Raw genomic sequence first — 114,459 nt, 5'->3', positions numbered from 1 at the left:
TGGGCACCACCAGCCTGCGGCTGCTGGAAACGGCGTCGCGGGCGACCGGAAGTCTGCAACCATTCGTCGGGGACACCGACATCTTCATCACCCCCGGTTTCCGCTTTGCCACGGTGGATGCGCTGATGACCAATTTCCATCTGCCGAAGTCGACCTTGTTCATGCTGGTCAGCGCCTTTGCCGGCATGAAGGTGATGAAGGCCGCCTATGCCCACGCGATACGCGAAGGTTACCGGTTCTATTCGTATGGGGATTCTAGCCTGCTGCTGCGGGCGGGGCAGGATGAGCCGGAGGATGAGGGGTTGTGACGAGGATCGAACTCCGCCACGCCCACGGTGTCACCCCCGGCCTTGAGCCGGGGCCGATCCTGAGATGCTGGGCGAGCACTGTGGACCGGACAATCCACCTTGCGGCAGCGGTATGATCTCGGGATGGATCCCGGCTCAAGGCCGGGATGACATCGTGGGTGGGGCCTCTTCCTTCCTCTGGCCCAACCCGCTATTACCCGCGCCATGAACGCTCCGACCAAACAAGTCACCTTCACCCTCTCCGCCACATCAGGCATGGCGCGGCGGGGCCGCATCGACACGCCGCGCGGGGATATCCAGACGCCGGCTTTCATGCCGGTGGGCACGGCCGGGACCGTCAAGGCGATGTATCCCGACCAGGTGCGGGAAACCGGCGCCGATATCCTGCTGGGCAATACCTACCACCTGATGTTGCGGCCGGGTGCCGAGCGCGTGGCCAGCCAGGGCGGGTTGCACAATTTCATGGATTGGCAGCGGCCGATCCTCACCGATAGCGGCGGTTTCCAGGTCATGTCGCTGGCCCAGCTCCGCAAGCTGACCGAGAAGGGCGTGACCTTCCGGTCTCATATCGACGGATCGAGCCATGAGCTGACGCCGGAACGCTCCATCGAAATCCAGACTTTGCTGGATAGCGACATCATCATGCAGCTCGACGAGTGCCTGAAGCTGCCGGCCGAGCGCAAGGAGATGGAGCGCGCCATGGAGCTGTCGCTGCGCTGGGCCGACCGCTCCAAGACCGCCTTCAACAACCAGCTCAACCGGGCGCTGTTCGGTATCGTGCAGGGCGGCGACGACCCCCAATTGCGGGCGAAATCGGCCGCCGGGCTGCGCTCCATCGGTTTTGACGGCTATGCCGTGGGCGGGCTGGCCGTGGGTGAGCCGCAGGAGGTGATGTTCCGGGTGATCGAAGAGATCACGCCCGAACTGCCGACCGACCGGCCGCGCTACCTGATGGGCGTGGGCAAGCCCGACGATATTCTCGGCGCCATCGGGCGCGGCATCGACATGTTCGATTGCGTGCATCCGACACGGGCGGGCCGGCATGGCCATGTCTATACGCGCTTCGGCGTCATCAACCTGAAGAATGCCCGGCATAGGGATGACCATCGGCCGATCGACGAAGCCTCGCCCAACCCTAATTGCCGGCGCTGGAGCCGGGCCTATCTGCACCATCTCGTTAAGACAGAAGAGATTTTGGGTGCGATGATCCTTTCCCAGATCAACCTGGCCTATTATCAAGAGCTGGTGCAGGGCTGCCGGGGTGCGATCGAGAGCGGCCGGTTCAGTGATTTTGCGGCAGAGACGCGCGCGGCATGGGCCGCCGGCGACCTGCCGCCGCTTTGAGGAAATGACCATGGCTAAAGGTTCGCGCGGCGCTGCTCTCAACCCGCTGATGAAACACCGCAAGCGCCTTGCCGAGGTGACGATGCGCGAGCAGTTCGCCATCGATCCCAACCGCTTCCGGCGCTACTCGGCGACCGGCGCCGGCATCCTGCTCGATTATTCCAAGAACCGCATCGACGAGGACGTCATGGCGGCCCTGTTCGAGCTGGCGCGCGCCGCCGGGGTCGAGGAACGCCGCGACCAGATGTGCGAGGGCGAGCATATCAACATCACCGAAGACCGGGCAGTGATGCACATGGCCCTGCGCTACCAGGGCGACAAGCCGGTGCCGGTCGACGGCAGGGACGTGATGCCCGATGTGCGCGGCGTGCTGGCCGCCATCGAGGCCTATACCAATGGCGTCCGGTCAGGCGACATCCGCGGCCATGGCGGCGCGCAGTTTACCGATGTGGTCAATATCGGCATCGGCGGCTCCGATCTCGGGCCGGCCATGGTGACGCTGGCACTGGAGCCCTATACCCGCGCCGACCTGCGCGCCCACTATGTTTCCAACGTCGACGGCGCCCATATCCACGATACGCTGAAGCGCCTCGATCCGAAAAAGACGCTGTTCATCGTCGCCTCCAAGACCTTCACCACCGACGAGACCATGACCAATGCCGCTTCGGCCCGCAAATGGATCGCCGATGCGCTGGGCGAGGAAGCGGTGCCGAACCATTTTGTGGCGGTGTCGACCAATATCGAGGCCTGCGCCAAATTCGGCATCCGCGAAGATCGTATCTTCGGCTTCTGGGACTGGGTCGGCGGGCGCTATTCGGTGTGGTCGGCCATCGGCCTGCCGATTGCGCTGGCCGTGGGCTATGACAATTTCCTCGGCTTCCTCAAGGGCGCCGATGCCATGGACCGGCATTTCCTGTCGGCGCCGCTGGAAGACAACCTGCCGGTCATCATGGGCCTGCTCGGCGTGTGGTATCGCAACGCCTGGGGTTTCTCGACGCAGGCCGTCATTCCCTATGACCAGCGTCTCAGCCGCTTCCCAGCCTATCTGCAGCAGCAGGACATGGAGAGCAACGGCAAGTCGGTGACGCTCGACGGCAAGCCTGTGGAATGGCCGACCGGCCCTATCGTCTGGGGCGAGCCGGGCACCAATGGCCAGCACGCCTTCTTCCAGCTTATCCACCAGGGCACCGACGTCATTCCGGTCGATTTCCTGATCGCCGCGCGGCCGCAGGAAAACCTGCCGCCCCATCATGACAAGCTGGTCGCCAATGTGCTGGCGCAGTCCGAAGCGCTGATGCTGGGCAAAACCAAGGTGGAAGTTGTGGCCGAGCTCAAGGCGCTGGGCCTCGACAAGGCGCATATCAAGGAACTGGCGCCGCACAAGATGTTCCCCGGCAATCGCCCGTCCAACACGCTGTTCTACGAGCAGCTGACGCCCGAGACGCTGGGCTCGCTGGTGGCGCTCTACGAGCACAAGGTGTTCACCCAGGGCGTCATCTGGAACGTCAACTCCTACGACCAATGGGGCGTCGAACTGGGCAAGCAGCTCGCCAAGGCGCTGCTGCCCAAGGTCGAGGGCAAGCAGAGCGGCGAGGGCCATGACAGCTCGACCCAGGGCCTGCTCGCATATTATCTGGAACACAAGTGACCATCACCACCGAAGAACAGCTCGAAAAGCTCAAGGCCATCGGTCGTATCTGCGCCATCACCCGCGATGCCATGGCCTCGGCCATGCGCGTGGGCATGACGACCGGGGAACTGGACGCAATCGGGGCGAAGCTGCTGGCTGAGCATGGGGCACGATCGGCGCCCATCGTGACCTATAATTTCCCGGGCGCCACCTGCATTTCGGTCAACGAGGAAATTGCCCATGGCATTCCCGGTGCCCGCGTGTTGCTCGAAGGGGACCTGGTCAACATCGACGTATCGGCGGAAAAGGACGGCGTCTTTGCCGATTGCGGTGCCTCCTTCGTGCTGGGCCAGGGCGACAAGCGCCTTGAAACCCTGTGCCGCGACGGCAAGCGGGCCATGTGGGCCGGCATCAATGTGGTCAAGGCGGGCGCGCCGCTGGCCGATATCGGCGACGCCATCGGCAAGTTTGCCAAGAAGGGCGGCTATACGCTGATCCGGAACCTGGCCAGCCATGGCGTGGGGGATAGCCTGCACGACGAGCCGGGCGAAATCGCCACCTGGCCGGACCGGTCCGAACGCCGCCGCATCACCAATGGGCTGGTCTTCACCATCGAGCCGTTTTTGTCGCTGGGCGGCAAGATGGCCGACCAGAAGGCGGACGATGACGAATGGACCCTGGTGGCTCGACCGAGCGCGCCGTGTGTGCAGTATGAACACACGGTGGTTGCGACGCCGCGGGGCGCTGTTGTGGTGACGCTGGCGGCTTGAGGGTTCTCACCTCTCCCCCAAAGGGAGAGGTGAAGGGTCTACAGCCATACCAACAGCATCGGCCCCATCACCACCATTCCCGCACCCACGGCGAAGCGCAGGTTACCGAGCCGACGCAGGTTCTGCACGCTGAGGATACTGGACAACACAAGGAATGCCGCCAGCGCCACGAAGACCGGGGTCAGCGGCGTCAGGCTGAAGGCGGTGGCTTCCGTCAGTTGCAGATAGACCATGTGCCCGCCGACAAAGCCGAGCAGGGCGGCGATGACCACGGCAACGGCCTTGGAGGTGATCAGCAGCGCCATGTCGATTGTATTGCTGGCGATCAGCAAAGCCAGCCCGGCCGCGGTGACATGGGCCGCCGCCAGCGTGGTGAACAGACGATTGTCGGCCAGCATGGGCACCAATTCGGGCGGCGCGCTGAGCGGCAGGGAGCCCACCATTGGCAGGTTGGCGCCATATTGGGCCAGCAGGTAGATCACATAGAGCATGACCAGCGTGCCGACCGCGAATGTGAGCGCGGTCGCGGCAAGCACCTTGAGCAGATCGGTAAAATCCTGGGACAAAGCAGCAGCCTGTTCAGAAGTTGGGAATGGTATGCCGGGAGGGGGTCGAACCCTCGACCATTCGATTAAAAGTCGAATGCTCTACCACTGAGCTACCGGCACGCACCAAGTCTGACGCTGCTGGCGTCGCGGCGGAACATAGCGGCGCATCTTCCACTGTCAACCGGAAACGCTGCATGGCTAATAGGCCAGCGGCGTTCCGGTGAACGGCATGGGCAGGCACGATACCGAGAGGCGCTCGAGCCGGGCACAAAGCGCGGTCGCCTCCGAGAGCTGGGTTATGGGACCGACCACGATGCGCTGGTCGTCGCCGTTGGCCTGCTCGACCAATAGCGGCGCCAGCCCGAACAGCAGCGGGCCGAGCTTCATGGACAGGTCGCGCCACGCTTCGGGCGCCTGCTCGAACGAGATGGACGGGCCCAGCGCAATGCCGAATTGCTGCTCGTTGGGCACGGGAATGGCGGCAAGCTGCGGCACCGGCGCGGGCAGGGGCTGCTCGCCGGCGGCGGGCTTGGCCTCGGCCATGGGCTGGTGGCGCACCACCACCGAGCCACCATCGGCCTGGTAGACCAGAGCCGGCTCCTGGCCGATTGCCGCGGTCAGGCTGTTGCGGTCGATATTGCCGCCATCGGGCAGGGTTTCGAGCAGTCGCGGCAGGCTGACTTCCAGCGCGCCGACGCGCCGCAAGACGTCGTTGCCCTGTTGCTCGCCCAGCGAGAAGCGGGCGGTGAGTATGCCGGTTTCGCGCTTGAGCCGTACCTGCTCCTCGCGCAGCTCGGCCACCTGCAGCCGCAACTGGTCGAGCGACGCGCCTTCGAGGCGGGTCTTGTGCAGGCCCGCCAGCAGGTCCCGCGGCATCAGCGCGGAAACATTGGCCCCCATCACGGCAATGCCTGACAGCACCAGGGCGACGATGCCCCAGGTGTTGACGTCCGATTGCCGGAATTGTTCCGATGCCTTGGCCAATGCAGATATCCTGGCGGCGCAGTCGAATCAGGCGCTGCACCGGTCTCGACCATGGCGCTCACATTGTGTATTCGCCAACGGTTGCTTGCCATAATCTTGTGAAAATGCGCATTGAAAACATCGCCCGCCGGAGAATCTTCCATGACTGAGCTGCTGTCGATCATTCTTGCTGCGGGCGAGGGCACGCGCATGCGGTCGGCGACGCCGAAAGTCCTGCATCCGGTGGGTGGCATGCCGATCATCGGCCATGTGGCGCGCGCCGCCCGCGAGGCCGGCTCGACGCAGATCGCGCTGGTGACCGGCCCCAGGCATGATGCCATCCGCAAGGCGGTGACGGCCTTGCACCCCGATGTGGTGCATTTCGAGCAGACCGAGGCCAAGGGCACCGCGCATGCCGCATCCATGGCACGTGACCTGTTCAGCACGGCCAAGGGTTATGTCGCGGTGGTCTACGGCGACCACCCGCTGCTGCGCGGTATCAATTTCCGCGCGGTGCTGGATCGGCTCGACGCCGGGCTAGACGTGGCGATCCTGGGCTTCGAACCCAAGGATCCCAGCGGCTATGGGCGCTTCATCACCGATGGCGATACGCTGCTGGCGATCCGCGAGCACAAGGACGCCACCGAGGACGAACGGCGCATTCGCCTCTGCAATGCCTGCATCCTGGCCTTCCGGGCCGAGGTGTTCCGCGATCTGATCGACAAGGTCGAAACCAATAACGCCCAGAGCGAATACTATCTCACCGACCTGGTGGGGCTGGCCAATGCCGCCGGCAAGAAGGTCGGCTATGGCCTGGCGCCGGAAAACGACGTGATGGGCGTCAACGACCGCAGCCAGCTCGCCCGCGCCGAAGGCCTGTTCCAGGATATCAGGCGCGAGGACTTCATGAAGGCAGGGGTGACGCTCAAGGATCCCCAGAGCGTCTGGTTCTCCTATGATACCGAAATTGCCCGGGACGTGACCGTGGAACCCAATGTCGTGTTCGGACCCGGCGTCAGGATCGAGGAAGGCGCGGTGATCCATGCCTTCAGCCATATCGAGGGCGCCCATGTGGGCAAGAACGCTTCGGTGGGCCCCTTCGCCCGGCTGCGGCCGGAAGCCAATCTCGGCGAAGGCGCCAAGGTGGGCAATTTCGTCGAGATCAAGAAGGCCGAGATCGGCAAGGGCGCCAAGGTGAGCCATCTGACCTATATTGGGGATGCGTCCATCGGCGCCGGGGTGAATATCGGGGCCGGCGTCATCACCGTGAACTATGATGGTTACAACAAATACCGGACCGTGGTCGGCGACGGCGCCTTCATCGGCTCCAATGCTTCACTGGTGGCGCCGGTGACGGTGGGCGCCGGAGCACTGGTGGCCAGTGGCAGCGTCATCACCGAGGACGTGGAGGCCGATGCCCTGGCGCTGGGCCGCGCGCGGCAGGTGGGTAAACCCGGCCGGGCCAAGGAAATTTTCGCGGCTGCAGCGGCCAAAAAACAGGCAAAGAAGGACAAATAGCATGTGCGGAATTGTCGGCATCGTGGGCACCGAGCCGGTCGCCACGCGTCTCGTGGACGCGCTCAAGCGTCTCGAATATCGCGGCTATGACAGCGCCGGCGTGGCCACGCTGGAAGGCGGAGGCATTTCCCGTCGCCGGGCCGAGGGCAAGCTGGGCAACCTGGCGCAGAAGCTGAGCTTCGAGCCGCTGTCGGGCCGCATCGGCATCGGCCATACGCGCTGGGCCACCCATGGGGCGCCGACCGAGCAGAATGCTCATCCCCATGCCACCGACCGGGTTGCCGTGGTTCATAACGGCATCATCGAGAATTATCGCGACATGCTGGCAGACCTGGCCGGCGACGGCTACCTGCCCAAGACGCAGACCGATACCGAGGCCGTCGCCCTGTGGGTGACGCGCGAGCTGGCCAATGGCGCCGACCCCGAACTGGCGGTGGCGCGGACGCTGAAGCATCTCAAGGGCGCCTTCGCGCTGGCCTTCCTGTTCAAGGGCGAGGATGGCTTGTTGATTGCCGCCCGCCACGGCGCGCCGCTGGCCATCGGCTATGGCACGACCGAGATGTATCTGGGCTCCGACGCCATGGCTCTGGCCCCCTTCACCTCGCGCCTGACCTATCTCGAGGACGGCGACTGGGCCGTCATCACCCACAAGGGAGTCACCATCCGCGACGGCAAGGACGCCATTGTCGAGCGCGAGCTGATGGTTTCGCAAGCCTCGTCCCTGCTGGTGGACAAGGGCAACCACCGCCATTTCATGGCCAAGGAAATTTACGAACAGCCCGAAACCATCTCGCATACGTTGAGCCACTATGTGGATATGGGCACCGAAAAGGTGGCCATCCGCGAGGCTTTGCCCTTCGATTTCGCCGATCTGAGCCGGCTGACCATCAGCGCCTGCGGCACCGCTTACCTGGCGGGTGCCGTGGCCAAATACTGGTTCGAGCGCTATGCACGCCTGCCGGTCGATATCGACGTCGCTTCCGAGTTCCGCTACCGCGAGCCGCCGCTGGAAAAGGGCGGGCTGTCGCTGTTCATCTCGCAGTCGGGCGAGACGGCCGACACGCTGGCGGCCCTGCGCTATTGCGCCGGGCAGGGGCAGCATGTCGCGTCACTGGTCAATACACTCGAATCCACCATCGCGCGGGAATCGGGCGTAGTGTTTCCCATTCTCTGCGGACCAGAAATCGGCGTCGCCTCGACCAAGGCGTTGACGGCGCAGTTGACCGCGCTGGCCAGCCTCGCCATCGCTGCCGGGCGGGCACGCGGCGTGCTGGATGCAGGAAAAGAGCAGGAATTCGTGCAGGCATTGACCGGATTGCCGGCGGCAGTCTCGCAGGCCTTGGCCACCGAAGACCAGATCATGGACATCGCCAAGCGCCTCAGCAAGGCCAAGGACGTGCTCTATCTGGGCCGTGGCCCGATGTTCCCCATCGCCATGGAAGGTGCGCTGAAACTCAAGGAAATCAGCTACATCCACGCCGAAGGTTACGCAGCAGGTGAACTCAAGCACGGCCCCATCGCCCTGGTGGACGAGGACATGCCGGTCATCGTCGTCGCGCCCTCGGACGAACTGGTCGACAAGACCCTTTCCAACATGCAGGAAGTCGCCGCCCGCGGCGGCAAGATCATCCTCATCACCGACGCCGAGGGTGCCGAAACGGTGGGCCACGGCGTGGCCGATGTCATTGTCATTCCACACGTTTCCAGCTTCGTGGCCCCAATCCTGGCGACCATTCCGGTGCAGTTGCTGGCCTATCATACCGCCGTGTTCATGGGCACGGACGTCGACCAGCCGCGGAATCTGGCGAAGTCGGTGACGGTGGAGTAGGGGTGCCACGCCCTCGTGGTTCGAGGCGCTGAAGAAGCGCACCTCACCATGAGGGCTGTTGATACACCGAGTTCCCAGTAGCCCCTCATGGTGAGGTGCGAGCCCTTGCGAGCCTCGAACCACGAAGGCGTGGCACTATCCTGCCCTGATCAGCGGGATCGCCAGGTCTTTTCTGAACAAATACAGTAGCGTACGCGCCGCTTCGCCCTCAGCGCCCGCCAACCCTGGATTGCGGGCGAGGAGCGCTTTGGCGTCATCGTGGGCGCAGTCGAGCAGGTGTCGATGCACGTCGGGGACGGCGAGACGGTAGCCGGGCATGCCGGATTGCCTTGTGCCGAGCACGTCGCCCTGGCCACGCAGTTCGAGGTCTTTTTCGGCGATCTCGAAACCGTCTTCGGTGGATTTTATCGTTTCGAGACGGGCCTTCGCGGTTTCGCTGAGTGGGTCCTTGTAGAGCAGCAGGCAGGCCGAACGGGCCGAGCCGCGGCCGACACGGCCGCGGAGCTGGTGGAGCTGGGCGAGGCCGAAGCGCTCGGCATGTTCCACGATCATGATCGAGGCATTGGGCACGTCGACGCCGACTTCGATGACGGTCGTGGCTACCAACAGTTTGATTTCATTGGCGGAAAACCGTTGCATCACCTCCTGCTTGGCGGCGGCGCTCATGCGGCCGTGGACCAGGGCGACCTGGTCGCCGAAGACTTTTTGTAGTTCGGCAAAGCGATCCTCGGCGGCGACGACATCGAGATGCTCGCTCTCTTCGACCAGGGGGCAGACCCAGAAGGCCTGGGCGCCTTCATCGAGCCGGGCGCGGAGGCGGGCGATGACGCGGTCATAGTCGCCGATGGAAAGCACTGCCGTATCAATGGGTTGGCGGCCACGCGGCTTTTCACGCAGCACGCTGACTTCCATGTCTCCGAAATGGGTGAGGACCAGGGTGCGCGGGATGGGCGTGGCGGTCATGACGAGCAGGTCGGTGTGCCTGCCCTTGTCGGACAGGGCGAGACGCTGGTGGACGCCGAAGCGGTGCTGCTCATCGACCACGGTCAGGCCGAGATTGTGGAATTCCACGCCGGACTGGAACAGGGCATGGGTGCCGACGACGATGGTCGTCTCGCCGCTGGCTATGGCCGCCAGTTTGGCCCGACGCTCGACGGCGGGCATCTTGCCGGTGAGCAATTCGCAGCCGAGGCCGGCGGAATCGCATAGCGGTTTCAAGGTCTTGAAGTGTTGGGAGGCGAGCAGTTCGGTCGGCGCCATCATGGCGGACTGGGCCCCGCTTTCGGCCATGGCGGCCATGGCCATGAGGGCGACGACGGTTTTTCCGGAGCCGACATCGCCCTGCAACAGGCGGGACATGCGGTCGGGCGAGGCGAGGTCGGCGCGGATTTCACCAATGGCCTGCAACTGCCCCTCTGTGAGGCTAAAGGGTAACGTACTGCTAACCTTTGCCGTCACCGATCCGGTGAAAGTGCGACTGATTCCGCGCGCAGCGACCATGGTCGAGCGGATCAGCTGCAGCGTGAGCTGGCCGGCAAGATATTCATCATAAGCAAGGCGTTGGCGGGCAGGGGCCCAGAGTTCGGCTTCGCCCGGACTGGCGGGCAAATGCACCATGCGCATGGCATCGGCGAAACGCGGCCAGTTGCGCTCGGCCATTGTAACAGGGGCGATCCATTCGGGGATAAGGGGCAGGTCGTCCACCACCTGCCGCACCAGCTTGGCCAAAGCCTTGGAACTGAGGCCCTGGGTCAGCGGATAGACCGGCTCGACCAGCGGCAGGGTGGCGAACTTGTCGGGTTCGACGATGTAGTCGGGGTGGGTGATCTGCTTGTCGCCGTTGAAGAAGCCGATCTGGCCCGAGACGAAGCGCTCCTCGCCGATGGGGAGAGCCTTCTCGACCCAGCCGCCTTGGGCGCGGAAGAAGACCAGTTGTACATCGCCGGTCTCGTCATGGGCGAAGACCCGGTGCGGAATGTGCTCGCGGCCGCGCGGCGGCGGCTGATGGCGGTCGATGTGGAGCTTGAGGGTGACAATCTGGTTGAGATAGGCCTCGGCAATGCCCACCTGCCGGCGGCGATCCACTACGCCGGATGGCATGTGCATGAGAATATCGAGGGCAATGGCTTCCTGCCCCTCGGGCGCCCCGAAATAGCGAGTCAGCAGCGCAGCCAGCTTGTCGCCGACACCCTTGATGGAATGCAGCGAGCGGAACAGCGGCGAAAGGGCATCGGGGCGAGACAAGGCGATTCTCCTTGGCGCAGACTATAGCGGCTGCGCCGCCCCTGCCGATATGGCCGATGGCGCAGCCGAGTCGAGGCAAAGGGTGCTGAATGCCCTGGCCGCCGTGGAAAGGGCGCGTTCGCGGTGGGTCAGCAGGCCGAAATCGCGGCGCGGCAGGGCGAAGGGCAGGATCTGGAGGCGGCCTGCTTCGACAAAGGGCGCAACCACCATTTCCGAAAGCGCCGCCACGCAGTCGCTGCCCAGAACGGCGTTGAGAATGGCCTCGTTGGTGGGCAGGGTCAGCACCACTTTCAGCTTCGTCGGATCGAATCCGAGCCTGCCGATGCCGGCTTCGAACTCCGTCCTTGTGCCGGAGCCGGGCTCGCGCATGATCCATTCGAGATCGGTTGGATGGCGCTTCTCCAGGGAGAAGGCGGCGGATGAGACGACGACAAGGCGGTCATGCCCGATGGGCCGGACGGCCAGTGCCGGCACATCGACTTGGCCTTCCACCACGCCCAGTTCCGCTGCGCCCGACAAGACGGCGGCAGCCACGTCGTGGGTATTGGCCGGGGTGAAATTGATGGTGATGCCGGGATAGCTGGCGGCAAACCGGAACAGGCGCAGCGGCAGCCAGTAATTGGCGACGGTCTGGCTGGCCATGATATCGAGGTCGCCGCGCTGCAACCCGCCCAGATCGTCCAGCACGCGCTCGGCCTGCCGCAAGCGGGCCAGCGTCTGGCGGGCCTCTTCGAGAAAGGTGCGTCCCTCGCGGGTCAGTTCGATGCCGCGCCCGACCCGATCGAACAGGCGCACGGCGTGAAACGTCTCCAACGCCTTGATCGCGGCGCTGGCCGCCGAAGGGGTGAGGCCGATGGCCGAGGCACCCTGGGTCAGATGCTGGCGCTCCGCCACGGCGATGAAGATTGCCAACTGCTCGATGGTCATTGATCGTGCAATCTTGCTGTATGGAATGTCCATAATTATGCGATGGAGGCTAATGAACGCAAGGTTCATTCTCCCATTCACCTGAATTGGAGAATTTGATGCCCTTCGTGGCGCAATTTCGGCGAACTTTTCCTGGTTTGCTGCTTTCGGCTGGCGTCGCCGCACTGTCCGTGGCCGCCGAGCATGTCCAGCACCAGGTGTTGGGCTGGGTGATGCTCGACGGGCTGGTGATCGCCATCGTCGCCGGCATCCTCCTCCATACTGGCTTCGGGCTTGCCGAGCGCTATCGCGCCGGGGTGCATTTCGCGTCCAAGACCATTCTCGAAATCGCCATCGTGCTGCTGGGCGGCACGATCAGCGCCGGGGCGGTGTTGCAGATCGGGCCGGTCATGGTGGGCGCCATAGTGCTTGTCGTGGCCACGGCTTTGGTGCTGAGCTATGCCATCGGACGGCTGCTCGGTCTCGACACGCGCCTGGCGACGCTGGTCGCCTGCGGCAATTCCATTTGCGGCAATTCGGCCATCATGGCGACCGCGCCCGTTATCCGGGCACCGGCCGAGGACGTTGCCGCCTCCATCGCCTTCACGGCGGCGCTTGGCGTGGTCATTGTGCTGCTGCTGCCGCTCTGTTTCCATTTGCTCGGTATCAGCGAGTGGCAATATGGCGTCATTGCCGGCCTGAGCGTCTATGCAGTGCCGCAGGTATTGGCCGCCACGGTGCCCGTGGGAATCATGAGCACCCAGATCGGTACGCTGGTGAAGCTGATCCGCGTGCTCATGCTCGGCCCCGTCGTACTGGCTGTCGGGCTGGTTCAGGGGCGCAAGGGCGGCGATGCGCTGCCATTGTCGATGCTGGTGCCGTGGTTCGTAGTGGGGTTCCTGGCCATGATCGGCGTCCGGTCGGCTGGGCTCTTGCCCGAGGCCGCGTTGCCGGCGTTGCAGACGGTTTCGGCCGATCTTACTGTGGTGTCCATGGCGGCGCTCGGCCTTTCGGTCGATCTGCGCTCGGTTGTCGCCTCGGGCGGCCGGGTGCTGGCGGCGGGGTTTTTCTCGGTGGTCACGCTCATCCTGCTGGCTGTGGCGACGGCTTTTGCACTGGGCGGTCCGTGATTGCCGGCCGCTTCTTAAGGGCTGACAAGCCGGTGCAATCCGCGTAAGAGACATGTCCAAATCGGGAACAAACTCAGGATCATGGCGCGTCAAATGACAGCCGGTGAAGACATTGCCATGCGCCGCAAGAAGCTGCGCTACCGCGCCTGGCACCGCGGCACCAAGGAAATGGACCTCATTCTGGGGCCCTATGCCGACGCGCATACCGAGGGCATGGACGCGGCCCGGCTCGACCGGTTGGAAGCCCTGATGAGCGAGGAAGACCCGCCGCTGCTGACCTGGGTGATGGGCCAGGCGGAGCCGCCTGCCCATGTCGACAGGGCATTCCTGGACGAGGTGATCGCCGATCATTCCGCCCGGCTGGCCAAATGAACGAAATCGTCTCCCAGCGCCCCACGCGCACCATTGCCAATGTGCCCGACGGCATGCAGCCCCTGGTGCTGGCGCGGCTGGTGCAGCAGCGTATCGAGGCGGCACCGGAGGATGCGGCGAGCCTGGTATTCGTGGCGCGCGACGGGCGGCGCATGCAGCGCATGGCCGACGTTCTCGGCGCCATGCTGCCGGGGCACACCATATTGACGCTGCCGGCCTGGGACAGCCTGCCCTATGACCGGGTGTCGCCCAACAATGTGACCATTGCCGCGCGGATGAACACACTGGCGGCGCTGACCTCGGGCGCCAAGGGCGCCGTGGTGCTGACTGCAGTCAATGCGCTGATCCAGAAGCTGCCGCCGCGCGACGTGGTGGAAACCATGAGCTTTTCGGCCGCGACGGGCCGGATTGTCGACAGCGACAAGCTGATCGCCTGGGCGGCGAATAATGGCTATCTGCGCGTGCCGACGGTGCGGGAGAGTGGCGAATATGCGGTGCGTGGCGGGCTGGTGGACCTGTTTCCGGCCAGCGCCGAGGCGCCCCTGCGCTTTGACTTTTTCGGCAGCCAGCTCGAATCGATCCGCACCTTCGATCCGGACAGCCAGCGGACCACCGGCCAGCTCAAGCGCGTCGACCTGACGCCGATGAGCGAGGTGGTACTCACGGAGACGACGATCCGGCGCTTCCGGCAGAATTATACCGCAACGTTCGGCGGCAATACCGTCGACGACACGCTCTATGCCTCGGTCAGCGGCGGCTCGCGCTATTCGGGCACCGAGCACTGGCTGCCGTTTTTCTACGAACATCTCGATACGCTGGCCGACTATGTCGGGGATGCGCCCTTCGTCTTCGATGAACAGGCCGTGGAGGCCTATGCCGACCGGGTGACGCAGGTGCGTGACTATTACGAGGCGCGCGAGGCGGCGCGGCTGCTGCCGGTGGTGGCCGGTTCGGGAGCGCCCTACAAGCCGATCAAGCCGGACCTGCTCTATGACGTGGATGCGCATCCCTATGCGCTGGCGGGGGCGTCAGTGGTGCAACTCAGCCAGTTCATGGCGCCGGGCACCAAGGCGAGCGACGATGCGGGCGGGCATATCGCGCCCAGCTTTGCCGCCGAGCGGCAGGCGGCCGACACCAACCTGTTTCAAGCCGTGGTGGACCGGCTGCTGGCCGAACGCCGCGAGGGTAGGCGGGCCGTGATCGCCTGCTGGAGCACCGGCACGCGAGACCGCATGGTGCAGGTGCTCAAGGACCACGGCCTGACCAACCCCAGGCTGGCGGAAAACTGGCGCGATGCCGAGACGACGAGCGCCGCGACCACCTCGCTGGTGGTTTTGCCGCTGGAGACCGGGTTCGAGACCAAGGACCTGCTGGTGCTCAGCGAGCAGGATATTCTCGGCGAACGGATTCTCAGGCCGCAGCGCAAGAAGAAGGCGTCCGATGCGCTGACCGAGGCGGCGAGCCTTTCGGCCGGCGATCTCGTCGTGCATGTCGATCACGGTATCGGCCGCTTCATCGGGCTCAAGGTGATCGAGGCTGGCGGGGCGCCGCATGAATGCGTCGAGCTGGAATATGGCGGCGACACCAAGCTCTACCTGCCGGTGGAAAATATCGAGCTGCTGACCCGCTATGGCAGCGATGACGGCAATGTGACCCTGGATAAGCTGGGCGGCGTCGCCTGGCAGGCCAAGAAGGGCAAGCTCAAGAAGCGCATCCGCGAAATGGCGGAGCAGCTCATCAAGATCGCGGCGGCGCGGCTGCTCACGCGGGCGGACGTGGTCGAGATCAATCCGGGCGCCTATGACGAATTCGCGGCGCGCTTCCCCTATGAGGAAACCGAGGACCAGATGGCCGCCATCGAGGCGGTGTTCGACGATGTGACTTCGGGCCGCGTCATGGACCGGCTGGTCTGCGGCGATGTGGGCTTCGGCAAGACCGAAGTAGCTTTGCGCGCGGCTTTCGCCGTGGCGCTGTCGGGCAAGCAGGTGGCTGTCGTCGTGCCGACGACCTTGCTGTCGCGGCAGCATTTCAAGACCTTTGCCGAGCGCTTTGCCGGACTGCCGGTGCGGGTGCGGCAGGCTTCGCGCATGGTGCCGGCGGCCGAGCTCAAGGCGACCAAGGACGGGCTCGCCGACGGGCAGGTCGATATCGTGGTCGGCACGCATGCGCTGCTGAGCAAGACGATCAAATTCAAGGATCTGGGCCTGCTGATCATCGACGAAGAGCAGCATTTCGGCGTGGGGCACAAGGAGCGGCTCAAGGAGCTCAAGGCCAATGTGCATGTGCTGACGCTGACGGCGACGCCGATTCCGCGCACGCTGCAACTGGCGCTGACCGGGGTGCGCGACCTGAGCCTGCTGGCAACGCCGCCGGTGGACCGGCTGGCCATCCGCACCTTCATTTCGCCCTTCGACGCGCTGTCGGTGCGCGAGGCACTGCTGCGCGAAAAATATCGCGGCGGGCAGAGCTTTTATGTGGTGCCGCGCATCAAGGATCAGCACGAGATTGCCGACTTCCTCAAGGCGCAGGTGCCTGAAGTCAGCTTCGTGGTGGCCAATGGCCAGATGGCGCCGGGCGAACTCGACGACATCATGAACGCCTTCTACGACAACAAGTTCGACGTGCTGGTGGCGACGACGATCGTGGAATCGGGGCTCGATATTCCCAATGCCAATACGCTGATCGTGCATCGGGCCGATCATTTCGGGCTGGCGCAGCTTTATCAGATCCGCGGGCGTATCGGCCGGGCCAAGGCGCGCGCCTATGCGCTGTTCACCGTGCCGCCTGACAGAAAATTGACCGACACGGCGGAGAGGCGGCTGGGCGTGCTGCAATCGCTGGAAAGCCTGGGGGCAGGGTTCCAGCTCGCCAGCCATGACCTCGATATTCGCGGGGCAGGGAACCTGCTGGGCGACGAGCAGTCGGGCCATATCCGCGAAGTGGGCTACGAGCTTTACCAGGCGATGCTGGAAGAGGCAGTGGCCAACCTCAAGAGTGGCGAGGAGGAATACGAGGATCGCAACGAGTGGAGCCCGCAAATCTCGCTGGGCATGCCGGTGATGATCCCCGAGCATTATGTGCCCGACCTGCAACTGCGCATGCAGCTCTATCGCCGGCTGGGCGACCTGACCGATATCAGGGATATCGACGCTGCTGGCGCAGAATTGATCGACCGCTTCGGGCCGCTGCCGGAAGAAGTGGAAGCCTTGCTCAAGGTGATCCTGGTCAAGGCCCTGTGCCGGCAGGCCAATGTCGAAAAGGTCGATGCCGGGCCCAAGGGCGCGGTCATCTCGTTGCGCAACAACGAATTCCCCAATCCGGGCGCGCTGGTGCGGCTGGTGAGCGACCCGGCCAACCAGGTTCGCATCAAGCCCGATCAGAAACTCGTGTTCGCGCGCAACTGGCCGACGCCCAATGACCGCCTCAAGGGGGCGGCCGCAATCCTGTCGCGCCTGGCAAAACTGGCAGAAAATGCGTCCTGAGCGGCGTGCATCAACCCTGTCCTGCCATAATGCTTTGGCAAGCAGTATCGGTCATGTTATTGCCCGAATTCAGCACTTGAAGGGCAGTTCAATTCTCAAGGTGGCACAAGGTCACCGGGACCGCCAAAGAAGCCAAGGAAATTCTATGAACATCAGGAAACCCCTCGTCGCCGGTTTCGCGGTGGCCGCGCTCATGCTGTCCCCCCTGTCAGCCTATGCCCAGGACGCCACGCCCGCCGAAGCCCCGGCCGCTGAGGCGCCCGCGCCGGATGCTGCTGCCCCCGCTCCCGCCGACGCCGCCGCTGGGGCGGCCAGCCAGAACTGGCTCAAGGTCTGCGATCCGCTGCCCGATGGCCAGCAGGCCTGCATCATGCGCCAGGTGGTTCTGGCCAATGGCCAGTTCCTCGGCTCCTTCCTGCTGCGCGACGATCCGGGCCAGGAAAGCCGCCTGCTCGCCGTTGCCGCCGTGCCGCTCGGCGTGCTGCTGCCGTTCGGCCTGACCTGGCAGATCGACGGCGCCAAGCCGATCCGCGTGCCCTACATGCTGTGCGACCCGACGTCCTGCGCCACCCAGTTGGTGATCAACGAGCAGTATGTGAACTCGCTCAAGAAGGGCGGCACGCTCAAGCTCACCGCCAAGAACCGCCAGAACCAGGACTTGACCATCGAAATCACCCTGGCCGGCTTCACCGCCGCCTATGACGGCGACGCCGCGCTGACCTTCGACGAATTCCGCCAGGAAACCTCGGGCGAGAACGCGCTGGAGCAGGTGCTGCAGGACCGCGCCGAAGAACTGCGCCGCCAGTTGGACGGCAGCGCCGCACCGGCCACTGGCACCGATGCTCCGGCTGAAACGCCGGCCCAGTAGGGGTTCGGTATCGGGATTTGGGAAAGGGCGCCGGAGACGGCGCCCTTTTTGTTTGGGGGCAGCATCGTGCCACGCCCTCGTGGTTCGAGGCTCGCGAAAGGCTCGCACCTCACCATGAGGGCTACTTCTGGCGCGGTGTTCCAGTAGCCCTCATGGTGAGGCGGGAGCGCAACGACCCTCGAACCACGAGGGCGTGGCACGGCTCACCGATTTCCCATGCCCACGGCAAAAGCCTGCCGGCGCAAACCCGGTGCCAGTTTCAGGGCCCATAGGCCGCCGGCTCGCAGGGCCTGGGCGGGGATCATGTCGGCCAGCAGCGAGCGGAACAGCGTATCGACCATGCCGCCGGTGCGGGCGAGGTCGGCGGCGCGGCGGGCGGCATAGTCGGCGCTGACGCGATTGGCCCAGCCGGGGGTGGAGCGGTCGATGGCCGCCAGCGCGGCGGCGAGGTCGGCGACATCGCGCAGACCCAGATTGAGACCCTGCGCGCCGATGGGCGGGAAGGCGTGGGCGGCTTCGCCCACCAGCACCACGCCATCGGCGCCGGCACTGTCGACGCTGAGCGTGCTGAGCGGGAAGACGAAGGCGGGACTCGCCAGCGTGATGGCGCCGAACAGACGCTGCGATTTTTCGAGGAAGGTGGCGATCAGCGCCTCGGGGCCGGCGGCCCTGGCGGCGTCGAGCACGGCGCGGTCGTCGATCCATACCAGGTTGGCGCGATTGGCGCCGGCGGGGACCAGGGTGAACGGGCCCTGCGGATAGTGGAACTCGATGGACGCCCCGCCGATGGGGCGGGCGAGATCGAGATCGCAGACCAGTGCCGCTTGGGTGAAGGCAGTTTCTCGCGCCTGGATGCCGGCGGCGGCGCGGACCAGCGATTTCTTGCCGTCGGCGCCCACGATCAGCGGTGCGCTGAGGTGGGCGCCATCGGCGAGGGTGATGCTGGCGCCCGACAGTTCGGTAGCCCCGGCGTTACGGGTTTCGAGATTGGGCAGCTCGGCCGCGGCGGCATGGAAGCGCTCCATCAGCCGCAGATTGGCAAAATTCCAGCCAAAGGCCGCCATGCCGGCCTCGGCGGCGTCGAACAGGGTTTCGGGCGCGCGGATAAGGCGGTTGGTGGCATCGATGATGCGGATCTGCGTGAGCGCATGGCCCAAAGCGGCCGGATCGTCGATGAGGCCGGCTTTGCGCAGATAATCGACGCTGGGCACCATCAGCGCCGAGGTGCGGCGATCGGGCGGACCGGCGGGGGCCAGATGGATGGTCTGGAGTCCGGCCTTGGCCACGGCAATGGCGGCGGCGACCCCGGCAAGCCCCCCACCCACCACGATGGCATCGGCGTCGAAACCGCTCATTTTGCGTCCGCCAGCCGGCGGGCATGGCCGCTCGGTATGATGACGCTGCCGGCCAGCGAGCCGGCGAACATGGCGATGAGGAAAATCCAGAGATTGTCGGGCAGGAAGCCGATCAGCGAAATGGCCGGGCCGGGGCAGATGCCCGCCATGCCCCAGCCGATGCCGAACAGCACGGCGCCACCGATCAGGCGGCGATCGACCTTGCGATATTCGGGCTCGTGAAAGCTGGTGTCGAACAGCGGCGCGTTGCGGCCCTTGCCGATGCGGACGGCGATGAACATGACGATGAGCGCCGCGCCCATGACGAAGGCGAGGCTCGGATCCCAGCCGCCAGTGGGAACGGCGCCGAAATCGAGGAAATGCAGCACCTTGAAGGGATTGACCATCTGCGAAACGTAGAGGCCGGCGCCGAACAGCAAGCCGCTGAGCGCGGCGGTGGCGAGATAGGGCAGCTTGAGATTGGCCATCAGACGATCCCCGTCACGGCGACGGTGACAATGGCGACGCCGAAAAACACCAGCACCGCCACCAGCGAGCGCAACGACAGCCGCGCCAGCCCGCAGACTCCGTGCCCGGAGGTGCAGCCATTGCCGATCTTGGTGCCGATGCCGGTGAGCAGACCCGCTATGGCCAGCCAGACCGGCGTGGGCACGCCCCAGGCGGCCGGCGCCTCGACCAGCCGGGCGGGAGCCTCGCCGCCGACGCCAAGCCCCGGAAAGAGCTTTGCCGTCGCAAAGGCCGCGGCCACCAGCGCCACGAGGAACACCACCCGCCAGACCACGGTCTGCGCCGGCGGCAGGAGCTGCCCGAAAATGCCGGATATGCCGGCGATACGGCCATTGCCCAGCCACAGCACTGCGGCGGCAAGGCCGATAAGGGCGCCGCCAAGCGAGGCGGTCAGCGGCGTGAACGATTCCATTGGGTCACTCGCGAAAACAGACTGGCGCCAAGGCTAGCACCCGCCGCCACATCGGGGCCAGCGCCGGAACAGCGACTTTGTGCCGCCAGAGGTGCGCGGCGCGGAAAACTCTGCCAATCGGCCTTTCCTGCGCGCCAAGCTCGGCTAAGATAGGGCTACATATGTGACTCGAAATGGAGCCGACAATGCTTGAGCTATTGGCCGATCCGAATGCCTGGATCGCCTTCGGTACCCTCACGGTGATGGAAATCGTGCTGGGCATCGACAACATCGTCTTCATTTCGGTGCTGGTATCGCGGCTGCCCAAGGAGCAGGCGGACCGCGCCCGCCAGCTTGGCCTGGCGCTGGCGCTGATCTTCCGCATCCTGCTGCTGCTGGTCATCTCCTGGATCATCAGCCTCACCCAGCCGGCCATTTCCGCCTTCGGGCTGGACCTGTCGTGGAAGGACCTGATCCTGATCGCGGGCGGCGTGTTCCTCGTCTACAAGGCGACCCATGAAATGCACGCCGCCATCGAGGAGCCGCATGAGGCCGATCTCAAGGCCGGCGCCTCGGCGGTCTTTTCCGCCATTATCGCGCAGATCATCGTCATCGACATGGTGTTTTCCATCGACTCCATCGTCACCGCCGTCGGCATGGCCGAGCATGTCGAAGTGATGATCGCCGCCGTCATCGTCGCGGTCGGCGTGATGTTCGTGGCGTCCGGCCCGGTCGCCAAATTCGTCGCCGATCACCCGACCACCAAGATGCTGGCTCTGGCCTTCCTGCTGCTGATCGGCGTGTCGCTGGTGGCCGATGGCCTCGGTTTCCACATCCCCAAGGGCTATATCTACGCCGCCATGGGCTTCTCGGTGCTTGTGGAAGCGATCAACATCATCGCCAAGCAGCGCAAGGCGGGCAGCAAGGCGGGCGCGGCTCGGCCCAAAATGACGCCCTTTACCGGCGACACCGGCTCGGTATCGGCCGCTGCCGGGGTTGCCGCGGTGGCCGGCAGGAAGCCGAGCGCCAAGAGCAGCCCGACGGCCCGCGCCCAGTCGCGGCCGAAATCGGCGCCGCGCAAGCCGAGGAGCCCGAAATGAGCCGCGCCGTTATCGTCCACCAGACCGGTGGCCCGGAAGTCCTGACGCTGGAGGACCGGACGCTCGGCGCGCCGGGACCGGGGCAGGTCGCCCTGCGCCAGACGGCGATCGGGCTCAACTTCATCGACACCTATCAGCGCTCGGGACTCTATCCGGTACAGACGCCCTTCGTGGCGGGCAATGAAGGCGCCGGGGTGATTACCGCTCTCGGCGAAGGCGTCGACGGGCTCAAGGTGGGCGATCGCGTGGCCTATCAGGGTGCCGTCGGCGCCTATGCCGCCGAGCGCCTGATTTCGGCCGACCGTGTGGTGCCGGTGCCCGATGGCATCGACGATCGCACCGCCGCCGCCATCATGCTCAAGGGGCTGACGGCGTTCTACCTATTGTTCAAGACCTGGCCCGTCGCCAAGGGCGAAACCATTCTTTGGCAGGCCGCGGCCGGCGGCACCGGACTCATCGCCACGCAATGGGCCAAGGCGCTCGGCGCCACGGTCATCGGCACGGCAGGCAGCGACGAAAAGGTGGCGCTGGCCAAGGCACATGGCTGCGATCACGTCATCAACTACACCAAAGAGGACTTCGCCGCCCGCGTGCGTGAGCTGACGGAAGGGCGGGGTGTCGACGTGGTCTATGACGGCGTCGGCAAGGCGACGTTCGACAAGTCGCTCGATTGCTTGCGCCCGCGCGGGCTGATGGTGAGTTTCGGCAACGCCTCGGGCGTGGTCACCATCCCCGATATCACCGTGCTGTCGCGCAAGGGCTCGCTCTATGTGACGCGACCGACCACGGCCCATTATCTCGGCAATCGCGACGACCTGCTGGAGGGCGCACGGCTGCTGTTCGCCGCAGTGGCGGACGGCGCCATCAAGGTGGAGATCGGCCGGACCTTTGCGCTGGACGATGCGGCCGATGCCCATCGCGCGCTGGAAGGGCGCGAAACGACGGGCTCGGTGGTGCTGCTGCCTTAGCCTTTGAGGGCTGCTCGTGGCGAGGTGTTCCAGCGGCCCTCATGGTGAGGCGGGGAGCGCAGCGACCCTCGAACCACGACGGCGTGACAGCCGACTCTGGACAGCCCGGTCCGGTGCGGTTAAAGGCTGACCCGACGGGTAGGTGGCAGAGCGGTTGATTGCTCCGGTCTTGAAAACCGGCGAAGGTGAAAGCCTTCCGGGGGTTCGAATCCCTCCCTACCCGCCACTGCCGCCGATGCTGCGCTCGGTGCATTGGCTCTTTGCTTTTACGCATGTCTCCCGAAACCGGGGCCACTTTCGGCAGACTTGCTTTAGATGACTTCCGCGCCGACGGCGCTCACCTTCAGGACCTTGTTGACCGTATCGATGCCATGGGCTGCCAGGCGGCGGTCGACCGGGCCCAGGCCCGCCTCGATGTATTTTCCTTTTTCGAGGCCTTCGAACGACGTCTGGGGAACTGTCCTGATCTCGCCATAGTGGATGCCGACCTGGCTGACCGGGTCGGCTTCCAGGCGAATATTGAGGCCGCTGACCGGCCGGAATGCTGCCTTCATGTCGCGGATGGCCTGGCCGGGATAGACAGCGGCGCTGGCGATCATGCCGGTCACCCTGATCTGTGTGCCTGCGTTGCTCGCCGCCGCGATGTTGCGCGAGGCCAGCACGGCAACGCCCGGCGCATTGAATGTCACGATAGGCAGGTTCATGCGGTTGCCGACAACCTGCGCAATGGCGCCGCCCAGTGAGTGCCCGCAGACCGCAACGACTTTGCGTCGCTCCTGCACAAGGGCAACGAAGCGTTCCCCGGCCGAAAAATAGTCCGAATTGGCGCCGGCACCGAGCGCCAGATCGGCAAGCAGGTCGCCCTTTCCGCCGGCACTTTTGGGCTGCGTCCCCCTGAAGGCGACCACGACGCCGCTTCCCAGAATGTAAGCGACGGCCTGAAACCCGTTCCAGCCGCCCTGCGGAAGTATCTTGTCAAAGATGGGATAGCCAAGATTGCCGGGATTATAAGCATCCTCTGCAAGCAGCCCGAAGACTTTGACAGCTATTGGCATGTTCATGCCCCCTATATTCAGGCGTGATGCTATCGAATTGGCGGCATCTTGGAAAGGCGCTCTGCTGCATGCAATGGGTGCCAGATCATATGTGCTTGTGGCGCAGCCGCATCGGCGCTAGACCGCTCTCGATTGTCGGGAGGTTGCCGTGAGCCGCAAGGAATTTGATGCATCGCGCATGCGCAGGCTCAAGCGTTTTGCTGCGCGCTATGGGCTGACCATTCTCACCGACGAGAAGATGAAGGTGCTCGGACATGCCGGCGGCCATGCCATTCGTGACGAGAGCTTCAATATCCTTTTCGGAAATGTGCCCAAGCCGTTTTCGGCAAGCCTCGACGACATAGAATCCTGGTTAGAGGCAAATACGGCGCCGGAAGAGTAAGGGCGGCTGCCCTTTCTGGCAATTGCCCTCCGGCCGGGCAGCCCGCAATTTCCATTATTTATTCCGTAACGGGAATCGCCGCACACTGCCTCCATTGGCTAACTTGGAGGCGCGTTATTGTGTTCACTCTGATCAACGCCGACGCCGAAGACGACGACGCCGAAATCACCGATCCCCAGGAAATCGCAGAGCTGTTCGCTGCCATTGCCGCTGTCGCCATCGAGGCGATCGGCGTCGGGCAGGCCAGGGAGCTTTTCGATGCCGTGATCGAACAGGACGGCAAAGACCCCAACTGACGGGTTTCCAGTGGTCGCGCTTTCGAACCGAAAAGTGGTGTCCACTTTTTCTGAAAGCGCTCCGGATGCCCGGCAGGTCAAATCCGGCCGCTGCCCGAGGGCAACGGCGCTATCGAACGGTCTTCCGAGCGCGGCAGAGTTCCGCCGCTTATGGACCGGGTTGACTGATCCGGGCGGGTCCAGCAGGACTTGCCGCATGTTCCGGCCGAGGAGGCTGCGTCGTGGCTGGCTCGTCCGCCCCCCAGACATTTCCCACGCCGACGATCGTTCCGCTCGGCGATAGCGCTCTCCTGGTGCGTTTTGGCACGGCGCTGACCGACGCGGCCAACCGCGCCGCCATTGCGCTGGCGTTGGCGCTGGATCGCAAGCCGATCGCGGGCGTGGTCGAGATCGTGCCCAACCTGGTCTCGGTGCTGTTGCGCTACGACCCGCTGGCCTCGGCGTTCGCGACGATTGCCGGGGAGCTGCGGCTGCGGCTGTTCGGGCTGGGCGACGCGGCTCCGGCGACGGCGCGTTGGACCATCGCCACGCGATTTGACGGGCCGGACCTCGATGCGGTCGCGGCGCTGCTGGGTCTGTCCGCCGCCGATTTCATTGCCGCGCACAATGCCGCGCCGCTGCGGGTGCTGGCGACGGGCTTTGCGCCCGGTTTCGTCTATTGCGGGCTGCATCCCGAATCGCTGAGCCTGCCGCGACTGACGACGGTTCGCCCGACGGTGCCGGCCGGAAGCGTGCTGTTCGCGGCCGGGCAGACAGCGATCGCGGCGACGGAGATGCCGACGGGCTGGCATGTGATCGGGCATACGGATTTCCGCAATTTCGATCCGGCCGCCGAGCCGCCGACGCGGCTGGGCGCCGGCGATATCGTGACCTTTGAGGCGGTGTCGTGAGTGCCGCGCTGACCATTCTGCGGGCCGGGCCGCTAACCAGCATCCAGGATGAGGGACGCTTCGGCATGCTGCGGCATGGCATCAGCGCCTCGGGGCCGATGGATGAGGGCGCCTATGCCCGTGCCGGGGCGGGCGGCGCAGGCGGCATCGAATTCACCATGGCCGGGCTGGACATCAGGTTGGCGCACGGGCAATGCCGGGTCGGCTTTGCCGGCGGCGATTTTGTCATAAGGCACAACGGCGCGGTGCTGGACTGGCCGGGAGCGGTGACACTGGCGGCGGGCGATGTGCTGGCGGTGACGCCGGGCCGGTGGGGTAATTACGGCTATCTGCGCTTTGACGCCGATATCGGCATCGCGCCGGTCATGGGCAGCATCGCCACCAGCAGCCGGGCGCGGCTGGGCGGGCTCGATGGGCGGGTGCTGCGGGCAGGGGATGTGATCGCGCTGAGCGGGGGCGCTCGCGCGGCCGCTTCGGCGATGAAGCCGGCCGATGCCGGCGCCGGGCCGGTCCGTGTGACCTGGGGATTGCATGCGGACCTGTTCTCGTCCGAGCAGCGCCAGCGTTTTGTCGCTGCCGAGTTCGTCGTCTCGCCGCGGCTCGATCGCATGGGGGTGCGGTTGGAGGATGCGGGGGGCGTCATGGCCGATGCGGCGATCCTGTCGCTGGCCTCGGACGCCATCGTGCCGGGGGATATCCAGATCCTGGGCGATGGCACGCCCATCGTGCTGATGCGCGACCACCAGCCGACCGGCGGCTATCCCCGCATCGCCACGGTCATCTCGGCCGATCTCGACCGCTTCGCGCAATTGCGACCAGGAACGCCCGTTGCCTTCCGGCCGGTGAGTGTGGAACATGCCCATGCGCTGTTGCGGAGCCGCGGACCATGACGTCGATCGATCTCAATGCCGATCTGGGCGAGGGCATGGGGACCGACGAGGACCTGCTCGATATCGTTTCGAGCGCCTCCATCGCCTGTGGCGGTCATGCCGGCGACGCCCCGACGATCCGACATATCCTGAAGACATGCAAGGCGCGCGGGGTGCGGGCCGGGGCGCATCCGGGCTATGCCGACCCCAAGCGGTTCGGCCGTTTTCGCGTGGTGATGCCGCTCGATCAGTTGCTCGGGCAAATCCGCAGCCAGCTTTTCCTCATCCGCTTCATCGCCGACGAGGTCGGCGTGCCGCTCAGCTATGTGAAGCTGCATGGTGCCCTGGCCAACCAGACGGCGGAGGAACTGGCCTTTGCCGTGGGTATTTTCGCCACCATCCAGGCCATGGACCCGAAAATGGCGGTGCTGGCGCTCGACAATAGCGAGCAGGTGCGGGCGGCCAAGGCCGTGGGCATGCCGCTGATCCGCGAGGCCTATGCCGACCGGGCCTATACGGGCGACGGCCTGCTGGTGCCGCGCACCCAGGAAGGCGCGGTGATCCATGATGCCGAAGCGGTGATTGCGCGCTGCCTGCGCTTGGCCAAGACGGGCGAGATCGTCGCCATCGACGGCACGGTGCTCAAATCCACGGCACGATCGATCTGCCTGCATGGCGATACGCCGGGCGCGGTCGATCTGGCGCGGGATTTGCGCGACGCGCTGGAGGCCGAGGGGATCGACATCAGGGCCGACGTGCCGGAAATAGCGGAGTAGGGCGCCGGCTCTCCCATCCCTCGGCGCTTCCCGCGGACTTGATCCGCGGGTCGCTCTCCACGCGGCACAAGCGGATGAAGACCCCCCGGATCAAGTCCGGGGGAAGCGATTGTGAGTGGGTGAGGGGCGTGCCCCCCAACCACTAAGCAAAGGCCCGTGGCCATTGTACTCAAAACTTACCCTGGGCCTCTCAGGGAGAGGTGAGATTGGCGGAATGCCTTGGTCGAAAGGCCCAGGGTAGCTCTAGATCGCCAGATATTCGTGGCGAAGTTCGGTATTGTCGAGAACCTCCTTGGCGGTCCCGGCGAAGGCGACTTCGCCGGTATCGAGGATGACGGCGCGGTCGGCCAGCTTGAGGGCGGCCACGGCGTTCTGTTCGACGATAATGGTGGTGATGCCCAGCGGCTTGATCGAATGCAGGATGCGCTCGATCTCGTGAACGATGACCGGCGCCAGCCCTTCATAAGGCTCGTCGAGCAGCAGCAGCTTGAGGTTGCGGGCCAAAGCGCGGGCAATGGCCAGCATCTGCTGCTCGCCGCCCGACAGGGTCACACCCTCCTGCTTGCGGCGTTCGGCCAGCCGTGGGAAGCTTTCGTAGATCTGCTCAAGGCTCCAGCCATTGCCGGGCGCCACCTTGGCCAGGGCGATGTTCTCTTCTACGGTGAGACCCGAAATGATGCGGCGATCCTCGGGCACCAGCTGGATGCCGGCGCGGGCCGCTTCATAGGACTTCATCTGGTGGACGGCCTGGCCATCGAGCCAGATCTCGCCCTGCCGCATCTGCGGATTGTCGGTGCGGGCGATGGTGCGCAGCGTCGACGTCTTGCCGGCGCCGTTGCGGCCGAGCAAAGCCAGGATTTCACCCTGGCGGATGTCGAGCGATACACCCTGCACGATGTAGCTCTCGCCGTAATAGGCGTGCATGTCGCGGATCGAGAAGAAGGGCCGCGTGGTTTCGACGCTGGCGGCCTGGCTGTCCGACATGATCTGGGTCTCCATGGCGATGGCGCTCATCAATGGGCCCCCCCGAGATAGGCTTCCTGCACTTTGGGGTTGCCGCGCACCTGGTCGGGCGTACCGTCGGCGATGATCCGGCCCTGGGCAAGCACCGATATCTTGTCGGCCAGAGAGAACACGACATGCATGTCGTGCTCGATGATGACCTTGGTCATGCCGCGGCTCTTGATCTTTTTGAGCAGCTCGATCGTGGTGTTGGTGTCGTGGCGGCTCATGCCGGCGGTCGGCTCATCCAGCAGCAGCAGGCGCGGATGCTGGATCAGGCACATGGCCAGTTCCATGCGGCGCTTGTCGCCACGGCTGAGGCTGCCGGCCGCCATGTCGCGGCTGCTGTGCATGCCCACATCCTCGAGCATCGCCTCGGCTTCCTGGCGGATCGCGGTTTCCCGCTCCAGCGCCCGCAATATGTTGAATTTATACGCGCCGTCGCGGCGGGCGAGGGCGGGTATCATCACATTGTGCAGCACGCTGAGGTCGGTGAAAATCTCGGGTGTCTGGAACACCCTTGCGATGCCCATCTGGTTGATCTCATAGGGCTTGCGGCCGGTGAGAACATTGCCGTCGAACACGACGGCGCCGCTGCTGGGCGCCAGCTTGCCGATGATCACGTTGAGCAGGGTCGACTTGCCGGCCCCGTTCGGCCCGATGATGGCGTGGGTCTGGCCTTCCTCGACCTGCAGATCGATATCGGCGAGGGCATGCAGCCCCCCGAAGCGCTTGTGGACGTCGGCCACATGCAGAACGACATTACTTTTGGTTTCCGACATGACGCTCTCCTATTCCGCGGGGCTGGTCTTGAGGGCCCCGGTCGGGCCAGGCTCGCGCCGGTTTCGGAAGAGCGAGGAAAAGCGCCTTATGCCTTCCATGACACCACCGGGCAGGAAGACCACGACGAGGACGAAGATGAGGCCGAGCGAAAGCTGCCAGCCCTCGCCGACGAACTTGCTCGTTATGGCGACAACCACATCCTGTGCGCCCTGCGGCAGCCAGGAGAAGGTGTGATGCAGCATGGCATCGTTGAAGCCGGAGAAGATGTTTTCGAAATACTTGATCAGCCAGGCCCCGATGACCGGCCCGATCAAGGTGCCCACGCCGCCGAGAATGGTCATCAGCACCACTTCGCCCGATGCCGTCCACTGCATGCGCTCGGCCCCGGCCAGCGGGTCGGTTGCCGCCAGCAGCGAGCCGGCGAGGCCCGCATACATGCCGGAGATGACAAAGGCCGTCAGCGCATAGGGCCGGGTGTTGAAGCCGGTATAGTGCATGCGCGTCTGGTTGGACTTGATGGCGCGCAGCATCATGCCGAAGGGCGATACGAAAATCTTCTGGGCGATGTAGAAGGCAATGAGCAGGACCACGGCCACCACATAGAAGGCCTCGATGCCCGACATGCCCTGTCCCAGCAGCGACGGCGAGGGCAGGCCCGCGCCACGCTCGGAAAACATCAGGTCAAGAACGCGCGGGTCGTTCATGGTGAGCTGCAGGGCCGTCTCGCCATTGGTGATCGGCGTCAGCACCGAATAGGCGAGATTGTAGCACATCTGGGCAAAGGCCAGCGTCAGGATGGAAAAGTAGATGCCCGAGCGCCGCAGGCTGACAAAGCCGATGGCCAGCGCGAACAGGCCCGAAACGATGACTGCGAAGATCATCGCCGGGATGACGTTCATGGTCATCAGCTTGAAGGTCCAGACCGCGGTATAGGAACCGACGCCCAGAAAGGCGGCGTGACCGAAGCTGAGATAGCCCGTCAGGCCGAAGAGGACGTTATAGCCCACCGCGAAGATGGCGAAGATGGCGAACTTCTGCATCAGGCCGGGATAGGCGGCGCCGAACGGCACCAGCCAGACCGGCATGGTCAGCACGACAAGGGCGAAAACGGCCAGGGTGATGGCATCGCGCCGGGGCAGGTAGAAGATGTTCATGGCTCAGGTCTCCATGACGCCGCGGCGGCCCAGCAACCCACGCGGGCGCACAAGCAGGATGACGACGGCAACGAGGTAGATGATGATCTGGTCAATGCCCGGAATGATCGCCTTGATCTCGGTCATGGATGCGAAGGATTGCAGGATGCCCAGCAGGAACCCGGCGGCAACCGCGCCCGGCAGCGAACCCATGCCGCCGACCACGACGACCACGAAGCTGAGAACCAGGAAGTCCATGCCCAGGTGATAGTTGGGGGGCACGAGCGGCGTGTACATCACGCCCGCCAGCCCCGCGACGACGGCGGCCAGCCCGAACATGATGGTAAAGCGCCGGTCGATATTGATCCCCAGGATGCCGACCGTTTCACGATCCGCCATGCCGGCGCGCACCACCATGCCGAAGGTGGTCAGGCGCAGGAAGGCGAAGACCGCCCCGATAATGCTGGCCGAGAACAGGAAGTAGATGAGCCGCCATATCGGATAGGTGACCATGCCTGGCGTCAGGCCCAGCATGGCGCCGATATCGGCGCTGCCGCGCAGTTCCACCGGCATCGGCTGGGAAATCGGGTTGGCCCCGAAAATGGCCTTCACCACTTCCTGCAGCACGATGGCGAGGCCGAAGGTGACCAGGATTTGGTCCATATGGGCGCGCTTGTAGAAGTGCTTGATGAGACCGCGCTCCATGACGATGCCGATGACCAGCATGACCGGAATGGCCAGCAGGATCGAGATCGGCACCGACCAGTTGATCAGCACGGCGCCGAAGTCACCGAACCAGATCTGCGCCATGGGCGTCTTGATTTCGAGCGGAGCGCCCCAGGGCGACAGCTTCGTGGGATCCAGCGTCACCGTTTCGTAGGTGATGAACTGGCGGAAGGCCACGGCACAGAAGGCCCCCAGCATGAAGAGGGCGCCGTGGGCGAAATTGACGACGCCGAGCGTGCCAAAAACCAGGGTGAGGCCGAGCGCGATCAGCGCATAGGCGCCGCCCTTGTCGAGGCCGTTCAAAAGTTGCGCGAGGATGGTTTCCATCCGCCCGGCTCCTTAAATCGAGGGAACCCGGCTGCCTTGGCAGCCGGGCCGGATACGGTGCGAGTGGTCGATCAGGCGCACAAAGCCGCGTCGTAGGGGCCCAGTTCGCCCTCGAAGATCGAGGCGTCATAGTCGGCCACATCACGGCCCACCTTCTGCACGGTCTGCAGCACATCAAAGGTGGTCGAGGGGTTTTCGCGGCCCTGAACCACAAGCACTTCCTTGAGGCACTGATGGTCTTCGGCGCGATACAGGGTCTGGCCGTTGCCCATGCCGTCGAACTCGAAGCCTTCCAGCGCCTTGATCACTTCCGGCGGATAGAAGGTGCCGGCGCGTTCGACCGCGTCTGCATAGAGCAGGGCCTGCACATAGGACGTCTGCGCGATCTGGCTCGGCGGCTGACCATACTTGGCGCCGAACGAGCGGGTGAAGGCGCCGCTGGCGGCATCGTCAAGCTGCCAATCCCAGTTGGCGGTGCCGTAGATGCCCTTGATGGCCTCGCCGGCGCCCTGCGCCATGAGGTCGGACACGAGCGGCAGCACGATCTGGAAGTCCTTGCCGTTGGCCTGGCGGTCGCGCAGGCCGAACTGCACGGCCTGGGTCAGCGAGTTGACGCCGTCGAAGCCGTAGTGGTTGAGGATCAGCACGTCGGCGCCCGAATTCAGGACCGGCGTGATGTACTGGCTGAAGTCGCCGGCGCCAACCGGCGTACGCACGGCCGCGACGGTTTCCCAGCCCATGGCCTCGGTGGCGTTCTTGATCGATTCTTCCTGCGTCCAGCCCCAAGTATAGTCCGAGGTCAGGTGGTAGGCGCGGCGATCCTTGCCATAGGCTTCGCCCAGAACCGGCGCGATGGCCGTACCCGACTGGTAGGCGTTGAAGAAGTGACGGAAGCCGTAGCGCTTCTTGTCCTTGCCGGTGGTGTCGTTGGAGTGGGTCAGGCCCGCCATGTAGATGACGCCCATTTCCTGGCACAGCGCCTGCTCGGCAATGGCCACGCCCGAGGACGAGGCACCGCTGATCATGATGGCGCCATCGCGCTCGATCATGCGGCGGGCAGCGTCACGGCCGGCATCGGACTTGGTCTGGTCGTCGCCGGTGACGTAGGCCACCTTCTTGCCCAGGATGCCGTTGCCCTTGAGAGCCTTGGACGAGAAGGTCGGCAGCAGACCGCCATCGCCTTCGCCGTTGAGATGCTCGACAGCGAGCAGGAAGGCGCGCTGCTGGTCGGCACCCTCATCGGCATAGGCGCCGGTGAGCGGCATGACGAAGCCGAGCGTCACGGTGTCGCCGGTGGGATTGTTGCAGAATTCCTGCGCCCAGGCGCCCTTGGTGAACATCAGGGGCGCAACGCCCGAGCCGATAATGCCGGCCATACCGGTCTGCAGAACCCTGCGACGAGTCAGACCACGCTTCAAAAGTGTCATTGGTTTCCTCCTTTTGGCACGGGGCGACTGATACATGGCCAGCAGCTCACCGCGCGCAAATTATGGCCATTGGAAGAAAATGACGGCAATAGCCCATTGTAATTGCAGCGATATTCTGTAAATTGTTGTTCTTGTTGTGGGTTAGATTTGTTAATTCGTTGACTCGGGGCTTCCGTCATGCGCGCACCAATCGGCTTTCGCATCAGCAACAGACGGAAATCGCTCAAGATTTCCCAGGCGGCATTGGCGCGCCTGGTCGGCATTTCGCCGAGCTATCTGAACCTGATCGAGAACAACAAACGCGATATCGGCGGCGCCTTGCTGAACCGCGTGGCCGCGCAACTGGATATCGACATCGATGAACTGGCCGGCCGGGCCGAGCAGAAGCTGCTGCAGGACCTCGAAGAGGCCTTCGCCGACCCCATGGTCGAGTCGCTGCCATTCCGCCCCGACGAGCGGCGCGAACTGGTGGCGCAATACCCGGCCAGCGCCGCCGCCCTGGCGCGCCTGCATCGGGCCTATTCGGGCGCCATCGCCAATGCCGACGCCTATGCCGACCGGCTGCGCTCGGACCCGCTGCTGAGCCAGTTGCTGCACCAGATCCTGTCGGGCATTACCGCGGTGCGCTCCAGCGCGGAAATTCTCGAGGATGTCAGCGATCTCGACGATGCCGAGCGCCGCCGGTTCCGTGGGGCGATCGCCCGCGAGGCCCGCACCCTGTCGGATGTGGCCCGCAACCTGATCGGCCAGTTCGAGACCTCGAGCCGCAGCCGGCGCAGCGTCTCTCCGGCGCGCGAAATCGATGATCTCATCATCGAGCACAACAATCACTTTCCCGAGCTGGAACGGGTTGCCGGCGCGCTGCGGCAGGAGATCGAGCGGGCAGGGCCTTTCGGCATCGGCACGCTGACCGACTTGCTGGCAAGTGCGTTCGACATCTCGGTGGTGGTGGGCGGCGCGCCGCCGGACCCCGAATTTCCCGGCCAGTACCGGTTCGACGCGCTGCGGCGCGTGATGTGGTTCCAGGGCGCCTCGACCCTGGCGACGCGGCAATTCCAGCTCGCCCGGCTCTATGGCGAACTGGCCGCGGCCGATGCCATCACCCGCACGCTGGAAAGCGCGACCCTGTCGACGCCGACGGCCCGGCGGCTGGCCTCGCGCGCCATCGGCTCATACCTGGCCGGCGCCATGGTCTTCCCCTATTCGCGGGTGCTGGAGGATGCCGAGGCGGCTTCCTACGATATCGATCACCTGCGGCAGGTCTACCACGCCAGCTTCGAGCAGGTGGCCCATCGCCTGATGACGCTGCGCCGACCGGGCGAGGAGGGCATACCCTTCGGCTTCCTGCGCTCCGACCCGGCCGGAAGGCTGACCAAGCATTTTCCGCTGCCGGGCCTGCTGCTTCCCAATAGCGGCCATGCCTGTCCGCTCTGGGCCATTTATGGCGCCTTCCGCACGCCCGACACCATGCTGCGGCAGGTGGCGCGTTTCTCTGATGGGTCGCGCTACCTGTTCCTGGCGCGCACCGTGCAGCGGCGGGCCGGCTCCTTCCGCGAGCAGCCCGCCATGTCTTCGGTGATGCTGGCCTGCGACGTGCTGCATGCCGACCGCACCATCTATGGCTCGGGCCTCGATCTGCTGGATTTGTCGGCCGATATTCCGGTGGGGCCGAGCTGCCGGCTCTGCACGCGCCGCAACTGCGCCAGCCGCCAGGAAGAGGCGCTGTCGCCCGGCGGTGGCCGCGCCGAAATCCGGGCGCCGCTGCTTCCCGCCGATTTGGACCTTGGCGATCCGGCCTGATTGCGATTTAGTGCCGATACTCGCGGAGGGGAGACCGTGGGTGCACAGGGGGGATTTTGACAGTCGACATACTCATAGCCGAGGACGAACCGAGCATTCTCGAATCGCTCGACTTCATTCTGCGGCGCGCGGGCTGGACCATCAGCGCGGTTACCGACGGCGAGGCGGCGCTCGAGGGCGCGCGGCGGCTGCGGCCGCGCGTGCTGGTGCTCGACGTCATGCTGCCCAAGCGCAGCGGCTTCGAAGTGCTCAAGCAAATCCGGGCCGACCCCGAAATCCACACGCTGCCGGTGCTGATCCTCACGGCCAAGGGCCAGCAGCAGGACAGGCGTATCGCCGAGGAGTTCGGCGCCGACGTCTTCATCACCAAGCCCTATGCCAATGCAGAAGTCGTAGAGGCAGTCCGTCAGTTGTTGGGCGAAAATGGCGGAACGCCGTAAGCTTCGCGGCGGCATGCTGCTGCTGACCGTGCTGGGCGCGGCGCTGATGCTGCCGCCGCTGGTCTTTGTGTTCGACCAGCCTATCGCGCATTTCGGCATACCGCAGATCGTGTTCTACCTGTTCGCGGTCTGGGCCCTGCTGATCGCCGGCACGGCGCTGCTCACGCACGCTCTGCCGCCCGAGGGCTCCGACGCCGACAAGCGCGATGGTGAGCGCTGATGCTGTCCGCTGACTTCGTGATCGCGACCGCAGTGGGCTATGTCGGCCTGCTCTTCGTGCTGGCCTATTTTGGTGACCGCCGCGCGCGCGTCAATACCAAGTCGTTCCTGCATTCTCCGGCGGTCTATACGCTGTCGATCTCCGTCTATTGCACGAGCTGGACCTTCTATGGTGCCGTCGGCAATGCTGCGCGTTCGGGGCTGGAATTCCTCACCATCTATCTCGGACCGACGCTGGTTTTCGTCGGCTGGTGGTTCCTGCTGCGGCGGCTGGTTCGCATCAGTCACAACCAGCGGCTCACCTCGGTCGCCGACCTCTTGTCCTCGCGCTTCGGCAAGTCCAACCGGCTCGCGGTCCTCATCACCTGCATCGCCGTCATCGGCATCGCGCCCTATATCGCCCTGCAGCTCAAGGCCGTGACCTCGTCGATCCAGGCGGTGGCCGGGTCCTCCGAATTCGGGCGCGGCAGCCTCAAGGGGATCGACGATGTCGGGCTCGCGTTCGGCGTCGCGGCGGCCATGGCCCTGTTCACCATCCTGTTCGGCACGCGCCATGTCGACGCCAAGGAGCAGCATCACGGCGTGGTGGCCGCCATCGCCTTCGAGGCGGTGGTGAAGCTGGCGGCTTTGCTGGCCGTGGGCGTATTCGTGGTCTTTGTCGGCGGCGGCTTCGAGAATATTTTCAGCAAGGCCGCGGAGGTCGGCGTCGTCGTCGACGCCACCAATACCTTCGACTCGCGCTGGCTGACCACGCTGGCTTTGTCGGTCGCCGCCATCGTCTGCCTGCCGCGCCAGTTCCAGGTGACGGTGGTGGAAAATTCCGACGAGAACCACCTGCGCGTCGCGAGCTGGGCCTTCCCGGCCTATATGCTGCTGATGAGCCTGTTCATCCTGCCCATCGCCGTGTTCGGGATGACGACCATGCCCGATGGCTCCAATCCCGACATGTTCGCGCTGACCCTGCCCATGGCCTTCGGGCAGGACGCATTGGCGATGTTCGCCTTCATCGGCGGCTTCTCGTCGGCGACCTCGATGATCATCCTCGAATCCATCGCGCTGTCGATCATGGTGTCCAACCACATCGTCATGCCGCTGATCCTGCGCCTGAGCCCGGCGGGCAGCGGGGACGGGCAGGGGGTGACCAGCCTGCTGCTGATCGCCCGGCGCTTCTCCATCGTGCTGATCCTGTCGCTGGGTTTCTTCTACTTCTTCTTCACCCGCGATTCCGATGCGCTGGCGCCGATCGGGCTGATTTCCTTCACCGCCATCGCCCAGTTCTTTCCCGCCGTCATAGCCGCCCTGTTCTGGCGGGACGCTTCGCTCAAGGCCGCGACCGCGGCAATCGCCGCCGGCTTCGTGTTCTGGGTGTGGTGCAGCTTCCTGCCGTCCTTCGAATCGGTATCGCCGCAGGTGGCCATGCTGCTCGACCGCGGGCCGTGGGGCATTTCCTGGCTCCGCCCCGAGGCCATGTTCGGGCTCGACGGGATCGACCCGCTGGCCCATGCGGCCTTCTGGAGCCTCCTGGTCAACGTGCTGACGCTGACGCTGGGATCGCTGCTCACTACCCAGTCGGCGCTGGAGCGCATCCAGGCCAGCGTCTTCGTCGACGTATTCAAGCGCGGGCAGGCGACGCGCGGCAATTTCGTGCGCGGCTCGGCCACCGCCAATGACCTGTTCTTCGTGGCCGAGCGCGTGCTGGGGGAGCGACGCGCCGCCGCCCTGTTCGAAACCGAGGCGCGCGACAGCGGCGTCGACCCCGACATGCTGGAGCCCTCGCCCGAATTCATCGGCCGGCTGGAGCGCGAGCTGGCCGGCTCCATCGGCGCCGCCTCGGCCCATGTGATGCTGTCGAAAGTGGTGTCGGGCAGCGATGTGTCGCTGGAAGAAATGATGCAGATGGCCGACGAGACCCAGCAGGTCATCGAATATTCCCAGCAGCTCGAAAAGACCTCGGCCGAACTGCGCTCCACGGCGCGCCAACTCGAGGATGCCAATGCGCAATTGCGCGAACTCGACAGCCAGAAGGACGAATTCCTGAGCCAGGTGAGCCACGAAGTGCGCACGCCGATGACCTCCATCCGCTCCTTCTCGGAAATCCTGCTCGATAGCGACGATATCGACGTGGACCAGCGCCAGCATTTCGTCTCCACCATCCACCAGGAAAGCCTGCGCCTGACCAAGCTGCTCGACGAAATCCTAGACCTCAGCGCATTGGAGCGTGGCGAGCGGACCTGGGACAACGTGCCCATAGACGCCGAGGCGGCGCTCGACCGCGCCCTTGCGGTCTGCGAGGCGCTGTTGCGCCAGCGCGGCATGAAGGTGGAACTGGGCGAGCGGGCGCAGCCGACCATGGTGGAGGGCGACGCGGATCGGCTGTGCCAGGTGTTCATCAACCTCATTTCCAATGCGGTGAAATACAACGACTCCGACAAGCCGGTCATCCGCATCACGTCCACCATCAAGGCGGGCAGCTATGTGGCCAAGATTGCCGATAACGGGCCGGGCATCGCCAAGCGCGAGCGCAAGCTGATCTTCGAAAAGTTCTGGCGCGGGCCGGGCGGCATGGCCGATCAGGGCGGAGCGGGCCTCGGGCTGGCCATCTCGCGGCAGATCGTGGCCCGCATGAACGGCGCACTCGACCTCGTGCCGGGGCCGCTGCCCGGCGCCTGCTTCCGCATAAGGCTGGCGGTGATGAAATAGCCGGCTAGTGGTGCCCCTCGTCGGGAATGTTGAGCAGGTGCCCGCAGGCCTTGCAGTGGACGGCGTCCGGGTCGTGCTTCTGCAGCCCGCATTGCGGGCAGGGGAAATGCACCTTGGCGGGCCGGAAGATCGCCTGCGCCAGGCGCACGAACAATGAAATGCCCGTTATCATGATGGCAATGGAAGCCAGCTTGCCCCAGGTGCCCGGCAGCACAATGTCGCCGAAGCCGGTCGTGGTGACGGCGGTGACCGTGAAATAGAGGGCATCGACATAGCCGGCAATGCTGGCATGTTCGCCCCGATTGGCGAAGGCCGTATAGACGAAGCCGGTCACCACGAAGAGGAAGACCAGCAGGTTGATCACCGCCTGGACTGGTTCCTGGTAGCGATCGAGCCCGCGTTTGCGCAACGGCCGCCAGAACGTGCCGGTGCGTGTCAGCGTCCACAGGCGCATGATACGCAGGAACCCCAGATTGATCAGCCAGGCCGGCGCCAGCAGCGTCGCCAGGATGAAGACGTCGATAATGACGGGCATCTGCCGCAGCCAGCGCAGGATATCGGTGGAGGCCAGCGCCCGCGCGACGAGATCGGCCGCCAGCAGGGCCGCGATGGAATAATCGATCCACAGGAACGAATCGTCATTGCGCAGCAGCGGCGTGGCGATGAAGAAGGCGATGATCGCCAGGTCGACGATCAGCACGGCAAACTGGAAGCGCTGCGCGCTGGGCGACGGGCTGTGATAGAGCAGCCGCAAGGTGGAGCGCAGCCGGGCAAAGCCCCTGATGTCCTCGTCCTTGTCGCCGTTCACCGGCTTGTCCTGCTGCTTGCCCATATATTCGCCTTGCCAGCCCTCAACGGCGGGCGCAAGACACTGTTCCCGTTCGGGGCATGACAATCAAGGTATTCCAGCGATGACTCTTTCCGTCTACGGCATGACCGTGCCGATCTTCACCCGCATGCTGACCAACCTGCTGGCCGTCATGGACAAGGCCGAGGCCAATGCGGCCGAGCGCAAGGTCGATACGCTGGTGCTGTCCAACATGCGGCTGGCGCCGGACATGATTCCGTTTCGCGGGCAGGTGATGATCGCCACCGACCACGTGAAGGGCTGCGTGTCGCGCCTGGCCGGCCGCGAGGTGCCGTCCTGGCCCGACACCGAGGAGACGTTCGACGAGCTGCGCGCCCGCATCCGCAAGGCCCTCGACCTCCTGGCGACGATCAAGCCGGCCGATCTCGACGGCGGCGACACGCGCGAAGTGACGCTGAAACTGGGCGGCAAGGACGTCGCCATGTCCGGCCAGGCCTACCTGACCGAGCGGGCGCTGCCGAACTTCTTCTTCCACGTCACCACTGCCTACGCCATCCTGCGCCATGCCGGCGTTCCGATCGGCAAGCGCGACTACATCGGCTGACCATGCCTAGTTATTGCCGCCCCTGGGCGGGGGCTGGGGCGTCGGTGTCGGAGCCGGCTGGGGCGTAGGCTGCGGGGTGGGTACGGGTAGCGGGGTGCCGCTATCGGTGCTGCTCGGTGAAGGCGCCCCCTCGTTCTCCTCGGCACACAGGGCGGCGCCGCCGACCCGGAAGGGCCGCAGCAGCGGCGCCTGGAAGCGCGCATAGCGGAACTGGAAGCTCAGGGGCAGGCGCTGCGGGTCGCTGCGCACGAAGAGGCTCACCGCGTCGCGACTGGCGGTGGCGACTTCGCAGCGGCGGGTGACCTCCTGGCAGAGTCCGCCCGCATTGCAGAGCTGCAATGCCCCCTCATAGAGCATGACTTTGGTATCGCCCCGCTCGACGATAATGTCGAATTCGGTGCCGCGCACAGCGATGGCGGCGGTTGGCGTGTGGATGGAATAGGCCGGCTTGGGGCTGTTGCCGGTGATGAAGCGGAACGAGCCGCCCAGCGCGTTGACCGTCAATTGCTGGGCGGTATTGCCGGATGCCATCAGATAGGCCTCGATCACCAGCGCGCTATGCGGGCCAACGACCAGCCTTGTGTCGTCGTCGAAGACGATCTGCACCTGTCCCGACGGGCCGGTAACGATGCGTTCGCCCACCGAGACATCCGCACCCACTTCGAGGATGCGGTCGGTGGAATTGAGCTGCGCTACCGCGTCCGGGTTGACGCCGACGGCCGTACCTTCCCCGGCCGCAAAGGCAGCGGATGCCGCGGACGACAGCAGAACGACAAGCAAATGTCTCAACAGAAGCTGTTTCATCATGGCCTGCTTGTTGCAACCCGCAACTGAACGCTGTGTGAACGCAGTATTGGCTCCACCTTAGCAAAAGCGGGCAAGTGTCCGGAAGCGTCTGAAATGTCACGAAATCGGCGGCCATGACTGGCCCGGCATGCGGGAAAAGCGCCGTCCCTGTTGCCGTTGCCGCGGCCAGCAGCTATTTGCAGGCGATTGCGGCACTCCGCCCGCCAGCCCAGCAAGAGGCAGCCATGAGAAAACTGGCATTCGTCATACCCGCCTATAATGAAGAGGCGCTGATCGGCAAATGCCTCGACTCCGTGGTGGCGGAAATTGCCCGCTCCGGCGCCGATGCCGACATCATCGTGGTCAACAATGCCTCGACCGACCGCACCGGCGAGATCGCCCGCAGCTTTCCCACGGTGCGCGTGGTCGATGAGCCCAAGAAGGGCCTGGTCAATGCCCGCGATGCCGGCTTTGCCGCCAGCGAAGGGTTCGAGCTGATCGCCAACATCGACAGCGATACCATCGTGCCGTCGGGCTGGCTCGACACCGTGCTCGACGAATTCGCCCGCGATTCCAGGCTGGTCTGCCTCAGCGGCCCCTATGTCTATTACGACATGAGCGCCTGGAGCCGGGTCCTGGTGAACATGTTCTATGGGCTGACCTGGCTGATCTATGTCATCAATCGCTACGTGCTGCGCGTCGGCTCGGTGGTGCAGGGGGGCAATTTCGTGTTCAAGCGCGCCGCCTGGCAGCAGGTGGGCGGCTATGACCGCACCATCCAGTTCTTTGGCGAGGATACCGATGTCGCGGTGCGCCTGTCCAAGGTGGGCAACGTCAAATGGACCTTCGCGCTCAAGATGAAGACGTCCGGACGACGCCTTGAAAAGGAAGGCGTGTTCCGCACGGCAGGCACGTATACGCTGAACTTTTTCTGGGTGACCTTCCGCGGCAAGCCGGCGACCAAGGACTATACCGACATCCGCCCCGACTAGGCTGGCAAACAATAGCGCGCGATTCACGCGCCTTGGTCAGCCGATGTTAAGTTTCCCAACAGGAGGGAATCATCGGATGCTGATCGCGCGCTAGAATGGGTTGCCGCATGGAGCGGCAGAGGGCCGGAACGCCATGTCGATCCCCTCGCAACTGCCCCAGCTCGTCACCGCCGCCCGCACCGGGGCGCTGCAGGCATTGGCCTTGCAATCAGGACAGGTGCTGGACGCCAAGGTCATCGGCCCCGCACCCAACGGCGGCATGCAGGTCGAGATCAAGGGCCAGTTGCTGAACCTGGTACTGCCCACGCTGGTCAAGGCAGGCGAAACCATCAGGCTGGAAGTGCAGGGCAGCGGCGCGCAACTGCGCCTGGCATTGCAGGCTGCAACCACGCCCGCAACCATGCCCGCTGCATCGCCCGCCAGTCCGGCGCCTGCCGCGCCCGGTCCGCAGGCCAATATTCCCCTGCCGTCGCCGGCAAGCACCGCCTCACTATCGCCGCAGCCGGGTGGCGCAATTCCGGCGGCCGCCGCGGCGCAGCCATCGACAGCGCCGCCGCCGATACCGGTGTCACAGCCGCCGAATGGGGCAGTCATTCCATCCGCATCACCCACCAGCAGCGTTACTGCGCCGGCGCCGACACCGGCGACCTTGCCACAAGGGGCGGCCCCTGCCGCGCTGGCCGCTCCTGTAGCGACGCCGGCCACATCGCCCGCCGCTGTACCGCCGCCTGCCGCCCAGCCGGCGGTCGCCGCGCCACCACCGCAGCCGACAGCCGCAGCGCCGGGCTATCCCCAAGCGGCGACGACGCCCGCGCTTCGCAATCCATTGGCGGCAGCCGTGGCCGCAACGGCGACCGTACCGGCCCGGCCTGCCGCGCCGGCGGCCGTAGCCGGCGCCGTACGCCCGGTGGTCGCCACCACGGTTACGGCCAACGCCACAGCACATTCCTCGCCGGGTAATGCGATGCCGCAACAGCCAGCCCCGCCGGCGCCGACGCCGCAGGCCGCCCTGGCCCAGATGGTGCAGGCCTCGGTGCCGCGGCAGGGTTCGGTTATGGCGCTGACCACGGCGCTTTCCAGCATTGCCGGAAGGGTGGTGCTGCCCGAACCGGTCGTGCGTGCTGCTCAGCAGGTGCTGGCGGCCCGTACGGCCATCGATGGTCCGCGTTTCGACGGCACTGCGTTGCAAGCGGCCGTTCGCGGCTCCGGCGTGTTCCAGGAGGCCAATCTGGCGCGAGGCCAGCCGCTGTTGCAGCTGGACATGAAATCGGCGCTGCTGGCCTTGCGCCAGACGCTGACCTCATGGCTGGGCCAGCAGGCGCCGGTTGCCCCCGTTGCTCAAATTCCACCGCCACTACGCGGCAGCACGCCAAGGGCGCGCGCCGCCGAAGCGCCGCCGCTCGATCCGAAGGCGGCACCCGAGGTGGTGGGCAAGCATTTGCTGGAGCGCACGGAATCGGCGCTGGCGCGGGTGCGGCTGCATCAGCATGCCTCGCTGCCCGATCCGGTGGGTCGCAGCGCGGATTTGAGCATGGACCTGCCGGTAATGGTGGGGACGCACCAGACGCTGATGCAGCTCCAAATCCACCGCGACCAGCATAACGAGGCCGAAACCGCCGCCGAGCGCGGCTGGCAGATGCGCTTCGCCCTCAGCCTGCCCGATATGGGCGAGGTCGGGGCACAGGTCACTCTGCGGGGCGGGGCTGTGGGAGTCATGCTGTGGGCCACCGAACCGGCTGCCTCGGCTGCGCTCGACGCCGAGATTGCCACGCTCCGCGAGGCATTGACCGGGGCGGGTTTGCAGGCCAGCGCCATCATCGTCCGCCACGGCGAACCGCTCGCTGCCCCCTCCGCCCCTTCTGGCCATTTCGTGGATGCGCGCACATGAGCGACGAGAGCAAGCCCCGCGCCCTTGCCGTGGCGCTGCAATACGAGAAGGGGACGCGCGACGCGCCGCATGTGGTCGCCAAGGGCCGGGGACTCCTGGCCGACCGCATCGTCGAACTGGCGCGCGACAGCGGGGTCGTCATCGAGACCAATCCGGTACTGGCGGAAGCGCTGAGCGGTGTCGAGCTCGACGACACCATCCCATTGGAACTCTACGAGGCCGTGGCCATCGTCATCGGCTATGTATTGCGGGTCAGCACAAACAAATAGCCCCGCAAACCAGCGGCTTGCGGGGCCTAATTCATGCGTGACGTTCGGGTTACTGAACGCCGAGCATCTGCTTGGTGGCCTGCTCGGCCATATCGCCGGCCTGCTTGACCTGTTCGGCGGTCAGGCCCTGCGCCGTCGCAGCATCCTCGGCTGCCTTGCGGGCGGCAGCGATGGTCTCGGCCTTCTGTTCGTCGGTCATGGTCGCGGCCTGCTGCTGGATGGCCTGCATGGCCTGCTCCGGCGTGACGGCGGTCGTATTGGCGGCCGGGGCCACTGCCGGCTCGGCAGGAGCCGGGACGACAACCTCCGCTGCCGGAGCGGTATCGGTGGCTTCGGCCGGCGTTTCCGGATTGCTGCAGGCGGCGAGGGTGAGCATGGCGACGGCGGCGAGCGGCAGGAGGATCTTGGTGGTCATCGGTGTTTTCCCTGTGGATTCGGCGACTTGAGCGGCCGATCACAGTCTCGTTACACCGCCGCTTCCGGCAAAGTTTGGGCCGAGTGATGGCATTTCCGAGGCGGCCTTGCGCAAACCGCAAAGGGGCCATTGCAACGACTGGAAACGGTTACCACTTCTTGTGCATCACCAGTCGCTCAGGGAGTGGGCACATGCAGAACCAGCAAGACCAGCAGGCCATCGACGGGCTGTTCGACCGCATCGAGGACGTGGCCCGCAACAGCCCACGGCGCGATCGCGATGCCGAGGCGCTGATCCAGCAGCGGCTGCGCGAATTCGCCCCGGCGCCCTATTACATGGCGCAGACCATCCTTATCCAGGAGCAGGCCCTGCAGCAGGCACAGCAGCGCATCGAGCAGCTTGAAGCCAGCCAGCGGCCGGGCGGCGGCTTTCTCGGCGGCCTGTTCGGCGGGGATGACGCGCCGCAACGACAGCCAACGCGCCGCCGCGGGCCGTGGGATCGTCAGCAGGGCGACTATGACGACCGGCGCGGGCAGGGCGGCGGCTTTCTGGCCGGAGCAGCCCAGACAGCCATGGGCGTCGCAGGCGGCATGCTGCTCGGCAGCGCCATCGCCGGCATGCTGACCGGCGGCGCTCACGCCCAGGAGCATGGCGGCGACGCCCCCGCCGACCAGGACTATGATACCGGCGGCGATGATTTCGATGACGGCGACTTCGACATCGGCGGCGATTTCTAAACCGCATCTGAACGGGCGTCCCAGCGCCCATTCAGCCCGTGCCGGCCATACCAGCCCTCATCGCAACGCCAATGAGGGTCATGGCCATGCTCACCACCCATCGTCAACGCCGCGCCCTGCTGCGCAATTCACTGGTCTTTGCCGGGTTTGCCACGCTGACCATCCTGCTCGGCGTGCCGGCCAAGGCTTACGAACTGCAGCAATTCTATGCCACTGACGAGGGCCAGGTGGACTTCGTCATGCCTTCGGGCAATATCGGCTGCATCTATACGCCGGCCGGCGGCACCTCGTTCTATGAGACGCAGGATGGCCTCGCTGAAATCCGGTGCGACCGGGTCGAACCCGACTATGTCCGTGCGATACTGGGCGGGCAGGGCGAAGGCTACCTGATCGAGGATGTCGGCGATGCCGGTTGCTGCTCGCTGACCCAGCAATTCCACTATGACCACGTTGTCACGCTCGGGCCGTTCCAATGCCTGTCCGAGCGCCGTGGCCTGACCTGCGCCCGCGAGGATGGCCACGGCTTCTTCCTGAGCCGCGCCCTAGTGCAGGCGCGATAGACTTCAGAACGTGCCGGGAGTCCGCTTCTCGTAGAACTCATTGCCGCCCGCTTCGAGCACGTAATACATGTTGTTGTAGGGGAAGCGCAGTCCGGCGGTGTGGAAATGCTGGGCATTCTGCACGCCGGGATGCCGGGTGCCGCGCAACACCTGGTCGGCCATCTGCGAGGCCAGGATGGCGCCGCTATCGGTCATCTTGCGAGTGAGCACGCCCTGGGCGAACTGGTTCTTCTGGCCCACCACACCGCAGACGGTCCTGGGGTAGCGGGAATCGTTGACGCGGTTCATCACCACTGTCCCCACGGCCAGCATGCCTTCGGCGCTGGAGCGGTTGGACTCGAAATACATGGCCCGCATCATGCATTCCTTCTCGGAAAGCTGAGCCATGCCGAAATCGAGGCCGAGGAAACTGCATCCGCCCAGACTCGTCGCGGCGACGGCAAGGGCGGCCAAACGCAGGAGGGCTCTGGAAAGCGCCATGGGACATCTCCGGTCTGTTGCAATTGTGCAAGCCTGACCGAAAATGCCCCAACAGACTTAAGGAAGGTCTGAGCGAAAGGGTTAACGGATTCGCAATGCCGGCCGCGCGGCTAGTCGCGCGTGAACACCAGCGCGGAAAGCAGGGCGATCGTGCCGAGCGCCACGATGACCGGCACCGGATTGTCCTGGATCGCCTTGCCGGCAACGCTGGCCTGGCGATTGACCTGGCGCGCCACGATGGCGCCCTGATGGCGGACCTCCTTGGCGAGCGCCATCGCATTATGCTGGGCGTCGCCCAGGTGATGGCCACCATAGTCGCCGACCGCATCGGCCACTGCAGCTATTTCCTTACGCAGAGTGGCGATCTGGTCGAACAATGCGTCCGACACGCTTTCGCCGGCGTCTTCGACGGTCTTGAGAGTACGTTTCGCGGCGGTAGCCATGGGACGCTCCGGAAATGAGTTGGCGGTTGCTGGCTCAACTCCTGCCGGGGCCGGCAGGTTCCCGACGGTGACGCTGCGCGCGGTTCAAGTGTGGTTCCCGCGAAAATGTGACCATGTCCCTCTTGGCCGAACGCTTTCGTCACCCCAGATTGCAGTTGGAGCAATGCCAGAAGAGGGGACCGACCATGGCAACCAAGAGCCGCGCCCGCCTCAACCGCCAGTTCGACCGGCTGCAACGCCGCATACCCGACTTCGCCGCGCGCCTGCTGGAGCGTATCCGCCGCCCCGAGGCGCGCTGGATCCGCATTCCGCTCGGGCTGCTGCTGGTGCTGGGCGGCATTTTCAGCTTCCTGCCGGTGCTCGGCATCTGGATGCTGCCGCTCGGCCTGTTGCTGCTGGCACTCGATCTGGTGTTCCTGCAAGGCCCGGTCAATTCAGCCATCGTGCGCGGCACCCGCAAATGGAACACCTGGAGCCGCGCCCGCCGGGACAAGAAGGCGGCCGGGCGCTAAAGGGTAGCCGCCTCGATGAGGTCGATGGCGGCCGCCAGCTTTTCGTCGATGATATGCAGATATTGCCGCCAGTCGTCGACATGGCCGAGTTCGTCCGCGCCGTCGGAAATCCCGCGCAGGGCCAGCAGCGGCACATTGAACGCCTGGCAGGCGCGCAGCGCCGCATAGGTCTCCATATCCACCATCTCCGCGTCGATGCCGTCATAGGCGGCGCCCGAAACGACATTGGCGCCGGTCGACAGCGTGGCGGCGGGAAGGCCATCGATCATACGCAGCGGCAGCACCGGCGGCAGGTCAAGCAGTGGCGTCTGCCCCTTGGGGAAACCCAGGGCGGACGCATCCATGTCCCGATAGGACACGCTGCTGGCCTGATAGAGGCCGCATTGCTCCAGCACCCGCGAGCCGGCAGAGCCCAGCGAGACGACGAGGTCGGGCAGGGCGCCGACATGATGGGCCTCGGCCAGCGCACGGGTTACCGCGACGGCCGCTTCTACCGGACCGATTCCGGTCATCAGCGGGGTGATGCGGGCTTGCAGGTGCGGTCCGTACTCTGCCTCGACGGCCATGACATAAAGGATGCGCACGCGATGGCCCAGTCAGGCGGCCTTTTTGGTGCGCGGCGCTCGCTTGCGCGGCGGCGTGGCTGTCGGGACAACGGTCGGCTGTGCAGCCGCGGCGGCCAGTTCGGCCAATGCCTGGAACCAGTATTGCTGATCCTGCCCCTGAGGGCCGCCATCGGCTTCCCACAATTGGTAGGCACGGCGTCTCACCTGGTCGTCCATTGCTAACCTCGCGCTGAATCTGGCTGCAGCCTGCCCGAACATGGTTTCCGGACGGTGAATGCTTCTGTCGGGAAAAGTCGGCCTGCCGCGTCCTTGTGGGGCGACCGCTGCTGACACCGGCTGACGCCGCCGCGCAATATCAGGTTGGAATTAGCACCGGATGCCAATAGTTTGGCCTGCCGGCGCGCCATTCAAGGTGACATGATGACCAAGCCATTCCACCACATCCTGGCTAATAATCTGGTGGCCAATATCACCAATTTCACCGTGTGGTTCGCATTGACCTTCTGGGTCTATATCGAGACACAGTCGGTTTTCGCCACCGGCATGATCGCCGGCGTCTATCTGGTCTTCACCGCCGCCTTCGGCTTCTGGCTGGGCAGCATCGTCGACCACAACCCCAAGAAGCTGGCCATGATGGGGTCGAGCCTGGTCTCGCTGGGCTTTTATGTGCTGTCGCTGGCCATGGTGCTGTTCGAGCCCGAGGGGGCCTTTACCAACCCCTATGGGTGGTATCTCTGGGCCTTCGTGCTTCTGGTCATGCTGGGCGTTATCGCCGGCAATATCCGCAGCATCGCCCTGCCGACGCTGGTGACCATCCTTATCCCCGAGGACGAGCGCGACAAGGCCAACGGTCTGGTCGGCATGGTCAGCGGCATTGGATTCCTCACGACATCGGTAATCAGCGGCTTCCTCGTCGCCTGGGGTGGCATGTTCGCAACCCTGCTGCTGGCCCTGGCGCTGACCTTGCTGGCCTTTGTACATCTCAATTTCGTCCGGATCGACGAAGGCCGTGTCGAGTCGGCGCCGGGGGAGGTGATGCCGCCGAGGACGGTGGATATCAGGGGCACCATTGGCGTTATCGCCGCAGTGCCGGGGCTGTTCGCATTGATCTTTTTTGCCACCTTCAACAATTTCCTCGGCGGCGTGTTCATGGCCCTGCTCGATGCCTATGGGCTGTCGCTGGTGTCCGTGCAGGTGTGGGGGCTGCTGTTCGGCGTGCTGTCGACGGCCTTCATCGCCAGCGGCATCATCATCGCCAAGACCGGGTTGGGCAAAAATCCGCTCAAGACCCTGCTCATGGTCAATGTCATCACCTGGACGGTCTGCTGCGTCTTCACGCTGCAATCCTCGATCTGGCTGCTGGCAGGGGGCATGTTCGTCTGGATGCTGCTCGGACCCTATGCCGAAGCGGCCGAACATACGACGCTGCAAAAGGTGGTGCCGCTGGAACGGCAGGGCCGCGTTTTCGGCTTTGCCCAGTCCATCGAGCAATCCGCCTCGCCGCTGACCGCGTTCCTCATCGGGCCGCTGACCCAGTTCTACTTCATCCCGCTGATGACCGATGGCGCCGGGGCCGACACTATCGGGAGCTGGTTCGGCACCGGGCCGGAACGCGGCATCGCCCTGGTCTTCACCCTGGCCGGCGTGATCGGGGTGATCGTGACCGTCCTGGCATTCAACTCGCCGCAATACCGCAAGCTCTCGGCATTCTACGCCAGGGGCTCCGATGACGATGCGGCCGGCGGGGGAACACCGGCCGCCAGCCCAGCTTAGGCCGGCTGCAACTGGCCTTCCTGCGGCACCGAGGGCCGGGGGAAGGTCAGCGCCACCAGAGCTGCGGCCAGGCCGATGCCGGCGGAGCTGATGTAGAGCCACTGGTAATCGCCGAATGTATCGAAGATCCAGCCGCCACCCACCGGGCCGAAGGCCATGCCGATGGATGACGTCATGGTGATGCCGCCCAGCACCGTGCCCATGACATGGGCCGGGAAATAGTCGCGGGCCAGCACGGCATAGAGCGGCATGACGCCGCCATAGGCAAGGCCCAGCACCATGGCCAGCATGTAGAACTGGGTCAGCTCGCCCACATAGATGTAGGTGTAGATGCCCACCGCCTGCAGCACGAGGCCGCCGACAATGACCCGCTTGACCCCCAGCCGGTCGGCCAGCACGCCGAAGACGAGGCGACCGAACAGCCCGGCCACGCCCTCGACACTATAGATGCTCGCCGCGGCCAGCGCCGAGGCGCCGCACAGCATGGCATAGCTGACGGTGTGGAAGATCGGGCCGGAATGGGCGGCACAGCAGAGGAAAAACACCCCGGCCAGCACGATGAATTGCGGCTTGCGGAATACGCTGGCAATGGACGGACGCGTGGCGGGCGCGGGCGCCGCGCCACTTTCGGCCGGGCCGTCCGCGGACGCCGGCGGGCGGCGGATGAGCATGGCGGTGGGCAGGATCAGCACCGTGGCCACCAAGGCGGTCGTCATCATCGCATTGCGCCAGCCCATCTGCTCGATGAGCACGGTGGCCAGGGGCGTGATCACCATGGGGGCGACGCCGCCGCCCAGCGAGACGAGCGACACGGCCAGGCTGCGATGCTTGTCGAACCAGCCGATGACCGTGGCCATCAGCGGCGCGAAAAAAGCGCCACCGGAGGCGCCGACCAGCCCGCCATAGGCGATCTGGAAGACCAGCAGGTCATTGGCGCGGCTGGCGATGAACAGGCCCAGCCCCAGCGTCACCGCGGCGATCAGCACCACCGGCCTGGCGCCGATACGGTCGGTCAGCGTACCCCACAGGAAGCCGGCGACGCCCATGACGATGAAACCGATGGTCATGGCGCCGGAAATGCCGGCCCGCGTCCAGCCGGTTTCGTCGGCCATCGGCTGCAGATAGACGGGCAGGGCGAACATCGCGCCCATCGCCAGACAGGTGATCAGCGCGCCGGCGCCGACGATGACCCAACCGTAATTTCGTTCCATTTGCGTATCCCTCGCGCATCATTCTATCTGCTTGACGAACGATGCGCAGCCGGCACGACATTGCTGCAAGATTTATTTCGTGCGGCGGCCTCCGGCGCCGATTTGCCCGGCAGCGGTTTACATCTGGGCTTCAGTCCCTACATTGGACCCTCGCTGTCGCGCCTCTCGCGCGGCCTCACTGGAAGGGCGTCGAGCAATCCGCCCGCATTCACAGAAGGAAACAGCCATGACGGAAGCCAAGATGGGCGATGTCGTCCGCATCAATTATACCGGGCGCCTGACCAACGGAACGCAGTTCGATTCCTCGGATGGCAAGGAGCCGCTGGAATTCACCATCGGCCTGGGCCAGGTCATCAAGGGCCTGGAGGCCCATGTCGCCGGCATGGAGCCGGGCCAGAAGGACACCGTGACCATTCCCTGCGCCGAGGCCTATGGCCCGCACCGTGCCGAGGCCATCCAGACGCTGGATCGCGCCAAGGTGCCCTCGGGCATCGACGTGCGACCGGGCACGCAATTGCAGGCCCGCACGGCCGATGGTGGCATGCTGCCGATCACCGTGGTCGAAGTGGACGACAGGGTCGTCAAGGTCGACGCTAACCACCCGCTGGCCGGAGAGGATCTGGTCTTCGACGTCGAACTGGTCGAGATCGTCCAGGCGGCCTGACGCCCGGATGCCCTCCACCCCTGGGGAGGAGACGCAGCATGGATCGATTTACCGGCGGATGCCTCTGCGGCGATGTTCGCCTCGTGGCGACGGGGCGCCCGTTGCGCGTGGGCATCTGCCATTGCCTCGATTGCCGCAAGCATCACGGCGCGCTGTTCTATGCTGCCGCCATCTTCCCGCAGCAGGCGGTGACCATCGAAGGCGAGGTCCGCCACTATCAGGGCCGCCACTTCTGCCCCCGCTGCGGCTCATCGGTCTTCGCCCGCAGCGGCGGCGAGGTGGAAGTGCATCTGGGGTCGCTGGATGAGCCGGACCAGTTCATTCCGAGCTACGAAAGCTGGACCCTGCGGCGGGAACACTGGCTGCCCGAATTTGCCGGCCTGACGCAGTATGAGCGCGGGCGGGATGCCGAGGGGCAGGGCGCCGCGTAGCCTGCCCGGCGTGGCGATCTCGTCTACCGCTTCAGCGGCAATGGGCGAGGATGGCGTCCACGACTTCGGCCAGCGGGCGGGCGGCGTCGATGCGGATGCCATCCTCGGGCTGGTATTTGCGGGTTTCATGCAGCGCCATGATGATGGCCCGCTCGGCAGCCTCGGAGCCCCATTCGTCGACGCGACTGTCGATGCGCCGCTCCAGGGTTTCCCGGTCCAGTTCGAGCAGGAATACGGCGTCCATGCGGTGGATGAACTTGTGCCAGTTGCGCGAGCCGCCGCAGAAGAACGTCTTGTCGCGCGTCTTGTCGGCGATGATGGCGCGGACCTGGTCGAGATCCCAGATGTGATGATCGCTGATGAATTGGTGATCACCCGCCGGCGGGAAGAGCCGCGCCCCGGTCTCCGGATCGCCCTGATAGGCCAGCACGCGGTCACCATGCACGACATGATAGCCGCGGCGCTCCAGCTCGGTAGCGACAGTGGTCTTGCCGGCACCGGAACTGCCTTCGACGAGGTAGTTGCAGATGGCCATGGGAATGCTCGTGATCGATGTTGGTGATGCTTCTAAGCCAGCCCCAACCCCGATGTCACCCCGGCCAAGGCCGGGATCCATCCTGAGGTCTTCCCACGCCCAGGTCCAATCATCTCAGCATGGATTCCGGCCTGCGCCGGAATGACATTGTGGGTGTACCTGATTTGCTCGCCGTGCAATTGGCCGCAGCGAACGATATATCGCTACTGCTGCTGCGGCCATATGGCTCAGCTACACCCCGTCGTCGTCCCACACGTATCGCACTTCAAGCACGTGCCGTTCCGGACCATCGTGAAGTTATGGCACTCGGTGCACTGATCCCCCGTATAGCCCTTCATCTGGGCCTCGGCCCGCAGCAGTCCGGCGTCCTTGCTTGGCGGCGGGCTGGGGATGGGGCTCAGTTCGGCGGGGGCGAAGGCGGAGGGGCTCAGTTGGGTATCCACCTTGAGGGCCGTTGCGGTACGCAAAGCCGTTACGGTTGAGGTCTGCATGGCCTGGACCGGGTTCACGTAATTGTCGCCGGAGACGATCATCAGGCTCTTGTTGTTGACCTTGCCACGGGTCATGCCGCGGGAGACAAAGCGCTCGGCGGGCACCGGGGCAGGGGCGGACGCCGAAGCGCGCGCACCCTTCTCCTCGGCAACGCCCTTGCCGAGCGAAGTCGGGCTGTCCGGATTGACATGGGCCAGATCATCCCGGTCGAGATAGGAAACGGCCAGTTCGCGGAACACGTAGTCGAGAATGGAAGTCGCGTTCTTGATGCGGTCATTGCCCATGACCATGCCGGCCGGCTCGAAGCGGGTGAAGGTGAAGGCCTCCACGAACTCGTCCAGCGGCACGCCATATTGCAGGCCGATCGAGATGGCGATGGCAAAGTTGTTCATCATCGCCCGGAAGGCCGCGCCTTCCTTGTGCATGTCGATGAAGATCTCGCCCAGCCGTCCATCGGCATACTCGCCGGTATGGACATAGACCTTGTGGCCGCCCACGACCGCCTTCTGGGTATAACCCTTGCGGCGGTCGGGCATCTTTTCGCGGGAGCGGATTTCCACTTCCCGTTCGATGATGCGCTCGACGATCTTTTCGGCGATGGCCGGGACGCGGGCATCGGCATTCATGGCGACGAGGTTTTCGACCGCGTCTTCGTCCTCATCCTCGTCTGCCGCGGCCAGCACCGAGGAATTGAGCGGCTGGCTGAGCTTGGAGCCGTCGCGATAGAGCGCGTTGGCCTTTAGCGCCAGGCGCCAGGAGAGCATATAGGCTTCCTTGGCTTCCTCCACCGTGGCGTCATTGGGCATGTTGATGGTCTTGGAGATCGCACCCGAAATGAAGGGCTGCGCCGCAGCCATCATCAGGATGTGGCTCTCGACCGAGAGGTAGCGCTTGCCGATCTTGCCACAGGGGGTGGCGCAATCGAAGACGGGCAGATGCTCTTCGCTGAGATGGGGCGCGCCCTCCAGCGTCATGGCGCCCACGACATGGAGGTTGGCGGCCTCGATGTCCTTCCGCGAAAAGCCGAGGAACGGCAGCAGCTCGAACGAGAAGTCGTTCATCTGCTCGTCGGTGACGCCCAAAGACTTCAGGAAATCAACGCCCAGCGTCCACTGGTTGAAGACGAACTTGATGTCGAAGGCCGATGCCATGCCCTTGTTGAGGGCTTCGATCTTGTCGTCGGTGAAACCCTTGGTGCGCAGGGTGGCGGGATTGATGCCCGGTGCCTGATTGAGATTGCCATGGCCGACCGCATAGGCCTCCATTTCGGCAATCTGGCTTTCCGAATAACCCAGCGTGCGCAGAGCCGGCGGCACGGCCCGGTTGATGATCTTGAAATAGCCGCCACCGGCCAGCTTCTTGAACTTCACCAGGGCAAAATCGGGCTCGATGCCGGTCGTGTCGCAATCCATCACCAGGCCGATCGTGCCGGTCGGGGCGATCACCGAGACCTGGGCATTGCGATAGCCATGCTTTTCGCCCAGCGCGAGGGCATTGTCCCAGGCAACCTTGGCGCGCTCGGAGAGGTTGGCGTCGATCAGCGACGCATGGTCGAGCGGCACCGGGTTGATCGAGAGGTTTTCGTAGCCTGCCGCATGGCCATGGGCGGCATTGCGGTGGTTGCGGATGACGCGCAGCATGTGCTTGGCGTTGCGCTTGTAATCCTTGAACGGGCCCAGCTCCTTGGCCATTTCGGCCGAGGTGGCGTAGCTGACCCCGGTCATGATGGCCGTGACAGCGCCGGCAATGGCGCGGCCTTCGGCCGAGTCATAGGGAATGCCCGAGGTCATGAGGAACCCGCCGATATTGGCGTAGCCGATGCCCAGCGTGCGGTATTCGAACGAGCGTTCGGCAATGGCGCGCGAGGGGAACTGGGCCATCATCACCGAGATTTCGAGCACGATGGTCCAGAGGCGCACCGTGTGCTCATAGGCTGATGTGTTGAACGAGCCGTCGGCATTGCGATAGGGCAGCAGGTTGACCGAGGCCAGGTTGCAGGCCGTATCGTCGAGGAACATGTATTCCGAGCAGGGGTTCGACGCGTTGATCGGACCAGCTTCGGGGCTGGTATGCCACTCGTTGATGGTGGTGTGATACTGGATGCCGGGATCGGCCGAGGCCCAGGCGGCATAGCCCACCTGTTCCCACAGATCGCGGGCCTTGAGCGTCTTGGTGACCTTGCCGGACTGGCGGGCCTTGAGATCCCAATCGCCATCGCCTTCGACAGCGCGCAGGAAATCATCGGTGACGCGGACGGAATTGTTGGAATTCTGGCCGGAAACGGTGAGATAGGCCTCGCTGTCCCAATCGGTGTCGTAGACCGGGAATTCGATATCGGTATAGCCCTGCTTGGCGAACTGGATGACGCGGAAAATGTAGTTCTCCGGCACCAGCGCCTTCTTGGCGGCGCGCACTTCGCGCTTGAGGGCCGGGTTCTTGGCCACGTCGAAGCAATCGTCGCCGCTGCCTTCGCAGTTCACCGCGGCCTTCATGATGGCCTTGAGGTGCTTGGAAACGACCTTGGAGCCGGTCACCAGAGCGGCGACCTTCTGCTCCTCCTTGACCTTCCAGTTGATATATTCCTCCACATCGGGGTGATCGATATCGAGCACCACCATCTTGGCGGCGCGGCGGGTGGTGCCACCCGACTTGATGGCGCCGGCAGCGCGGTCACCGATCTTGAGGAAGCTCATCAACCCGCTTGACTTGCCGCCGCCCGACAGGCGCTCGCCCGAGCCGCGCAGGGCGGAAAAGTTGGTGCCGGTGCCCGAGCCGTATTTGAACAGGCGCGCCTCGCGGACCCAGAGGTCCATGATGCCGTTTTCATTCACCAGGTCGTCATTGACCGACTGGATGAAGCAGGCATGGGGCTGCGGGTGCTCATAGGAGCTCTTGGAGCTGACCAGCTTGTGGGTGAAGGGGTCGACATAGAAATGCCCCTGGCCGGGACCGTCAATGCCATAGGCCCAGTGCAGGCCGGTGTTGAACCACTGGGGAGAGTTCGGGGCAACGCGCTGGGTGGCCAGCATATAGGCGAGTTCGTCGAAGAAGGTGCGCGCATCCTCTTCGGTGGCAAAGTAGCCGCCCTTCCAGCCCCAATAGGTCCAGGTGCCGGCCAGGCGGTCGAACACCTGGCGGGAATCCATTTCCGAGCCATAGCGCTCGGCTTCGGGGAGCTTGGCCAGCGCCTTTTCATCGGGAACCGAGCGCCATAGCCACGAGGGAACCGAATTCTCCTCGACCTTCTTCAGCACTTTGGCGACGCCCGCCTTGCGGAAATACTTCTGCGCGATGATATCAGCCGCCACCTGGCTCCAGGCGGCGGGGACGGCGATATCCTCAAGCTTGAAGACCACCGAGCCATCGGGGTTGCGAATCTCGCTCGTGGCCAAGCGGAATTCGATGGACCCGTAGCGATCTTCGTTTGCTGTCGTGAACCGGCGTTCAATGCGCATAGTCGTCGTATTCCCCAATAGAACGAGCACACGAATGCCCGCCAGCCGAAACCCGGCTTCTCACCCAAATCTGTTTTGACGCTTCACCAACCGAGCCCGGGAGGCGGGCTCGAAAATCTTGCCTGTCGCCCAGGCGCGGCACCGGTCTCTTGCCAGCGCTCCTACCCAGGGCTTGCCCGCTGCAGCAAACTGCACCGGACCGTCGAAAACATTCCTCCGATTCAGCAGCCGCGTCAACGCCACAAATCACAAGGTCTAGTGGTGCGGGTGCGGAACAAAACAACCACTAGTAGGGGTAATATGTGAATTGCGGGGACAAACTGCAAGGAAATCACTGGGTTTGGCGCCGCCATTTGAGGCTGTTTGGAAGCCGCTGTCACAGACGAAATTCAGGCCGAGGACTCTCCGCTAAAGCCGCGGGATTCCTTGCTGATCGCGCCACGCCCCTTGCTGCTTACCGGCGGTTTACCATGCCTGCGAAAGGCAGAATCGAGCAGCCGAAAAGCTGTCAAGCGCAGAAATTTCGACGAATTTGCGTCGGGGCCAAATGGACACCAGCGCTTGTGGGTCAGTCGAGCGCCCGCACACCAGAGCGTTGGGCTTGCCAGACCCAGGCTGCCACCGGCAGCATGAGCAGACCCGCCCAGCCATAGCCGGGCAGAATGCCGACATATTCGGCCAAGATGCCAAAGCCGAAGGTAATGAGAATTCCGGTGACATTCTGCGCCATGGCCAGAGCCGATGTCGTGGTGGCCCGGCTGCGGCCCTCGATGAGCCGCTGGAAGCGGGCTTCCGAAAGTACCGTTGCTGGCACCACCAGCAGATAGGCCAGGTCCAGCACCAGCACATAGGCCGGATGCGTGCCGAAAGAGGCGGCGAGCAGCAATAGCCCGCCCGCCAGCGGCAGTGCCCAGGCAAGGGCAGGGTGGCGGGCGAGTCGGTGCGCCAATGTGCTGGCCAGGGCAACAGCGCCCAGAACGGCCGCGCCAACCACCCCGAACAGCCAGATCGGCAGGCCGACGGCGAGATAATAGAGCTGGTCGAACTCTTCGAGCACTTCGAACAGGATCAGACCCACGGCAATATAGAGGGTTACGAAGCGCAGTTCGGGCAGGGTGCGGAATTCCCGGAACGCGATGCGGAAGTTTTCCATATAGCCCGGCCGTACCTCCTCTTCCGCCTCGGGCGCCTGGCGTGAGTCGCGCAGGCTGAGTGCCAGCAGGGCGCAGAGCAGCAAGGGCGGAATGGAGAGCCAGACGGTCAGCTCCATGCCATTTGCCGCGGCAACGAACCCGCCCAGCAGGGTACCGGCGGCAATGCCCAGCGATTCGGCAGCCGTGGCGCGACCATTGACCTTGTCATAGTCGGCAGTGCGGTCCTCAGCCTCGAGCCGTTCATAGACCAGTGCCTCGCCCGTACCACTCATCAATGCCTGGCCGACGCTCCAACACAGGAAGCCCAGTCCATAGAGCCAGACATTGCCATCGGCCAGCCCCCAGCAGACGAAGGTAAGGAGCTTGGCCAGGGGCGCCGCGACCAGCAGCCAGCGGCGATCGAAGCGATCGGACAGGGCACCGGACGGCAATTCGAGCACGATGGCCGAAAACGACCAGAAGGCGAGCAGGGCCCCGATCTGGGTGAAGCCCAGCCCCCTGAGCTCGAACAAAGCCGTATAGATGGCGTAGCAGAGGATGAAGTCGAACAGGAACAGATAGGCGTAGTAGACGCCAAGAAAGCGGCGGAGGTTCATGCTTCCGATCCAAGGGCTTGTGCCAGCAGGCTGAGATCGGTGCCGAGCAGGCAGGTCAAGATGATGAAGGCCAATTCGGTCTAGGCTCCGTCCGTCACCCATGTTACACCGCCTCAACTCGCATATCTCGACGGCGGAATCGACACGTGGCCCAATCCGGTATCAAGCAGTTCCTGACTGAAATCTTCTCCTGGTGGAGCGGCCAAACCTGGGGCACGCGGCTGTGGATCTGGCGCTTCGGCGACTATGTCGGCAGCGACGAATTCGGCAACAGATACTACCAGGACCGCAAGGCCGACCGGCGCTATGTGACCTATGGCGGCGGCTATGCCGACGCCTCGGCCATTCCGCCCGGCTGGCACGGCTGGATGCATCACCGCACCGATATCGTGCCAACCGATGCCAAATATGCGCCACGCGGCTGGGAAAAGCCGCATGAGGCTAACCTGACCGGCACGGCTGCGGCCTATCGCCCCGACGGGAGCCTGCTCAACAAGGGCGAGCGCCCGCGCGTCACCGGTGATTACAACGCCTGGTCGCCCGAATAAGGACCGCGGCGCCTTGCGCCCGAGCAGCCCACTCATCCTGATGCTGGCCCGAGCGCTGGTTCCCCTGTTGGGGCTGGCGCTTGCGACACCCGCTATGGCGCAGCCAATCGCCAATCCGGTGGCGACCTTTGCTGGTCTCGACAAGATCACCGGCCGTATCACCCGTTTCGATGTCTATATCGATGAGACGGTGCTGTTCGGTGCGCTCGAGATCACCCCGCGCGCCTGCTACAATCGCCCGGCGACCGAAACGCAGCGCGTGTCGGCCTTTCTCGAAGTCGACCAGCGCAGCCTGACAGGTGTTTCCAAACGCATCTTCACCGGCTGGATGTTTGCCGACAGCCCGGCGCTCAACGCCGTCGACCACGCGATCTATGACGTGTGGCTGATCGCCTGCAAGACCAGCACCGATGTACCCCCGCCCGACCAGCGGTAAAATACCACGATTGCCTGTCGGATGACCGTGATGCCGGCCGTCCTTGCCTCGATATGGATTGAGGAGACCACCATGCTGACTCTGCCCGAAACCGTTGTCCGCGAGCCGCAGGCCTATGCCTACCGCACCTTCAGGGTGCGGATGAACGAGATGCAGAAGCCTGCCAGCGAAGGCTTTCCGGCCATCTTCGCGCTGCTGGCCGAGCAGGGTATCGAACCGGTCGGGGCGGCATTCTACAATTATCGCCGCATCGACATGGCCGATACGCTCGATGTGGAGGCGGGCGTGCCCGTAGCCCGCAGCGGCCGCGATAGCGGCGATATCCGCTTCGGCACCCTGCCGGGCGGCCGGTTCGTGACCCTGGCCTGGCACGGCCACCCCGACAAGCTCGAACCGGTGACCGGCATGCTGATCGGCTGGCTGCAGTTGACCCAGCAACCGCTGGACATGGACGAGAAGGCTGATGGCGATCACTTTGCCTGCCGCCTCGAAATCTACGAGACCGATCCGGCTGAGGAGCCCGATATGGACAAGTGGGTGACAGAGCTGGCGTTCAAGCTCAGGGACTAGCGCGGTCCCAGGCGAACCAGTCGCCATGGACGGGGAGCGCTTCGGCCAGGCGCTCCTCATACTGCTCGCGCGGGATTTCAACACCGCCCAGCGAGGCCAGGTGCGGCGTCAGGAACTGGGTATCGAGCAGCACGAAGCCGCCGGCCCTGAGCCGCTCGACCAGATGCGCCATCGCCATCTTGCTAGCATCGGTCTTGCGATGGAACATCGATTCCCCGAAGAACGCGCCGCCAATCGCCAGGCCATAAAGCCCGCCGACCAGCCCGGTCCCGTCCCACACCTCCACCGTATGCGCCACACCACGCCGGAACAGCTCGCCATAGACGCTGCGGATGGTGCGGTTGATCCAGGTGGTGTCGCGATCCGCGCCTACCGTGGCGCAGCCCTCGATGATCGCATCGAAATCGGTATCGACCTTGACCGTGAAGCCCGACTTGCGGATCGCCTTGCGCAGGCTGGTCGACAGATGAAAGCCATCGAGCGGAATGATGCCGCGCATTTCCGGGCTGACCCAGAACAGGTTCTCATCCGCCGCATCCTCCGACATAGGAAAGATGCCGGCGCGATAGGCACGCATGATCAGCTCGGGCGTGATCTCGATATCGAAGGGGTCTTGGCGGCGGGCCATGGCGGCTCCCTCCTTCTCTGCTGATCCGCTAACCAGCAGTCGTCTCCCTCCCCTTGCGGGGAGGGATCAAGGGTGGGGGGTGTTTAGCCCCGATATCGTGGCTCCCTACACCCAATCCCAACCGCCCCCGTCAAGGGGGAGGAGCCGCAGGGTGGATGTGGCGTGACCGTGGTATTAAACCTTGTTGGCGGCCAGATACTTTTCCAGCCAGTGGATGTCGTAATTGCCGGTCAGGATATCGGGTTCCTTGATCAGGCGCTGGAACAGCGGCAGCGTGGTCTTGACGCCATCCACCACGAATTCGTCGACCGCGCGGCGCAGGCGCTGCAGGCATTCGTCGCGGGTGCGACCATAGACGATGAGCTTGCCGATGAGTGAATCATAGTAGGGCGGGATCTTGTAGCCCTGATACACCGCCGAATCGACGCGCACGCCGACCCCGCCCGCGGGGTGGTAAAAAGTGATGGTGCCCGGCGAGGGCGCGAAGGTCTGCGGATCCTCGGCATTGATGCGCACTTCGATGGCATGGCCATAGAACTGCACGTCCTTCTGCGTCATCGAGAGCTTTTCGCCCGAAGCGACCCGGATTTGTTCGTAGACGATGTCAATGCCGGTGATGCGCTCGGTCACCGGATGCTCCACCTGCAGGCGGGTATTCATCTCGATGAAGTAGAAATTGCCGTTCTCGTACAGGAACTCGATGGTGCCAGCGCCGGAATATTTGAGCTTGCGCATGGCGGCGGCGCAGATCTCGCCGATCTTGTCGCGCTCTTCGGGCAGGATGGTCGGGCCACCGGCTTCTTCCCACACCTTCTGGTGGCGGCGCTGCAAGGAACAGTCGCGCACGCCCAGATGCACGGCATTGCCCTTACCGTCGCCCAGCACCTGCACCTCAATATGACGCGGCTTGCCGAGGTATTTTTCCATGTAGACGGAATCATTGCCAAAGGCGGCCTTGGCCTCCGAGCGGGCGGTCGACCAGGCGACCAGCACATCGGCTTCGGTCTGCGCCACTTTCATGCCGCGGCCACCGCCACCAGCAGTCGCCTTGATGAGGACGGGGTAGCCGATTTCCTTGGCGGTCTTTTTGGCGTCGTCTTCGCTTTCGACCGCGCCGGCCGAGCCGGGAACCACGGGAATGCCGAGTTCGACCGCCGTCTTCTTGGCGGTGATCTTGTCGCCCATGATCTCGATATGGTGCGACGAGGGACCGATGAAGGTCACCTTGTGCTCGGTCAGGATCTTGGCGAAGCGGGCATTCTCGGAGAGAAAGCCATAACCCGGATGCACGGCATCGGCGCCGGTGATCTCGCAGGCGGCCATGATCGAGGGAATGTTGAGATAGCTGTCCTTGGCGGCCGGCGGCCCGATGCAGACGCTTTCGTCGGCGAGGCGCACATGCATGGCATTGGCGTCGGCGGTGGAATGCACCGCCACGGTCTGGATGCCCAGTTCCTTGCAGGCGCGCAGGATGCGCAGGGCAATTTCGCCGCGATTGGCGATGAGGACCTTCTGGAACATGAGGCTCCCCTTACTCGATGACGACGAGCGGCTCGCCGTATTCCACCGGCTGGGCATCCTGGACGAGGATGCGCGTGACGGTGCCGGAGCGGTGCGCCGGGATCTGGTTCATCGTCTTCATCGCTTCGATGATGAGCAGGGTCTGGCCCTCCGTGACCTTGGTGCCGACTTCGGCAAAGGTCGGCTTGCCGGGCTCGGGCGAACGGTAGGCCGTGCCGACCATCGGCGAGGTCAGGGTACCCGGATTGGAGGCCAGGTCTTCGGCGGCGGCGGGGGCGGCTGCGGGGACGGAACCGGCAGGTGTGCTGGGCGCCGGAGCGGCGGCAGGGGCCGGGGCCAGATACTGCGGCGGCGCCGCATAGGTCACGCCTTCATTGGCATAGGAGCGGGTGACACGGACCCGGAAGTCCTCCTGCTCGATCTCGATCTCGGCGAGATTTTCCTTGTTGAGCAGCTCGGCAATGGCCCGGATCAGGTCCTGATCCACTTGCGATGACTTGGTCATTCTTGTCGGTCTCCCGCGCAGCACGCGTTGATCGTTATTTGAGTTTTTCGGCGAGCGCTATCAGCGCCAGTCTATACCCGGTGACGCCAAAGCCGCAAATGACGCCAAAGGCCACGGCCGACACAAAAGAGTGGTGCCGCACCGCTTCCCGCTGGTGGATATTGGAGATGTGGACCTCCGCAACCGGCAGCCCGACGCCCTTGAGGGCATCGTGGATGGCCAGCGAGGTATGCGAATAGGCCGCCGGGTTGATGAGGATGGCATCGGCGGTCTTGCGGGCATCCTGGATCCAGGTGACCAGCTCGCCTTCATGGTTGGATTGGCGGAAATCCACGCTGAGGCCGAATTCGGTGCCGGTCTGTTTGCACAGCGCCTCGACATCCCCAAGCGTTGCGGCGCCATAGATGTCGGGCTCGCGGGTGCCGAGCATATTGAGGTTCGGGCCGTTGAGGACGAGAACGCGTTTAGCCATGATTTTGCCTTTTGCACCGGCGCTTCCGGCCGGCGCAAGTCCGGTTATACGAAATGCACCGAAAAGGCAAAGAACACGGCCAAAGTTGGACTTAGCGGGAATTGGGACCCACCTCGCCACCCCACCGGCGCCTCCCCCGGACTTGATCCGCGGGTCACTCTCAACGCGGTACAAGCGGCGAAAGACCCCCGGATCAAGTCCGGGGGAGGCGATTGTGGGTGGGATAGTGCGGGGTAGTTTCCCGAACTCACCCCTCGCACTGCGTCTCCCCACATGCCCGCATATTGGCGATGCGAGCGCGCAACTCGTCCAGCCCGATGGCACCGGGGATGATCTCGTTGCCGATGATATAGGTCGGCGTGCCGGTGATATTGAGCGCGCGGGCGATCTCGTAGGAGGTCTGGATGGTTTGCGACACGGCTTCGGTGCCCATGTCGAGCTCCAGCGATACCGGTGACAGGCCCAGGTCGGCAGCGGCGGCCAGGGCCACCTGCTTGTCCACCTGGCTGCGGCTGGTGAACAGGGTTTCGTGGAAGGTCCAGTAGTCGACATCGGCATCGCCCACCAGCACGGCGACGCGCGCGGCATCGATCGACTCGTTGGAAAGAATGGGGAATTCCTTGAGCACGACGCGCAGGTCGGGATCTTCGGCCAGCAGCGTCGCCATGTCGGGCAGGGCGGCGCGGCAATAGCCGCAATTATAGTCGAAGAACTCGACCAGCGTGACGTCGCCCTCCGGATTGCCGAGCACGACCTGGCCCGGATCGTTGAAAATGGCGTCCTGCATCGAGGCGATGGCCGTCATGGCTTGGCTGCGTTCCTCCGCCTGCAAGGTGGTATCGAGCGCCACCGACATGCGCTGCAGGATTTTGGGGTCGCTCATCAGGTAGGATTCGATCAGCGGATTGAGCGTTTCCGGATCGATCGCCGCCACGTCCTGGTGTGCCGCGCTGGCCTCCATGATGCGCTTGGCGTCATAAGCCGAAATCGCCTCGTCGATCAGCGCCTGTACGGCCACGGCGTCGGTTTGCGGCACGGGCCGGTTGACGGCCGCGTAGCCAAGAGCCCCGGCAAGAATGCCGACGAGAGCGACAAGGACAAGAGTGACGCGCGACATGACTTGTGGCTCTCCATTGATGGTCGGCCAGCCTTCTAGCAGACGCGACGCCATTTTGGCAGCAGGGAGTGAATGTGGCACTGACGGCAATATCAATTGTTGTTGAGGGGCAGGGCGGAAGCGGCTAGTTGCTCAGGCTGTCGTTGACCTTCTGCACCTCTCCCCCGAAGGGAGAGGTAAAGAAGGAGTTCCCATGACCGACCTGCCGACCGATGGCCTGATGCCGTTCCACGCCATGGAAATCCTCAAGCGCGCCAAGGCTATCGAGGCAACTGGTCGCAATGTGTGCCATCTGGAGGTCGGCGAGCCCGGCTCGCCCCCAGCGCCTCGGGTCATCGAGGCAGTAGCGCGGGCGCTGCCGCAGGCGCAGGGCTACACCAATGCCAAGGGGCTGGCCGAATTGCGCGACGGGCTGGCCCACTACTATGAGGAGCAGCACAGTGTCGCCGTGGACCCCGATTCCATCCTCGCCACGATGGGATCGTCGGCCGGCTTCATCATCGCCTTCCACACCGCCTTTCGCCCCGGCGCCCGGATCGCCATCACGCGCCCCGGTTATCCGGCCTATGTGAATACGCTGCTGGGTCTCGGCTTCGGCATGGTGGAAATTCCCCTCGAAGCTGCCAATGGCTGGCGGCTGACCGGTGCCGACATTGCTGCTGCCCATGCCGCGACGCCCTTCGAAGGCCTGCTGTTCGCCAGCCCCGCCAATCCCACCGGCGCGGCGGTGGACCGGGCGGGGCTCGCCGATATCGTCACCACCTGCCGGCGCCTCGGCGTGCGGCTGATTTCCGATGAGATTTACCACGGCCTCGACTATCGCGGCCCCTCGGTCAGCGCGCTGGAGCTGACTCGCGATGCCATCGTCATCAACAGCTTTTCCAAATACTATTGCATGACCGGCTGGCGCATCGGCTGGATGGTGCTGCCCGACGACCTGGTGCGGCGTGCCGAAATCCTGCAGCAGAACCTGTTCATCTCGGCGCCGACCCTGAGCCAGATCGCCGCCACCGTGGCGCTCGGTGAGCGCGACTATGCCGAGGAACAGAAGGCGGCCTATGCGGTCAATCGCGGCCTGCTGGACCACGGCCTGCACACTCTGGGCTTCGATATCGGCAGCCCGGCCGATGGCGCCTTCTATGCCTATGCCGGCATTTCCCGCTTTTCCAACGACTCCCTGCGCTTCTGCGAGAGGCTGCTCGACGAGGCCGGCGTCGCCGCGACGCCGGGCATCGATTTCGACCGCGTCGGCGGCAACCGCTATGTGCGGTTTTCCTATGCGGGCACGCGCGACAGCATCGAGCTGGCCTTGCAGCGGATGGCCGGGTTCCTGCAGTAAGGCGGCCGCGGCAAATGCCGACAAGTTTATCTATCGGCGGCAGGCGCCCTTAAGGCCCGGCCACTATACTGTGGGAGCATTGGTAGGATGGAGGTCCACGCCATGCAGGCCCATGAAGCCGATCCGGGCGTTCTCGCCCATTGCGCTGCCATCGTGGTTGCCCACGACGAGCCCGACACCGCCGCCCTGATCTCGCTGGGCGAAAAGGTCGGCTTCGGGGTGGTTTCCGGCTCCGCCGATTTTGCCGGCAACGACTGGCATATCCACCGCATCCTGTTCTTTCTCGTCCATTACGGCATTGGGATGGACGCCAAGCGGCAATTGCTCGACCGCGTGCGTCACGCCGGCTCGGTCAACATCTGCTTCGCGCCGGTGGTGCTGTTCCTGCAGGACGGACCGGGTGACGAGATGCTCGAATATATCGAGATGGGGTTCGACGACGTCATCTGCCTGCCGGAGAACAGCCATATCGTCAGTACCCGGCTGGCGTCCCAGATCGGCCAGGAGCAGACCTATATCGAGACGCGCCGTTATCTGGGCCCGGACCGGCGCCGCATGGAACTGCCGGGGCACAGCCACCCGGAGCGGACCGGTGATCAGGATCACACCAACCTGACGCTGCTGCGCACGCCGGAGATGGGTGTGCAGATCCTGCGCCGGCAGTTGATCGTCAAGGCGCGGCCGGTCTGAGCCGGAAATGAAAAGGCGGCCCGCAGGCCGCCTTTGTTGTCTGTGGAGTATCGGAACGCTCCTAGCCGAGGCCGAGACGGCGCTGCCACCAGCCGGCCTTCTTCTTGGGCTCCGCCTCGCCTTCGGCTTCCGCCTTGGGTGCGCTGGACGACACCACGATGCCTTCGGCCGGAAGCTCCTTCTTGGCGCGGCGCGGCTTGGGCGCGTCGGCCGTGGCTTCCGCGACAGGGGCGGGAGCGGCCTCGGCCACCGTTGCGGCCGGTGCCGCTTCGGCGGTTTCCGCCTTGGGTTTGCGGGCCCGCGGCTTGCGCTTGGGCTTTTCGTCCGCGGCCGGAGCCTCGGCGTCCACGGGCGCCACCACGGGCGCCGCATCGACCGGTGTGGCTTCGACGGTCTCTTCGACCTTCTTGCGGCGGGTGCGCTTGGGCTTTTCGACCGGCGCCGGCTCGGCAACGACCGCCGGTTCCTCAGCCACGATTTCATCCTGGGCCAGCAATTCATCCGCCACAGCCGAAGTCTCGGCAGCCGTCAGGCCTTCCCTGGTCGGCGAGGGGGCCTTTTCGGCGCCCTCTTCGCCATCGCGGCGATTGCGGCGACCGCCACGGCGGCCACGGCGGCGGCGCTTGCGCGTTTCGCCGTCGGACTGGCCTTCGCCGGACGGACGCGCGGAATTTTCGTCCTCGTCGCCTTCGCCGTCCTCGTCACTGCCTTCGGCATCGCCTTCAACTGCCGGCGCCTGGGCGGCGCGCTGCTGCTGCGGACGCTGGCCGCCTTCTTCGCGCTCGGAACCGCCACGACGGCGGCGGCGACGGCGGCGACGGCCGCCTTCGCCCTCGCTGCCCTCGGCAGCAGCGGATGGACGCTCTTCGGCATCCTCGTCCTCGATATCCTCGGCAATGTCTTCTTCTTCGATCGCGTCATCGATGACGGCGCTGTCGACGCGGACATGCTCGGTGGCGCGCTGCTCGGCATAGGCGATGACACGGGCCTCGCCCTTTTCGATGGCGAACTGGTGGCCGGTCATCTTGCCGTCGGCGGTGATGGTGATCGAGAGCTGGTTGCGGATTTCCAGCGCCGTCAGCGTCTCGCGCTTGAAGTTGAGGATGTAGAGCGCGACTTCCACCGGCACCCGCACATTGATCGACTGACCCTGGCGGCGCAGCACGTGATCCTCGATATGGCGCATGATCATCAGCGCCAGCGATTCGGTGGAGCGCACCAGGCCGGTGCCGTCGCAGATCGGGCATTTGTGCGTGGAACTTTCCACCACGCCGAAACGGATGCGCTGGCGGCTCATTTCCATGAGGCCGAAGTGCGAAATGCGGCCCACCTGGATGCGGGCGCGATCGTCCTTGAGGCAATCCTTGAGCTTGCGCTCGACGGCCCGGTTGGAGCGGTTCTCCATCATGTCGATGAAGTCGATGACGATGAGGCCGGCAAGGTCGCGCAGGCGGAGCTGGCGGGACACTTCCTCGGCGGCTTCCAGATTGGTCTGGAGCGCGGTGTCCTCGATATTGTGCTCCTTGGTGGAGCGACCCGAATTCACGTCGATGGAGACGAGCGCTTCGGTCGGGTTGATGACGATGTAGCCGCCGGAGGGCAGGGTGACCGTCGGCGAGAACATCGAGTCGAGCTGCGCCTCGATATTGTACTTGCTGAACAGCGGCTGGTCTTCGACGTAGGGCTTCACGTTCTTGGCGTGGGACGGCATGATCATCTTCATGAAGTCCTTGGCCTCGCGATAGGCGCTGTCGCCCGCCACGAACACCTCGTCGATATCCTTGTTGTAGAGGTCGCGAATGGTCCGCTTGATCAGCGAGCCTTCCTCATAGACCAGGCACGGCGCCTGGCTCTTGAGCGTCAGCGAGCGCACGCTCTCCCAAAGGCGCATCAGATATTCGAAGTCGCGCTTCACCTCGGCCTTGGTGCGCGAGGCGCCAGCCGTGCGCAGGATCACGCCCATGCCCTGCGGCACTTCGAGATCGCTGGTGATTTCCTTGAGCCGCTTGCGGTCGGCAGCGTTCGTGATCTTCCGGGAGATTCCGCCACCACGGGCGGTGTTCGGCATCAGCACAGAATAGCGGCCGGCCAGCGACAGGTAGGTGGTGAGAGCCGCGCCCTTGTTGCCGCGCTCTTCCTTGACCACCTGCACCAGCATCACCTGCCGGCGCTTGATGACTTCCTGGATTTTGTAGTGGCGGCGATTCTGGCTCTGGCGACGGCGCTCCGGCACTTCCTCCAGCGCATCGGCACCGCCGATCGATTCGACCGGCTCGGCATTGGCCGGCGCCTGCTCGATATGGCTGGCGTCCTCGGTCTCCTGCGGGTCGGCCTCGGCGTCTGGCTCGGTCACGCCCTCGGGGAGGGAGATGTTCTCGTCGGCATCGTCGTGGTGATCGTCCTCGGCCTCCTCGTCGCGCAGCAGGGCTTCGCGGTCGGCAACCGGGATCTGGTAATAGTCGGGGTGAATTTCGCTGAAGGCAAGGAAGCCGTGGCGATTGCCGCCATATTCCACGAACGCAGCCTGCAGGGACGGCTCAACGCGCGTGACCTTGGCGAGGTAGATATTGCCCCGCAACTGGCGGCGGGTCGCCGACTCAAAGTCGAATTCGTCGAGCCTGTTACCCGATGTGACGACGATCCGTGTTTCTTCCGGGTGGATGGCATCCACCAGCATTCTCTTGGTAGCCATAATGAACTCCGCGCGCTCGCGCGCCGACAAGAGGGCGCCGGAAAGCCGGAATCCTTCTCATAGCGCTGTGCGAGGCAAATGGTTTGGGGTGTGTGGCGCGCGGAAGCTCTGCCTTGGGCGCGCCGATATGTGTGGTCACGGCCGGAAGATGCAGCGTGGCAAAACGGCAATCGGAAAATTCGATCGCGTCGCGTTCTGTCCGCCTGCGGGCCATCTGACCTCTTCCTATTGGGCCGCCGGCATCCGGGGATGAATGGCAGCCGTCCGGTCCGGTGGGACCGAAATTCGTAGCGAAGCGCAGGATTTGCCGCTTCTGAACCGGCCGTCGGGATTTCTCTTCGTTCCCCTGGACCGGCCACTTCCTGGCACCGCTGTCGTTGCCCCTGGGGCTACGCAAACTGGTGCTGCAGGAAGCTTGCGCCTCGCGTCTAGCGTGTAGGGATGTTGCGACCGAATGGCAACAGGAAAGTCAAAACCGGCCGGGGCAGACCATTTCACCGCCGGTTTCTTGGCCCGTCGGGCAAATCATCGCATAAGGGCTGTCGCGCCGTAGAATCGCCCGATCGGGGTGGCATATGGCGCGTGCTGAATTTGGGGCCGGTCTGCGCTTGTTGAAACCCGTTCGTCTGCTTGTCCTGCCGCTGCTGGTGGCATTGTTTGCGGCACTGTCGCTGTCGGCCATGCCGAAAGCCCAGGACAATGCGGCCGAAGCACCGCCGGCCACGCCACTGGTCGGCCTGCCCAATGTTATGGATGTCCGTGTTTCCGTCACGCCCGAGCGGGCGCGGCTGGTGATCGACCTCGCGGCCAGGACCGAATTCGCCCTGGTGTCACTGAGCGGTCCCGACCGGCTCGCCATCGACGTGCGGGCCGCGACCTTCTCGGTGCCCGAGCCGAGCGGCAAGCCGGCGGGCGAGGGCGGCAGTATCGCCGAATACCTGGTCGAGCAGGCGGCGCCCGATCGCGTGCGGACCACCCTGACCCTTTCGGCCCCCGCCCAGGTGCAGCAGGCCTATATGCTCGATCCGTTCGAGGACCAGCCGGCGCGGCTGGTGGTGGATGTGATCCCCGCCACGGCGGAGGAATTCGCGGCCAATGTGGCGCGCGACCTCGCGGCATCCGGCGCCGCCGCGCCCGTCGCCGATATCTCGACGCCGGCCGGTGGTTCCGAGCTGCCCATCGCCACGCGGCCGCTGGTGGTCATCGATCCTGGCCATGGCGGCATCGACAGCGGCGCCGAAACCGTCGACGGCATCAAGGAAAAGGACATCGTGCTTGCCTTTGCCCAGCGCCTGCAGGCCTTGCTGGTTGCCTCCGGCCGCTTCGACGTGGCGCTGACCCGCGAGGACGACACCTTCCTGCGGCTCGAGGAGCGCGTGGCCCTGGCCCGTGCCAACAAGGCGGACTTGTTCATCTCCATTCACGCCGACAGTTTCCAGCAGCCCGAGATTCGCGGCGCCAGCGTCTACACCCGCGACGAGAACGCGACCGACGTGCTCGACAAGATACTGGCCGATAACGAGAACAAGACCGATGTCATCGCCGGCTTCGCCATGCCGCAGATGGCACCCGAAGTGGTGGATATCCTGCTCGACCTGATGCGGCGCGAAATGCGGCACCAGTCGTTTACGGCGGCCCAGGCCATCGTCCATCAGCTCGAGCCCAGTGTCGAGCTGCGGCGCTTTCCGGTGCGACAGGCCGATTTCTTCGTGCTGCAGGCGCCCGACGTGCCATCGGTGCTGGTGGAGCTGGGCTTCCTGTCCAATGCCGCCGACATGGCCAACCTGCTTGCCGATCCGTGGCAAGATCGTACTGCCGACGCCTTGGCACGCGGCATTTCCACCTATTTCGACGGCCTCGCGCCGGAGGAGTGATGTGACAATTGCGCCACGCGCCGCGGCAAGTGTCCGCGGCGCGCTGGCATTGCGGGCTTGTGATCCACTTTCGAGCCGCCGTCTGCTATGATTCTGCAGCCAATCCGCTGCGCGGAATGACATGACGGGCCGGTCGCCCGTCTCGGAGAAAATGACTTTATGCTGCGCTTGCTCGGTTGGATTTTTGGCTTCGGGATGTTCGTCGCCCTGGCAGGCGTCGCCGTAGCCGCGGTCTACCTGACCACCGTTTCCGCCGGCCTGCCCGACTATACCGTGCTCAAGGACTACCAGCCGCCGGTGACGACGCGCGTCCACGCCGCCGATGGCACGCTACTGGCCGAATTCGCCCGCGAGCGCCGGCTGTTCCAGCCCATCGAAACCGTCCCGCCGCTGCTGGTACACGCCTTCCTCTCGGCCGAGGACAAGGACTTCTACTCCCATGGCGGCATCGCCATCGATGGCGTGTTCCGCGCCCTGCGCGACAACCTCATGGCGCGGCTGGACGGCAATACCGCTATCCAGGGCGGCGGCTCCTCGATCACCCAGCAGGTGGCCAAGAATTTCCTGCTCACCTCCGAACAGACCTGGGACCGCAAGCTGCAGGAAGCCCTGCTGGCCATCCGCATCGAGTCGACCTTTTCCAAGGACCGCATTCTCGAACTCTATCTCAACGAGATCTTCCTCGGCCTCAATTCCTATGGTGTGGCCGCTGCGGCCCTGAACTATTTCGACAAGGCGCTTTACGAGCTGACCCTGAGCGAAGCCGCCTATATCGCCGCGCTGCCCAAGGGGCCGAACAACTACCATCCCTTCCGCCGCCCGCAGGCCGCCATCGAGCGCCGCAACTGGGTCATCGACCGCATGGTCGAGAATGGCTATGCGACCCCGGAAGAGGCGGCCATCGCCAAGGACGAGCCGCTCAACGTCATCCCCCGCGCCGGCGGCAGCCAGCTCTATTCGGCCGAATATTTCACCGAGGAAGTACGCCGCGAGCTGGCCAAGCTCTATGGCGAGGACCAGCTCTATGGCGGGGGCCTCTCGGTGCGCACCACGCTCGAGCCCCGGCTGCAGGAATATGCCCGCAAGGCGCTGATGGATGGGCTGATCGCCTATGATCACGGCAAGGGCTTCCGCACCCCGGTCGCCAGTATCGAGATCGGCGAGGATTGGGGGCTGGATGTCGCCAAGATCGCCCCGCTCAGCGATGTGCCGGAATGGCAGCTCGCCGTGGTGCTGGAAATGGGCAGCAATGAGGCCAGCATCGGCCTGCGCCCCGATGGCCTGGCCGGCGGCGCCGTGGCAGACGATCGTATCGTGGGCACGTTGTCCGGCCCGGAGATCAAATGGGTCTCCAAGCCCTTGCAGGATATTCTTAAAGTCGGAGATGTGGTCTACGTCTCCCCGGTTTCGGGCAAGACCGGCATCTATACGCTCGAACAGGTCCCCGAGATCGAGGGCGCCCTGGTCGCGATGGATCCGCGCACCGGCCGCGTCCTGGCCATGGTCGGCGGCTTCTCCTACGCCCTCAGCGAGTTCAACCGTGCCACCCAGGCCCTGCGCCAGCCCGGCTCCTCCTTCAAGCCCATCGTCTATGCCGCCGCGCTCGACAATGGCTATACGCCGGCCTCGGTCGTACTCGACGCCCCGGTGGAAATCCGCAATGCCGATGGCTCGATCTGGCGGCCTGAAAACTATGCGCAGGAATTCTACGGTCCGCAGACCCTGCGGCGCGGCATCGAACGCAGCCGTAACGTCATGACCGTGCGGCTGGCCCGCGATATCGGCATGCCGCTGGTGGCCGAATACGCCAAGATGTTCGGCGTCTACGACACCATGCAGCCGGTGCTGGCCATGGCGCTGGGCGCCGGCGAAACCACCGACATGCGCATGACCGCGGCCTATGCCACCATCGCCAATGGCGGCCGCAAGATCGTGCCGACCCTCATCGACCGCATCCAGGATCGCTATGGCGTCACCGTCTACAAGCACGACCAGCGCCTGTGCCAGGGCTGCGAGGCGACGGATTGGCACGGGCAGGGCGAGCCGCTGATCGTCGACAACCGCGAACAGGTGCTCGACCCGATGACCGCCTACCAGATCACCTCGATGCTGGAAGGCGTGGTGCAGCGCGGCACCGGCACCGCTGCCCGCGTGCTCAACCGCCCGGTAGCCGGCAAGACCGGCACCACCAACGACTACAAGGATGCCTGGTTCGTCGGCTTCACGCCCGAACTCGCCGTCGGCGTCTATGTCGGCTACGACCAGCCGCGCTCCATGGGCTCTTCGGTCACCGGCGGCACCTTCGCCGTGCCGATCTTCACTGAATTCATGCAGAAGGCGCTCGAAGGCACGCCGCCAAGCCAATTCAACGTGCCGTCGGGCATGACCACGGCCTGGATCAACCCCAATTCCGGCGTCAAGGCCTTCGACGGCGAAGCCGCCATCGAGGAGGCCTTCAAGCCGGGCACCGGGCCGAACCTGATAACCTCGGTCATCGGTGTCGATGTCAATGCCTTCGACGCCATCCAGCGCCAGCAGTTGATGCAGCAGCAATACGGCTCGGGCTTCACGACGCAGCCGGGCGGGCAGCCGAGCCAGGGCGGGGCCAACCAGCCCGTCTATGATCGCACCACCGGCCAGTGGGTCTATCCGGGACGCGGGGGCCTCTTTTAGTCCCGACTCCCGTCAAGAGTTGATCCCCGTGCCTACCTCCGCTAAACGGGGCGCCGCTATTGAAGGAATTGTCCAATGCGTACGGAAATCGAAAAGACCGTCGCCGAAATCGAGCAGGTTCTGACCCTGCTGAGGAGGCATCTTTGACTGGGATACTGCTGAACTGCGCCTCGACGCGCTGACCGCCGAGACCGAATCCCCCGATTTCTGGAACGATCCCGAACAGGCCCGCGCCAAGATGCGCGAGCGCGACGAGCTCGACGTGGCCGTCAAGGCGGTGCGCGAGCTGGAATCGGGCATCCGCGACAATGCCGAACTGATCGAGATGGGCGAGGCCGAAGGCGATGCCGACATCGTCAGGGACGCCGAAAACGCCCTGATCGAGCTCAAGCAATCCGCCCGCCGCCGCCAGATCGAGACGCTGCTGTCGGGCGAAGTCGATGCCAATGACTGCTATGTCGAAATCCACTCCGGCGCCGGCGGCACCGAAAGCCAGGACTGGGCCAACATGCTGCTGCGCATGTATACCCGCTGGGCCGAACGCTGGAAGATGAAGGTCGAAGTGCTCGAAATGCACGACGGCGAAGAAGCCGGCATCAAGTCGGCGACCATCCTGGTCAAGGGTCACAATGCCTATGGATGGCTCAAGACCGAAAGCGGCGTACACCGCCTGGTCCGCATCAGCCCCTACGATTCGGCAGCACGCCGGCATACCAGCTTTTCGAGCTGCTGGGTCTATCCGGTGGTCGATGATTCCATCGATATCGAGATCCGCGAAGCCGACCTCAAGGTCGATACCTACCGCGCCTCGGGCGCCGGCGGGCAGCACGTCAACACCACCGACTCGGCCATCCGCATCACCCACGTCCCCTCGGGCATCATCGTCGCCTGCCAGCAGGAGCGCAGCCAGCACAAGAACCGTGCGACGGCCATGGCGATGCTGAAATCGCGCCTCTACGAGGCCGAATTGCAGAAGCGCGAGGAAGCCGCCAACGCCCAGGCCGCCAGCAAGACCGATATCGGCTGGGGCCACCAGATTCGCTCCTACGTGCTGCAGCCCTACCAGATGGTCAAGGACTTGCGCACCAGCGTCGAAAGCGGCCAGCCCTCCGTGGTGCTGGATGGCGACCTCGACGAATTCATGGAAGCGGCCCTGGCCCAGCGCGTCGGCGTGGCAACGGATGTGACGGCGGAGTGAGCCGGACCGACGCTGGAACACTCCGGCTCGTAGCCGCTACCGATGCCCATTTCGCAGCGCTGGCCGCGAATGAGGCGCCGGATGGGTTTGGCCTGCCCGAAGGCGGTGTCGATGCCCGCGAGGTTATCGAATTGGTTGGGGGCCTGGCCAAAAAAGTCAGGCTCCAGATCGATCCAGCGGCCTGGCTGATTGTCGATGACAACGAGGTGGTGGGGCTGTGCTCGATCACCAAACCCTTTGCCAGCCCCGGTGTGGTCGAGATCGGCTACGGCATCGCCCCGGAGCGCCGTGGCCGCGGATGTGCGACGCGAGCCGTGGGCAAACTGCTGGACCTGCTGCAGGCGGATGCGCGGATCGGCATTGTTGCCGCCGAGACTGCGGTCGACAATCCGGCGTCGCAACGAATTCTGGAAAAGAACGGCTTCATGCGGATGGGCGGACGGATCGACCCAGACGACGGTCCGGTGCTCTGCTGGCAGGTGGCGGTCGATTAGCCCAGCAGCGCCAGCAACCGCCTGCCGGCTTCCAGAAACGCCTTGGGGTTGATCGCGCTATCAGACTTGCGCACCTCGAAATGCAGGTGCGGGCCGGTGGAGCGCCCGGTGGAACCCACTTTGGCGATCGGTGTGCCGGTATTGACCGCTTGGCCGACCTCGCTGAGGAAGCCCGAAAGGTGGCCATAGCGGCTGATCAGCCCATTGGCATGGGTTACCTCCACCACATTGCCATAGCCCGACTTGGTGCCGACAAAACTGACCACGCCCTTGCCGGCGCTGAGAACGGTGGTGCCCTTGGGCGCGGCGAAATCAAGGCCTGAATGGAAGGCGCGGCTGCCGGTAAACGGGTCGGTGCGGTTGCCGAAGCCGGAACTCTGGCGGAAACTGCCGGATATCGGCATGTGGACCGGCGCGCCGTCGATGCCGTCGCGCGCCGCCTTGTAGCGCACCAGCGCCGCCATCACGGCATTGGCGTCGTCCACCGTCGCCGAAGCCTCGCCATCATCCTGGGGCAGCAGCAGCGGGCCTCCCACGCCCTCCAGGTCCGCCGGCAGGTCGACGGCAATGCCCAGTTCGGACAGTTCGGCCACGATGCTGTCGGTGCGCCGGGTCGCCGTTTCGGCGATGGAGGTCATGGCGAACTGGGTTTCATCCATCATCTGTGCCACGGCCGCCGCGGTGGCGTCGATATCGGGATTGCCGCCGGAGCTGGGCGCCAGGTCGCCCGCATCCGCGACCGGCAATGGGGCGGCCTCGATGCCCAGTTCACCGGCCTTGTCGACCAGGACGCGCACCAGTTGATGCTGCTCTATGAGCACTTCCTGCTGCTGCGCCAGTTCCTGCAATTGCAGGTTGATGTCGCCGGCCTGCGCATAGCTGCGCGAATGCAGGCGGTCGACCTCGACGCGCAGTTGCGCGATGCGATTTTCATAGGCCTCGATGACCTGCTCGTTCTGGCCGCTCAGCAGGCGGGCAATGTCGGGCGCCAGTAGAAAGCCGGTAGCGAGCAGGCCATTGCCGGCGAGCAGCACGGCGAACATGCAGTAGAACAAGGCGGGGTGGATTCCCTGGCGCAGCGACCTGGCATGCGACCCGTGGTCGGACCGCCCGAAACTGGCCTGTTCACGCACCCAACTCTACCCCGTAACGCCCCGAATATGGTGTGCGGAGTATGACGCGACATGGTTAACAAAGCCTATTTGCGAGGCGCGCCAGACACATGCGCATCAAGCGCCTCCAGCATTTTCTGGGCATGCCCAAGGATGCGGGTGGCGCGAATGATACGGGCCACTCTGCCATCGGCGCCGATGATGAAGGAGGTGCGGATCAGCCCCATGAACTCCCGGCCATACAGTTTCTTGAGCTTCCACAGCCCAAAAGCCTCGATTGCCTGATGCTCCGGATCGGCCGCCAGCGGTGAAACGAGGCCATATTTCCTGCGGAACTTGACGTGGCTCTCGACGCTGTCGGGCGAAATGCCGACCAGCCTGGCGCCCTTGGCCGAGAAGGCCGCCGCCCGCTCGGAGAATTCCTTGTTCTCATCCACGCAGCCGCCGGAATCGTCTTCCGGATAGAAGTAGAGCACCACCGGCCTGCCGCGCTGGGCGGACAGCTGGAACGTGCTGCCATCGTCGAGGGGCAGGGTGAAATCGGGGGCGAGATCGCCTTCGTTCAGGTCCGGCATGGGCAGGCCTTCCATTCAACAGGTGCGGCGCGTCAGAATGTGGGTGTCAGTGCCATATTCCAGCCGGTATCATTGGGCAAGAGACCGCCTTCTGCGGTTGATTCTCGAGGTGCCAGCAGATAACGGCAAGGCCTCTTTCTGGAAGCAAGTGAGCGCGTCAACCTTACCCGCAGACACCTCGATTCCGCCGCCTGCGCAGCGCAAACGGCCCCCTGCGCGACATGCAGCCAAGCTGGCTGTGTGGTTGCTTGGCATTCCTTCGGTCCTGGCGCTGCTGTTCTATCTCGTCCTGCTGGTGACGCCGGTGCGCCTGCCTTTCGGTGCCGAGGCCGTGCGTTCGCTGATCCAGGCGGCCCTGCCGCCCACCTCCAGCCTCCAATTGGGCGAAATGAATCTGGCGCTGGAAAACGGCGTCTGGCCCGTCGTCCAGTTCGCGCCGGTCCTGCTGACCGACAGCAAGTCGGGCGCCCGCGTCGCCATGGACGCATTGGAAATCGGCTTTTCGCCGGCCCGCGCCCTGTTCGGCCAGCCCGGCGCCACCGTGACCATCGTGCGCCCACACATCCAGATGGTGCAGGATCTGTTCGGTCCGCGCATCGCCAGCTTCGAGCTGCTCGACGACCCCGCCGGCGGCCCGCCGACCGTACGGGTGCAGGAGGGGCAGGATGCCTTCCCTTCCGTCGGCATCTCCGCCGATGGCGTCGACATTTCCGGCAGCGGTGAGCCAATGGTCATGCGCTCGGACAATGAGTGGCTGATCTACAATCTCGAAGCCAGCGAGCAAGGCATTGCCGACATTGTCGAGCAGGCCGCCCAGGGGCGCTTTTCCCGGCTGGTCATCCGCGACGGCACCATCGACATGAATGATTCCGTCTACGGCCTTTTCCGCCGCTTCGAAGCGATCAATCTCGAGATCGGCCCCACGCCGGACCGCCGCAACACCAATGGCACCTTCTCGGCGTCATTGGGCGGACGCACCATGACCGGCAACCTGTCGCGCACGGTCGACGACGACGGCAATGCGCGGCTCGAAGCCGATGTCACCAATATCGACTTCGCCGCCTTCCTGCCCTTCATCGACGATGCCACCAGCGTTGCCGCCCTGCGCGGCGCCGGGGCACTATCCATCGACGTCAACTTCGAGCCGGCCGCCGGCAAGCTGGTGGATGGCCGCTTCAAGATCGACCTGACCGGCATCGACCTGCGCATTGCCGACGCCTATTTCCCGGTCGCCAGCTCGATCCTGGACATCACCTGGGTTCCCGAGGCAGGGCAATTCATCCTCGACGAGGCGGCCCTGCAGATCGGGCAGAGCAGCGCCTACATTTCGGGCGTCTTCGCCATGGGGCTGGACCCGACCTACGGCCCCACCCTGGGCCTCTCGCTGCATGCCCGCGATGTCGTCATCCACCCCAATGACATGGCGCCGCCGGCCGAGCCGTTCGAAACCATGGATTTTTCCGGCTGGTCGGCGCCATTGTACGGTGCCCTCGGTATCGATCGCTTCCTGGCCCGCAAGGGAGAGGCCACGGTAGAGACGACAGGCCGCATCGATATGCTCCGGGCCGGCCTGGGCATCCAGATGACCGTGGCCGGGCAGGGCGTCAGCGCCGACGATCTGAAGCGCCTCTGGCCCTATATCATGGGCGGCGACAGCCGCGACTGGTTCGTGGCCAATGTGACCGACGGCACGGTGGCCAGTTCGCGCATGGATTTCAACTTTCCGGTCGGCAGCCTGGGCCTCGCCGGCGAGGACAAGCCGATCCCCAGGGACAGCATGCAGATCGACATGATCGGCACCGGCGTCGCCATCAAGCCCACAGCCGCGATGGCGCCCATCGCCATCGATGGTGAAACCCGGCTCCAGGTCGATGACAGCAACGTCACCATTTCGGCCGGCGGCGGCAAGCTGGCGACCGATGCCGGCGAGATCAGCGTCGCCAATCCGGCTTTGGTGATGGACAACTCCAGCCCGGCCGAAAGCATCATCGAAATTTCCGGCGACATCACCGCGCCCATCCCGGCATTGCTCGACCTCGCCCGTGACCAGCAGCCCGAGGCATTGGCCAACGCCCAGCTCCCGGTCGACCTGGCAGCGCTCACCGGCGCGGTCGATCTGGGTCTCGTCGCCACCATCAGCCTCGCCGATGAGGCCAGCGGCCGGCCGATGGATATCGACTATGTCGTCAACGGCACCGTGGCAGATTTCGCCAGCTCACAACCGATCCAGGACCGGCGGATCGGCAATGGACAACTGGCCTTCAGCGCCAGTCAGGATGGCTACCAGCTTGGCGGCACCGCCGAAATCGACGGCATGCCGGCCGAAATCGAAATTGCCGGTACGCCAACCACCGACCCGACCTTCCGGCTATCCGCGACCATCGACGTGGCCGATCTGGCCGATATGGGGTTCGACGCGTCCGAATTCCTCTCCGGCCGCGTGCGCTTCGTCGCCCAGCCACTGGCCAACGGGTCGCTAAAGATGGGGGTCGATCTCAAGGATGCCGCGCTCGATATCAAGGATATTGGCATCCGCAAGGCCGCCGGCACCTCGGGCACGTTGAGCGCCATCATCACGCCGGCCGGCGAGATCACCCAGCTCAACGACATCGACCTGTCCTTCGGCACGGTGCGCGCCATCGGTGATATCACCTATCACGCCACCGAGGGCCTGCAGGCCGCCAGCTTCCGCCAGTTCGGGCTGAGTGCCGGCGACAATGCCCAACTGGATCTGGTGCCCATGGATGGCGGCTATGCTGTCCGCATCAGCGGCAGCCAGCTCGACCTCAAGCCGATGCTGCGCCAGTTCTTCGGGCTCGGCGAAGGCGCGGGCGGAGTGCAGTCGACCCAGTTCGACCAGACCATTTCCCTTGACGTCAAGCTCGACCGCGCCCTCGGCTACTATGCCACCACCGCCTTCAACGTCGATCTCGACCTGCTGCTGCGCGGCAGCGACATGCGCCGGGCCAACCTGACGGCGCAGTTCAGCGACGGCAATGCCATCTCGGTCACCACCAATCCGGCCCCCAAGGGCCGCACGCTGTCGGTCGCCTTCAACGATGCCGGCACCATCCTGCGGCTGCTTGGCGTCTATTCGCAACTGGCCGGCGGCTCGGGCAGCCTGGTATTGACCACCGATCGGGATCTCAACGCCGAGGCGGGGCAGTTGATCATGCGGGGCTTTGCCATTGTCGACGAGGCCAATGTCGCACAGGTGCTGGGCAACCACAGCGATTCCCGCGCCGCCATCGCCCAGCAGAACCGGCTCGATTTCGATGTGGCGCAGGTCGACTTCCAGCGTCGTTCCGATCGCGTCGAGGTCACCAACGCCATGCTGACCGGCGATACCGTCGGGGGCACGGCCCGCGGCTTCATCTATACCGACCGCCGGCAATATGACCTCACCGGCACCTATGTCCCCCTGTTCGGGCTCAACAATGCCTTCCAGCAGATACCCATCCTCGGCCCGTTGCTCGGCGGCCGCGAGGGCGAGGGCCTGGTCGGCGTGACCTTTGCCGTGCAGGGCCCGCTGGACAATCCCCAGTTCCGCATCAACCCGCTGTCGATCCTGGTGCCGGGCGCGTTCCGGGAGCTGTTCGAGTTCCGAGCCAAGGAACAGCCGCCTGCAGAGTAGCGGGTAGGCTTTGGTCATACCGTGTGATATTGTGAAAGCCTCTAGGAGTTTCGCCATGTCCAAGGTTCATAAGCGAACGTTCAGTCTTACCCGGCAACAGTCGACCTATATCGACACTGTGGTTGCGTCGGGCGGCTATGCTTCGGGCAGCGAGGTCATCCGCGAGGGCATCAGGATCATGCAAGAACGCGAGCGCAGACTGGAGAAGTGGTTGAGAGACGACGTTGCGCCGGAATACGAGGCCTGGCTCGCCAACCCGGATGACGTGCTGACTGAAGAGGACGTCTTCAACGATATCGAAAGCGGCCTCGATGCCGATGAAGCTGTGCGCAAAGCATCCTAGTGCGTGCCCGGCGGATCGTTTACCGCCCGCGCGCCCGCGAGGATATCCGCGGCATAGCTCGCGCTTCGCGTGTCGCGCCGGTTCGCCAGCAACTATATTGAACGCATTCGGACCCGCATTCGATCGTTTGAACTTGCCGGAGCACGCGGCACGATCCGCGACGATATCGGCCCCGGAGTCAGGGCAGTCGGCCTGCTGCCATCCATAACCGTGGCATTCGTGGTAAACGCGGAAAGCGTGATTATCCTTCGTGTTCTATATGGTGGCCAGGACTGGCAGGCAGCCTTGGTCACTGAGGATGACGAAGACTAAATCGGCTTGATCAGCGCATGCCGCTTCTTGCCGACAGAGAGCTTGATGACACCCTCGCTCAGCAGTGCATCCGTGCCCAGGCTCAGCTTGTCATCCTCGATGACAGCGTCATTGACACGCACCGCGCCGGACTGGATGTGTCGGCGGGCTTCGCCGTTCGACGTAGCCAGCCCCGCCGTCACCAGGGCCGCCAAGATACCGATGCCGCCAGCCAGTTCACTTTGGGTCACGGTGGCGGTGGGTAGCGACAGATCAATGCCACCGGCCTCGAACGTATTCGCCGCCGTCGCCGCCGCCTGTTCGGCCGCCTCCCGGCCATGCACGATGGCCGTCACCTCGGTCGCCAGCACCTTCTTGGCCTCGTTGATCTCGTTGCCGCCCAAGGCGCCCAGCTTCTCTATTTCGCTGATCGGCAGGCGGGTGAAGATTTTGAGGAACTTCACCACGTCGGCGTCTTCGGTGTTGCGGAAATACTGCCAGAAATCATAGGGGCTGAAGAGGTCGCCATTGAGCCACACGGCCCCTGACGCCGACTTGCCCATCTTCTCGCCGGAGGATTTGGTCAGCAGCGGCGTGGTCAGCGCATAGAGTTGCTCACCACCCATGCGATGGTTGAGATCCACGCCATTGATGATATTGCCCCACTGGTCCGACCCGCCCATCTGCAACACGGTGCCATGGCGCCGGTTGAGCTCGGTGAAGTCGTAGCCCTGCATGATCATGTAGTTGAATTCGAGGAAGCTCAGCGACTGCTCGCGGTCGAGCCGCAGCTTGACCGAATCGAAGCTCAGCATGCGGTTGACCGAGAAATGCCGGCCCACATCGCGCAGGAATTCCACATAGTTGAGCTTGAGCAGCCAGTCGGCATTGTTGACCATCAGGGCCGGGTTGGAGCCGCCGTAATTCAGGATATTGCCGTAGACGCGCTTGATGCTCTCGATATTGGTCTCGATCTGCTCGACTGTGAGCAGCTTGCGCTGGTCGTCGCGGAAGCTGGGATCGCCCACCATGGAGGTGCCGCCGCCCATCAGGCTGATCGCCTTGTGGCCGGTTTCCTGCAGCCAATAGAGCATGGTGACGGAAATCAGGTTGCCGATATGGATCGAGGTGGCAGTGGCGTCGTAGCCGACATAGCCCGATATCGGGCCCTTCAGGGCCTTGGCATCGAGCCCTTCGGGGTCGGAAATCTGGTGGATGAAGCCGCGCTCGTCGAGAACGCGCAGGAAGTCGGACTTAAATTTCGTCATTGGGTGCGATCCGGCCAGACAGGTGCTCCGCGTCCTCCCGCATTGGCGGGAGCGACGCAGTGGGTGGGGTTCTGATCGCGGCTATGCGCCCGAACTAGCGCCCGCCGCCGGCGGCGATCTCCTGCCGGCGACGGTCGAGATAGTCGGCACAGCGGGTGGTGAGGTCATCCACCTTGCCTTCGAAGAAGTGGTTGGCCCCTTCCACGATCTGCTGCTCGATGGTGATGCCCTTCTGCGTCTTGAGCTTGTCGACCAGCTTCTGCACCGAAGAGGGCGGCGCCACGCGGTCCTTGTCGCCATGGATGATCAGGCCCGAGGACGGGCAGGGAGCCAGGAACGAGAAGTCGTAGAGGTTTTCCGGCGGCGCCACCGAGATGAAACCCTCCACTTCCGGACGGCGCATGAGAAGCTGCATGCCGATCCAGGCGCCGAACGAGAAGCCGGCAATCCAGCAGCCGCGCGACTCACGGTTGATCACCTGCAGCCAGTCCAGCGCCGCGGCGGCGTCGCTGAGCTCGCCGATGCCGTGGTCGAACATGCCCTGCGAGCGACCCACCCCACGCGAGTTGAACCGCAGCACGGCAAAGCCGCGCTCGGCGAACATGTAGAAGAGATTGTAGACGATCTGGTTGTTCATCGTCCCGCCGAATTGCGGATGCGGATGCAGCACGATCGCGATCGGCGCATTAGGCTCCTTGCCCGGCTGGTACCGGCCTTCGAGACGCCCTTCGGGGCCGTTGAAGATCACTTCTGGCATGACTCTGTTCTTCCGGCCGTTTGGCTCTGTTGGTGTGGTTTGCGTGGGCCTCTATGGCGGCGTCGCGGCTTGACTAAGCCGGCCCAGCCTCCTAAAACATGGCTCGCAAAATCTAGTTTAGAATTATTCGAAACTCGGTTTTCAGCCGCCCTGCGGCCTGCAAGAGCGCCCCTTGTAATGAAGTTGGGCGGCAAATTTCAAGAAGTGTTTGAGCTGGCGGGCGCCCGAGCGCCTCGGCCTAGGCATGGAAGGCATGATCGGCGCGCATGCGCCACACGGGAAACCGATGACCAGACCGGCGATCTATCTTGATTATAATGCCGCGTCCCCGCTTCTGCCGGAGGCGCGGGCTGCGCTCATCGCTGCCCTCGATCTGGTGGGCAATCCCTCATCGGTGCATGGCCACGGTCGCGCCTTGCGCAACCTCATTGATACCGCCAGGACCCAGGTCGCGGCCCTTGCCGGCGCCGAGCGCAAGCAGGTTGTCTTTACTGGCTCTGCCACTGAAGCCATTACCCAGGCGGTCGTGGGCGGCGCCAAATCCTTTGCTTCGAGCGCCATCGTCATCAGTGCCGGCGAGCATGCCGCGGTGAGCAAGGCGGCCGAGGCAACCGGCCTGCCGGTTATCACCATCGGGCTCCTGCCCAATGGCGCCATCGATCTCGATCAGCTGGCGCAAGTCATTGCGGATGCGGAAGAAAATCTGCTTGTCGCCCTCCATTGGGTCAACAACGAGACTGGCGTGGTGCAGGACGTTACCCGCATCAATGCCCTGGTCGGCCCCACCCGCCACACGCTTTTTATCGATGCGGTTCAGGCCTTTGGCAAGCTGCCCCTCGACTTTGCCGCCACCGCTCCCGATATGATGGCGGTGAGTGGCCACAAAATCGGTGCGCCGGCCGGTATCGGCGCGTTGCTGGTCAAGGCGCATGCCGATGCGGTCCGGCTGATTCCGGGTGGCGGGCAAGAGCAGGGGCGGCGTGGCGGCACCGAAGCTGCGGCGCTGATTGCGGCATTCGGCGCCGCGGCATCGGCCATAGAAGGCCGATATTCCGCCGCAGGCTTGCCTGCACTTATCTCGCGGCTTGAAGCCGGCCTGCCGGCTGATTGCGTGGTCTTCGGCGCCAATCGCCTGGGCAATGTGGTCAACTTCGCCGTGCCCGGCGTCAAAAATGCGACGGCGATGATGGGACTGGACCTGTTGGGTCTCTCCGTCTCGTCGGGTTCAGCCTGTTCGTCCGGCAAGGTTGGCCCCAGCCATGTGCTGGCCGCCATGGGCATCGCGCCCGAACTGGCCGATTGCGCCCTGCGCGTCAGCCTGGGCTGGAATTCCACGGCCGACGACGTTGACGCGTTCGTCGTCGGTTACCGATCCGTCCTCGAGCGCCAGCGGGCGCGACAGGGCCAGGCAGCATAGCTGCCAACCTTTAGACGGCTCGCGGCGACCTTGAATCGCCTGCCGGGCAAATAGGAGAAGCCGCAATGGCCGACGACTACGCCGATATCCCGACGCTCAAGGAAAATATCGATCGCGCCACCGTTGACTCGGTGCGTTCGCTCGACGTCGACAAGTACAAATACGGCTTCGAGACCGATATCGAATCCGACATGGCCCCCAAGGGCCTGAGCGAGGATACCGTCCGCTTCATCTCCAAAAAGAAGAACGAGCCCCAGTGGATGCTCGACTGGCGGCTGGAAGCCTATCGTCGGTTCCTGACCATGACCGAGCCGACCTGGGCCAAGGTGCATTATCCACAGATCGACCTGCAGGATATGTACTACTACGCCGCGCCCAAGTCGTCGCCGGCTCCCAAGAGCCTCGACGAAGTCGATCCGGCCCTCATCGCCATGTATGACAAGCTGGGTGTGCCGCTCAAGGAACGCGAAATCCTCGCCGGCGTCGAACGTCCGAAAGTGGCCGTCGACGCCGTGATGGATTCGGTCTCCGTCGTCACCACCTTCCGCGAGGAACTGAGCAAGGTCGGCATCATCTTCTGCTCGATCTCGGAAGCCATCCGCGAATATCCCGAGCTGGTGCAGAAATACCTGGCCTCGGTCGTGCCGGTTTCCGACAACTACTACGCCACGCTGAACTCAGCCGTCTTCACCGATGGGTCCTTCGTCTACATCCCCAAGGGCGTCCGCTGCCCCATGGAATTGTCGACCTATTTCCGCATCAACGAGAAGAAGACCGGCCAGTTCGAGCGCACGCTGATCATCGCCGAAGCCGATAGCTATGTGAGCTATCTCGAAGGCTGCACCGCCCCGATGCGCGACGAAGCCCAGCTTCATGCCGCCGTGGTGGAACTGGTCGCGCTCGACAATGCCGAGATCAAGTATTCCACCGTCCAGAACTGGTATCCCGGCGACAAGGACGGCAAGGGCGGCATCTACAATTTCGTCACCAAGCGCGGCGATTGCCGCGGCGCCAATTCCAAAATCTCGTGGACCCAGGTGGAAACCGGTTCGGCCATCACCTGGAAATATCCGAGCTGCATCCTGCGCGGCGACGGTTCGCGCGGCGAGTTCTACTCGATCGCCATTTCCAACGGCTATCAGCAGGTCGATAGCGGCACCAAGATGCTGCATCTGGGCAAGAACACGTCCAGCCGCATCATCGCCAAGGGCATTGCCGCCGGCTTCTCGGACAATACCTATCGCGGCCAGGTCTCGGCCCATGCCAAGGCCAAGAATGCCCGCAACTTCACCCAGTGCGACAGCCTGCTGATCGGCGACAAATGCGGCGCCCATACGGTTCCCTATATCGAGAGCCGCAACGGCACGGCCGTTTTCGAGCACGAAGCCACCACGTCCAAGATTTCCGACGACCAGATGTTCTACTGCCAGCAGCGCGGCCTCTCCGAAGAGGACGCCGTGGCGCTGATCGTCAACGGCTTCGTCCGCGACGTGCTGCAGCACCTGCCCATGGAATTCATGGTCGAAACCCAGAAGCTGATCGCCATCAGCCTCGAAGGCAGCGTGGGGTAGTTCGCAAGGGGCAGGGACCTGGAAGGCCCCCTCACCGGCGCTGCGCGCCGACCTCTCCCCCAAAGGGAGAGGTGAAGAACAGCCATCGTGGCCAACTCCCACCTCTCCGTTTGGGGGAGAGGTCGCCCGAAGAGCGGGTGAGGGGGCCTTACCTGAAACACCGGCGCCGACACGGCAGCCGAACCGGAGTACAAAATGACCACCCCGATCCTTGAAATCCGCAACCTGCATGCGCGCATCGAAGAGCGCGAAATCCTCAAGGGGGTGAACCTCACCATTCCGGCCGGGCAGGTGCATGCCATTATGGGCCGCAACGGCTCGGGCAAGTCGACGCTCAGCTACGTGCTGGCCGGCAAGGAGGACTATGAGGTCACCGAGGGCGAAATCCTGCTCAATGGCGAAAACATCCTCGACATGGACCCGGCCGAGCGCGCCGTGGCCGGCATTTTCCTGGCCTTCCAGTACCCGATCGAAATCCCCGGCGTCGCCACCATGACCTTCCTCAAGGCGGCCATCAACGCCCAGCGCAAGGCCCGCGGCGAGGGTGAACTGTCGACACCCGATTTCATGCGCGCCGTCAAGGAAGCCGGCACCCAGCTCAATATCGACAGCGACATGCTGAAGCGCCCGCTCAATGTCGGTTTCTCCGGCGGCGAAAAGAAACGCGCCGAAATCCTGCAGATGGCTCTGCTCAAGCCCGCCCTTTGCGTGCTCGACGAAACCGATTCCGGCCTCGATATCGACGCGCTCCAGGTCGTGTCCAAGGGCGTCAACGCCCTGCGCGATGCCAATCGCTCCATGCTGGTCATCACCCACTATCAGCGCCTGCTGAACCATATCGTGCCCGACGTGGTGCATGTGTTCAGCGACGGGCGGATCGTGGAAAGCGGCGACAAGGACCTGGCGTTGCAGCTCGAAGCCAAGGGCTATGCCGATTTCGACGGAGCGCTTGCCTAATCATGCGCCAGACCATGCCCGTCCGGCTCGGAGCCGCCGAAGATACATTGATCGCCCAGCTCAAGAGCGTGGGCGCCGACGCGACCGCCGAACGGATCACCGTTGCCGGCCTGCCGACGCGCCGCGTCGAAAGCTATCACTATACCGACCTCAAGACCCTGCTGCGGACTATTCCGCCGCTGGCCCAGGCCGCCAATGAAGCCAGTGCGCCCGCCCTGCGCGTTCCCGGTGCCTATCAGTTGATGATCGCCAATGGCGTCATCCAGGCCGCTTCGACGGCTCCGGCCGGCGTCATCGTCGGCAAGGCGCATGGCGGCGTGCTCACCACCCGCGACGACGTGCTGGTCCATCTCAACGGCGCCTTTGCCAAGGAAAGCCTGACCCTGACGCTCGAAAACAGCATCGATCCGGTAATCCAGATCGATCGCCGCAGCGAGGGCGAAGCCGCCCATGTTACGGACTCGCTCAAGGTCTTCGTGGCCGATGGTGCTTCGGCGGTCATCCTCGAAACCTTCTCCGGTTCCGACGCCGCCCATGTCGGCAACCACGCCACCTATATCGCGCTCGGCAAGGGCGCCACGGTGACCCATATCACCGTGGACCTGTCACCCAGGGCGGCGGCGCATTTTGCCAGCAACGAATATCATGTCGGCGAGGGGGCAAAGCTGCGCACACTGGCCATCCATGCCGGTGCCGGTCTCAGCCGCACCCAGCTCTTCCCGCGCTACGAAGGCGCCGGCGCCCATGGCGATATCACCGGGCTCAACCTGGTCTCCGACGGCCAGCATGCCGATTTCACCATGGATGCGCTGCACGCCGTGCCGCAGACCACCAGCCAGCCACTGTTCAAGTCCATCGCCCGCGGCCGCGGCAAGGCCGTGGTGCAGGGCAAGCTCGTCGTCGCCCGTGACGCCCAGAAGACCGATGCCAAGCTGATGAGCCAGGGCCTGATGCTCTCGGACGAAGCGGAAATCCTCAGTAAGCCCGAGCTCGAGATTTACGCCGACGACGTCGTCTGCGGCCACGGTTCCACCTGTGGCAAGCTCGACGAGGAGTCGATGTTCTACCTCACCAGCCGCGGCATCCCGAAGGAGGAAGCCGAAACCATGCTGGTGCGCGGCTTCATCGAGGAACTCGTCGATCCCATCGAAGACGAGGCACTCGCTGAAGCGCTGCACGGGATTATCGATGGGTGGTTGCTGGGCGGGAAGTAGTGGTTCCATCGCCTCCCTCCCCCTTGAGGGGAGGGACTGAGGGTGGGGGTCGTTTGGTGGGTCTACGATGGACCCCCACCCCCAACCCCTCCCCTCAAGGGGGAGGGGAGGCAGACGCCGGTGAGACGATATGACCTTCGACCTCGAAAAAATCCGCGCCGATTTCCCGATCCTCAGTGAGCAGATCCACGGCAACCGGCTGGTTTATCTCGATAGCGGTGCTTCGGCGCAGAAGCCGGTGCAGGTGCTTGACCGGATGGACCATGCCTTCCGGCATGAATATGCCAATGTCCATCGCGGCCTGCACACCCTCGCCAACCGCGCCACCGAGGCCTATGAAGGCGGCCGCCACGCGGCACAGAAGTTCCTCAATGCTTCGCGTCCCGAAGAAATCGTCTTCACCAAATCGGCCACCGAAGCGATCAACCTCGTCGCCTCCTCCTTTGCCGGCCCCCGCATCGGGGCAGGGGACGAGATCGTCACCACGATCATGGAGCACCACTCCAATATCGTGCCCTGGCATTTCCACCGTGAGCGCCAGGGCGCCGTCATCAAATGGGTCGATGTCCGCGACGATGGCAGCTTCGACCTCGACGCCTTCGCCGCCACCCTCACCGACCGGACGCGTATCGTCGCGGTTACGCATATGTCCAACGTGCTGGGCACGGTGACCCCGATCAAGCAGGTCATCGAGATCGCCCATGCGAAGAACATCCCGGTGCTCATCGACGGCAGCCAGGGCGCCGTGCACGAGACGGTGGACGTGCAGGCCCTCGACGCCGATTTCTACGTCATGACCGGCCACAAGCTCTATGGCCCCACCGGCATTGGCGTGCTCTATGGCAAATACGACCTCCTCGCCGAAATGCAGCCCTATCAGGGCGGCGGCGAGATGATCGATGTCGTGACCATGGAGACCGTCACCTACAACGAGCCGCCGCACCGCTTCGAGGCCGGCACCCCGCCCATCGTCCAGGCCATCGGGCTGGGCGAGGCGCTCGGCTATATGGAAGGCCTCGGCCGCGACGCCATCGCCGCCCACGAGCACGACGTGGCCGAATATGCCCATGAGCGCCTCAGCCGCATCAATTCGCTGCGCCTGATCGGCACCGCGCCGGGCAAGGGCGGCATTTTCTCCTTCGAGATGGCGGGCGCCCATGCCCATGACGTGGCGACCATTCTCGATCGCTACGGCATCGCCGTCCGCGCCGGCACGCATTGCGCCATGCCGCTGCTCAAACGTTTCGGTGTCACCTCTACCTGCCGCGCCTCCTTCGCCCTATATAACGGCAAGGACGATGTGGACGCGCTTGTTGACGGCATCACCCGCGCCCAGAAATTTTTCGCGTGATCGCGAGGACCATATGACCGACGAACCCGAAATCGCCCCCGCTCCCGTCATTCCCGAAAACCGGATCACCCCCAACGTCTCCGGCAGCCTGCCGGAAGCCGAGGTGGAACGCATCACCTCCGATCTGATCGGCGCGCTAAAGACCGTCTATGATCCGGAAATCCCGGTCGACATCTACGAGCTGGGCCTGATCTACAAGGTCGACCTCGACGACGACCGCAAGCTCACCATCGACATGACGCTCACCGCGCCGGGCTGCCCGGTGGCCGGCGAAATGCCAGGCTGGGTGGAGAATGCCGCTCGCGCCGTGGAAGGCATCCAGGATGTGGAAGTCAACATGGTGTTCGATCCGCCCTGGGACGCCTCGCGCATGAGCGAAGAGGCCCAGGTGGCGTTGAACTGGTGGTAATTCGGACCGTTTCGCGCTATATATCGTGAAACGCCGATAGAAAGTTTGCCCATGGCCTTCAAGATCATGTCGCTGAGCGATGCCGCCGCCGAGCGCATCACCGAGATCATCGAAGATTCCGACCAGCCGGTGGTGGGCCTGCGCGTCGGCATCAAGAATGCTGGCTGCGCCGGTGTGTCCTACACGATGGACTACGTGACCGAACCGGTCGCTGGCGACGATCACGTCCAGGATCACGGCGTCAATGTCTGGGTCGATCCCAAGGCGACCATGTATCTGCTCGGTACGGTGATGGACTTCGAACAGTCCAAGATGGGCTCCAGCTTCTCCTTCAAGAACCCCAACCAGACCGGCGCCTGCGGCTGCGGCGAAAGCGTCACGTTGGCGCCGGCCGACCTCAAGGCGATTGCCGAGGCCAGGGCAGGGGCATGACGCGCTCCACATACTCGATGTCACCCCGGCCTTGAGCCGGGGCCCATCTCGAGATCACCCCACAGCCGCAAGGCAGTTCAGCTTAAGCATCTCAGGATGGATCCCGGCTCAAGGCCGGGATGACACCGTGCGCGCGGAGAGAGCAGGGCGCTCCCACAAACTCGATCTGTTCCTCCCCTACCAGGGGGAAGTTAGGAGGGGGTATCCCCTTCGCAACCAGTTGCACGGCGCGCAACCATGAGGCATCTATCCGCCATCATGCCCAGCCCGCTTCCGCCCGCCCTCACCATCGTCCCGCCCAACCGCCCGCTTGTCGGCCGTGTCTCCCCGCCGGGATCGAAATCCATCACCAATCGCGCCCTCCTGCTCGCCGCGCTTGCCGACGGCACCAGCCGGCTCACCGGCGCGCTCAAGAGCAAGGACACGACCCTGATGGCCGCCGCCCTGCGGCAGATGGGCGTCACCGTGGACGAGCCTGACGCCACCAGCTTCACCGTCACCAGCAGCGGCCGCCTGCAGCAGCCTTCCGGCCCGCTCTTCCTCGGCAATGCCGGCACCGCCACCCGCTTCCTCACCGCCGCTGTCGCCACCGTCGATGGCGCGGTCATCGTCGATGGCGACGCGGAAATGCGCCTGCGCCCCATCGGCCCGCTGGTGTCAGCGCTCCGCTCGCTCGGCATCGACGCCATCTGCCCCACCTTTTGCCCGCCGGTGACCATTCACGGCAATGGCAGCTTCGGCTCCGGCCGCGTCGAGATTGATGCAGGCCTCTCCAGCCAATATGTCTCGGCCCTGCTGATGGCCGCGCCTTTGGGCCATGGCGCCATCACCGTCGCCCTGACGGGCAAGGAGATCGGCGCCCGCGGCTATGTCGATCTGACCCTGGCCGCCATGCGGGCGTTTGGTGCCGAGGTGGAACAGCGCGACCCCGGCACCTGGCTGGTCCAGCCCACCGGCTACACCGCCACCGATTTCCGCATCGAGCCCGACGCCTCGGCCGCCACCTATCTCTGGGGCATCGAAGCCCTGACCGGCGGCAGGATCGACCTCGGCGTCGCCGCCGACGCCTTCACCCAGCCCGATGCCGCTGCTCAGGCGCTGATTGCCCAATTCCCCAACATGCCCGCCGTCATCGACGGCAGCCAGATGCAGGATGCCGTGCCGACGCTGGCCGTACTGGCCGCCTTCAACAACCACCCGGTCCGCTTCGTCGGCATCGCCAATCTGCGCGTCAAGGAAACCGACCGCATCCGCGCCGTCGCCAACGAGCTCAACCGCATCCTGCCGGGGCTCGGCACGGAGGAGGGCGACGACCTGCTGGTGGCCTCGAACCCGAACCTGGACGCAAATAGCCGCCCAGCCCGCATCGAGACCTATCACGATCACCGCATCGCCATGAGCTTCGCTTTGGCCGGCCTCAAACTTCCCGGCATCACCATCCTCGACCCCGCCTGCACCGGCAAGACCTACCCGGCCTATTGGGACATGCTGGCAGGGCTGGGCGTGGAATTGCAGCCGACGGCATAGGACGAGAGCGCCGAGCCGACGCGTTATCTCGTTCGCTTCCTACCTCCACCGGTTGTTGGGAGCAGCCTGCGCATCCTACCGCCAGCGGACCTCCTGGAGCCCTTAAGCTGCCGACACGCCCGGCACTTCGGCTTCGGCCTGCATCGTCTCCAGGTCGGCCTCGCTGACCACCCGGTTGCGGCCGGCATGCTTGGCGGCATAGAGGCAGCGGTCGGCGCGCTCGATCAGCATGGCCGCCGTGTCGTCTGCCCTATAGGCGGCAACGCCAAACGAGGCGGTGATGCGGCCCAGCTTCTCGTTGGTGGAGCGCTTCAGCAACTCCTTGGCCTGGATGGCCCGGCGGATATTCTCCGCCACGATCACGGCGCCTTCCATGTCGGTCGACGGCAGGATGGCGACGAACTCCTCGCCGCCATAGCGCGCCGCCAGGTCCTTGCCCTTGATGTTGGACTTCAGCGTCATCGCTACCAGCCGCAGCACCTGGTCGCCCGTCTGGTGGCCATAGGTGTCGTTGAAATTCTTGAAATGATCGATGTCGATGATCATCAGGCAGAGCGGCGCGTTGTTTTCGGCGGCCTCGGCGATGGCCGCTTCCATCCCCTCGTCGAAGCTCTTGCGATTGGCAATCTTGGTCAGCGGGTCCAGCAGGGATTCGCGCCGGACATCGTCGAGATCGCGTTGCAGCGAGGCAATGTCGTCGCGCGAGGCTTCGAGCTTCTGCTCGAGCGCGCGATTGGTCTCCTGCATGCGCCGGGTCTCCGACAGCAGGCGTTCGGCCAGATCCTTCATCGCTAGCGGCGAAATCTCGCGTTCCAGGTCCCCGCTCGCCGATTGCAGCGAGCCGGAATAGGCATTCGCCGTCGTCATGGCGGAATCGATGGCTTCATGCACCGCCTCGATCCGCGCATGCATGCGCTCCGAGACATTGGACATCCGGTCGTTGACGTCGGATTTGAGGAATTCGTTGTAGAGCGTTTCCGCAAGATTGGCCGATGGCGTGTCGCCACTGCGGAAGATGGCGTTGATTCTATTGTTCAGCGTCGGATTGACGCCCGTCGCATAGGTGTAGAGCAGTTCATAGAATTGCGGATAGGGCGGAATCCCGCTGCGCTTGAGCAGGTCGAATGCCGAGTTGGCATAGCCAAGCGCGCGTTTGAATTCCTGTTCGGACACAGCTTCCCTCGGGCGTCGTTGCGCCGACCCGGCCCCTCACGGGGTCGAGTCATCAATGATAACTATCGCGCCGATATTAACGAATACAACGGGGCGCCACAATAAAACGCCAGCTTGCACTATGAAATAGCGTTAAACTAGCTGACGGCGCGGGTCGGACGTAGCAAAAATGCCGGAATCGGACCGTCATTACCGAAAGGCGAGTTGCTGTTGCCTGTATCCGAATCGTTTTCTTCGGCTTCCGGCCGCTGCCGGCCGCGGCTGCGCTGCTGCCGCTGGCCGCCGCGCTCCGCCTTGGCGGGCTCGGCACGCGCCTCTTCCGCTGCGGCAGGCGTCGCCTCGACCGGGGCGGGCTTGGGCCGCGACCGGTCCGGCTTTGGCCGCTCTGCGGCGGTCTTTTCGGCGGGCGCCTTGGCCTCGGCAGCGGGGGCGGAAGATTCCGCCTCGGCACGGGTGCGCGGGCCACCGCGACGCGAACGGGCCGGGCGCGCCGGGCGCTCTTCACTATCCTCGGCAGGCGCGGCCTTGGCGCCGGTATCGAGATACTCGATCGGCTTTTGCGTGAGCTTGAGGATCGCCTCGAGATGCTTGCCGTCGGCCGGCGCCACCAGCGTATAGGCTACGCCCGAACGCCCGGCACGACCGGTGCGGCCGATGCGGTGCACATAGTCCTCGGCATGCACCGGCACGTCGAAGTTGAACACATGGCTCACCGCCGGAATATCCAGCCCGCGCGCCGCCACGTCGCTGGCCACCAGCAAGGTCAGGCGGTTGTTCTTGAACGCATCCAGCGTTTCCATGCGGCTCTTCTGGTCCATGTCGCCATGCAGCGCCCCGGCCGAAAAGCCATGCCGCTCCAGCGAGCGGGCGAGCGTCGCCACGTCGCGCTTGCGGTTGCAGAAGATGATGGCATTGGTCAGCCCGTCCGCGGCGCGGATGCGGTCACGCAAAGCCGCGCGCTTGTCTTCCGGCTTGGACGACACCTTGATCAGCTTCTGGTCGATCGTGTCGGCCGTCGATGCCGCGCGCGAAACCTGTACATGCACCGGTTCCTTGAGGAACTTCTTGGTCAGTTTCTCGATCTGGCCGTCCATCGTGGCCGAGAACAGCATGGTCTGCCGGCGGGGCGGCAGGCGCGAGCAAATCTTCTCGATATCGTCGATGAACCCCATGTCGAGCATGCGGTCGGCCTCGTCGATGACAAGGATTTCGACGCCATTCAGCATGATCTTGCCGCGGTCGATCTGGTCGAGCAGACGGCCCGGCGTGGCGATCAGCACGTCGACGCCGCGATCGAGCTTCTTGTTCTGGTCCTCGAACGATACGCCGCCGATGATCAGCGCCATGGTCAGCCGGTGGTTCTTGCCATATTTCTCGAAATTCTCGCTGACCTGCGCCGCGAGCTCGCGCGTCGGTTCGAGAATGAGCGTCCGGGGCATGCGGGCGCGGGCCCGGCCGTTTTCCAGCAGCGTCAGCATAGGCAGCACGAAGCTTGCTGTCTTGCCGGTGCCGGTCTGGGCGATACCGATCAGGTCCTTCTTTTGCAGAAGGTGCGGGATGGCCTGCGCCTGGATTTCGGTTGGCTTGGTGTAGCCGGCAGCCGTGACCGCATCGGTTACTTTGGTGGACAGGCCCAGCCCGGAAAAATCGTCAGTCAAATCAGGTAATTCCACTCAGCAATGTGGCCCGGGGCCAGGTCCAGTCCGAGACATTCGAACGGTGCGCCGGGGTCTTCAGCAGTGGACCGGAAAAGCAGGTTACGCGAACGCGTCCACGACTGGATCGGCCACCGAACGGGATTGCAGCAAGTGCAGCGACGGAGTGGCCCTGAGGCAGTTTGGCAGAGGCGGGTGATGTCGTGATGACAAGCCGCCCAGCCAGAAATGCGCCAGCGGCGCGGACCATAGCGCAAACCCCTTGTCTGTCAACGGGTTTGGCGGCGTTAGGATTAATTGAGCGGAGGTTGGGTACCACGCCCTCGTGGTTCGAGGCTCGCAAGAGCTCGCACCTCACCATGAGGGCTGCTGATACGCCGAGGTTCCAGCAGCCCTCATGGTGAGGTGCGCTTCTTCAGCGCCTCGAACCACGAGGGCGTGGCACAATTCTACACATCCAGATCCGTCACGAATGCGGCATTCTCCTGGATGAAGTCGAACCGCGCCTCGGGCTTGGTGCCCATCAGCCGGTCGACGCTGATCCGGGTTGCGTCGAGGTCGTCGCGCACCTTGACCTGCAGCAGGGTTCGCGACTTGGGCGACATCGTGGTCTCGCGCAGATGCGCGAAGGGCATTTCGCCCAGGCCCTTGAAGCGGGTCATGTCCACCTTGCCCTTGCCGGTGAATTCGGTTTCCATCAATTCATTCTTGTGGGCATCGTCGCGCGCATAGAGCGTCTTGCCCCCCTGGCTGATGCGATAGAGCGGTGGCAAAGCCAGATAAAGATGCCCGGCATCGATCAGTTTGGGCATCTCCTGGAAGAAGAAGGTAATCAGCAGCGAAGCGATATGGGCGCCGTCGACATCGGCATCGGTCATCACGATGATCTTGTCGTAGCGCAGGTCTTCCTCGCGATAGCGGTCCCGCGTGCCGCAGCCCAGCGCCTGGATGAGGTCGGCGATCAATTGGCTCGCCTGCATTTTCTCGCGGCTGGCCCCGGCCACATTGAGGATCTTGCCACGCAGCGGCAGCACCGCCTGGCTCATGCGGTTGCGCGCCTGCTTGGCCGAACCGCCGGCCGAGTCGCCTTCCACGATGAACAGTTCCGCCCCTTGCGCCGCCGTCTGCGTACAGTCGGCCAGCTTGCCGGGCAGGCGCAGCTTGCGCGTGGCGCTGGCCCGGTCGATTTCCTTTTCCTTGCGCCGGCGCAGCCGTTCCTCGGCGCGCTCGATCGCCCAATCGAGCAGCTTGCCCGCCTGGTTGGGCGAGGCGGCCAGCCAGTGGTCGAAGGCATCGCGCAGGGCATTGTCGACGATGCGCGTCGCTTCGCCCGAGGCCAGCTTGTCCTTGGTCTGGCCGACGAATTCCGGCTCGCGCACGAAGACCGACAGCATGGCGCTGCAATGGGCGAAGATATCCTCGGCGGTGAGGATGGCCGCGCCCTTGTTCTTGGTCAGCTCGGCATAATTCTTGAGGCCGCGGAGCAGGGCGGTGCGCAGGCCGGCCTCATGCGTGCCGCCATCGGGTGTCGGCACGGTGTTGCAATAGGACGAGACCCCGCCGTCGCCCAGCGTCCAGGCGATGGCCCATTCGACCGCGCCATGCGTGCCGGCCTTGCCGTGCACGCCGTGGAACAGCTCGTCGACAATGCGCGTCTCGCCCTCGATGCGGGCCGCCATGAAGTCCTTGAGGCCGTCCGGATAGTGGAACACCGCCTTGGCCGGCGCGTCCTCGGTGACGAGACTCTCGTCGCAGCTCCAGCGCAGCTCGACGCCGGCGAAGAGGTAGGCCTTGGCCCGCGTCATGCGGTAGAGGCGCGCCGCCGAGAAATGCGCGTGGTCCCCGAAGATTTGCGGGTCGGGATGGAAACGCGTGGTGGTGCCGCGCCGGTTCTGCACCCGGCCGAGCGCTTCGACATCGCCCAACGGCTTGCCGCGCGAAAAGGCCAGCTGATGCAACTGCTGCTCGCGCGCGACCTCGACCACGAGGCTGTCGCTGAGGGCATTGACCACGGAAACGCCGACGCCATGCAGGCCGCCCGAAGTCTCATAGGCCTTGGAGTCGAACTTGCCGCCGGCATGGAGCACGGTGTGGACGATTTCGAGCGTCGAGCGCCCCGGATATTTGGGATGGTTCTCAACGGGAATGCCGCGTCCGTTGTCGACCACGGTCACGAAACCATCCTCGCCCAGATGTACCTCGATGCGGGTGGCATGGCCGGCAATGGCCTCGTCCATCGAATTGTCGATGACCTCGGCAAACAGATGATGCAGCGCATTGGCGTCGGTGCCGCCGATATACATGCCCGGCCGGCGGCGCACCGGCTCCAGCCCTTCCAGCACCTCGATGTCGGCAGCCGAATACGAGCCTGCTGCCGGGGCGGTCCTGGAGGCAGGCTTGGCTGCTGGTTCGGGCTGGCGCTCGGGTTCGTCCCCGCCGCCGAAAAGGTCTTCTGCCTGCGACATGCACATTCCGTCTTTTTGCCCGAATCGGGCGATTCCGCCTTTTAGCATATCCCAGCCGGCTGCCCGACCATGCTGGAACCACTTGCCGTCCAGGGCTTTGTCCACAAAGCTGAACGCCAGATGAATGGCCGGTTCCGCCTGGGTTCAAGCGGGAACTGCTTTTGTGTCAGATTGCACGAGCCAGGAGGCTATCATGACCAGGTCCATCGCCATCGCCCTGACCACATTGCTGCTAGCCGCGGGCTTGGCGGTTCCGGCACAGGCGCAGTCTTTCCGCTTCGGCATCTTCTTTGGTGACGAGGCGTCGGACTTCTACCCCGAGCGCATCACCTGCCTGAGCAACTATCAGATCCGCCAGGCGGTTGCCGACCGCGGCTATACCAATATCTATCTCAACGTGCCGATGGAAAAACACATCGAGGTGCGCGCCACCCGCGACGGCTGGGTCTATCTGCTCGATTTCAACTACTGCACCGGCCGCATCGAGGATCGCACGCAACTGCGACCGGCGGGGTAGGACCTTCACCTCTCCCTTCGGGGGAGAGGTCGGCCGCAGGCCGGGTGAGGGGGCCTTTACCGGGTGCCGTGCGCGGGGCCTCTCCACCATCGCTCCAGGGTAAGAAGCACCATCTCACCCCACTTCGATACAAACCCGTCCCAAGATCGGGCGTCCGGTTTACGTTCCGTTTGCTTCTTGAAAGCACTTTCTTAAAGGCGCGCTGCTACAACCATCTCATACGGTTTTGTCTGGAGTTGCCGTATGCGAACCGACCGGGATCCTCGTTCTGCGTACCAGGTCTCTGCTGGTTCGGTTGCCTTCGGTGTTTGGCCGCAAGCCGGGTTTTCAGGTATTGCGTACCGGCTGGCCAAGCTCGCCGCCCCGCGTTCCGGGGTCGTCGCGCTGGTCGCGGCCATGTTCTACTTCCTGTAGCCTGCGATTGATTTCTGCTGCCCGCGCGGCTATTGATTCATAGACCACGCCAACCGAGGAGGGCGCCATGACTTTGCAGTTCGAGCACCGCTCCCGTGGCCCTGTTCACGCCCTGTGGCATCAGCTGCAGGGCTGACCGGTACTGGTACGGACGTTCCTCCCTGTCTTTCCCATTCTGGTTTGCCCTTCGTGGCGGTTCCTGACCGCCTGACAGGATTTGGCGCCTCGCGCCGCACCAGTGAGACAAGACAATGGGCTCTATCAGCCTCCGCAATGCCGGCCTCGTGGCCAGTGACACGCTCTTTTCCAACCTCAATTTCGTCATCGGCGACGGCGATCGTGTCGGCCTCGTCGCCGGCAACGGTCGCGGCAAGACGACCCTGCTGCGGGCCATAGCCGGGCAGGGGGAGCTGACCGCAGGCGACATCGTGCGCTCGCGCGGCCTCACGGTGGGTTATGTCGAGCAGGACATGCCCGCCGCCAGCATGGGCCTCACCCTCTACGACGCCGTGCTCGAAGCCCTGCCGCCCACCGAGCGCGACACCGATAGCTGGCGCGTCGACGTGGTGCTCGACGAGTTCGAGACCCCCGAACCCATGCGCAGCCGCAAGCTGGCCGAATTGAGCGGCGGCTGGCAGCGCATCGCCCTCATAGCGCGCTGCTGGGTGCTGCAACCCGATGCCCTGCTGCTTGACGAGCCGACCAACCATCTCGATCTGGGCAAGCTGTTCCAGTTGGAAAACTGGATCAATCAGGCGGCTCGCAATATTCCGGTGGTCATTGCCAGCCATGACCGGCAATTCCTTGACGCGACGACCAACCGCACGCTGTTCCTGCGGCCCGATGCCAGTCCCTATTTCGCCTTGCCCTACAGCAAGGCGCGGGTGGCTTTGGCCGAGGCCGACGAAGCCGCGGAAGCGAAGCGCGAAAAGGATTTGAAGGAGGTCTCCCGCCTGCGCAAACAGGCGGCCAAGCTCACCAATATCGGGGTCAATTCGGGCAGCGACCTGCTGACGGTGAAGTCGAAATACCTGCGCGAGCGCGCCGAGAAGATCGAAAGTGCGGTGTTATCCCTGCACAAGGAGCGGAGCGGCGAGATCAGGCTGGGCAATAGCGGCGCGCAGGCCAGGGTCATGCTCGCGGTCGAGAATGTCACGGTCACCAGTCCTGTCGGGGATAAACTGTTCCACATCGACAAGCTGCATGTCTTCCAGGGCAACCGGCTGGTCATCCTGGGCCGCAACGGCACCGGCAAGTCCCAGTTCATCGGCCTCGTCCACCGCGCCATGACCGGCGCCGATACGCCCGGCATTCGCGTCAGCCCGCAGGTCGTGCCCGGCTATGTCGACCAGGCCATGAGCTTCCTGCCGGCCAGGCAATCCCCGCTGGGCTACATTGCCGGCCGCTTCGACCAGGGCGACCAGCGCAGCAAGAGCCTGCTGGCCGCCGCCGGCTTCGCCGTCGAGAGACAGGAGCGGCCCATTGCCGAAATGTCCTTCGGCCAGCGCGCCCGGCTGGGCCTGCTGGCCATTCGCCTGCTGGAGCCCAATTTCTACCTGCTCGATGAGCCCACCAACCATGTGGACATTCCAGGGCAGGAGCGGCTGGAGGACGAAATCCTCACCCACGGCGCCACCTGCATCCTCGTCTCGCATGATCGCAGCTTCGTGCGCGGACTCGGTAACCGCTTCCTGGTGATCGAGAATCGGAGGCTGCGGGAAGTCGACAGTCCGGAATCGCATTTTGCCGAGATGGCGCGCCAATCGAGCTGACGCCTGTATCGCTGCGTTAGCACCGCAGTAACCATGCCGCGAGTGCTACAATCGATACAACAGGCGCGTCACATTTCACCTGTGAATTGGGAGAAGTCCTTAAGAACTAGCACCTATGGTTTCTTCTGGAAGCGAAACTATTGGGGGCGATGGACCCATGTTTCAGAGCGCTGACGGTGGCAACACACCGTCACGATCGCATTTTGACTGGCACGACGTCCGTTTTATCGGCGCCGTGGCGGGTCGCTATGCGCTCTCCGACCGGCGGGTCGGCGACGATGGCAAGGTGTCCGTCTATGCGTGCCGGCTCTGCTCGATCTCGACTCGGCTGGCCGTGGTGGTCGGGCCCGTCATCGGCCACGAGGGCGAAGCCGTGACCGCCCATTTCGACGAGTTCGGCATCCTGCGCGGCAAGATCAGCCGCAAGCTGCCCTCCGGCTTCGTCATGGAACTGATCCTGAGCGACACCGATCGCAACAAGCTGGGCGGCAAGATCGTCTGGCAGAAGAAGCGGGTCCATGAGCAGGTTCCCGACAAGCGGGAACACAAGCGTATCCTGCCGCGCGATCCGCGCACCGTCCTGACCCTGGCCGATGGCACGCAGATGCCTTGTTTCGTCATCGACATCTCCCAGTCTGGCATCGCCGTGTCGGCCGATATCTGGCCCGGACTCGGCACGCCCATGGCCATCGGCAAGCTGGTCGGGCGCGTCGTGCGCTATCTCGATGTCGGTTTCGCCCTGCAATTCATCCAGCTTCAGGAGATCGACCAGCTCGAAATCCTGGTCGCGCCGCCGATCGAATGAGGCGCGCCGACGCCGCCCGCACGATGAAATTTTGCTTACGGCAATGGAGAAAGCTGCGTGGGGCCGGTGAACACGGTGTTCATGGCCCGCGCATATCATGCCGGAACGAGCCATTACGGGAGGCGTCATGTCCGCGACCGAAATAGACCATAGCCTGCACAATATCAGCACTGTCGCGGGGCGCTACGTCCTCGGCCAGCAGGCGCGCAGGCCTGGAGTCAACATCTTCGCCTGTCGCCTTCGAACCATCTCGCCTACCGGCTTTGTCGTCTCCGCGCCGGTCATCGGCGCCATCGGCGAGCAAGTCTCGGCCAGTTTCGCACCCTTCGGCAACCTGCATGGCCGCATCGGGCGCCATGTGGCCGATGGCTTCGCGGTCGAACTCGACGGAGCCGAGCCCGATCTCGCCGATCGTATCGAGACCTTCCGCCACAAGCCCTGGCATGGCCTTGCCGACAAGCGGGCGGAAAAGCGCTTCATGCCCGCCGAACCGCGTTCGGTCATCATTCTCGAGGGCGGTGACGTGCTGCCCTGTCTCATCGTCGACTATTCGGCCTCCGGCGCCGCCATTTCGGCCGACACCACGCCCATCCCCGGCGCGCCGGTAACGATCGGCCATGTGCCCGGCCGCGTGGTGCGCCTGTTCGATGTGGGCTTTGCGGTCCATTTCGACGCGCGCCAGCCCCCCGACGAAATCGAGGGTCTCCTCGAAGCCCCCCTCGAATGGCGCCGCGCCGTCACCGTGCTGCAGCCGCGCCATATCGACACCAGCGAGCCCGGCGACACAGCCGAAGGCTACGGCTACGACTGAACGCTTCCTTACCTCTTCCTTTGGGGAGAGGTCGGCGCGTAGCGCCGGGTAAGGGAGCCTTCCAAGCTTGCCAGCCAAACAGAAAGGGCTCCGTTACGGGGCCCTTTCTCATTCATCCAGCGATCCTTACGCCGAGTAGTACATCTCGTATTCCACCGGATGCGGGGTCTGCTCGAACTTGACGACCTCTGTCATCTTCAGCTCGATGTAGCTGTCGATCTGGTCATTGTCGAACACGCCACCGGCCAGCAGGAATTCGCGATCCTGGTCGAGGCTGGCCAGGGCTTCGCGCAGCGAGCCGCAGACATGGGGAATCTGCATCAGTTCCTGACGCGGCAGCTCGTACAGATCCTTGTCCATCGGGTCGCCGGGATGGATCTTGTTCTTGATGCCGTCGAGCCCGGCCATCAACATCGCCGAGAAGGCCAGGTAGGGGTTGGCCAGCGGATCGGGGAAGCGGATTTCGATGCGCTTGGACTTCGGCGACTGGCCGAACGGGATGCGGCACGAGGCCGAACGGTTGCGGGCCGAATAGGCCAGCAGCACCGGCGCTTCGAAGCCCGGCACCAGGCGCTTGTAGCTGTTGGTGGTCGGGTTGGTGAAGGCGTTGATCGCCTTGGCATGCTTGATGATGCCGCCGATATAGTACAGCGCATCCATGCTGAGGCCGGCATACTGGTCGCCCGCGAACAGCGGCTTGCCGTCCTTCCAGATCGACTGGTGGCAATGCATGCCCGAGCCGTTATCGCCGAAGACCGGCTTGGGCATGAAGGTCACGGTCTTGCCATAGGCATTGGCGACCTGGTGGATGACATACTTGTAGATCTGCACGTCGTCGGCGGCCTTGATCATCGGCGCGAACTTGATGCCGAGTTCATGCTGGGCCGAGGCCACTTCGTGGTGGTGCTTTTCGACCACGACGCCCATGTCGGCCATGGCGGCCAGCATTTCACCACGGATATCCTGCGCGCTGTCCAGCGGCGGCACCGGGAAATAGCCCTTCTTGAGGCCGATATGGTGGCCGGTATTGCCGGCTTCATAGGCCGTATCGTTGTTGGACGGCAGTTCCGGATGGTCGACTTCGAAACCGACCTTGTAGGGGGTGTTGGAATACTTCACGTCGTCGAACATGAAGAATTCGGGCTCGGCGCCGAAAACAACGGTGTCGCCGATGCCGGAAGCCTTGAGGAATGCCTCGGCCTTCTTGGCCGTGGTGCGCGGGTCGCGGCTGTAGGGCTGGTAAGTCAGCGGCTCGAGAATGTCGCAGTTCACCACCAGGGTCGAGGCGCCGAAGAAGGGGTCCATATAGGCCGAGTTCGGATCGGGCATCAGCACCATGTCGGACTCGTTGATGGCCTTCCAGCCGCCGATCGAGGAACCGTCGAACATGGTGCCTTCTTCGAACAGGTCTTCATCGACGATGGAAACGTCGAGCGTGACATGCTGCAGCTTGCCGCGCGGGTCGGTGAAGCGCAGGTCGAGATACTTGATGTTCTCGTCCTTGATGCGCTTGAGGAGGTCAGCTCCGGTAGTCATTTTTTACCCCTGTCTAAATCGGAATGCTGGTGTTGGTATTGCGGCTTTGTCGCGTCCGGGGGCAGGGCCCCTAGAGCGCGTCGTCGCCGAATTCTCCGGTGCGGATACGAATGGCCTGCTCGATCGAGTAGACGAAGATTTTGCCGTCGCCGATGCGACCGGTTTGCGCCGCGTTGCGGATCGCTTCGATGGCCTTTTCGGCCAGCTCGTCGGGGCACACGACCTCGACTTTCACCTTGGGCAGGAAATCCACGACATATTCGGCGCCGCGATAGAGTTCGGTATGGCCCTTCTGGCGCCCGAAGCCCTTGGCCTCGGTCACCGTAATGCCTTGCAGCCCGACCTCCTGAAGTGCCTCTTTGACTTCGTCCAGCTTGAACGGCTTTACGATAGCCTCGATCTTTTTCATGTGTGCCTCCAAGTGTCGTATGCGAGTACGCAACCCCGTATGCACGGCCTGTGCCAGCCTGCCAGAAAGACAAAAATGCCTGTATGACGAAAGACTTACTGCAATAGCCTGATGTGCTGGACCGCGCCGGTTCGACAGGTAATGTCCAAAACGTCGGCAGGATGCACAAGTTTTGTGCAATCGTCCAGCCAAGGCGACAGGCCGATGGGTGGAGTGGCGCTTATGTCGCCAATTGGCGGCCTCGGGGGCAGCGGGCGCCCACGATCCGCGCAAGCGCCCGCGTCCTGTGGTTTTCGCCATTCCCGGCAAATCCCCACTCTAGGCTTTGACGGGCTTTCCATCTTCATATAGATGCAACGCCAACCCGGCCAACGGGTCCTTTTGCGGGTGTGGCGGAACTGGTAGACGCACTGGATTTAGGTTCCAGCGCCGCAAGGCGTGGAGGTTCGAGTCCTCTCACCCGCACCACCTGGGGATCTGGCCCTCACGCGATCAATGAATACGGGACAAAACCGAATGCAGGTTACCGAAACCCTCAATGAAGGCCTGAAGCGCAAACTGAGCGTTACTATTCCGGCCGCCGCCCTCAATGAGCGCCTTGGCGCCAAGCTCGAAGAGCTCAAGGGCCAGGCCAACATCAAGGGCTTCCGTCCCGGCAAGGTGCCGCTGGCCCATATCAAGAAGATGTTCGGCCGCTCGGCCATGTCGGAAGTCATGACCGACGCCATCAATTCCACCGTTTCGGACACGCTCGACGAGCGCAAGGAACGCGCCGCCGCCCAGCCCAAGGTCGATCTGCCCGACGATCAGGCCGTCATCAACGACGTGCTCGACGGCAAGGCCGACCTGGCTTTCGAGGTCGAATATGAAGTGCTGCCGCCGGTCACGCTGATGAAGCTCGACGGCATCAAGCTCGACAAGCCCGTCATCGACATCACCGACGAGGAAGTCACGGCCGAAGTGAACCGCGTCTTCGCCCAGAACCGCGGCTATACCGACAAGGGTGACGATGGCGTCGTCGAGACCGGCGACCGTCTCGGCCTCAGCTTCGTCGGCAAGATCAAGGGCAAGCCCTTCGATGGCGGCACCTCCGATCACGCTCACCTGACCGTCGGCGCCGGCGAGTTCATCCCCGGCTTCGAAGAGCAGCTCGTCGGCATGAAGAAGGGCGAGACCCGCGAAATCGAGGTGACCTTCCCCAAGGATTACCAGAGCGACGAACTGGCCGGTAAGAAGGCCCAGTTCGAAGTCACGATTCTCCATGTCGATGGCCCCAACCAGGGCGAGCTGGACGACGATTTCGCCAAGCGCCTCGGCGTCGAGAACGTCGAAGCCATGCGCGCCGCCGTCAAGACGCAGATGGAAGCCGCTCTCGCCTCGATGAGCCGCCAGCACGTCAAGCGCCAGATTCTCGATGCGCTTGATGACGGCCACAAGTTCGACGTCCCGGCCCAGTTGGTCGATGCCGAATTCAACACCATCTGGCAGCGCGTCCAGCATGAAGTGGAAAGCCACGGCCGCTCCTTCGAGGATGAAGGCACCACCGAGGAAGCCGCCCGCGAGCAGTATCGCACCATTGCCGAGCGCCGCGTGCGCCTGGGCCTGGTCGTCGCCGAAATCGGCAACCAGAACGAAGTCGATGTTACCGAGGAAGAGCACCAGCAGGCGCTCATCGCCGAAGTGCGCCGCTTCCCCGGCCAGGAACAGCAGGTCTACGACTACTACCGCAAGAACCCGCAAGCGCTTGCCGGTCTCCGTGCCCCCGTCTTCGAGAACAAGGTCGTCGATTTCGTTGCCGAAAAGGGCAAGATCACCGACAAGAAGATGACCCGCACCGAACTGGCCAAGCTCATCCAGGCCGACGAGGACGAGGTTCCGGAAGAGCATCACCACTAATCTTACCTCGCCCCTTCGGGGAGAGGTCGGCGCGCAGCGCCGGGTGAGGGGGCCTTGCTCCAAGTTCAGAAGCCGCCCAGAAATGGGCGGCTTTTTGTTTTGTTCCTGTGGCACCGTCCATCCCACCCACGGTGTCACCCCGGCCTTGAGCCGGGGCCCATCCCGAGATCACTCCGCGGCCGCAAGGTGTCAGATGATCCATCTCAGGATGGATCCCGGCTCAAGGCCGGGATGACATCGAGAGTGTGATAGCATCGAAGCGCAAACCCAAACACGCAGGACCATCCATGACCACCGCCCAAGCCGATACCCTGCTCACGCCGCGCCAGATGGCCGAGGCCGACCGCCTCGCCATCCAGTCCGGCATCAAGTCGCAGAAGCTCATGGAGGCGGCAGGTAAGGCGGTGGCCGAGGCCATCGTGGAACGCTACTACCAGCGCTCGGTACTGGTCCTGTGCGGGCCCGGCAACAATGGCGGCGACGGATTCGTGGTGGCGCGGCTGCTCAAGCAGAAAGGGTGGCCGGTGCAGCTTCGCCTTGTCGGCCCGCGCGAGGCCCTCAAGGGCGATGCCGCCGCCATGGCCGGGCAATGGACCGGCCGCATCGAGGCGCCGACCGACAAGGACATCGAAGGCGCCGACCTGATCGTCGATGCGCTGCTGGGGGCAGGGCTCGACCGCGATGCGGAGGGTGAGTTCGCCGCCATCATCGCGGCGGTCAATGCCAGCAGCCGACCGGTCGTCAGCGTCGATCTGCCCAGCGGCGTCGACGGCGCCACCGGCGCCGTGCTGGGCACCGCCATGGTGTCGGACATGACGGTCACTTTCTTCCGCCTCAAGCCCGGCCATCTGCTGCAGCCTGGCCGCGAATGCTGCGGCGAGGTGGTGCTGGCCGAAATCGGCATCCCCGAAACCGCGCTGGAGTCCATAGCGGCCAGTGCCTGGCAGAATACGCCCAGCCTCTGGTCGATCCCGGCCGCCGGCAACGAAAGCAACAAGTTCGACCGCGGTCACGTCGTGGTGGTCTCGGGCGGTCCCTTGCAGACCGGCGCCGCACGCCTCGCGGCCATGGCCGCCTTCCGCGTCGGGGCAGGTCTGGTCTCGCTAGCCGGCTCGGAAGCGGCCCTCACCATCCACGCCGCCCATGTCACCGCCGTCATGCTCAAGCCCGCCGCCGACACCGCGGCGCTGATCGACCTGCTGGGTGACAATCGCATCAATGCCGTCGTCATCGGCCCGGCCGCTGGCATCGGCGGGCAAACCCGCGACAACGTCCTGGCCATCCTCACCTCCGGCGCCGCCACCGTCCTCGATGCCGACGCCCTCACCAGCTTTGCCGGCAAGACCGACGCGCTCTTTGCCGCCATCAAGGCCGATGGCCGTCCGGTGGTCATGACCCCGCATGAGGGCGAGTTCCAGCGCCTCTTCGGCGATGTGCCCGGCGGCAAGCTGGAAAAGGCCCGCGTCGCCGCCGCCCATTCCGGCGCCATCATCGTCCTCAAGGGCAGCGACACCGTCATCGCCAGTCCCGATGGCCGCGCCGCCATCAATGCCAACGCCCCCGCCTGGCTCGGAACGGCCGGCTCAGGCGACGTGCTGGCGGGCATGATTGCCGGCCTCATGGGGCAGGGCATGGCAGGCTGGGAAGCCGCCTGCGCGGCCGTCTGGCTTCACGCCGAAGCCGCCAACCGCTTCGGCGGACCGGGCCTGATCAGCGAGGACTTGCCCCTGCTGCTGCCGGGGGTATTGGCGAGTTTCTAGAATCTCGGCACGCCCTCGTGGTTCGAGGGTCGCTGCGCTCCCGCCTCACCATGAGGGCTACTGGTACACCGCGGTTAAAGTAGCCCTCATGGTGAGGTGCTCGTTCTTCACGAGCCTCGAACCACGAGGGCGTGCCCCTACCGCCAGCTCACCACCAGCTTCTCCAGCCCGTGGAAGTGGTACACGTCGTTATACCGTGGCGCTTCCGCCAACCTCAGCTTCGGCAGCCGCTTGAACAGCTCACTGAATGCCACCTGCAGTTCGATCCGCGCCAACGGCGCCCCGATGCAGAAATGGATGCCCGCGCCAAAGCTCACATTGGCGCCATCCGTGCGGAACGGGTCGAATGTATTCGCATTGGCAAACCGCCTGGGATCGCGATTGGCCGCGCCCAGCATCAGCCCGATCACATCGCCCTTGCGCAGGTGCAACCCTTCATAGTCCAGGTCATCGAGCGCATAGCGGGTGAACAGATGCAGCGGCGCATCGAAGCGCAAACACTCCTCCACCGTCGCCGCCGTCTGCGCCTCATCAGAAAAAAGCGTAACCGGGTCGATACCGCTTTCGAGGATCGCCTTCACGCCATTGCCTGTGGTGTGGACCGTCGCCTCATGCCCGGCATTGAGCAGCAGGATGGCGGTGGACATGACCTCCTCCTCGCTCAGCACATCGCCGTCGCGGTCCGAGGTCAGCATGTGGCTCAGCAGGTCCTCGCGCGGCTGCTTGCGCCGCTCGGCGATCGAGGCCGCGAGAAAATTCATGAAATCCTGCGACGCCTGGTTGGCGTCGAGCTCGGTCTCGTGGCTCACCCCGAACATGTACATGGCCACCATACGGTTGGACCAGGCCAGCAATTGCGGCGCGCTTTCCGCCGGCAGACCGATCATTTCGGCAATGATGATGGCCGGAATCGGCGCCGCGAAGGCCTTGATCAGATCGACGGAGTCCTGCCCCTCGAACCCATCGATCATCTCGTTGGCCAGCCTGGCGATGCGCGGCCGCAGCTGCTCCACATGCCGGGACACAAAGGCCCGGTTGACCAGCGTGCGCAGCCGTGTATGCCCCGGCGGCTCCAGGTTCAGCAGCGAATATTTCTCGGTCAGGTCGAACGCCGCCGTATGCGGCTTGGGCGCAGGCATGCCCAGCTCCTCGCGCGTCGCCACATGCAGGATTTCCCGCCCGAACCGCTTGTCGCGGAGCAGGGCGCTCACATCCTTGAACCCGGCAAAGCACCAGTGCCCATACTGCTCCCAGAAGAAGGTCGGATCGCTCCCATGCAGCCGGTCGTAGAAGGCATAGGGGTTCTGGAAAAAGGCCGGATCGCGCGGCTCGGCGCTGGCGCGACGATGGGCGGGAACGTCGGTGATCGGCTTGAGCTGGATAATGGCGGCCATGATTGTCCGGGAGGCTGGTTCCCGGCCACAATAGGGGAGCTCTGCGGCGCCTTGCAAATGGGCGGCGCCAGCGATGCAAAAAAGCTCGGGAAAAATAGTCGAGCCGTTGCAGGACCATTCGTCGGGGTGGTGTTCAACCAAGGAGACCGAACATGAAATTCCTCTGCCTGGCCTATTTCGGCCCCGACGCCTTTGCCGGCTACACTCCCGAACAGATGCGCGCGGTCGACGACGCCACCATCGCGCACGACCACAAGCTGCGCCAATCCGGCCACCTGCTCTTCGCTTCGCCCCTGGCCGATGTGGCTTCGGGCACCACGATCGACCGCCGTCGGCTGAAGCTGTCGCTGGTCGACGGTCCCTATGCCGAGACCAAGGAGGTGGTGGGCGGCTTCATCCTCGTGGAAGCACGGGACATGGCAGAAGCCGTGTCGCTGTTCGACGACGACCCCATCGCCGCCCATTGCCGCCTCGAAATCCGGCCGCTCATCGAGGATCATCGCCACAGCGAGACCGGCGAGGCTCGACCGGAATTCCGTCTGCCCTGACGGCCATGCCAATTCCGGGCGGCGCCACGGGGGCTGCCCGGACAAAGTCACCGAAAGGGCTTGGCAAGCCCGCGCCGATGATGTCTTGAAGGCGCCAGCGCGACTGAGGAGTGCATGCCATGAGCGACCTGACCCTGAACCAGGCCATCGACAATATCTACGCCTCGATCAAGGCCGACAACGAAGACCTCGATACCCACATTGCCGCCCTCAAGGCCGCCATGGCCAGCGAGGGTGCCAAGGAAGCCGTGTTCGAGCCCGGCAAGCTGGCCCAGTCCAACCGCCAGGGCCGCAAGCTGATGCAGGCCTATTTCCGCAAGAAGGGCGTGGCGGTCAGCTTTTCGGCTTAAGCCGGAAGCCTGCGCCTCTCCGCGGAGTCATCCCCGCGAAAGCGGGGACCTCCGTTTCGGGATGGTTCGGGTAAACAGGGGTTCCCGCTTTCGCGGGAGTGACGCGGTGGGTGCCGATTGCCAACAGCGCGTTCACCCTTCCCGCCGACACCTATTGAAGCCCGGCCCATTGCCGCCTATCTGTGCCTTTACCCGCCCTTAAGGCGGCATAGTCTGCAATCGGCCGTCGCGTCGATTCGAATTTCGGCATGATCCCCGGACCCCCGATGTCCGAGTTCGGGAAGGGATCGTGTTTCAAACCTGAGAAAACGGCCAGCCCGGTCCGCGACCCGGCACGGCAAAAGGGGCATCACATGCGGGATCCGCACGATATCTACATGAACACGCTCGTTCCCATGGTGGTCGAGCAGTCGAACCGCGGCGAGCGCGCCTTCGACATCTATTCGCGCCTGCTGCGCGAGCGCATCATCTTTGTGACCGGCGTGGTCGAGGACAACATGGCCTCGCTCATCGTGGCGCAGCTCCTGTTCCTCGAATCGGAGAATCCGAAAAAGGAAATCGCGCTCTATATCAACTCCCCCGGCGGCGTGGTGACAGCAGGTCTTTCCATCTACGACACCATGCAGTTCATCCGCCCGGCCGTGGCCACCATGGTCATGGGCCAGGCTGCGTCCATGGGCTCGCTGCTGCTCACGGCCGGTGAAAAAGGCATGCGCACCTCGCTGCCGAACTCGCGCATCATGGTCCACCAGCCGTCCGGCGGCTATCAGGGCCAGGTCACCGACATCCTGATTCATGCCAAGGAAGTCGAGGGCTTGAAGCGCCGTCTTAATCAGATTTATGAGAAGCACACCGGCCGCACCTACGACGAGATCGAGCGCGCTCTCGAGCGCGACAACTTCCTCTCCCCGGAGGAAGCGCAGGCCTTCGGCATCATCGACAGCGTCATGGAAAAGCGCATCGTTCCGGATGCCGCGAGCTGATTGACCTACGTTAAGCACAACTCCGATGCGCCGTGGACTGTGATCCGCGCGCAATTGCACCGAGCCGGAACGGTCTTTAGGATCGTTCCGGCTTAGACTTTGTTTATGCCTTCGGCGTTACGGTTTCCGATAACGCTGAGTTTTGGGGGCGCTCTGCCCCCGGGAGTGACCAGGATGTCCAAAGAGACAACGAACGGCGAAACCTCGAAGAACACGCTTTACTGCTCGTTCTGCGGGAAATCCCAGCACGAGGTTCGCAAGCTGATCGCCGGTCCGACCGTGTTCATCTGCGATGAATGCGTCGAGCTGTGCATGGACATCATCCGCGAAGAGAACAAGACCTCGATGGTCAAGTCCTCCGATGGCGTGCCGACCCCTGCCGAGATCTGCAAGGTGCTCGACGACTATGTCATCGGCCAGTTCCGCGCCAAGCGCGTGCTCTCCGTGGCCGTCCACAACCACTACAAGCGGCTGCACCATGCCAGCAAGAACCAGGATGTCGAACTCTCCAAGTCCAACATCCTGCTGATCGGTCCCACCGGTTCGGGCAAGACGCTGCTGGCCCAGACGCTGGCCCGTATTCTCGACGTGCCCTTCACCATGGCCGATGCCACGACGCTCACCGAAGCCGGCTATGTCGGCGAGGATGTGGAAAACATCATCCTCAAGCTGCTGCAGTCGGCCGACTACAATGTGGAAAAGGCCCAGCGCGGCATCGTCTATATCGACGAAGTCGACAAGATTTCCCGCAAGTCGGACAATCCGTCCATCACCCGCGATGTATCGGGCGAAGGTGTGCAGCAGGCCCTGCTCAAGATCATGGAAGGCACCGTGGCTTCGGTTCCGCCCCAGGGCGGCCGCAAGCACCCGCAGCAGGAATTCCTGCAGGTGGACACGACCAATATCCTGTTCATCTGCGGCGGCGCCTTTGCCGGGCTGGAAAAGATCATCTCGGCCCGCGGCGAAGGCTCGGGCATCGGCTTCTCGGCCGTGGTCAAGGACCCCAACGACCGTCGCGTCGGCCAGATCCTCGCCGATGTCGCCCCGGAAGACCTGGTGCGCTTTGGTCTGATCCCCGAATTCATCGGCCGCCTGCCTGTGCTGGCGACGCTGGAAGACCTCGATATCGCCGCCCTGATCGAAATCCTCACCGCCCCCAAGAACGCCCTGGTGCGCCAGTACCAGCGCCTGTTCCAGATGGAGGAAGTGGAACTCACCTTCCACGAGGACGCCCTCAAGGCGATCGCCGAAAAGGCCATCGAGCGCAAGACCGGCGCCCGCGGCCTCCGCTCGATCATGGAAGCGATCCTGCTCGACACCATGTACGACTTGCCCTCGCTTGAAGGCGTCGAGGAAGTGGTGATCAGCGAGGAAGTGGTGAAGGGCAAGGATGTGCGTCCGCTCTACATCTATTCCGAGCGCAAGAAGGACGAAGAGCCGGCAACGGCATAACGTCTTCAGCAATAGAATTTTGCAAACGCCGGGCCATGCGCCCGGCGTTTTGTCTTCTCCCCTTGCTCTCCCATGCAGTCGTTTGCATATAGTTGCCGTGGCGTCCGGCACGGGCGCCGGGGGGAACGACGTGCCGACGCTTGATGTCGACAAGGTGGTGGAACTGACCTCGGTGCTGTTCGCAGCAGCGCTGGACCAGTCCTATTGGCAGACCTTCCTCACGCGCCTGTCGACCTCTGCCGGCATGGTCAGCACCCATCTCTACGGCTATGACGTCAAGACGCGCTTCGCGCCGGAGCCGCTGTATTACGGCTATGATCCGGACTTCATGGCCACCTATGCCGAGCATTACGGGCAATTGAATGCGTGGGCCGACGGATTGGCGCGTGCGCCCGTCGGTGTACCGGTGACCTCGGCGCAGTGCTTGCCCGAAGAAGAGCTGTTTGCGACCAGTTTCTACAATGAGTGGGTGCTGCCGCAGGGCGATGTGCGCACCGGGGCCGGGGTCGTGCTGGCGCGTGACCATTCGCGCTTCTTCGTGCTGGGCGGCAACATGGAGCAGCGCTACGCTCACTACGAAGATGGCTGGTTACGCACGCTGCGGATTCTGGCGCCGCATATGCGCCATGCCCTCGAGATCGGGCGGGTCCATTTCGATGGGATCGCCCATGCCGAATTGGGCGATCCCGTGGTCCCGGGCGGGGGTGGGGCTATTCTCGCCATCAACGGCGCAAGGCAGGTCCGATATGCCAACAGCCAGGCGCTGGAACTGGCGGAGCAGGGCGCCTGGCTGCGCTATGATGCGTTGGGCCGGCTGCATTTCGTCGATCCATATGCCGATTCCGCGTTGCAGAAAGCCCTGTCGGGGCTGAGCGACGGACGGGCTTCGGTATCGTCAGTCGTGCGGGCGCAGGACCGGTGGGGGCATGGCGGCGTGGTGCGCATGGGCCGCCTCGATAGCGACAAGCTCGGCAGCATCCCCCTTGGCCTGCCGCCGGGCTCTTCCGAGCCCTATCTGCTGGTCGCCCTGCGGCCGCAGGTCAGCGCCGCGGCGCTTGATGCCCAATTGCAGGCCGAGTTCGGCATGACGGTGAGCGAGATTGCCGTTGCGGTCATGGTCGCTGATGGCCTGACCATCGACGAGATCGCCCGCCAGCGCGATGTCTCGCTGCATACCGTGCGCGACCAGGTGAAGGCCGGCATGCACAAGCTCGGCGTGGCGCGGCAGGTCGGCATGGTACGGGCCATCGCCGACCTGCGTAGCCGGATCCTGGGCTGATCGCATCAATCATGGATGCAGGCCACACCGCTGTTCCCGCCCGCGCCCGCATATCTCCTGTGCGTTCACGTCTTAACCGTCACAAAAGCGCGAAGGTTGACTTGCGGGCCCCATAGGCGAACCTATTTATTAACCGGAATCAGCCCAGCCTCGAATGCTGGAGCTGTCTATAACGGGCGCGCACCTCTCTCCTTCCTCCCGCGCGCCCCGGAAAGGATACGAGATGACGGACGTCACCCCCGCCACTGGCGATTTCAGCCGGGACCGGGTTTACCCAGTTCTACCCCTGCGTGATATCGTCGTTTTCCCCGGCATGATCGTGCCGCTGTTCGTCGGCCGCGAGAAATCCGTCAAGGCGCTTGAAGAAGTCATGCGCGACGACAAGCACATCCTCGTCGTGACCCAGAAGAACGCGCAGGACGACGATCCGGCTCCGGACCAGATTTACGCCACCGGCACCATCGCCACCGTGCTGCAGCTGCTCAAGCTGCCCGACGGCACCGTCAAGGTGCTGGTGGAAGGGCTCAACCGCGCCACCATCGACCGGTACTTGCAGACCGAGGACTATTTCGAGGCCGAGGCTTCCATCCTGCCCGAGCCGGAGGAAGACGCCACCGAGATCGAGGCTTTGTCGCGTTCGGCCACCACCGAATTCGAGAGCTATGTGAAGCTCAACAAGAAGATTTCGGCCGAGGTCGTCGCCGCCGTCGGGCAGATCGAGAACCACAGTAAGCTCGCCGATACCATTGCCAGCCACCTCGTCATCAAGATCAACGAGAAGGAAGACCTGCTCTCGACCGTTTCGGTCGCCGAGCGCTTCCAGAAGATTCTCGGCCTGATGGAAGGCGAGATCGGCGTGTTGCAGGTGGAAAAGCGCATCCGTTCCCGCGTCAAGCGCCAGATGGAAAAGACGCAGCGCGAATATTACCTCAACGAGCAGATGAAGGCGATCCAGAAGGAACTGGGCGACGGCGAAGAGGGCTCCAACGAGATCCAGGAGATCGAGGAGCGCATCGCCAGGACCCGTCTGTCCAAGGAAGCCCGGACCAAGGCCGAGGCCGAGCTGAAAAAGCTCAAGTCGATGAGCCCGATGTCGGCCGAAGCCACCGTCGTCCGCAACTATCTCGATACGTTGCTCGGCCTGCCCTGGGGCAAGAAGAGCAAGGTCAAGCGCGACCTGGTCCTCGCCGAAAAGGTGCTGGATGAGGATCACTATGGCCTCGAAAAGGTCAAGGAACGCATCCTCGAATATCTGGCCGTGCAGGGCCGCACCGGCACCCTCAAGGGCCCGATCCTCTGCCTCGTCGGCCCTCCGGGCGTCGGCAAGACCTCGCTGGGCAAGTCGATCGCCAAGGCGACGGGCCGCGAATTCGTGCGCATGGCCTTGGGCGGCGTCCGTGACGAAGCCGAAATCCGCGGCCACCGCCGCACCTATATCGGCTCCATGCCCGGCAAGGTCATCCAGTCGCTCAAGAAGGTCGGCAAGTCCAATCCGCTCTTCCTGCTCGACGAGATCGACAAGATGGGCCAGGACTTCCGCGGCGACCCGTCCTCGGCACTGCTCGAAGTGCTCGATCCCGAGCAGAACCACACCTTTGCCGATCACTATCTCGAGGTCGACTACGACCTGAGCGACGTGATGTTCGTCACCACCTCGAACACGCTCAACATTCCCGGCCCGCTGATGGACCGCATGGAGATCATTCGCCTGTCCGGCTATACCGAGCAGGAGAAGCACGCGATCGCCAAGCAGCACCTGATCCCCGAGACGCTCAAGGAAAACGGCCTCGCCCATGGCGAGTTCGAGCTGTCCGACGAGATGCTGACCGCCCTGATCCAGCGCTATACCCGCGAAGCGGGCGTGCGTAACCTCAAGCGCGAAATCAGCAAGCTGATGCGCAAGGCCGTGACCGAGATTGTCAAGACGAAGGTCAAGACCGTGGTCATCGATGAGGAAAAGCTCACCCGCTTCCTCGGCGCCGACATCTACAAGCACGGCGAAATCGAAGCCGAATCGCAGGTCGGCCTGGTGACGGGCCTGGCCTGGACCTCGGTTGGCGGCGAGCTGCTGACCATCGAAGGCGTGATGACGCCGGGCAAGGGCCGCATGACGGTCACCGGCAACATCAAGGAAGTGATGAAGGAATCGCTGACTGCGGCAACGGCCTATGTCCGTTCACGCTCCATCGATTTCGGCATCAAGCCGCCGATGTTCGACACGCGCGACATCCATGTCCACCTGCCCGAAGGCGCCACCCCCAAGGATGGTCCCTCGGCTGGTATCGGGCTGGCCACCGCCATCGTCTCCGTCATGACCGGCATTGCCGTCCGCAACGATGTCGCCATGACCGGCGAGATCACTTTGCGGGGCAGGGTGCTGCCCATCGGCGGCCTCAAGGAAAAGCTCCTCGCAGCGCTGCGCGGTGGCATCAAGACCGTCCTGATCCCCGAAGAGAACGTTCGCGACCTCGCCGAGATCCCTGACATCGTCAAGGAAGGCATGGAAATCGTGCCGGTTTCCCGCATGGACCAGGTCATCGAGCGCGCGCTTGTCCGCAAGCCCGAGCCGATCGAATGGAATTTTGAGGAAACCACGCCTGCGGTTTCGACCACGGTCGACACCGGCGAAGACGCCACAGCCGGCCTGCCGCACTAAACAGGCTGGGATTGAATGAAAAACGGCGGTCCACAAAGGGCCGCCGTTTTGTTTTGCGGGCTATGGCACCGTCCGGCCCTTTGAGTGGAGCCCCCCTCGCCCCCTGTGGGAGAGGGGGCTTCGTCCAGAAGAAATTGCGGGTGAGGGGTCTGCGTCCTGCCATGCTTCAATGCCGGGGCTGGCCCCGCGTCCCCTCATCCGCCCGGAGCCTGCCTTCGGGCGCGAAGCGACCCGGAGGGCACCTTCTCCCACGAGGGGAGAAGGAGAGCATCGCGGGATGCAGCGCCATCCAACCCGCCCCATTCACCGCTCCGCCAAACTCCGCTTCATCCCCTCCACCATATAGCGCAGCCCGCCCTCGAACACGGCTTCGGTATTGATGGTTCCCGTCTTGAACAGCGGCACCAGCGCTTCCGACAACAGGGGGAATGCCGCCACCTCCGCCATCGCGTTGACGCCGTCATCGGCTTCCTCGTCGCTGCGTTCGCGCTCGCCCTGTTCCTCCAGCACGTAGCCCACCACATAGCGGGTCACCGAGATG

102 protein-coding genes, 3 tRNA genes and 1 pseudogene (2 of these 106 running past the window's edge) are annotated in these 114,459 nt (G+C 64.3%); 64 read left to right on the top strand and 42 right to left on the bottom strand.

From position 1 onward, the window contains the following. The 4 genes from queA to map form a co-directional block, all read left to right on the top strand. Window positions 1–308, top strand: the end of a protein-coding gene (gene queA / locus ASD80_RS14910; protein WP_056234335.1) for a tRNA preQ1(34) S-adenosylmethionine ribosyltransferase-isomerase QueA. It extends 781 nt beyond the left edge of the window; the window shows 308 of its 1,089 coding nt (coding positions 782–1,089); its start codon lies off the left edge, out of view; its stop codon occupies window positions 306–308. A 204-nt stretch (window positions 309–512) separates the two neighbouring features. Further along, window positions 513–1,652: a tRNA guanosine(34) transglycosylase Tgt gene (gene tgt / locus ASD80_RS14905; protein WP_056234332.1), complete on the top strand. Its 1,140-nt coding sequence runs from the start codon at window positions 513–515 to the stop codon at window positions 1,650–1,652. Between the two features lie 10 nt (window positions 1,653–1,662). Then, a complete protein-coding gene (gene pgi, locus ASD80_RS14900; protein WP_056234495.1) occupies window positions 1,663–3,300 on the top strand; it encodes a glucose-6-phosphate isomerase in 1,638 nt (545 codons plus the stop codon). Then, on the top strand, window positions 3,297–4,052 hold the full coding sequence (gene map / locus ASD80_RS14895) for a type I methionyl aminopeptidase (protein ID WP_056234329.1): 756 nt from the start codon (window positions 3,297–3,299) through the stop codon (window positions 4,050–4,052). Before pgi ends, map begins: the two co-directional genes overlap by 4 nt. A gap of 38 nt (window positions 4,053–4,090) precedes the next feature. On the opposite strand, the gene ASD80_RS14890 is transcribed toward map, so the two are convergent. The 3 genes from ASD80_RS14890 to ASD80_RS14880 form a co-directional block, all read right to left on the bottom strand. Further along, window positions 4,091–4,618, bottom strand: a complete 528-nt coding sequence (locus ASD80_RS14890; RefSeq protein ID WP_056234327.1) for a hypothetical protein — start codon at window positions 4,616–4,618, stop codon at window positions 4,091–4,093. Window positions 4,619–4,645: 27 nt separating this feature from the next. Then, window positions 4,646–4,720 (bottom strand) — tRNA-Lys (locus ASD80_RS14885). Between the two features lie 78 nt (window positions 4,721–4,798). Next, on the bottom strand, window positions 4,799–5,584 hold the full coding sequence (locus ASD80_RS14880) for a hypothetical protein (protein WP_056234324.1): 786 nt from the start codon (window positions 5,582–5,584) through the stop codon (window positions 4,799–4,801). A gap of 141 nt (window positions 5,585–5,725) precedes the next feature. Here ASD80_RS14880 and glmU point away from each other — a divergent pair, with 141 nt between their 5' ends. Further along, window positions 5,726–7,081 (top strand): bifunctional UDP-N-acetylglucosamine diphosphorylase/glucosamine-1-phosphate N-acetyltransferase GlmU, encoded by a 1,356-nt coding sequence (glmU, locus tag ASD80_RS14875; protein ID WP_056234322.1) that lies wholly within the window; start codon window positions 5,726–5,728, stop codon window positions 7,079–7,081. 1 nt (window position 7,082) lies between these two features. Beyond that, window positions 7,083–8,909, top strand: coding sequence for a glutamine--fructose-6-phosphate transaminase (isomerizing) (gene glmS, locus ASD80_RS14870; RefSeq protein ID WP_056234319.1), 1,827 nt, complete (start codon window positions 7,083–7,085; stop codon window positions 8,907–8,909). Window positions 8,910–9,044: 135 nt separating this feature from the next. On the opposite strand, the gene recG is transcribed toward glmS, so the two are convergent. Together recG and ASD80_RS14860 are read right to left on the bottom strand one after the other, a co-directional pair. Then, a complete protein-coding gene (gene recG, locus ASD80_RS14865; protein WP_056234317.1) occupies window positions 9,045–11,153 on the bottom strand; it encodes an ATP-dependent DNA helicase RecG in 2,109 nt (702 codons plus the stop codon). A gap of 21 nt (window positions 11,154–11,174) precedes the next feature. Then, complete coding sequence (locus ASD80_RS14860) at window positions 11,175–12,080, bottom strand: LysR family transcriptional regulator (protein ID WP_056234313.1); 906 nt, start codon at window positions 12,078–12,080, stop codon at window positions 11,175–11,177. 98 nt (window positions 12,081–12,178) lie between these two features. On the opposite strand from ASD80_RS14860, the gene ASD80_RS14855 reads away from it, so the two are divergent. The 4 genes from ASD80_RS14855 (at window position 12,179) to ASD80_RS14840 (ending at window position 17,911) form a co-directional block, all read left to right on the top strand. Then, window positions 12,179–13,189, top strand: coding sequence for a YeiH family protein (locus ASD80_RS14855; RefSeq protein WP_056234312.1), 1,011 nt, complete (start codon window positions 12,179–12,181; stop codon window positions 13,187–13,189). Between the two features lie 93 nt (window positions 13,190–13,282). Continuing rightward, window positions 13,283–13,561, top strand: coding sequence for a succinate dehydrogenase assembly factor 2 (locus ASD80_RS14850; RefSeq protein WP_082555325.1), 279 nt, complete (start codon window positions 13,283–13,285; stop codon window positions 13,559–13,561). Then, window positions 13,558–17,043, top strand: a complete 3,486-nt coding sequence (gene mfd, locus ASD80_RS14845; RefSeq protein WP_056234306.1) for a transcription-repair coupling factor — start codon at window positions 13,558–13,560, stop codon at window positions 17,041–17,043. The genes ASD80_RS14850 and mfd overlap by 4 nt, the downstream gene beginning before the upstream one ends. A gap of 145 nt (window positions 17,044–17,188) precedes the next feature. Further along, on the top strand, window positions 17,189–17,911 hold the full coding sequence (locus ASD80_RS14840) for an invasion associated locus B family protein (RefSeq protein WP_056234303.1): 723 nt from the start codon (window positions 17,189–17,191) through the stop codon (window positions 17,909–17,911). A 203-nt stretch (window positions 17,912–18,114) separates the two neighbouring features. On the opposite strand, the gene ASD80_RS14835 is transcribed toward ASD80_RS14840, so the two are convergent. Genes ASD80_RS14835 through ASD80_RS14825 form a run of 3 tightly spaced genes read right to left on the bottom strand, consistent with a single transcriptional unit; the run spans window position 18,115 to window position 20,185 of the window. Then, window positions 18,115–19,266 (bottom strand): FAD-dependent monooxygenase, encoded by a 1,152-nt coding sequence (locus ASD80_RS14835; RefSeq protein WP_056234301.1) that lies wholly within the window; start codon window positions 19,264–19,266, stop codon window positions 18,115–18,117. Then, window positions 19,263–19,733, bottom strand: a complete 471-nt coding sequence (locus ASD80_RS14830) for a DUF6691 family protein (RefSeq protein ID WP_056234299.1) — start codon at window positions 19,731–19,733, stop codon at window positions 19,263–19,265. Before ASD80_RS14830 ends, ASD80_RS14835 begins: the two co-directional genes overlap by 4 nt. Next, window positions 19,733–20,185: a YeeE/YedE family protein gene (locus tag ASD80_RS14825; protein WP_056234296.1), complete on the bottom strand. Its 453-nt coding sequence runs from the start codon at window positions 20,183–20,185 to the stop codon at window positions 19,733–19,735. Before ASD80_RS14825 ends, ASD80_RS14830 begins: the two co-directional genes overlap by 1 nt. 185 nt (window positions 20,186–20,370) lie before the next feature. On the opposite strand from ASD80_RS14825, the gene ASD80_RS14820 reads away from it, so the two are divergent. From ASD80_RS14820 to ASD80_RS14810, 3 genes are all read left to right on the top strand, one after another. Next, entirely contained in the window at window positions 20,371–21,264 is an 894-nt protein-coding gene (locus ASD80_RS14820; RefSeq protein ID WP_082555323.1) for a TerC family protein, read from the top strand. Then, window positions 21,261–22,232 carry a quinone oxidoreductase family protein gene (locus tag ASD80_RS14815; RefSeq protein ID WP_056234293.1) on the top strand — a complete coding sequence of 324 codons (972 nt, stop codon included), beginning with the start codon at window positions 21,261–21,263 and terminating at the stop codon, window positions 22,230–22,232. The genes ASD80_RS14820 and ASD80_RS14815 overlap by 4 nt, the downstream gene beginning before the upstream one ends. 136 nt (window positions 22,233–22,368) lie before the next feature. Next, window positions 22,369–22,458, top strand: a tRNA-Ser gene (locus tag ASD80_RS14810). 85 nt (window positions 22,459–22,543) lie between these two features. Here the strand turns inward: ASD80_RS14810 and ASD80_RS14805 are convergent. After that, window positions 22,544–23,287 carry a hypothetical protein gene (locus tag ASD80_RS14805; protein ID WP_156460476.1) on the bottom strand — a complete coding sequence of 248 codons (744 nt, stop codon included), beginning with the start codon at window positions 23,285–23,287 and terminating at the stop codon, window positions 22,544–22,546. 148 nt (window positions 23,288–23,435) lie between these two features. Here ASD80_RS14805 and ASD80_RS14800 point away from each other — a divergent pair, with 148 nt between their 5' ends. From ASD80_RS14800 to ASD80_RS14785, 5 genes are all read left to right on the top strand, one after another. Continuing rightward, a complete protein-coding gene (locus ASD80_RS14800; protein ID WP_056234287.1) occupies window positions 23,436–23,669 on the top strand; it encodes a hypothetical protein in 234 nt (77 codons plus the stop codon). A gap of 119 nt (window positions 23,670–23,788) precedes the next feature. Next, window positions 23,789–23,965, top strand: coding sequence for a hypothetical protein (locus ASD80_RS18800; protein WP_156460475.1), 177 nt, complete (start codon window positions 23,789–23,791; stop codon window positions 23,963–23,965). 221 nt (window positions 23,966–24,186) lie between these two features. After that, window positions 24,187–24,855, top strand: coding sequence for a 5-oxoprolinase subunit B family protein (locus tag ASD80_RS14795; protein WP_162247375.1), 669 nt, complete (start codon window positions 24,187–24,189; stop codon window positions 24,853–24,855). Beyond that, entirely contained in the window at window positions 24,852–25,745 is an 894-nt protein-coding gene (locus ASD80_RS14790; RefSeq protein WP_056234285.1) for a biotin-dependent carboxyltransferase family protein, read from the top strand. Before ASD80_RS14795 ends, ASD80_RS14790 begins: the two co-directional genes overlap by 4 nt. Then, a complete protein-coding gene (locus tag ASD80_RS14785; protein WP_056234281.1) occupies window positions 25,742–26,500 on the top strand; it encodes a LamB/YcsF family protein in 759 nt (252 codons plus the stop codon). The genes ASD80_RS14790 and ASD80_RS14785 overlap by 4 nt, the downstream gene beginning before the upstream one ends. A gap of 243 nt (window positions 26,501–26,743) precedes the next feature. Here the strand turns inward: ASD80_RS14785 and ASD80_RS14780 are convergent, their stop codons facing one another. The 5 genes from ASD80_RS14780 to ASD80_RS14760 form a co-directional block, all read right to left on the bottom strand. Beyond that, window positions 26,744–27,484, bottom strand: a complete 741-nt coding sequence (locus ASD80_RS14780) for an ABC transporter ATP-binding protein (RefSeq protein ID WP_056234488.1) — start codon at window positions 27,482–27,484, stop codon at window positions 26,744–26,746. Window positions 27,485–27,513: 29 nt separating this feature from the next. Beyond that, window positions 27,514–28,284, bottom strand: coding sequence for an ABC transporter ATP-binding protein (locus tag ASD80_RS14775; protein WP_056234280.1), 771 nt, complete (start codon window positions 28,282–28,284; stop codon window positions 27,514–27,516). Between the two features lie 9 nt (window positions 28,285–28,293). After that, window positions 28,294–29,439: a branched-chain amino acid ABC transporter permease gene (locus ASD80_RS14770; protein ID WP_056234277.1), complete on the bottom strand. Its 1,146-nt coding sequence runs from the start codon at window positions 29,437–29,439 to the stop codon at window positions 28,294–28,296. 3 nt (window positions 29,440–29,442) lie between these two features. Continuing rightward, the gene (locus ASD80_RS14765) at window positions 29,443–30,471 is read right to left on the bottom strand and encodes a branched-chain amino acid ABC transporter permease (protein ID WP_056234274.1); all 1,029 of its coding nucleotides are present in this window, start codon (window positions 30,469–30,471) and stop codon (window positions 29,443–29,445) included. 71 nt (window positions 30,472–30,542) lie between these two features. Then, on the bottom strand, window positions 30,543–31,898 hold the full coding sequence (locus ASD80_RS14760; protein WP_056234270.1) for a substrate-binding protein: 1,356 nt from the start codon (window positions 31,896–31,898) through the stop codon (window positions 30,543–30,545). A gap of 177 nt (window positions 31,899–32,075) precedes the next feature. Here ASD80_RS14760 and ASD80_RS14755 point away from each other — a divergent pair, with 177 nt between their 5' ends. From ASD80_RS14755 to ASD80_RS14740, 4 genes are read left to right on the top strand one after another with little or no spacing between them, the layout of a single operon-like run. After that, the gene (locus tag ASD80_RS14755) at window positions 32,076–33,698 is read left to right on the top strand and encodes a helix-turn-helix domain-containing protein (protein WP_056234269.1); all 1,623 of its coding nucleotides are present in this window, start codon (window positions 32,076–32,078) and stop codon (window positions 33,696–33,698) included. A 56-nt stretch (window positions 33,699–33,754) separates the two neighbouring features. Beyond that, entirely contained in the window at window positions 33,755–34,138 is a 384-nt protein-coding gene (locus ASD80_RS14750) for a response regulator transcription factor (protein ID WP_056234267.1), read from the top strand. Beyond that, complete coding sequence (locus ASD80_RS14745) at window positions 34,122–34,358, top strand: hypothetical protein (RefSeq protein ID WP_156460474.1); 237 nt, start codon at window positions 34,122–34,124, stop codon at window positions 34,356–34,358. The genes ASD80_RS14750 and ASD80_RS14745 overlap by 17 nt, the downstream gene beginning before the upstream one ends. Further along, window positions 34,358–37,057, top strand: coding sequence for a sensor histidine kinase (locus tag ASD80_RS14740; protein WP_056234261.1), 2,700 nt, complete (start codon window positions 34,358–34,360; stop codon window positions 37,055–37,057). The genes ASD80_RS14745 and ASD80_RS14740 overlap by 1 nt, the downstream gene beginning before the upstream one ends. 4 nt (window positions 37,058–37,061) lie before the next feature. Here the strand turns inward: ASD80_RS14740 and ASD80_RS14735 are convergent, their stop codons facing one another. Continuing rightward, complete coding sequence (locus tag ASD80_RS14735) at window positions 37,062–37,889, bottom strand: ion channel (protein WP_056234258.1); 828 nt, start codon at window positions 37,887–37,889, stop codon at window positions 37,062–37,064. Window positions 37,890–37,968: 79 nt separating this feature from the next. On the opposite strand from ASD80_RS14735, the gene ASD80_RS14730 reads away from it, so the two are divergent. Beyond that, complete coding sequence (locus tag ASD80_RS14730) at window positions 37,969–38,469, top strand: DUF1993 family protein (protein ID WP_056234255.1); 501 nt, start codon at window positions 37,969–37,971, stop codon at window positions 38,467–38,469. 6 nt (window positions 38,470–38,475) lie between these two features. Here the strand turns inward: ASD80_RS14730 and ASD80_RS19205 are convergent, their stop codons facing one another. Next, window positions 38,476–39,276, bottom strand: coding sequence for a FecR domain-containing protein (locus ASD80_RS19205; RefSeq protein WP_082555320.1), 801 nt, complete (start codon window positions 39,274–39,276; stop codon window positions 38,476–38,478). 224 nt (window positions 39,277–39,500) lie between these two features. Here ASD80_RS19205 and ASD80_RS14720 point away from each other — a divergent pair, with 224 nt between their 5' ends. From ASD80_RS14720 to ASD80_RS14710, 3 genes are all read left to right on the top strand, one after another. Next, the gene (locus ASD80_RS14720; RefSeq protein WP_056234485.1) at window positions 39,501–40,247 is read left to right on the top strand and encodes a glycosyltransferase family 2 protein; all 747 of its coding nucleotides are present in this window, start codon (window positions 39,501–39,503) and stop codon (window positions 40,245–40,247) included. Between the two features lie 133 nt (window positions 40,248–40,380). Then, the gene (locus ASD80_RS14715; protein WP_056234248.1) at window positions 40,381–42,135 is read left to right on the top strand and encodes a flagellar hook-length control protein FliK; all 1,755 of its coding nucleotides are present in this window, start codon (window positions 40,381–40,383) and stop codon (window positions 42,133–42,135) included. After that, window positions 42,132–42,404 carry an EscU/YscU/HrcU family type III secretion system export apparatus switch protein gene (locus tag ASD80_RS14710; RefSeq protein ID WP_056234245.1) on the top strand — a complete coding sequence of 91 codons (273 nt, stop codon included), beginning with the start codon at window positions 42,132–42,134 and terminating at the stop codon, window positions 42,402–42,404. Before ASD80_RS14715 ends, ASD80_RS14710 begins: the two co-directional genes overlap by 4 nt. Window positions 42,405–42,453: 49 nt before the next feature. Here the strand turns inward: ASD80_RS14710 and ASD80_RS14705 are convergent, their stop codons facing one another. Continuing rightward, window positions 42,454–42,819, bottom strand: a complete 366-nt coding sequence (locus ASD80_RS14705) for a hypothetical protein (RefSeq protein WP_056234242.1) — start codon at window positions 42,817–42,819, stop codon at window positions 42,454–42,456. A gap of 191 nt (window positions 42,820–43,010) precedes the next feature. Here ASD80_RS14705 and ASD80_RS14700 point away from each other — a divergent pair, with 191 nt between their 5' ends. Both ASD80_RS14700 and ASD80_RS14695 read left to right on the top strand, forming a co-directional pair. After that, complete coding sequence (locus tag ASD80_RS14700; RefSeq protein WP_056234240.1) at window positions 43,011–43,556, top strand: DUF2076 domain-containing protein; 546 nt, start codon at window positions 43,011–43,013, stop codon at window positions 43,554–43,556. Window positions 43,557–43,642: 86 nt separating this feature from the next. Next, complete coding sequence (locus ASD80_RS14695; RefSeq protein ID WP_244489017.1) at window positions 43,643–44,116, top strand: hypothetical protein; 474 nt, start codon at window positions 43,643–43,645, stop codon at window positions 44,114–44,116. A gap of 18 nt (window positions 44,117–44,134) precedes the next feature. Here the strand turns inward: ASD80_RS14695 and ASD80_RS14690 are convergent. After that, window positions 44,135–44,596, bottom strand: a pseudogene (locus ASD80_RS14690) (cell wall hydrolase); the annotation flags it as partial. A 110-nt stretch (window positions 44,597–44,706) separates the two neighbouring features. Continuing rightward, on the bottom strand, window positions 44,707–45,039 hold the full coding sequence (locus ASD80_RS14685) for a hypothetical protein (protein WP_056234234.1): 333 nt from the start codon (window positions 45,037–45,039) through the stop codon (window positions 44,707–44,709). 185 nt (window positions 45,040–45,224) lie between these two features. Here ASD80_RS14685 and ASD80_RS14680 point away from each other — a divergent pair, with 185 nt between their 5' ends. After that, entirely contained in the window at window positions 45,225–45,551 is a 327-nt protein-coding gene (locus tag ASD80_RS14680) for a hypothetical protein (RefSeq protein WP_056234231.1), read from the top strand. On the opposite strand, the gene ASD80_RS14675 is transcribed toward ASD80_RS14680, so the two are convergent. Both ASD80_RS14675 and ASD80_RS14670 read right to left on the bottom strand, forming a co-directional pair. Then, complete coding sequence (locus ASD80_RS14675) at window positions 45,548–46,117, bottom strand: 5'-methylthioadenosine/S-adenosylhomocysteine nucleosidase (RefSeq protein ID WP_056234480.1); 570 nt, start codon at window positions 46,115–46,117, stop codon at window positions 45,548–45,550. The two genes, ASD80_RS14680 and ASD80_RS14675, sit on opposite strands and share 4 nt — an antisense overlap. A gap of 30 nt (window positions 46,118–46,147) precedes the next feature. Further along, complete coding sequence (locus ASD80_RS14670; RefSeq protein ID WP_200950337.1) at window positions 46,148–46,321, bottom strand: DUF2934 domain-containing protein; 174 nt, start codon at window positions 46,319–46,321, stop codon at window positions 46,148–46,150. Between the two features lie 216 nt (window positions 46,322–46,537). On the opposite strand from ASD80_RS14670, the gene ASD80_RS14665 reads away from it, so the two are divergent. Then, window positions 46,538–47,890, top strand: a complete 1,353-nt coding sequence (locus tag ASD80_RS14665; protein WP_162247374.1) for an MFS transporter — start codon at window positions 46,538–46,540, stop codon at window positions 47,888–47,890. On the opposite strand, the gene ASD80_RS14660 is transcribed toward ASD80_RS14665, so the two are convergent. Continuing rightward, entirely contained in the window at window positions 47,887–49,101 is a 1,215-nt protein-coding gene (locus tag ASD80_RS14660) for an MFS transporter (RefSeq protein ID WP_056234221.1), read from the bottom strand. The genes ASD80_RS14665 and ASD80_RS14660 overlap by 4 nt on opposite strands. 226 nt (window positions 49,102–49,327) lie before the next feature. On the opposite strand from ASD80_RS14660, the gene ASD80_RS14655 reads away from it, so the two are divergent. Both ASD80_RS14655 and ASD80_RS14650 read left to right on the top strand, forming a co-directional pair. Next, window positions 49,328–49,765 (top strand): FKBP-type peptidyl-prolyl cis-trans isomerase, encoded by a 438-nt coding sequence (locus tag ASD80_RS14655; protein WP_056234218.1) that lies wholly within the window; start codon window positions 49,328–49,330, stop codon window positions 49,763–49,765. A gap of 38 nt (window positions 49,766–49,803) precedes the next feature. Further along, entirely contained in the window at window positions 49,804–50,196 is a 393-nt protein-coding gene (locus tag ASD80_RS14650; RefSeq protein ID WP_056234216.1) for a GFA family protein, read from the top strand. A 31-nt stretch (window positions 50,197–50,227) separates the two neighbouring features. Here the strand turns inward: ASD80_RS14650 and ASD80_RS14645 are convergent, their stop codons facing one another. The 3 genes from ASD80_RS14645 to ASD80_RS14635 all read right to left on the bottom strand — a co-directional run bounded on the left by ASD80_RS14645 (window position 50,228) and on the right by ASD80_RS14635 (window position 56,428). Next, the gene (locus ASD80_RS14645; RefSeq protein WP_056234213.1) at window positions 50,228–50,731 is read right to left on the bottom strand and encodes a nucleoside kinase; all 504 of its coding nucleotides are present in this window, start codon (window positions 50,729–50,731) and stop codon (window positions 50,228–50,230) included. 227 nt (window positions 50,732–50,958) lie between these two features. Further along, entirely contained in the window at window positions 50,959–54,678 is a 3,720-nt protein-coding gene (locus ASD80_RS14640; RefSeq protein WP_056234211.1) for a vitamin B12-dependent ribonucleotide reductase, read from the bottom strand. 568 nt (window positions 54,679–55,246) lie between these two features. Beyond that, window positions 55,247–56,428, bottom strand: coding sequence for an MFS transporter (locus ASD80_RS14635; RefSeq protein WP_056234209.1), 1,182 nt, complete (start codon window positions 56,426–56,428; stop codon window positions 55,247–55,249). 161 nt (window positions 56,429–56,589) lie between these two features. Here ASD80_RS14635 and ASD80_RS14630 point away from each other — a divergent pair, with 161 nt between their 5' ends. From ASD80_RS14630 to ASD80_RS14620, 3 genes are all read left to right on the top strand, one after another. Next, complete coding sequence (locus ASD80_RS14630) at window positions 56,590–56,976, top strand: NADH:ubiquinone oxidoreductase subunit NDUFA12 (protein ID WP_056234477.1); 387 nt, start codon at window positions 56,590–56,592, stop codon at window positions 56,974–56,976. A gap of 40 nt (window positions 56,977–57,016) precedes the next feature. Beyond that, a complete protein-coding gene (locus tag ASD80_RS14625; protein WP_056234206.1) occupies window positions 57,017–57,412 on the top strand; it encodes a DUF2155 domain-containing protein in 396 nt (131 codons plus the stop codon). Window positions 57,413–57,484: 72 nt separating this feature from the next. Then, window positions 57,485–57,982 (top strand): GyrI-like domain-containing protein, encoded by a 498-nt coding sequence (locus ASD80_RS14620; protein ID WP_162247373.1) that lies wholly within the window; start codon window positions 57,485–57,487, stop codon window positions 57,980–57,982. Here the strand turns inward: ASD80_RS14620 and aat are convergent. The 5 genes from aat to ASD80_RS14595 all read right to left on the bottom strand — a co-directional run bounded on the left by aat (window position 57,972) and on the right by ASD80_RS14595 (window position 62,225). Next, the gene (gene aat / locus ASD80_RS14615; protein ID WP_056234199.1) at window positions 57,972–58,610 is read right to left on the bottom strand and encodes a leucyl/phenylalanyl-tRNA--protein transferase; all 639 of its coding nucleotides are present in this window, start codon (window positions 58,608–58,610) and stop codon (window positions 57,972–57,974) included. The genes ASD80_RS14620 and aat overlap by 11 nt on opposite strands. A gap of 174 nt (window positions 58,611–58,784) precedes the next feature. Continuing rightward, a complete protein-coding gene (gene accC / locus ASD80_RS14610) occupies window positions 58,785–60,131 on the bottom strand; it encodes an acetyl-CoA carboxylase biotin carboxylase subunit (protein ID WP_056234197.1) in 1,347 nt (448 codons plus the stop codon). Window positions 60,132–60,141: 10 nt separating this feature from the next. Continuing rightward, entirely contained in the window at window positions 60,142–60,636 is a 495-nt protein-coding gene (gene accB, locus ASD80_RS14605) for an acetyl-CoA carboxylase biotin carboxyl carrier protein (protein WP_056234194.1), read from the bottom strand. 34 nt (window positions 60,637–60,670) lie between these two features. Continuing rightward, window positions 60,671–61,108, bottom strand: a complete 438-nt coding sequence (gene aroQ, locus ASD80_RS14600; protein ID WP_056234190.1) for a type II 3-dehydroquinate dehydratase — start codon at window positions 61,106–61,108, stop codon at window positions 60,671–60,673. Between the two features lie 247 nt (window positions 61,109–61,355). Further along, complete coding sequence (locus ASD80_RS14595; protein ID WP_056234189.1) at window positions 61,356–62,225, bottom strand: DsbA family protein; 870 nt, start codon at window positions 62,223–62,225, stop codon at window positions 61,356–61,358. A 193-nt stretch (window positions 62,226–62,418) separates the two neighbouring features. Here ASD80_RS14595 and ASD80_RS14590 point away from each other — a divergent pair, with 193 nt between their 5' ends. Next, on the top strand, window positions 62,419–63,564 hold the full coding sequence (locus ASD80_RS14590; RefSeq protein ID WP_056234186.1) for a pyridoxal phosphate-dependent aminotransferase: 1,146 nt from the start codon (window positions 62,419–62,421) through the stop codon (window positions 63,562–63,564). Between the two features lie 102 nt (window positions 63,565–63,666). After that, complete coding sequence (locus ASD80_RS14585) at window positions 63,667–64,254, top strand: hypothetical protein (RefSeq protein ID WP_156460473.1); 588 nt, start codon at window positions 63,667–63,669, stop codon at window positions 64,252–64,254. A 61-nt stretch (window positions 64,255–64,315) separates the two neighbouring features. On the opposite strand, the gene ASD80_RS14580 is transcribed toward ASD80_RS14585, so the two are convergent. Next, entirely contained in the window at window positions 64,316–66,946 is a 2,631-nt protein-coding gene (locus ASD80_RS14580) for an Rne/Rng family ribonuclease (RefSeq protein WP_056234474.1), read from the bottom strand. A 608-nt stretch (window positions 66,947–67,554) separates the two neighbouring features. Between ASD80_RS14580 and ASD80_RS14575 the strand changes: the two genes are divergently transcribed. The 4 genes from ASD80_RS14575 to ASD80_RS14560 all read left to right on the top strand — a co-directional run bounded on the left by ASD80_RS14575 (window position 67,555) and on the right by ASD80_RS14560 (window position 73,185). Beyond that, entirely contained in the window at window positions 67,555–68,820 is a 1,266-nt protein-coding gene (locus ASD80_RS14575) for an N-acetylmuramoyl-L-alanine amidase (RefSeq protein ID WP_162247372.1), read from the top strand. A 159-nt stretch (window positions 68,821–68,979) separates the two neighbouring features. Then, window positions 68,980–71,493: a penicillin-binding protein 1A gene (locus tag ASD80_RS14570; RefSeq protein WP_082555317.1), complete on the top strand. Its 2,514-nt coding sequence runs from the start codon at window positions 68,980–68,982 to the stop codon at window positions 71,491–71,493. Between the two features lie 75 nt (window positions 71,494–71,568). Next, a protein-coding gene (gene prfB, locus ASD80_RS14565; RefSeq protein ID WP_156460472.1) for a peptide chain release factor 2 occupies window positions 71,569–72,691 on the top strand; the annotation gives its coding sequence in 2 pieces (ribosomal slippage) (window positions 71,569–71,637 and window positions 71,639–72,691; 1,122 coding nt in all). Beyond that, window positions 72,688–73,185, top strand: a complete 498-nt coding sequence (locus ASD80_RS14560) for a GNAT family N-acetyltransferase (protein WP_056234175.1) — start codon at window positions 72,688–72,690, stop codon at window positions 73,183–73,185. The genes prfB and ASD80_RS14560 overlap by 4 nt, the downstream gene beginning before the upstream one ends. Here ASD80_RS14560 and ASD80_RS18795 read toward each other — a convergent pair. Both ASD80_RS18795 and ASD80_RS14550 read right to left on the bottom strand, forming a co-directional pair. Further along, window positions 73,182–74,240: a M23 family metallopeptidase gene (locus ASD80_RS18795; protein ID WP_162247371.1), complete on the bottom strand. Its 1,059-nt coding sequence runs from the start codon at window positions 74,238–74,240 to the stop codon at window positions 73,182–73,184. The two genes, ASD80_RS14560 and ASD80_RS18795, sit on opposite strands and share 4 nt — an antisense overlap. 143 nt (window positions 74,241–74,383) lie before the next feature. Beyond that, window positions 74,384–74,872: a peroxiredoxin gene (locus tag ASD80_RS14550; protein WP_056234471.1), complete on the bottom strand. Its 489-nt coding sequence runs from the start codon at window positions 74,870–74,872 to the stop codon at window positions 74,384–74,386. Window positions 74,873–75,116: 244 nt separating this feature from the next. Here ASD80_RS14550 and ASD80_RS14545 point away from each other — a divergent pair, with 244 nt between their 5' ends. Then, window positions 75,117–78,506, top strand: coding sequence for an AsmA-like C-terminal domain-containing protein (locus tag ASD80_RS14545; protein ID WP_056234170.1), 3,390 nt, complete (start codon window positions 75,117–75,119; stop codon window positions 78,504–78,506). A 55-nt stretch (window positions 78,507–78,561) separates the two neighbouring features. Continuing rightward, window positions 78,562–78,849 (top strand): type II toxin-antitoxin system ParD family antitoxin, encoded by a 288-nt coding sequence (locus tag ASD80_RS14540; RefSeq protein ID WP_056234167.1) that lies wholly within the window; start codon window positions 78,562–78,564, stop codon window positions 78,847–78,849. Window positions 78,850–79,157: 308 nt separating this feature from the next. Here the strand turns inward: ASD80_RS14540 and tyrS are convergent, their stop codons facing one another. Together tyrS and ASD80_RS14525 are read right to left on the bottom strand one after the other, a co-directional pair. Beyond that, window positions 79,158–80,408, bottom strand: coding sequence for a tyrosine--tRNA ligase (gene tyrS, locus ASD80_RS14530; RefSeq protein WP_056234162.1), 1,251 nt, complete (start codon window positions 80,406–80,408; stop codon window positions 79,158–79,160). Between the two features lie 94 nt (window positions 80,409–80,502). Further along, entirely contained in the window at window positions 80,503–81,165 is a 663-nt protein-coding gene (locus ASD80_RS14525; protein ID WP_056234159.1) for an alpha/beta hydrolase, read from the bottom strand. 286 nt (window positions 81,166–81,451) lie between these two features. Here ASD80_RS14525 and ASD80_RS14520 point away from each other — a divergent pair, with 286 nt between their 5' ends. The 8 genes from ASD80_RS14520 (at window position 81,452) to aroA (ending at window position 90,043) form a co-directional block, all read left to right on the top strand. After that, a complete protein-coding gene (locus ASD80_RS14520) occupies window positions 81,452–82,582 on the top strand; it encodes a cysteine desulfurase family protein (protein WP_162247370.1) in 1,131 nt (376 codons plus the stop codon). 65 nt (window positions 82,583–82,647) lie between these two features. Continuing rightward, on the top strand, window positions 82,648–84,153 hold the full coding sequence (gene sufB, locus ASD80_RS14515; protein WP_056234154.1) for a Fe-S cluster assembly protein SufB: 1,506 nt from the start codon (window positions 82,648–82,650) through the stop codon (window positions 84,151–84,153). Window positions 84,154–84,360: 207 nt separating this feature from the next. Next, window positions 84,361–85,110: a Fe-S cluster assembly ATPase SufC gene (gene sufC, locus ASD80_RS14510; RefSeq protein ID WP_056234468.1), complete on the top strand. Its 750-nt coding sequence runs from the start codon at window positions 84,361–84,363 to the stop codon at window positions 85,108–85,110. Window positions 85,111–85,112: 2 nt separating this feature from the next. Beyond that, entirely contained in the window at window positions 85,113–86,324 is a 1,212-nt protein-coding gene (sufD, locus tag ASD80_RS14505) for a Fe-S cluster assembly protein SufD (protein WP_056234152.1), read from the top strand. Between the two features lie 130 nt (window positions 86,325–86,454). Continuing rightward, window positions 86,455–87,675: a cysteine desulfurase gene (locus tag ASD80_RS14500; RefSeq protein ID WP_056234149.1), complete on the top strand. Its 1,221-nt coding sequence runs from the start codon at window positions 86,455–86,457 to the stop codon at window positions 87,673–87,675. A gap of 13 nt (window positions 87,676–87,688) precedes the next feature. After that, window positions 87,689–88,084, top strand: a complete 396-nt coding sequence (locus tag ASD80_RS14495) for an SUF system Fe-S cluster assembly protein (protein WP_082555311.1) — start codon at window positions 87,689–87,691, stop codon at window positions 88,082–88,084. 51 nt (window positions 88,085–88,135) lie between these two features. Next, window positions 88,136–88,516 (top strand): HesB/IscA family protein, encoded by a 381-nt coding sequence (locus ASD80_RS14490; RefSeq protein WP_056234145.1) that lies wholly within the window; start codon window positions 88,136–88,138, stop codon window positions 88,514–88,516. A 237-nt stretch (window positions 88,517–88,753) separates the two neighbouring features. Then, the gene (gene aroA / locus ASD80_RS14485; RefSeq protein WP_244489016.1) at window positions 88,754–90,043 is read left to right on the top strand and encodes a 3-phosphoshikimate 1-carboxyvinyltransferase; all 1,290 of its coding nucleotides are present in this window, start codon (window positions 88,754–88,756) and stop codon (window positions 90,041–90,043) included. A gap of 102 nt (window positions 90,044–90,145) precedes the next feature. On the opposite strand, the gene ASD80_RS14480 is transcribed toward aroA, so the two are convergent. From ASD80_RS14480 to parE, 3 genes are all read right to left on the bottom strand, one after another. Next, window positions 90,146–91,216 (bottom strand): GGDEF domain-containing protein, encoded by a 1,071-nt coding sequence (locus ASD80_RS14480; protein ID WP_056234143.1) that lies wholly within the window; start codon window positions 91,214–91,216, stop codon window positions 90,146–90,148. A 137-nt stretch (window positions 91,217–91,353) separates the two neighbouring features. Further along, a complete protein-coding gene (locus ASD80_RS14475) occupies window positions 91,354–92,874 on the bottom strand; it encodes a DEAD/DEAH box helicase (RefSeq protein WP_056234140.1) in 1,521 nt (506 codons plus the stop codon). 446 nt (window positions 92,875–93,320) lie between these two features. Further along, window positions 93,321–95,336 carry a DNA topoisomerase IV subunit B gene (gene parE / locus ASD80_RS14470; protein WP_056234460.1) on the bottom strand — a complete coding sequence of 672 codons (2,016 nt, stop codon included), beginning with the start codon at window positions 95,334–95,336 and terminating at the stop codon, window positions 93,321–93,323. A gap of 193 nt (window positions 95,337–95,529) precedes the next feature. Between parE and ASD80_RS14465 the strand changes: the two genes are divergently transcribed. The 4 genes from ASD80_RS14465 to ASD80_RS14450 all read left to right on the top strand — a co-directional run bounded on the left by ASD80_RS14465 (window position 95,530) and on the right by ASD80_RS14450 (window position 99,655). Then, on the top strand, window positions 95,530–95,853 hold the full coding sequence (locus ASD80_RS14465; protein WP_056234138.1) for a hypothetical protein: 324 nt from the start codon (window positions 95,530–95,532) through the stop codon (window positions 95,851–95,853). Window positions 95,854–96,518: 665 nt separating this feature from the next. Further along, window positions 96,519–98,039, top strand: a complete 1,521-nt coding sequence (locus ASD80_RS14460) for an ATP-binding cassette domain-containing protein (protein ID WP_056234135.1) — start codon at window positions 96,519–96,521, stop codon at window positions 98,037–98,039. Window positions 98,040–98,196: 157 nt separating this feature from the next. After that, window positions 98,197–98,844: a PilZ domain-containing protein gene (locus ASD80_RS14455; RefSeq protein WP_056234132.1), complete on the top strand. Its 648-nt coding sequence runs from the start codon at window positions 98,197–98,199 to the stop codon at window positions 98,842–98,844. Window positions 98,845–98,971: 127 nt separating this feature from the next. Beyond that, window positions 98,972–99,655 carry a PilZ domain-containing protein gene (locus ASD80_RS14450; protein ID WP_056234130.1) on the top strand — a complete coding sequence of 228 codons (684 nt, stop codon included), beginning with the start codon at window positions 98,972–98,974 and terminating at the stop codon, window positions 99,653–99,655. A gap of 126 nt (window positions 99,656–99,781) precedes the next feature. On the opposite strand, the gene glnA is transcribed toward ASD80_RS14450, so the two are convergent. Continuing rightward, window positions 99,782–101,191: a type I glutamate--ammonia ligase gene (gene glnA, locus ASD80_RS14445; RefSeq protein WP_056234127.1), complete on the bottom strand. Its 1,410-nt coding sequence runs from the start codon at window positions 101,189–101,191 to the stop codon at window positions 99,782–99,784. Window positions 101,192–101,261: 70 nt separating this feature from the next. Then, complete coding sequence (locus ASD80_RS14440; protein ID WP_035079039.1) at window positions 101,262–101,600, bottom strand: P-II family nitrogen regulator; 339 nt, start codon at window positions 101,598–101,600, stop codon at window positions 101,262–101,264. A gap of 383 nt (window positions 101,601–101,983) precedes the next feature. On the opposite strand from ASD80_RS14440, the gene ASD80_RS14435 reads away from it, so the two are divergent. From ASD80_RS14435 to ASD80_RS14425, 3 genes are all read left to right on the top strand, one after another. Beyond that, window positions 101,984–102,068 (top strand) — tRNA-Leu (locus ASD80_RS14435). Window positions 102,069–102,116: 48 nt separating this feature from the next. After that, window positions 102,117–103,496 (top strand): trigger factor, encoded by a 1,380-nt coding sequence (tig, locus tag ASD80_RS14430; protein ID WP_056234124.1) that lies wholly within the window; start codon window positions 102,117–102,119, stop codon window positions 103,494–103,496. Between the two features lie 287 nt (window positions 103,497–103,783). Continuing rightward, window positions 103,784–105,256 (top strand): bifunctional ADP-dependent NAD(P)H-hydrate dehydratase/NAD(P)H-hydrate epimerase, encoded by a 1,473-nt coding sequence (locus ASD80_RS14425; protein ID WP_056234122.1) that lies wholly within the window; start codon window positions 103,784–103,786, stop codon window positions 105,254–105,256. Between the two features lie 137 nt (window positions 105,257–105,393). Here ASD80_RS14425 and ASD80_RS14420 read toward each other — a convergent pair whose 3' ends face one another. Then, window positions 105,394–106,650 carry a cytochrome P450 gene (locus ASD80_RS14420; protein WP_056234120.1) on the bottom strand — a complete coding sequence of 419 codons (1,257 nt, stop codon included), beginning with the start codon at window positions 106,648–106,650 and terminating at the stop codon, window positions 105,394–105,396. 152 nt (window positions 106,651–106,802) lie between these two features. Between ASD80_RS14420 and ASD80_RS14415 the strand changes: the two genes are divergently transcribed. From ASD80_RS14415 to lon, 6 genes are all read left to right on the top strand, one after another. Further along, on the top strand, window positions 106,803–107,198 hold the full coding sequence (locus tag ASD80_RS14415) for a YciI family protein (RefSeq protein ID WP_056234117.1): 396 nt from the start codon (window positions 106,803–106,805) through the stop codon (window positions 107,196–107,198). Window positions 107,199–107,317: 119 nt separating this feature from the next. Continuing rightward, window positions 107,318–107,548, top strand: a complete 231-nt coding sequence (locus ASD80_RS14410) for a hypothetical protein (protein ID WP_056234114.1) — start codon at window positions 107,318–107,320, stop codon at window positions 107,546–107,548. A gap of 353 nt (window positions 107,549–107,901) precedes the next feature. Next, complete coding sequence (locus tag ASD80_RS14405) at window positions 107,902–108,531, top strand: ATP-dependent Clp protease proteolytic subunit (protein WP_056234110.1); 630 nt, start codon at window positions 107,902–107,904, stop codon at window positions 108,529–108,531. A gap of 174 nt (window positions 108,532–108,705) precedes the next feature. Then, window positions 108,706–109,983: an ATP-dependent Clp protease ATP-binding subunit ClpX gene (gene clpX, locus ASD80_RS14400; protein WP_056234107.1), complete on the top strand. Its 1,278-nt coding sequence runs from the start codon at window positions 108,706–108,708 to the stop codon at window positions 109,981–109,983. Window positions 109,984–110,113: 130 nt separating this feature from the next. Next, window positions 110,114–111,262, top strand: coding sequence for a helix-turn-helix transcriptional regulator (locus ASD80_RS14395; protein ID WP_162247369.1), 1,149 nt, complete (start codon window positions 110,114–110,116; stop codon window positions 111,260–111,262). 223 nt (window positions 111,263–111,485) lie between these two features. Continuing rightward, window positions 111,486–113,918 (top strand): endopeptidase La, encoded by a 2,433-nt coding sequence (lon, locus tag ASD80_RS14390; protein ID WP_056234101.1) that lies wholly within the window; start codon window positions 111,486–111,488, stop codon window positions 113,916–113,918. Window positions 113,919–114,221: 303 nt separating this feature from the next. Here the strand turns inward: lon and ASD80_RS14385 are convergent, their stop codons facing one another. Then, window positions 114,222–114,459 carry the 3' end of a TetR/AcrR family transcriptional regulator C-terminal domain-containing protein gene (locus tag ASD80_RS14385; RefSeq protein ID WP_056234098.1) on the bottom strand. It continues 398 nt past the right edge of the window, so only the last 238 of its 636 coding nucleotides appear in the window; the start codon falls outside the window, past its right edge; the stop codon is at window positions 114,222–114,224.

Source organism: Devosia sp. Root635 (genome assembly GCF_001427605.1).
Classification (GTDB): domain Bacteria; phylum Pseudomonadota; class Alphaproteobacteria; order Rhizobiales; family Devosiaceae; genus Devosia.
Note: the sequence above shows the minus strand (reverse complement) of the source record. Positions and strands in the feature narration are given on the sequence as shown.

Bases quoted from the DNA above. Each gene is read 5' to 3' on its own strand.
- ASD80_RS14705 (WP_056234242.1), bottom strand. From the start codon at position 42,819: ATGACCACCAAGATCCTCCTGCCGCTCGCCGCCGTCGCCATGCTCACC.
- tig (WP_056234124.1), top strand. From the start codon at position 102,117: ATGCAGGTTACCGAAACCCTCAATGAAGGCCTGAAGCGCAAACTGAGC.
- ASD80_RS14715 (WP_056234248.1), top strand. From the start codon at position 40,381: ATGTCGATCCCCTCGCAACTGCCCCAGCTCGTCACCGCCGCCCGCACC.
- ASD80_RS14680 (WP_056234231.1), top strand. From the start codon at position 45,225: ATGGCAACCAAGAGCCGCGCCCGCCTCAACCGCCAGTTCGACCGGCTG.
- ASD80_RS14825 (WP_056234296.1), bottom strand. From the start codon at position 20,185: ATGGAATCGTTCACGCCGCTGACCGCCTCGCTTGGCGGCGCCCTTATC.
- ASD80_RS14700 (WP_056234240.1), top strand. From the start codon at position 43,011: ATGCAGAACCAGCAAGACCAGCAGGCCATCGACGGGCTGTTCGACCGC.
- ASD80_RS14710 (WP_056234245.1), top strand. From the start codon at position 42,132: ATGAGCGACGAGAGCAAGCCCCGCGCCCTTGCCGTGGCGCTGCAATAC.
- tgt (WP_056234332.1), top strand. From the start codon at position 513: ATGAACGCTCCGACCAAACAAGTCACCTTCACCCTCTCCGCCACATCA.
- ASD80_RS14550 (WP_056234471.1), bottom strand. From the start codon at position 74,872: ATGCCGGACCTGAACGAAGGCGATCTCGCCCCCGATTTCACCCTGCCC.
- ASD80_RS14500 (WP_056234149.1), top strand. From the start codon at position 86,455: ATGACCTTCGACCTCGAAAAAATCCGCGCCGATTTCCCGATCCTCAGT.
- pgi (WP_056234495.1), top strand. From the start codon at position 1,663: ATGGCTAAAGGTTCGCGCGGCGCTGCTCTCAACCCGCTGATGAAACAC.
- ASD80_RS14685 (WP_056234234.1), bottom strand. From the start codon at position 45,039: ATGGCTACCGCCGCGAAACGTACTCTCAAGACCGTCGAAGACGCCGGC.
- ASD80_RS14650 (WP_056234216.1), top strand. From the start codon at position 49,804: ATGGATCGATTTACCGGCGGATGCCTCTGCGGCGATGTTCGCCTCGTG.
- aat (WP_056234199.1), bottom strand. From the start codon at position 58,610: ATGGCCCGCCGCCAAGACCCCTTCGATATCGAGATCACGCCCGAGCTG.
- ASD80_RS14675 (WP_056234480.1), bottom strand. From the start codon at position 46,117: ATGGCCGTCGAGGCAGAGTACGGACCGCACCTGCAAGCCCGCATCACC.
- glnA (WP_056234127.1), bottom strand. From the start codon at position 101,191: ATGACTACCGGAGCTGACCTCCTCAAGCGCATCAAGGACGAGAACATC.
- ASD80_RS14520 (WP_162247370.1), top strand. From the start codon at position 81,452: ATGACCAGACCGGCGATCTATCTTGATTATAATGCCGCGTCCCCGCTT.
- parE (WP_056234460.1), bottom strand. From the start codon at position 95,336: ATGTCGCAGGCAGAAGACCTTTTCGGCGGCGGGGACGAACCCGAGCGC.
- ASD80_RS14420 (WP_056234120.1), bottom strand. From the start codon at position 106,650: ATGGCCGCCATTATCCAGCTCAAGCCGATCACCGACGTTCCCGCCCAT.
- ASD80_RS14645 (WP_056234213.1), bottom strand. From the start codon at position 50,731: ATGGCCATCTGCAACTACCTCGTCGAAGGCAGTTCCGGTGCCGGCAAG.
- glmS (WP_056234319.1), top strand. From the start codon at position 7,083: ATGTGCGGAATTGTCGGCATCGTGGGCACCGAGCCGGTCGCCACGCGT.
- ASD80_RS14410 (WP_056234114.1), top strand. From the start codon at position 107,318: ATGAGCGACCTGACCCTGAACCAGGCCATCGACAATATCTACGCCTCG.
- aroQ (WP_056234190.1), bottom strand. From the start codon at position 61,108: ATGGCTAAACGCGTTCTCGTCCTCAACGGCCCGAACCTCAATATGCTC.
- accC (WP_056234197.1), bottom strand. From the start codon at position 60,131: ATGTTCCAGAAGGTCCTCATCGCCAATCGCGGCGAAATTGCCCTGCGC.
- ASD80_RS14860 (WP_056234313.1), bottom strand. From the start codon at position 12,080: ATGACCATCGAGCAGTTGGCAATCTTCATCGCCGTGGCGGAGCGCCAG.
- ASD80_RS14775 (WP_056234280.1), bottom strand. From the start codon at position 28,284: ATGTCGGAAACCAAAAGTAATGTCGTTCTGCATGTGGCCGACGTCCAC.
- accB (WP_056234194.1), bottom strand. From the start codon at position 60,636: ATGACCAAGTCATCGCAAGTGGATCAGGACCTGATCCGGGCCATTGCC.
- ASD80_RS14740 (WP_056234261.1), top strand. From the start codon at position 34,358: ATGCTGTCCGCTGACTTCGTGATCGCGACCGCAGTGGGCTATGTCGGC.
- ASD80_RS14695 (WP_244489017.1), top strand. From the start codon at position 43,643: ATGCTCACCACCCATCGTCAACGCCGCGCCCTGCTGCGCAATTCACTG.
- ASD80_RS14440 (WP_035079039.1), bottom strand. From the start codon at position 101,600: ATGAAAAAGATCGAGGCTATCGTAAAGCCGTTCAAGCTGGACGAAGTC.
- ASD80_RS14760 (WP_056234270.1), bottom strand. From the start codon at position 31,898: ATGACACTTTTGAAGCGTGGTCTGACTCGTCGCAGGGTTCTGCAGACC.
- ASD80_RS14450 (WP_056234130.1), top strand. From the start codon at position 98,972: ATGTCCGCGACCGAAATAGACCATAGCCTGCACAATATCAGCACTGTC.
- ASD80_RS14820 (WP_082555323.1), top strand. From the start codon at position 20,371: ATGCTTGAGCTATTGGCCGATCCGAATGCCTGGATCGCCTTCGGTACC.
- aroA (WP_244489016.1), top strand. From the start codon at position 88,754: ATGAGGCATCTATCCGCCATCATGCCCAGCCCGCTTCCGCCCGCCCTC.
- ASD80_RS14415 (WP_056234117.1), top strand. From the start codon at position 106,803: ATGAAATTCCTCTGCCTGGCCTATTTCGGCCCCGACGCCTTTGCCGGC.
- sufD (WP_056234152.1), top strand. From the start codon at position 85,113: ATGCGCCAGACCATGCCCGTCCGGCTCGGAGCCGCCGAAGATACATTG.
- ASD80_RS19205 (WP_082555320.1), bottom strand. From the start codon at position 39,276: ATGATGAAACAGCTTCTGTTGAGACATTTGCTTGTCGTTCTGCTGTCG.
- ASD80_RS14640 (WP_056234211.1), bottom strand. From the start codon at position 54,678: ATGCGCATTGAACGCCGGTTCACGACAGCAAACGAAGATCGCTACGGG.
- ASD80_RS14655 (WP_056234218.1), top strand. From the start codon at position 49,328: ATGACGGAAGCCAAGATGGGCGATGTCGTCCGCATCAATTATACCGGG.
- glmU (WP_056234322.1), top strand. From the start codon at position 5,726: ATGACTGAGCTGCTGTCGATCATTCTTGCTGCGGGCGAGGGCACGCGC.
- ASD80_RS14835 (WP_056234301.1), bottom strand. From the start codon at position 19,266: ATGAGCGGTTTCGACGCCGATGCCATCGTGGTGGGTGGGGGGCTTGCC.
- ASD80_RS14455 (WP_056234132.1), top strand. From the start codon at position 98,197: ATGTTTCAGAGCGCTGACGGTGGCAACACACCGTCACGATCGCATTTT.
- ASD80_RS14585 (WP_156460473.1), top strand. From the start codon at position 63,667: ATGCAGGCCCATGAAGCCGATCCGGGCGTTCTCGCCCATTGCGCTGCC.
- ASD80_RS14495 (WP_082555311.1), top strand. From the start codon at position 87,689: ATGACCGACGAACCCGAAATCGCCCCCGCTCCCGTCATTCCCGAAAAC.
- ASD80_RS14580 (WP_056234474.1), bottom strand. From the start codon at position 66,946: ATGGCTACCAAGAGAATGCTGGTGGATGCCATCCACCCGGAAGAAACA.
- ASD80_RS14525 (WP_056234159.1), bottom strand. From the start codon at position 81,165: ATGCCAGAAGTGATCTTCAACGGCCCCGAAGGGCGTCTCGAAGGCCGG.
- ASD80_RS14735 (WP_056234258.1), bottom strand. From the start codon at position 37,889: ATGGGCAAGCAGCAGGACAAGCCGGTGAACGGCGACAAGGACGAGGAC.
- ASD80_RS14780 (WP_056234488.1), bottom strand. From the start codon at position 27,484: ATGTCGGACAGCCAGGCCGCCAGCGTCGAAACCACGCGGCCCTTCTTC.
- lon (WP_056234101.1), top strand. From the start codon at position 111,486: ATGACGGACGTCACCCCCGCCACTGGCGATTTCAGCCGGGACCGGGTT.
- ASD80_RS14625 (WP_056234206.1), top strand. From the start codon at position 57,017: ATGCTGGCCCGAGCGCTGGTTCCCCTGTTGGGGCTGGCGCTTGCGACA.
- ASD80_RS14635 (WP_056234209.1), bottom strand. From the start codon at position 56,428: ATGAACCTCCGCCGCTTTCTTGGCGTCTACTACGCCTATCTGTTCCTG.
- mfd (WP_056234306.1), top strand. From the start codon at position 13,558: ATGAACGAAATCGTCTCCCAGCGCCCCACGCGCACCATTGCCAATGTG.
- ASD80_RS14805 (WP_156460476.1), bottom strand. From the start codon at position 23,287: ATGCCAATAGCTGTCAAAGTCTTCGGGCTGCTTGCAGAGGATGCTTAT.
- ASD80_RS14720 (WP_056234485.1), top strand. From the start codon at position 39,501: ATGAGAAAACTGGCATTCGTCATACCCGCCTATAATGAAGAGGCGCTG.
- ASD80_RS14730 (WP_056234255.1), top strand. From the start codon at position 37,969: ATGACTCTTTCCGTCTACGGCATGACCGTGCCGATCTTCACCCGCATG.
- clpX (WP_056234107.1), top strand. From the start codon at position 108,706: ATGTCCAAAGAGACAACGAACGGCGAAACCTCGAAGAACACGCTTTAC.
- ASD80_RS14465 (WP_056234138.1), top strand. From the start codon at position 95,530: ATGACCAGGTCCATCGCCATCGCCCTGACCACATTGCTGCTAGCCGCG.
- sufB (WP_056234154.1), top strand. From the start codon at position 82,648: ATGGCCGACGACTACGCCGATATCCCGACGCTCAAGGAAAATATCGAT.
- ASD80_RS14490 (WP_056234145.1), top strand. From the start codon at position 88,136: ATGGCCTTCAAGATCATGTCGCTGAGCGATGCCGCCGCCGAGCGCATC.
- ASD80_RS14745 (WP_156460474.1), top strand. From the start codon at position 34,122: ATGGCGGAACGCCGTAAGCTTCGCGGCGGCATGCTGCTGCTGACCGTG.
- ASD80_RS14425 (WP_056234122.1), top strand. From the start codon at position 103,784: ATGACCACCGCCCAAGCCGATACCCTGCTCACGCCGCGCCAGATGGCC.
- tyrS (WP_056234162.1), bottom strand. From the start codon at position 80,408: ATGACGAAATTTAAGTCCGACTTCCTGCGCGTTCTCGACGAGCGCGGC.
- ASD80_RS14595 (WP_056234189.1), bottom strand. From the start codon at position 62,225: ATGTCGCGCGTCACTCTTGTCCTTGTCGCTCTCGTCGGCATTCTTGCC.
- ASD80_RS14855 (WP_056234312.1), top strand. From the start codon at position 12,179: ATGCCCTTCGTGGCGCAATTTCGGCGAACTTTTCCTGGTTTGCTGCTT.
- ASD80_RS14460 (WP_056234135.1), top strand. From the start codon at position 96,519: ATGGGCTCTATCAGCCTCCGCAATGCCGGCCTCGTGGCCAGTGACACG.
- ASD80_RS14840 (WP_056234303.1), top strand. From the start codon at position 17,189: ATGAACATCAGGAAACCCCTCGTCGCCGGTTTCGCGGTGGCCGCGCTC.
- ASD80_RS14570 (WP_082555317.1), top strand. From the start codon at position 68,980: ATGCTGCGCTTGCTCGGTTGGATTTTTGGCTTCGGGATGTTCGTCGCC.
- ASD80_RS14815 (WP_056234293.1), top strand. From the start codon at position 21,261: ATGAGCCGCGCCGTTATCGTCCACCAGACCGGTGGCCCGGAAGTCCTG.
- ASD80_RS14785 (WP_056234281.1), top strand. From the start codon at position 25,742: ATGACGTCGATCGATCTCAATGCCGATCTGGGCGAGGGCATGGGGACC.
- ASD80_RS14620 (WP_162247373.1), top strand. From the start codon at position 57,485: ATGCTGACTCTGCCCGAAACCGTTGTCCGCGAGCCGCAGGCCTATGCC.
- ASD80_RS14850 (WP_082555325.1), top strand. From the start codon at position 13,283: ATGACAGCCGGTGAAGACATTGCCATGCGCCGCAAGAAGCTGCGCTAC.
- ASD80_RS14540 (WP_056234167.1), top strand. From the start codon at position 78,562: ATGTCCAAGGTTCATAAGCGAACGTTCAGTCTTACCCGGCAACAGTCG.
- ASD80_RS14765 (WP_056234274.1), bottom strand. From the start codon at position 30,471: ATGGAAACCATCCTCGCGCAACTTTTGAACGGCCTCGACAAGGGCGGC.
- ASD80_RS14665 (WP_162247374.1), top strand. From the start codon at position 46,538: ATGACCAAGCCATTCCACCACATCCTGGCTAATAATCTGGTGGCCAAT.
- ASD80_RS14405 (WP_056234110.1), top strand. From the start codon at position 107,902: ATGCGGGATCCGCACGATATCTACATGAACACGCTCGTTCCCATGGTG.
- ASD80_RS14770 (WP_056234277.1), bottom strand. From the start codon at position 29,439: ATGAACATCTTCTACCTGCCCCGGCGCGATGCCATCACCCTGGCCGTT.
- ASD80_RS14590 (WP_056234186.1), top strand. From the start codon at position 62,419: ATGACCGACCTGCCGACCGATGGCCTGATGCCGTTCCACGCCATGGAA.
- ASD80_RS14660 (WP_056234221.1), bottom strand. From the start codon at position 49,101: ATGGAACGAAATTACGGTTGGGTCATCGTCGGCGCCGGCGCGCTGATC.
- ASD80_RS14830 (WP_056234299.1), bottom strand. From the start codon at position 19,733: ATGGCCAATCTCAAGCTGCCCTATCTCGCCACCGCCGCGCTCAGCGGC.
- ASD80_RS14755 (WP_056234269.1), top strand. From the start codon at position 32,076: ATGCGCGCACCAATCGGCTTTCGCATCAGCAACAGACGGAAATCGCTC.